Below are 109144 nucleotides of genomic sequence, written 5' to 3'. Positions count from 1 at the left end.
AGGTGGGGCGCCGGCCGCGCCAACCAAAAAATCGCGTCGTGCTAACAAGGCTGGCAACTATGGCCTATCAGGCCATGGCACGTTGCAACAAATGTGGGAGCGGGCTTGCCCGCGATGCGCCGCGCGGGCGGCGCTCGATCTCAAGGGCGCTGAAGATCCCAAGGCAAGCGCTTTGCGATGCGCCGCGCGGGCGGCGCTCGATCTCAAGGGCGCTGAAGATCCCAAGGCAAGCGCTTCGCGATGCGCCGCGCGGGCGGCGCTCGATCTCAAGGGCGCTGAAGATCCCAAGGCAAGCGCTTCGCGCGGGCGGCGCTCGATCTCAAGAACACCAACCCCCCCACGGCGAACACATCAAGGCATCACTCATTTCACCAACCGCCCGGCTTCCATCTGCGCAATCACCGCCCACAACCGCGGATCGTCGAAATCATCTACCACCAAACTCGCCCCCGCAGCCAGCAACCGCTCTGGCGTCTGGGTCGTGGCGATACCAACGGTGAAAATCCCGGCACCGCTGGCGGCCTTGACCCCCGGCAACGAATCCTCGAACGCCAGCGCCTGCCCTGCCTCCGCGCCCAGGCGCTCAAGGCCAGTCAAGTAAGGCAGCGGATCCGGCTTCGGCCGCGCCAGCTCCTCAGCCACCAGCACATGCTCGAAGCGCGCCTCCAGGCCCATCGCTGCCAGCATGTGCTCGGCATTGAGCCGAGGTGCATTGGTCACCACACACATGCCAATGCCGTTGGCCTGGGCATGCTCCAGCAGGCGCACCAAGCCCGGCATGGGTTCGAGCGCCGGGGCCAGCTCACGGAACAGCGCCTCCTTGCGATCGGCCAGTACAAGGCATTCAGCCGCGCTTGCCTGCGCAAACAGTTCGGCAAACAACGGCCCATTGGCGCGGCCACTGATCTGGGCATCGAACTGCGCCTGGGTCAGTTCACGGCCGTCATGCTCACGCAGCAACTGGCGGAAAGCCTGCAAGTGCAGGGTGTCGGTATCGGTCAGGGTTCCGTCGAGGTCGAACAGCAGGGCAGTCAGCATCAGGTATCCAGGCATTGAAAAAACATAAGCCTGGGGATGATAGCGAAACCTGACGACGAAGGGGGCTGTTCAGTGTGCTACGAAAAGAGTACAAATGTGCTCCATGGACAATCTAACCCCCAAACGTCGTGCCATTCTCGAATTCATCCGTGAGCGCATTGGCGATCACGGCCAGCCGCCGAGCCTTGCCGACATCGCCAGCCGCTTCGGCTTCGCTTCGCGCAGCGTCGCGCGCAAGCACATCACCGCCTTGTGCCAGGCCGGTTACATCGACGTCACGCCCAACCAGGCGCGGGGCATCCGCCTGGCCGAGCCGCTGCGCCGCCCGGAGATCCTCGAACTGCCCGTGCTGGGCCAGGTGGCGGCAGGTGCGCCCATCGGCCCCGACCTGGGTATTCACGAACAGTTGCTGCTCGACCCCAGCCTGTTCCGCCGTACCCCGGACTACCTGCTGAAGGTGCGCGGCGACTCGATGGTCGATGACGGCATTTTCGACGGTGACCTGGTGGGTATCCGCCAGCAAGGTGATGCCCGTGACGGCCAGATCGTAGTCGCTCGCCTGGACGGCGAGGTCACCATCAAACGCCTGCAACGCCAGCCCGGAGGCTACCGGCTGTTGCCGCGCAACCCGGCCTATGCGCCGATCGATGTCGGCCCCGAGCGCGAATTCTTCATCGAAGGCGTGTTCTGCGGCCTGCTGAGGCGCGACTGATGGGCGCGGTGGTCGATCTCGATCGGCTGCTGGACCAGCGCCAGGTCTGGCGGGGGCGTCAAGCCCAGGTGCGCCCGAGCGGGTTGCAGCCAACCGGCCATGCCCTGCTGGACCAGCGCCTGCCTGATGGCGGCTGGCCTGCGGCAGCGCTCAGCGAACTGTTGCTGGCCAGCCCTGGTTGTGGCGAGCTGCAACTGTTGTGGCCCTCGTTGGCGCGGCTGACGGCCGAAGGTGGGCGCGTGGTGCTGGTCGCCCCCCCTTTCATTCCTTACGCGCCTGCCTGGCAAGCGGCTGGCGTGGATCTACGCTGGCTGGTCCAGGTGGATGCCGAGCAGGCCGATGCGCTGTGGGCTGCCGAGCAGTGCCTGCGCTCTGGCAGCTGCGCCGCCGTGCTGTGCTGGCCGGAGCGCGCCGATGACCGTGCCCTGCGGCGGCTGCAGGTGGCGGCCGAAACCGGTCAGGCGCTGGCCTTTGCCTGCAGGCCGCAACAGGCCGCGCACAACCCTTCGCCGGCTGCGCTGCGCATCGCCATCGACACCCGGCCCGCGCAATGGCGCGTGCTCAAGTGCCGGGGCGGTATGCCGCCGGCTGCTGCCATCGCCTGCCCTGGGCGGGGCTGATGCAGCATGCTCTGGGCCTGCATTCTCCTGCCGCAACTGGCGCTGGACGCGATCCTGCGCGAGCGCGACGACGCCGATGCGCCACTGGTGCTGATCGGCGGGCCGGTGCAGCGTCGCGTGCTGCAGGCCGTCAACCCCTCAGCGACAGCACTCGGCTTGCGCGCCGGGCAAACGTTGACCGCCGCACGCGCGCTGGCCGATGGTTTCCACTGCGTCGAGGCCGATGACGCGCGCATGGACCAACTGCAGCAACTGCTCGCGGCCTGGGCCTACCGCTACAGTGCCCAGGTCAGCCTGCACTATCCGCGTGCCCTGTTGCTGGAAGTGGGCTCAAGCCTGCAGCTGTTTGGCCCTTGGCCGGTGTTCGAGGCCCGCCTGCGCGAGGAGCTGACAGCATTGGGGCTGCGCCAGCGCATTGTGCTGGCCACCAACCCGGTAGCAGCCCGCATGCTTGCCAACGGCCATGACGGCCTGGCACTGACCGACCCGCAAGACACACGAGCCGCGCTGGCACGCATGCCCACCGCGCGGATAGGGCTGCCCAAGGAAGCCGCAGAAGCCTTCGCCCGCATGGGCTTGCATCAACTTGGCCAGGTACTGGAACTGCCACGCGATGCCTTGGCCAGGCGTTTTTCCGCCCAGGTCCAGTTGCACCTGGACCAGGTGCTAGGCCTGCGCACGCTGGGGCTGGGTTTCTATCAACCGCCAGACCGTTTCGAAACGCGCTTGGAACTCAACTTCGACGTCGAGTCGCACCAGGCGCTGCTGTTCCCGTTGCGGCGCATGCTCAACGACCTTGCCGCCTTTCTTGCCGGGCGTGACTGCGGCGTTCAGCGCTTTTGCCTGTACCTGGAGCACGCCGAAGGGCCGGACACGCAATTGCAGGTTGGCCTGCTGGCCGCCGAGCGTGATGCGGCGATGCTGTTCGAGCTGGCACGTGGGCGCCTGGAGCCGCTGCGTATTCCGTCACCAGTGCGCAACGTGCGCTTGGTAGCCGATGACTTGCCTCCATTCGTGCCTCAGCACCAGGCCTTGTTCGATCCCCGTGCCCAGCAGGCCCAACCCTGGGAACAGTTGCGCGAACGCCTGCGTGCCCGCTTGGGGGACGAAGCGGTCAAGGGCCTGCGCGCTGAAGCCGACCACCGCCCCGAATGTGCCTGGCTGCCCGCCGAACAAGGCGCCCCTGGCAGCCTGCCAGCCATGCCCGGGAGCCGCCCCGGCTGGCTGTTGCCTCAGCCGCAAGTGCTGGAGGCCAGCGGGCACCGGTTGCTGGGGCAGGCCGAACGCATCGAGTCGGGCTGGTGGGACGGTGGCGATGTGCGCCGCGACTATTACCGCATCGAAACCCGTGAAGGGTTGCGTGGCTGGGCCTATCACGACCTGGCGCAACCCGGCCCGCTGTGGCTGCAGGGGTGGTTCGCATGAGCACCCCGGGCTACGCCGAACTGCATTGCCTGTCCAACTTCAGTTTCCAGCGCGGCGCCTCCAGCGCCGAGGAGCTGTTCCGTCGCGCCCGAGAGCAGGGCTACCAGGCCCTGGCAATCACTGACGAGTGCACCTTGGCAGGAATCGTGCGCGCCTGGCAGGCCGCCAAGGAGCAGCAGTTACGCTTGATCGTCGGCAGTGAAGTACAACTGCAGGACGGGCCGAAACTGGTGCTGCTGGTGCAAAACCTCAGCGGTTACCAAAACCTGTGTGCATTGATCACCCGCGCACGGCGGCGCGCAGAGAAGGGCGATTACCAGCTTTTCAGTGACGACCTGCGCCAGCATCATCAAGGTCTGCTGGCGTTATGGATTGCCGACGACCCCAGCGACCCCACACCTGGCCTGTGGCTGCAAGCCTTGTTCGGCGAACGGCTGTGGCTGGGCGTGCACCTGCATCGCGGCAGCGATGACCCACTTCGCCTGGCTCAACTTCGCGCTCTGGCGGCTCGTTTGAGTGTCCGAGCCGTAGCCTGTGGCGACGTGCACATGCACATTCGCGGTCGGCGCGCGCTGCAAGATTGCATGACCGCCATCCGCCAGCATTGCAGCGTCGCCGAGGCCGGGCGGTTCCTGTTCGCCAATGGTGAGCGCCACCTGCGCACCCGGAGTCAACTCGCCGAGCTGTACCCGGCCGACCTGCTGGCCGAAACCCTCAGCATTGCCGACCGTTGCCAGTTCGATTTGAGTGAACTCAAGTATCAATACCCACGTGAGCTGGTGCCCGAGGGGCAAACGCCTGCCAGCTGGCTTCGCCAACTGTGTGAGCGCGGCCTGCCGCTGCGCTGGCCCTCAGGGCCGAGCGACAAGGTCAGGGAAGTCCTGGAAAAAGAGCTCGCGCTGATCGAAGAGCTTGGCTACGAAAGCTACTTCCTGACCGTGCACGATATCGTCGCCTTTGCCCGCAGCCAGCACATCCTCTGCCAGGGCCGCGGCTCAGCGGCCAACTCGGTGGTGTGCTTCGTGCTCGGTATCACCGAACTGGACCCAATGGCCCATCGGCTGCTGTTCGAGCGTTTCCTGTCCCGCGAGCGCAACGAGCCTCCGGATATCGACGTGGACTTCGAACATGAGCGCCGCGAAGAAGTGATCCAGTACGTGTTCCGCCGCTACGGGCGGCATCGCGCTGCGCTCACCGCGGTGGTCAACACCTATCATGCTGCCGGGGCGGTACGCGATGTGGCTCGAGTGCTTGGCTTGCCTGCCGATCAGGTGGATGCCCTGGCAAAATGCTGTGGCCGCTGGAGCGATCGCATTCCCGACGAGCAGCGCCTGGCCGAGGCTGGTTTCGAGCCTGGCAGCCCTTCATTGCAGCGCATCCTGGTGCTGGCCGGCGCGCTGATCGGCTTTCCGCGTCATCTGTCACAGCACCCGGGTGGTTTCGTCATTTCCGAACAGCCGCTGGACCACCTGGTGCCGGTGGAAAACGCCGCCATGGCCGAACGCACGGTCATCCAGTGGGACAAGGACGACCTGGACATGGTCGGCCTGCTCAAGGTCGATGTGCTCGCCCTTGGCATGCTCAGCGCCTTGCGCCGTTGCTTTGACCTGTTGCAGCACCACCGTGGCCGGCACCTGACCCTGGCGACCATCCCCAGCGAAGACCCGGCCACGTACGCGATGATCAGCCGCGCCGAGACCATGGGTGTGTTCCAGATCGAATCTCGGGCGCAAATGGCCATGCTGCCCCGGCTCAAGCCGGTGACGTTCTACGACCTGGTGATCGAGGTGGCGATCGTGCGCCCGGGGCCTATCCAGGGTGACATGGTGCACCCCTACCTGCGCAGGCGGCTGAAGCAGGAGCCGGTCACCTACCCGTCGCCCAAGCTCAAGGAAGTGTTCGAACGTACGTTGGGCGTACCGTTGTTCCAGGAGCAGGTTATGGAACTGGCCATGGTCGCTGCCGACTACAGCCCAGGCGAGGCCGACCAGTTGCGCCGCAGCATGGCTGCATGGAAGCGCCACGGCGGCCTGGAGCCGCACCGTGAACGGCTGGTCCAGGGCATGTTGCGCAACGGTTACGATTTGGCCTTTGCCGAGCGCATCTTCGAGCAGATCAAGGGCTTTGGCAGCTACGGTTTCCCCGAGTCGCACGCGGCCAGTTTCGCGTTGCTGTGTTACGCCAGCAGCTGGCTCAAATGCCATGAGCCGGCGATATTCACCTGTGCCCTGGTCAACAGCTGGCCGATGGGTTTTTACAGCCCTGATCAGCTGCTGCAGGAGGCCCGACGCCAAGGGATAGAAGTGCGGCCGGTTGATGTATTCCATAGCCAATGGGATTGCACCCTGGAACCGGTTGCCGAGGAAGATTTGGCCATCCGCCTGGGGTTGCGCCAGATTCGCGGGTTCGCCGAAGCCGATGCCCGGCGGCTTGAAGAGGCGAGGGCGGCCAAGCCGTGGCGCGATGTTGAAGACCTGTGCTTGCGTGCAGCGCTCGACAGCAGGGCCCGTGCCCGGCTGGCCGATGCCGGGGCACTGCGCGCGTTGGCCAGCGACCGCCATCAGGCACGCTGGCAGGTGGCTGCGGTGCAGCCGCAGCTACCGTTGTTTGCAGACGTGGAACCAGCGGCTGAGGTTGCAGTGGCGCTGCCTGCGCCAACCGTCGGCGAGGACCTGGTCGCCGATTACGACACCCTGGGCACGACGCTCGGGCCCCATCCGCTAGCGTTGTTGCGCCCACGTTTGCGGGCGCTGGGCTGTCGCAGTTCACGCGAGCTGGCGGGTGTTGAGCATGGCGATGCGGTCGCCGTGGCCGGCCTGGTGGTGGGGCGGCAACGGCCACAGACTGCCAGCGGCGTGACCTTCGTCACCCTCGAAGATGAGTTCGGCATGGTCAATGTGGTGGTCTGGCGCGAACTGGCCGAGCGGCAGCGGCGGGCGTTGGTGGGGTCGCAACTGCTCAAGGTGAGCGGGCGGCTGGAGCAGGAAAACGGGGTGCGGCACCTGATTGCGCGGCGGCTGGAAGATGTCAGCCCGTTGTTGCAAGGGCTGGATGTGCGTAGCCGGGATTTCCACTGATCTCACGCGCCGCCTCGCGGGCAAGCCCGCTCCTGCAGGAGCGGGTTCACCCGCGAAGAGGTCTGCGGAATCTCTCAGACCATCGCCAGATGCTGCTTGCGCTTTGGCGCCGGAAACGCCCGATCGATCGCTCGCAGGTCCTCGCTGGTCAAGGTCAATGCCCCCGCCGCGGCATTCAACTGCACATGCTCAGGGGCCACGGCCTTGGGAATGGCGATCACCCCGTCATCGCGCGTGACCCAGGCCAGGCTCACCTGCGCCGGCGTTGCTCCATGCCGCTCGGCAATCTCGGCGATTACCGGGTGCTGCAACAGTTGCCCTGCCTGGGCCAACGGGCAGTAAGCCATGGTCGGCAAGCCGCGCTGCCGGCTCCACGGCAACAGGTCGAACTCGATCCCCCGTTGCGCCGGGTTGTACAGCACCTGGTTGGTGGCGCAATCCGGGTTGTGCAGTTCACGCAGGTCGTCGACATCGAAGTTGGAAACGCCCCAGCGGCGGATCTTGCCCTGCTCGCGCAAGCGCTCGAACGCTTCGACGGTTTCCTCCAGCGGGTACTGGCCACGCCAGTGCAGCAGGTACAGGTCGATGACGTCGGTGCCCAGGCGTTTCAGGCTGCGCTCACAGGCAGCCGGCACGCCGCGCTGGCTGGCGTTGTGCGGGTACACCTTGCTAACCAGAAATACCTGCTCGCGCCGCCCGGCGATGGCCTGGCCGACCACTGTTTCGGCGCCACCTTCGGCATACATCTCGGCGGTGTCGATCAAGCTCATGCCCAGGTCGATGCCCTGCTGCAGGGCGGCAACCTCGGCCGCCCTGCGGGCGGGGTCTTCGCCCATGTACCAGGTGCCCTGGCCAATGGCCGGTACCTCGTTACCTGCCAGTTTCACGTATCGCATGTCACCTCCGGAGTCTGAGTGGTGCAAAGCAGTACCTCAAGCAGCGCCTGGGCTGCCGTGGAGAGTTTATGGTCGCCCAGGGCGATCACGCCGATGCGCCGTTCGACCGCTGGCTCTACCAGCCTGAGGCAGCGCGCGCCAAGCTCTTGCATCTGGTTGATGCACAGCGCTGGCACCGCGCTGACCCCCAGGCCACTGGCGACCATGCGGCCGATGGTCGACAGCTGGTGGCTCTCGAACGCCACCGCCAGCTTGCCGTGCAGCGCCGCGACGTTCTGCTCCAGCAACAGGCGCACCGCCGAGGGGCGTTGCAGGGCGATGAAATCCTCGGCCAGCAATTGTGTCCAGCTGACTTCGGCCTGTAACGCGAGCGGCGAGTCGGCTGGCACCACGGCAACGAAGCGGTCCATGTACAGCGGGTGGAAGCGCAAACCGTCGGTGTTGTCCGGCTCGAAGCCAATGCCCAGTTCGACGCGGCGATGGCGCACCAGTTCCAGCACCTGTTCGTTGATCACGTCGTGCACCGTGACGTTGACCTTGGGGTAACGCTGGCGGAATACCTTGAGCGAATGGGGCAGCAGGTTGCCGGCAAAGGCCGGAATCGCCGCCACCGATACCCGCCCCAGTTGCAGGGTAAAGCGCTGGCGCAGCATTTCCTCGGTGTCATCCCAGTCGGCCAGCAGCCGCCGGGCCAGGGGCAGCAGCACTTCGCCCTCGGCCGTCAGGCTGACGCTGCGGGTGGTGCGGGTGAGCAGGGCGCCGCCCAGGTTGTCCTCCAGCGCCTTGATGGTCAGGCTCAGGGCCGGCTGGGACACATGCAGGTGTTCACCGGCCTGGGCAAAACTCTGGTACTTGGCCACGGCGACAAAGGCGCGCAGTTGCTTGACGTTCATGGCGGGCTCACGGTTGTTTTGAAAAAGTTATCAATCAATGATGAAAACAAAATTAACAAATCAGTCGCCAGCGGTGAAGATGGTTGCACACGCTCACCGACAGCCTCGTCGGTCAACAACTACAAAAGGCGGATCAGTATGGCCGGACTGGACAAGCGCGTAGCAACCTATGAACAGGCCCTCGAAGGCCTGACCGACAACATGACAGTACTGGCCGGCGGCTTTGGCCTGTGCGGCATTCCGGAAAACCTCATCGCCGAAATCAAGCGCCGCGGCGTCAAGGGCCTGACCGTTGTCTCCAACAACTGCGGCGTCGACGGCTTCGGCCTGGGCGTGCTGCTGGAAGACCGGCAGATCCGTAAGATGATTGCCTCCTACGTGGGCGAGAACGCCGAATTCGAACGCCAGCTGCTCAGCGGCGAACTCGACGTGGAACTGACCCCGCAGGGCACCCTCGCCGAAAAAATGCGCGCCGGCGGCGCCGGCATCCCGGCCTTCTATACCGCCACCGGCTACGGCACTCCGGTCGCAGAGGGCAAGGAAGTGCGCGAGTTCAAGGGCCGCAAGTACATCCTTGAAGAAGCCATCACCGGCGACTTCGCCATCGTCAAGGGCTGGAAGGCTGACCACTACGGCAACGTCGTGTACCGCAATACGGCGCAAAACTTCAACCCGCTGGCCGCCACCGCCGGCAAGATCACCGTGGTCGAAGTGGAAGAGATTGTCGAGCCTGGCGTGCTGCTGCCCAGCGAAATCCACACCCCGGGCATCTTCGTCGACCGAGTGATTGTCGGCACGTTCGAAAAGCGCATCGAAAAGCGCACCGTCAAGGCCTGAGCGCCGCCCTTCAGAACAACAAAGAGATCCTGACCATGGCATTGACCCGCGAACAGATGGCGCAACGCGTCGCCCGTGAACTGAAGGACGGCTTCTACGTCAACCTCGGCATTGGTATCCCGACCCTGGTGGCCAACTATGTACCGGCCGACATGGACGTCATGCTGCAGTCGGAAAACGGCCTGCTCGGCATGGGCGAGTTCCCCACCGAAAGCACCCTCGACCCCGACATGATCAACGCCGGCAAGCAGACCGTCACCGCCCGCCGCGGTGCTTCGATCTTCGATTCGGCCCAGTCTTTTGCCATGATCCGTGGCGGCCACGTCGACCTAACCGTGCTCGGTGCTTTCGAGGTGGACGTGGAGGGCAACATCGCCTCGTGGATGATCCCTGGCAAGCTGGTGAAGGGCATGGGCGGCGCCATGGACCTGGTGGCCGGTGCCGAGAACATCATCGTTACCATGACCCACGCCTCCAAGGACGGCGAGTCCAAGCTGCTGCCGCGTTGCAGCCTGCCGCTGACCGGCGCCGGGTGCATTCGCAAGGTGCTGACCGACCTGGCCTATCTGGAGATCGAAGACGGCGCCTTTATCCTGCGCGAAACCGCGCCGGGGGTGAGCATTGAAGAGATCATCGCGAAAACCGCCGGTAAGCTGATCGTGCCGGATGATGTGAAGGAAATGACCTTCTAGACCCTCACACCGTCCCCCCCTGCAAGGAGCGGCCCGGCAAGGCCGCGCCTTGCAGGGTTTTTGCGTTTTTGCAGATCAATCCGATAAAACCAATAAAAGGAAGTCACCGTGGCCGCTGATATCCAAGACAGCCGCTCCGCCCGTTTTGCCCTGCGCTGTTCCAACTGGGCCGAGCGCTGGTTCCCCGACTCCTGGGTGTTTGCCGCCCTGGCCGTCATGCTGGTCAGCCTCGGCGCCCTGGCCATGGGAGCCAAACCCACCGACACTGCCAAGGCTTTTGGCGATGGGTTCTGGAGCCTGATCCCGTTCACCATGCAAATGGCCTTCGTGGTCATCGGCGGCTATGTAGTGGCCAGCTCGCCACCTGCCGCCCGGCTGATCGACCGCCTGGCGCGGGTGCCGAAAAATGGCCGCTCAGCGGTGTGCTGGGTAGCGCTGATCTCGATGCTGGCATCGCTGCTCAACTGGGGCCTGTCGCTGGTTTTCGGTGGCTTGCTGGTGCGTGCGCTGGCGCGTCGCAGCGACCTCAAGATGGACTACCGCGCCGCCGGCGCTGCCGCCTACCTGGGCCTGGGCGCGGTGTGGGCGCTGGGGCTGTCGTCCTCGGCGGCGCAGTTGCAGGCCAACCCGGCCAGCCTGCCGCCGTCGATCCTGTCGATCACCGGGGTGATCCCGTTCACCGAAACCATCTTCCTCTGGCAGTCCGGGGTCCTGTTGGCGGCGCTGGTGATCGTTTCGCTGGTGATCGCCTACGCCACCGCACCCGGCCCCAACAGCGCGCGCAGCGCCGAAGACTGCGGCGTCGACCCCAGCTTCACTGCACCGCCGGCGCCCCAGCGCACGCGCCCGGGCGAATGGCTGGAATACAGCCCGATCCTGATCCTGCTGATGGTGGCCCTGGCCGGCGGCTGGCTGTACCAGGAGTTCGCCACCAAACCGGCCATTACCGCGATCTCCGGGCTGAACACCTACAACCTGCTGTTCATCATGCTCGGTGCCTTGCTGCACTGGCGCCCGCGCAGCTTCCTCGACGCCGTGGCGCGTGCGGTGCCGACCACCACCGGTGTGCTGATCCAGTTCCCGTTGTACGGCTCGATTGCCGCCATCCTCACCCAGGTCAAAGGTATCGACGAACAGACGCTGGCCCATCACATCTCGCTGTTCTTCACCCAGATCGCCACCCACGACACCTATGCGTTGTTGATGGGCGTGTACTCGGCAGTGTTGGGCTTCTTCATCCCCTCGGGCGGTGGCAAGTGGATCATCGAAGCACCGTACGTGATGCTGGTGGCCAACGACCTGCAATATCACCTGGGCTGGGCGGTGCAGATCTACAACGCCGCCGAAGCGTTGCCCAACCTGATCAACCCGTTCTACATGCTGCCGTTGCTCGGTGTGCTGGGGCTCAAGGCGCGGGACCTGATCGGCTTCTCGTTTGTCCAGCTGCTGGTGCATGTGCCACTGGTACTGGTGCTGTTGTGGGCGTTGGGCACGACATTGCAATACGTGCCGCCGGTGATGCCTTGAATTGACGGGTTGCTGCAGACAGAAGGGCGGCTGAACGCTGCCCCTCTCTACGTCTTGGTGTTGAACCGACGCGCTTCTCATACGAGATTCGTTGCCATGTGAATGCCGCTCATTGGCAGCCATGGATTTTCATCAAACGTACAAGGAGTAAGGCAGCGATGTTCGCGCCCATCAACCGTTCCACCATCCTGACCCTGAGCCTGTGTGCCAGCTTGTTCAGCTCGGTCGAAGCACATGCAGAAGAGGGGGTGCTCGAACTTGGCTCCACCGAAATCCTTGCCCAAGGCCTGGGCAGCACGACCGAAAACCCAGTGCCAAGGGGTTGCAACCGTTGTAGAACGGCACCTGGCCTTCGCCAAGCAGTTGCAGCTTGTGCATGCGCTGGATATCGCCAGTGCTCTCCTTGACCATGGTGACGTTGGCGCGCACACCGTATTGATGAACCTGGCGTCGTCCACACCTGCAATCCGATTGCTCCTACAGGTTTTGTAATAGTTATGCGCTATCAGAAAAATCTGCTGTTCTAGTAGGATCATTTTCCCAATTTTCTATCAAGGTCCCTATGAGCGCCTTCGCGGAGCCCCCCAGTTTCTGGCTTTCACGGCCATCCTCCCTGCGTCCTCGTGACGCCGTCCCCGAGAGTACCCGCTAATGGAATGGCTAGCTGACCCCACGGCCTGGCTAGGCCTGTTGACGCTTATCGTCCTCGAGCTGGTGCTGGGTATCGACAACCTGGTGTTCATCGCCATTCTGGCCGACAAGCTGCCGCCGCATCAGCGTGACCGCGCGCGGGTGATCGGCTTGAGCCTGGCACTGATCATGCGGTTGGGCCTGCTGGCCAGCATCTCGTGGATGGTCACCCTGACCGCGCCGCTGATCGATGTGTTTGGCAAGAGCTTCTCGGGCCGTGACCTGATCATGCTGTTCGGTGGTGTGTTCCTGCTGTTCAAGGCCACCATGGAGCTGCACGAACGTCTCGAAGGCCATGTCACGCAAGCCAGTGGTTCGCTGCGCCATGCCGCCTTCTGGCCGATCGTGGCGCAGATCGTCGTGCTTGACGCGGTGTTCTCGCTGGATGCGGTAATTACCGCCGTGGGCATGGTCGAAGAGTTGTCGATCATGATGATCGCGGTGGTCTTCTCGATCGGCATCATGATTGTCGCCAGCAAGCCGCTGACCCGCTTCGTCAACGCCCACCCGACGGTGATCATGCTGTGTCTGGGCTTCCTGATGATGATTGGTTTCAGCCTGACTGCCGAAGGCCTGGGCTTCCATATCCCGAAAGGTTACCTGTACGCAGCCATCGGCTTCTCGATCCTTATCGAGCTGTTCAACCAGCTGGCCCGTGCCCGCCGCAAGCGTAGCCTGCAGCAGCACCGGCCCTTGCGTGAGCGCACCGCGCATGCCGTGCTGCGCCTGTTGGGCGGGCGCAGGGTGGAGGCGGACGAAGTGGGTGAAGAGATCGCCGACCTGGTCGAGGGCGGTGAAGAGCACGTGCTGTTCGACCGCCGCGAGCGGGTGATGATCAGTGGTGTGCTCAACCTGGCCGAGCGGCCGATCCGCACGGTGATGACTGCCCGCGCCGAGGTTGATGTCCTCGACCTGGCGCAGCCTGCAGCTGCCATTACCGAGGCCTTGGCCCACTCGCCTTACTCGCGCCTGCCGCTGATTCGCGAGGGGCGTATCGATGAGCCGCTGGGCTTCGTGCACAAGAAGGAGCTGCTCAAGGAGTTTTTGTCAGGCAATCAGCCAGACCTTGAGCGCATGGCCCGGGCACCGTTGAACCTGCTGGAAAGCTTCAGCATCCTCAATGCATTGGAGCAGATGCGCAGCCAGTCGACGCACATCGCCTTCGTGGTCAACGAATTCGGTGACTTCACCGGCCTGCTGACCATGACCGACATCCTCGAATCGATCGCGGGTGAGCTGCCGGATGCCAGTGAGGTGGAAGGCCCCGGCATCGTCGAGGAGGCCGACGGCTTTGTCGTCAGCGGTGCATTGAACCTCAGCCAGGTGCAGGCGCGGACCGGTTTCAGCGCCCGCGCCACCGAGGATTACCAGACCCTCGCGGGCTTGGTAATGAGCCTGCTGGACCGCCTGCCGGTGGTCGGCGACCACCTGGCCTGGAACGGCTGGAGCATGACCGTGGTGGCGGTGGAGGAGCGGCGGGTGCGCCAGGTGCGCCTCAAACCGAACGCCGACGCTGGCGCATCAAATGCTTGAAGCCCTCTAGCACCAGCACCAGGACTGCGGCCCAGATCGGCAGGTAAGTCAGCCACTGATCCGGGCCGATGCTCTCGCCCAGCAGCAGCGCCACGCCCACCAGCAGCACCGGCTCGACGTAGCTGAGCAGGCCGAACAGGCTGAACGGCAACAGGCGGCTGGCCAGCACGTAGGCGATCAGGGCCGATGCACTGATCGCCCCTAGCAGCGGGATCAGGCCGTACAGGCCTGGGTGGCTCAGCAAGTCTGCTGTCGACAGCGGCCCCTGGATCACGAAGTACAACGCCCAGGGCAGCAACAGGCACATGTCGCACCACAGGCCACCCAGGTGGTCGGTGCGGCAGCGCCGACGCAGGACGAAGTAGATCGGGTAACCGATCATCACCAGCATGGTCTCCCAGGCAAAACTGCCGTTTTGGTACAGCTCGTGGCCAACCCCCAGCGCCGCGCAGCCCACCGCTACTTTTTGCAGGCGTGACAGGCGCTCGCCATAGACCAGCCGGCCGGTCAGTACCATCGCCAGCGGCAGCAGAAAGTAGCCCATCGACACCTCCAGGCTGCGCCCATGCAGTGGGGCCCAAAGAAATAGCCATAGCTGCACACCCATCAACCACGAGGTGCCGACCATGCCCAGCAACAATACGGGCGTCCGGCGCACGCGTGCGAGCAGGTCACCGACCCGCGTCCAGTCTTTGCTCACCAGCATGAACAGCGTCAGGCAAGGCAGGGTCAACAATGTGCGCCAGCCGAAGATTTCTTCGCCATCGAGCGGTGCGAGCAGGGAGGTATAGAAGTACATCACGGCGAACAGGCAGGATGCCGTGACCGAACAGAGAATGCCTTTTGACACGAATGCCTCGAATAGGGGGGTAAGCGGCTGGATCAGCCGCGCATGATCTCAGGGGGCGCGTCCTGCGGCAACCGCGCAACGCCTGGACGGGTGGCCAATGCCTGGAGAAACTCGGCCGCCGGCATCGGGCGGGCGAACAGATAACCTTGCTGGTAGTCCACATCGTGCCTGGCAAGGTAATCCCGCTGGGTTTCGGTTTCCACGCCTTCGGCAACGATGCCCAGGCCCAGCTTGCCGGACAGTTCGATGACGCTGTCGAGGATGTGTTGCGACAGCGCGTCACTGCCGATCATCGCTACGAAGCTCTGGTCGATCTTCAGGTAATCGACTTTGAACTGACGCAGGTAATTGAGGCTGGACTGGCCCGTGCCGAAGTCGTCCAGGGCAATCATCACGCCCATTTCATGCAGCTTCTCGAACAGCTCCAGGGTGGCGGGGGTCGCTTCGATCAGCTTGCGTTCGGTCAGCTCCAGGGTAAGTCGCACCCGGCCGGGCGGAAAGTGCTGAAGGAAGGTCTGGCAATCATTGATGAGCGCCAGGTCGCGGCAATGGTCGGCGGTGATGTTGACGCCGATATGGAAGCCGTCCTCCAGTAACGCCGCATAAGGCGCCAGGCTTTGTGCCGTATGCAACATCAGTGCGCGGGTCATCTCGACGATCTGCCCACTGTGCTCGGCGTAGGGGATGAACAGGTCGGGGCGTACCAGGCCCTCATGCGGGTGGTTCCAGCGCATCAGCACTTCGGCACCGGCCCAGCGGTAATCGCCCTTGCGCACCACGGGCTGGAAATAGGGCAGGAACTCGTCGGCCTCCAAGGCGCGGCGCAATTCGGCGCGCGGGGAGTTGGCGCGGCGGATTTGCCAGCGGCACACCACGCCGGCCACCACCCCGAGCAACAGCAGCAGGCTAAGCAGGGCCGGGTAGTGGCTGCGCAGCAGTTCGCCGGGCTTGGCAGCGGTAAAACCGCCGTGCACGCTGAACGGATAGCGGGTCGAACCCAGGGTAACGTCGGCGACAGGGTAAGCCGGTGGCTGGCCGTGATGTACAACCCCGTCACTGCCCATCCAGGCATTGCCAACGCGCAATTGCAGGTCTTCATCGGGGGCGATCAATCGAAGTGCGGTTACCAGGTGGTCGCCATCGGCGGTGCTGATGGCACCGCGGTCGCCACTGCTGGTACGGTAAACCAGCAGCGCGTGGCCAGGTGTGACCGAGTTGCCGTCCATCAGCCACAGCGTGCCATCGGTGTAGTCGCTGGCGTCAACCGGTTCATCGAAGTCACCGAACAATGAGGTGCAATACAGGGTGTCGTGCTGGAACAGGTTGGTCGAGCGCACGAATGCATTACGCGTGACCTCGCCACGCAAGGCCAGCTGGGCCTCCTCGCACGGCCTGCCGGCCAATGGCAGCAAGGCCTGGGCAGCTTGCGCGAGGTTGTCGAGGATGCGCTCCACCTGCTCCACCACCTGGCGTGTGGTGGCCTGGCTGCTGGCGCGCAGTTCGCGCTCGATTTGCCAGTTCATCACCACCAGGCCGAACACCAGCGGCACTACGCCAATGGCCCAGGGGAGGAGGGCGCGCCAACTCCAGAGGGCGGAACGTTTAACCGAGAGGGGCATGCTGGCCTGATCTCATGTAGGAGAATGTGCAGAGGATAGCCGCTTGTCGGAGCCCGTGGCCAAGTAATACGCGACAAAGGAATTTACGCACTGTAGAATTCGTTTACGAATACAACAATAAGTCCCTTCGTTGTCGGAGGGTCAACTCGACCGAGAATGGGTCCATATGACAGACGATGGGTTCAAGCTGATCATGGGTGGGTTCCTCGCCCGCAGTGTGCGTGGTATTCCGTGCGCCCCGCCTTTTGTGTTCAACATCCTGAGCATTCAATAATTTTCGCTGCAGATGAGGACACGAACATGGCTGATATCTTTGAAAACCCAATGGGCCTGATGGGCTTCGAATTCATCGAACTGGCTTCGCCGACGCCAGGCGTACTGGAGCCGGTCTTCCAGATTCTCGGTTTCACCAAGGTGGCCACCCACCGTTCCAAGGATGTGCACCTGTACCGACAAGGTGGCATCAACCTGATCCTCAACAACGAACCCAAAAGCATCGCTTCCTACTTCGCCGCCGAGCATGGCCCGTCGGTGTGTGGCATGGCGTTCCGCGTGCGCAATGCCCATGAAGCCTATGCCCGCGCCCTGGAACTGGGTGCCCAGCCGGTCGAAATCGAAACAGGCCCGATGGAACTGCGCCTGCCAGCGATCAAGGGTATCGGTGGTGCGCCGTTGTACCTGATCGACCGTTTCGAAGAAGGCAGCTCGATCTACGACATCGATTTCAATTTCATCGAGGGCGTCGATCGCAACCCGGTGGGCGCAGGCCTGAAGATCATCGACCACCTGACGCACAACGTTTATCGCGGGCGTATGGCCTATTGGGCCGGCTTCTACGAGAAGCTGTTCAACTTCCGCGAGATTCGCTACTTCGACATCAAGGGCGAGTACACCGGCCTGACCTCCAAGGCCATGACCGCACCGGACGGCATGATCCGCATTCCGCTCAACGAGGAGTCGTCCAAAGGGGCGGGGCAGATCGAAGAGTTCCTGATGCAGTTCAACGGCGAGGGCATTCAGCACGTAGCCTTCCTTACCGACGACCTGCTCAAGACCTGGGATGCGCTCAAAGGCTACGGCATGCGCTTCATGACCGCGCCGCCGCAAACCTATTACGAAATGCTCGAAGAGCGCCTGCCGGGCCATGGCGAGCCCGTGGACCAGCTCCAGGCGCGTGGCATTCTGCTCGACGGCGCTTCCGAGCAGGGCGACAAGCGTCTGCTGCTGCAGATCTTCTCGGAAACCCTGCTCGGGCCGGTGTTCTTCGAGTTCATCCAGCGCAAAGGTGACGACGGCTTTGGTGAAGGCAACTTCAAGGCCCTGTTCGAGTCAATCGAGCGCGACCAGGTACGCCGCGGTGTGCTTAACGCAGAATAAGTGAAGCGTACCGCCGTCACGCATTGTCGGCGGCGGTACGAACACGGCTTCTGCGCTGCCTGAATACACCCCAATAGAAGATCGAGCCGGTGATGATGCCGACCAGCGCAAGTGAAGGAAGCACCTGCGTAAACGCTTGGCGCCGCTCGTTGGCGGCATAGCCTTCGGGGTAGCCGACTTTCACGGTGTAGCCAAACTTCGTCGAATGCTCCGTAGTGAAGAACTCGGATTGAGAGGGGCGTACAGCGTCGCGGCTGTCACCATCCGCCCATATATACGTATCCCCGAATTCCAGCAGCAATACCACGCCCGTTTGAAATGCACGCAGTTCGTTACGTAGTTCTGTGCCATGGGTTGATGCGATCACGCTAAAATTACCTTCACGCAGTTGATACGCGACACGTACTGCGTTGGGTGAGGCGGATGAATCGATGATCAGTTTTACCGGTGATTTCTGGGCGGCATAAAGCAGATCGTTTTCGTGGGGCGGTACCAACGTGTCGCAATAGGTCCGGCCATCGACAACCAACGCCAACGCACGCAGATACTGAACGTCCTGTATCTGCTTGAGCAGGTACTCCTTCGCTGTCTCGCAAGGGCTGCCGGCATAAGGCATTGCGGCGGTCGCCGCTTCATGTAATCGGTTTATGGACAAGTCAACTGAGTAAATGGCTTCCTTGGCCGAGACACGCGCGGTTTCCCTGAGTTTGCTGTCCTGGTGGTAGTGCATCACCATCAGGCCTGAAGCGATGGGTATGGAACTGATCGCCAACGTCATCACCAGATCCATCATCCCGCGACCAATAACCTTGAATTTTGACATAGGCCTGCAGTCCTCCTGATTCAAGTTGCCCGAGCTGGACAGTTGAAACAGAGCCTATGGATTCAGGGATGCCCTTACTGTAAGCCGTAGCCGCGTTTGCCTGACGATTTACGCAGTCGGCGTGTCAGACCGATAACTGTTCAAGCGCCTCGACAACTTTTTCGGCCAGCAACGGCGTTGAGGCCGGGTTCTGTCCTGTCAGCACGCGGTCGTCGCACATGACGAAAGGTTTCCAAGGCTCATCATGCTTGCTGTAAATGCCACCTCGCGCACCCAGTTCGTTTTCAGTCAGGAATGGCACTGCACCTTCAAGCTCCGCAAGTTTCTCTTCAGTGTTCGAAAAACCTGTGACCTGGCGATCCTTGAGCAATAACCTGTTATCGCTGAGCTTGATGTTGAGCAGGCCGACCACCCCATGGCACACGGCAGCGACAACACCGTTTTGTTCGTAGATCTTGCGTGCCAACTCTTGCAGCGGCTGATTATCAGGGAAGTCCCACATGACCCCATGGCCACCCGTGTAATAAATGGCACAGTATTCGTCGGCCTTGACCTGGCCGGGGCTCAACGAAGTGCCCAGCCGGTTCATGAATGATTTGTCGTCGTAATAGTGCCAATCCAGTTCTGGCGCCATCTGCAGGCTATGCGGATCAATTGGCACGTAACCCCCACCTGGGCTGACATAGTCCACGGTATAGCCGGCTTTTTGTACGGTATCGACAAAATGCACCGCCTCGCCCAGCCATAGGCCCGTGGCTCGGTTCAGGCTCGGGTACTTGGCGGTATTGGTCAGCACAACCAGTATCTTCTTGCTCATCACTACACTCCTGTCTGTAGTCAAACGGGGAAGTCAGTCCATGGAGCAGGGAAACCTGAACAGCATAGCTGCCGCTCAGGGACATGCACTTAGCTGATGGCGCTGTGCTACCGTTGTTGGGCTGCCATCATCTACTGTCCTACAGCGTGCGGCTGCATTAGCGAAGGTGTCACACGGCCGCTATTGCGGCAGCGAACCCGGCAGCAGATGATGCAGCAACCCTTTTTCCCCTAGAGCACAGGCGGATCACTCCATTGATCGCTAACGGTCCTCCGCACAAACCTTCACCCCGTGGCGTGCAACTGTCCTCGGGCGCAAAGCCAGCCGCAGGCATGGGTGAGAGGATCGCGCATTTCGACTGGCGGCATACCGGGCTTGGCCCGTTGCAGCATTGGCAGGCGTCGTTGCGCATTGCTGTCGACATGATGCTGCTTTCGCCGTTTCCCAGTGCTGTTGTCTGGGGGCCGGACTTGATCGTCATCCACAATGACGCCTATGTGGCATTGCTGGAGGGTCTTGAGCATGGCTTGGGCACAAGTTTCGATACGTTGTGGCAGGCGGCCTGGAGTGATGTGGGCCCATGGGTATTCAAGGCGCTCGAGGGGCGCTCCAGCTTTGTGGAAGATCAACCGCTGTGGATCGAGTGCGCGAAGAGTGGTGTCAAGGCGTGGTATGCGTTCAGTTATACGCCCATTCGTGATGAGCAACACGAGGTGGTGGGGTTTCTGCATAAGGTGATCGAAACCACCGCCAGCGTGGATATGCATCATAAATGGCGCGAGCAGGCGCAGAGCTTCGAGCGCCAGATCAAGCGCTACATGGATGATCGCGAGTACATGTGGCAGCTGTCGCGCGACGCGATGATCATTGTCACCCGCGACCTCAAGCTGCAGTCTGCCAATCCGGCCTGGCACCGTATCCTGGGCTGGAGCGAGGAACAGGTGAAGGATTTGCCGATCCTGCAACTGATCCACCCGGCAGACCGGGCCGAATTGCAAGTGTCTGTGATCGATTTCGTCCGCCAGCGCGGCGCCGAACAGCTCGAAACGCGCATGCGCCATGCGGATGGCCACTACCGCTGGTTCCGTTGGAATGCCAGCTTTGATGGTCATCTGCTGACGGCCGTGGGGCGTGACATCAGCGAGGATCGCGAAGAGGCGATGCGTCAATCCAGAGCCTTGTTGCTAAACAGCCAGCGGTTGGAGGCTGTCGGCCATCTTGCCGGCGGCATGGCCCATGAGATGAACAACCTGCTGTCGGGGATTGGCGGTAGCCTTGAGTTGTTGCAGCGACGCCTGGGCCAAGGGCGCATGGAGCGCATCGACAGTTATGTGGACCTGGCCCGCGATTCGGTGCAGCGCGCCATGAGCCTGACGCATCGGCTGTTGGCGTTTTCCCGGCAACAGCCCCTGGCCCCCAAGCCGCTGAACATGAACCGCCAGCTTGCGGACATGGAGCCATTATTGCGCCAGGTGCTCGGTGCGGAAATCCGCTTGAACTGGGAAATGGATGTAGAGCCGTGGGCCGTCTTGCTGGATGTCGGCCAGCTGGAGAACAGCCTGGTCAATCTTTGCGCCAATGCGTACGAAGCCTGCCTGGGGCAGGGCAATGTGACGATACGCACGATCAACACACGCCTGGCCTCGGCGTTCCCTGATGAGCTCGGGTTGCCGCCGGGAGATTATGTTGCCCTGCAGGTCATGGACGATGGGCATGGCATGCCGGCCGATGACCTGGCCAAGGCCTTCGAGCCGTTCTTCACGACCAAGCCCACCGGGCGCGGCTCCGGGCTCGGCTTGCCCATGGTCCATGGGTTTGTCGGGCAATCCGGTGGTTACATCTGGCTGGAATCGGTGCCGGACCACGGGACCAAGGCCTGCATGCTGTTCCCTCGTTGCCATGAGGCGATAGTAGAGCCGCCCATGCCGCCTGTGCCGCAAGTTTCGCGGGCCAATGGGCAGCGCGTGCTGCTGGTCGATGACGAGCACAACCTGCGTTTGCTGATGCGGGAATACCTTCGCGAACGTGGTTTTGTGGTGTGTGACGTGACGGATGCCAATGCTGCGCTGGAGCGGTACAGGCACGATGGGCCTTTCGACCTGGTGATCACCGACATCGGCTTGCCGGGTGGATTCAGTGGGCGCCAGGTGGCCAGAGCGGTGCGCATGATCAACTCTGAACAGAAGATTCTTTTAATCACTGGCTACACCGATCACCCGCTGGAGCCGCAATTGCTGGAAGTCCCGGGTACAGCGTTGCTGCTCAAGCCGTTCGAACTGGCCACCCTGGGCAATCAGGCGCTGCTCATGCTGGCCGATTGACGGGGCTGGCCTCGCCAATCATCTGCGCCACCTGGGCCTGTAACTGCTTGAGCTCAAACGGTTTGCAGATCAATTGCATGCCTGGGCCAAGAAACCCCTCCCGCGCCATTGCCGTCTCGGCGTAACCGGTGATGAACAGCACCGGCAGTTGCGGGCGCAAGGTACGGGCAATTTCTGCCAGCTGGCGGCCGTTCATGCCGGGCAGCCCCACGTCGCTGATCAGCAGGTCGATCGACTGGGATGAGCGCAGCACCTGCAAAGCTTCGCTGGCATTGCAGGCACTGCGGCACGGATAACCGAGCTCCTGCAGCGCCTGGCACAACAATTGGCGAACATGCGGGTCGTCCTCAACCAGCAATACATCGCAGCCGTTACCCGTCGCGAGCGGCTTGGCAGGCTTGTGCGCCTGCGCCTGGTCGATGTGACGCGGCAGGTACAGGTCCACGCGGGTGCCCTGGCCTATCTGGCTGTGCAGCTCCACATGGCCTTGCGACTGTTTGCTGAAGCCGTACACCATCGACAGGCCCAGGCCGATACCCTGGCCGACCGGCTTGGTGCTGAAGAACGGCTCGAAGGCATGTTCCAGGGTACTTTGCGACATGCCCTGGCCTTCATCGATGATACTCAGGCACGCATAGTCACCGTTTGCCAGGCCGCCGTCGGCGAACTGCTTCGTCGCCACCTTGCAATTACTCGCCACGATGCGCAGCACCCCGCCACTGGGCATGGCTTCACGGGCATTGAGCAACAGGTTGTCGAGTGCTTCCTGCAATTGCCCATCGTCGGCTTGCACAGGCCAAAGGTCGGCAGGTAGGCGCACATCCAGTACAACGTTTTGCTCAAGCGGGGCTTCGAGCCGCTGCTGTTGCAACATGGCATGCAAATCGATGCGCTGGCTGTGCAGTGATTGCCTTGAAGAAAACGCGAGCAGGCGATGGGTCAGCCGCGCAGCGCGGGAAACGGCTTCCTGGCCCATGCGCAGGATACCCTCAACGCCCTTGCTACTCCCTTGTTTCAGGCGGCGGTCGATCAGTTCGAAGCTGCCACCGATACTCGTGAGCAGATTGTTGAAATCGTGAGCGACGCCGCCGGCGAGTTGGCCAATCGCCTCCATCTTGCGGGTCTGGTGCAGGGCCAGTTCGGCGCCCTGTTGCACCTGGCTGCGGGCATCCAGGCGCTGCTGCAGGTCGAGCAATTTGTCGCGTGCCTGATACTGGCGACGACGGTGGCGCAACGCGAGCTTGATCAGCGCCAGCAGCTGTTCTTCCTCGAAAGGAATGGTCAACAGCGTCAGGTTGCCCAGCGGATGGTCGTTAGGTGTCGTGGCAGGGGAGGCTTGAGCGCTATGGGTGAGCAGCACGATGGGCAAGTCCGACCACGGGGGCTGCTCATCGATAAAGCCCTGCAGTAAATCGCGCTGGCTGCCGTTGAGCGTATTCTCAGCAATGATCGCCAGCGCTGCACCTTCGCCAAGGCCGTCTCGCAAGCTGCCGATATCACGCGAGCACAGGCAATCGATCCCGGCGCTCGCCAAAAACGTCGAGGTGTCCATGGCGAGTTGCGTGGGTGCCAGGATAAGGGCACGTTCGTCCAGCGACAGCGAGCTGGCCAATGCGATTCTCCTTGAAGGCACTGCCATGCTTGGCCATGCCGTGGGTGGTCCGATACCCTCTGGACCACAACCCTTCATCCAGGGTTCAAAGCATCTACAACCCTTGCTGCAAGATGGGGTCGTCCGGGTTTTGCCGCTCGAGTTCGGCCAGCAATACCTGAACGTTCTGCAACTGCCCAGTTTCTTTCCAGTACTGGATCAGCAGCACCCGCGCCCGCCGGTTGGCCGGTTGCCGGCTGAGCAGGGTTTCGAGCTGCTTCTGTGCTGCATCGGACTGCTCCAGATCATGCAGGGTTACCGCCAGCGTGTAGCGATAATCGGCGTTGTCCGGTTCCAGTTCGACCGCGCGTGACAAGGCGAGCAGGGCGTACTCACGCTGGTCGTGACGGATCAACCAGAGCCCCAGCTCGTGCTGCAGGAAGGCCGAATCAGGCCGCAGCGCCAAAGCCTTGGCCAGCACCTGTCTGGACTGGTCATGATGGCCTTGGCGCTCCAGCAGGCGTACCTGGGTCGCCAGGGCATCGGGGCTTTCCGGGGCCAGGGCGAGGCTGCGCTGCAGGGCGGCTGCCGCCTGAGTGTATTCATTTTCGTGCAAGTACAGCCGCGCCAGGTGAACCTGGGCTTCGGCGTCCTCAGGCTTTTGCTCCAACGCCTGCTGATACTGCTCCAATGCAGCTTGCAGCGGGCCGAAATACAGGCCGATGGCGTCCGGGTCGAGGCCGAGCAAGGCATCGACAGCGGCAAACCGCACGCTTTGCTCGTCATCGTCCAGCAGTGGCCCCAGCACCAGGCTGCGCTGGGCAGCGGGTAGCAGCCGGCGGATGCTGGCGATCGCGGCGCGACGCACCAGTGGCTCATCGTTTTCCAGGTCTACCTGAGCCAGTTTCAGCGCTTGCGGCGATGGGTAGTTGGGCAGCTCTGCGTACAGGGCGGCGCGGCGGATCGGTGCCAGGTCGTCGCGTTGCAACTGCTGGTAGAGCACCCGCGCAGCACCCGGCTGGCCGTCGTGGGCCTGGCGCAGTGCCTTGACGTAGCTGTGCGGCGGCAGTGCCGCGGGCGCCGAGGGGGGCTCACGGCGCAGATACGCGATACCGACCGATACCAGAATCAGCAGCAACACAGCGATCAGGTAATGGTGACGTCTGGGCATCGGGCGGTCCAAAGCGGGGGAAGCAAGAGCTTGGGGCAGAATGCCTTGGGGTGCAAGCCGCATAAAAAAGCCCCGCGGGCCGAGGCCAGCGGGGCAAACGGTTGGGGGAGGAGCCAACCAAAGGAGTCGTTGAAACGGGACGAGTCAGCGCGCGCTGGCGACTGTCTCCGGCTGCCAGCCACCGCCAAGGGCTTTGTAGATCGAGACGATGCCGCGGTACAGGTCGACTTCGCCCTGCGCCTGCGCGTCCTCGGCACTCAGCCGTTCACGTTCGGCGTCCAGTAGCACCAGGTAGTCCACGGTACCTTCGCGATAGCGTACCGACGCCAGCTCTGCCGCCTTGCGGCTGGCATCGCTCTGGCGCATCAGCGACAACAGCCGCTGCTGGGTTTTGTCATAGTCGCTGAAGGCATTGGCCGATTCTTCCAGTGCCAGCAACACCTGCTGCTCATAATTGGCCAGGGCGCCTTCGGCGTCGGCTTTGGCGCCGCGCAGGCGGGCCCGCACGCTGCCCAGGTCGAACGCTGCCCAGGTAATGCTGGGGCCCAGCGCCCAGGCGTTAGCCGCCGAGGAGCCGATCTGCGAGCCGCGCGCGGCGGTGAAACCCAGGAAGCCGCTGAGGCTCACCCGCGGGAACAGGTCGGCTGTGGCCACGCCAACGTTGGCAGTGGCTGCGGCCAGCTGCCGTTCGGCACTGCGGATGTCCGGGCGGCGCCGTAACAGCTCACCCGGGTCGCCCACCGGCAGCGCCTTGGCGATGGCCGGCAAGGCCTTGGGCGAGAGGTCCACGGTCAGGGCGTCCGGGCGCTGGCCGAGCAGGGTGGCGATGCGATGCCGCGCCCGTGCCTGTACCGCCTGCAGCTGCGGCACGGTGGCTTCGACCCCGGCCAGCCGCGCATCGGCACGCACCACATCCAGCTCGTTGCCGACCCCGGCGTCGCGCAGGGTCACGGTGATGGTGCGTGACTCCTGCTGGGTCTTGAGGTTGGCCACGGCGATGTTCTCGCGCAATTGCGCGCCACGCAGTTGGCCGTAGGCATCGACCAGCTCAGCGATCAGGCTGACCTGCAGCTGTTGCAGGTCGGCCTGGGCGGCGTCGGCCTGGGCATCGCTGGCTTCGATCTGGCGCTGGATGCGGCCGAACAGGTCGAGTTCCCAGGCCATGTCCAGGCCCAGGTCGTAACGCTCGCTGTTGACCCGCTGCTCGGTCTCGCCGGGCACCTGGCCCTTGCCGACTTCACTGCTGGCGCGGCTGGTGACCACCGGCAACTGGTCGTTGGCGGCATCATCGCGGATCGCCCGTGCCGACTTGAGCCGGGCAAAGGCCACGCGCAGGTCACGGTTGCCGTCCAGCGATGCCTGCACCAGCTGGTTCAGTACCGGGTCGTCGAACTGCTTCCACCACACGCTCTCGAAGCGGCTACGGTCGAAGGCCTTGGCCTGCACGGTGCTGTTCAGATGTGCAGGTTCAGTGGCCGGCGCCTGGTAATCCGGGCCTACCGCACAGGCTGCCAGGGCCAATGCCAGCAAGCTCGGGGTCAGGGGTTTGAGCAGGTTCATGCGTGGCTCTCCAGCGATTGAACGCGTTCGGCCTTGCGGGCCTGGCGACGCTCGACGAAACGGCGGATCAGGAAGAAGAACACCGGGGTCAGGAACAGCCCGAACACGGTCACGCCGATCATCCCCGAGAACACCGCGACACCCATGGCATGGCGCATTTCCGAGCCGGCACCGGAGGAGAACACCAGCGGCACCACCCCCATGATGAAGGCGATCGAGGTCATCAGGATCGGCCGCAGACGCAGGCGGCAGGCTTCCAGGACCGCGGCCAGCGGGTCGAGGCCCTTGGCTTGCTCGTCCTTGGCGAACTCGACGATCAGGATCGCGTTCTTGCACGCCAGGCCCACCAGTACGATCAAACCGATCTGGGTAAAGATGTTGTTGTCGCCACCGGAGACGATCACCCCGGTAATCGCCGACAGCAGGGTCATCGGCACGATCAGGATCACCGCCAGCGGCAGGCTCCAGCTTTCGTACTGGGCCGCCAGCACCAGGAACGCCAGCAGTACGCACAGCGGGAACACCAGCAGCGCGGTATTGCCGGAGAGGATCTGCTGGTAGGTCAGGTCGGTCCACTCGAAGGTCATGCCGTTGGGCAGTTCCTCTTTCAGCAGCTTCTCGATGGCCGCTTCGGCCTGGCCGGAGCTGTAGCCTGGGGCTGCGGCACCGTTGATTTCCGCGGTGATGAACCCGTTGTAGTGCATCACGCGGTCAGGCCCGGAGGTGTCGCTGACCTTGAGGAAGGTCGCCAGCGGGATCATCTCGCCCAGGTTGTTGCGCACCTTCAACTGGCCGATCTGCTCGGCATCGAGGCGGAACTGCTGCTCGGCCTGGACGTTGACCTGGTAGGTGCGGCCAAAGCGGTTGAAGTCGTTGGTGTACAGCGAGCCCAGGTAAACCTGCAGGGTGTCGAAGATGTCGGTGATCGCCACGCCGTGGGTCTTGGCCTTTTCCCGGTCGATGGCAGCATCGACCTGCGGAACGTTGACCTGATAGCTGGTGAACAGGCCCGCCAGTTCCGGCACGTTGTGGCTCTTGGCGATGATGTTCTGGGTTTCCTTGTACAGCGCTTCGTAGCCCAGGTTGCCGCGGTCCTCGATCTGCAGGCGGAAGCCGCCAATGGTGCCCAGGCCCTGAACCGGCGGCGGGGGGAAGATCGCGATGTAGGCGTCCTGGATGTCGGCGAACTGGGCATTCAGCGCGGCGGCGATGGCCGCAGCCGACTGGCTGGGGTCCTTGCGCTCATCGAACGGCTTGAGCGGGGTGAACACGATGCCGCTGTTCGGGCTGTTGGTGAAGCCGTTGATCGACAGCCCCGGGAAGGCCACCGAGTCGGCAACGCCCGGTTGCTTCAGGGCAATTTCGCTCATGCGCTTGATCACCGCCTCGGTACGGTCGAGGCTGGCGGCGTCCGGCAGCTGGGCGAAGGCCACCAGGTACTGTTTGTCCTGGGCCGGCACAAAACCGGTCGGAGTGGACGAGAAGCCCAGGTAGGTCAGGCCCATCAGGCCGGCATAAACGAACAGGGCGATGCCGCTGGAACGGATGACCCGGCGCACGCCACCCACGTAACGGTGGCTCGCACGGTCGAAGAAGCGGTTGAACGGGGCGAACAGCCAGCTGCCCAGCAGTTTGTCGAGGAACCGCGAGAAACGGTCCTTGGGTGCGTGGTGGTCTTTGAGCAGCACCGCAGCCAAGGCCGGCGACAGCGTCAGCGAGTTGAATGCCGAAATCACGGTGGAGATGGCGATGGTCAGCGCGAACTGCTTGTAGAACTGCCCGGTCAAGCCGGAAATGAATGCGGCAGGTACGAACACGGCGCACAGCACCAGCGCCGTGGCGATGATCGGCCCGGTCACTTCGCTCATGGCCTTTTGCGTGGCTTCCAGGGGTTTCAGGCCCAGCCCGATGTTCCGCTCGACGTTCTCCACCACGACAATGGCGTCGTCCACCACGATGCCGATCGCCAGTACCAGCCCGAACAGTGACAGCGCGTTAAGTGAGAAGCCGAACAGGTGCATCACGGCAAAGGTACCGATCAGCGACACCGGCACAGCCAGCAGTGGGATGATCGAGGCGCGCCAGGTCTGCAGGAACAGGATTACCACCAGCACCACCAGTACCAGCGCTTCGAACAGCGTATGCACCACCGCTTCGATGGAACCGCGCACGAACACGGTCGGGTCATAGACGATGCTGTAGTCCATGCCTTCCGGGAAATCCTTCTTCAGCTCGGCCATTTTCGCCCGCACTTCGTCGGAGATGTCGATGGCGTTGGAGCCTGGGCGCTGGAAGATCGGGATGGCGACGGCCGGCTGGTTGTTCAGCAGCGAGCGCAGGGCATATTGGCTGGAGCCGAGCTCGACCCGGGCGATGTCCTTGAGGCGTGTGATTTCGCCATCGGCACCGGCACGGATGATGATGTTCTCGAATTCTTCCTCGTTGACCAGGCGGCCCTGGGTGTTGATCGACAGCTGGAAGCTGGTTGAGCCGGGGGCGGGCGGGGCACCCAACTGGCCGGCCGCTACCTGGCGGTTCTGCTCGCGGATGGCCGCGACCACGTCACTGGCGGTCAGGTTGCGCGAAGCGGTCTTGTTCGGGTCGAGCCACACGCGCAGCGAGTAGTCGCCCATGCCGAACAGCTGCACATCGCCCACGCCGCCCAATCGCGCCAGCTCATCCTTGATGTTGAGGATGGCGTAGTTGGACAGGTAGAGCATGTCGTAGCGTTGATCCGGCGAGGTCAGGTGCACGACCATGGTCAGGTCGGGCGAGGCCTTGTCGACGGTGATACCGATACGCGTCACTTCTTCCGGCAGCTTGGGTTGGGTGCGGGTGACGCGGTTCTGCACCTGTACCTGCGCGTTGTCCAGGTCGGTGCCCAGGGCGAAGGTGATGGTCAGGGTCAGCTTGCCATCGGCGGTGGACTGCGAGGACATGTACAGCATGTTCTCGACACCGGTGATCGCCTGCTCCAGGGGGGCGGCGACGGTTTCGCCGATCACCTTGGGGTTGGCGCCGGGGAAGTTGGCGCGCACCACCACGGTAGGCGGTACCACTTCCGGGTATTCGCTGATCGGCAACTGGAACAGCGAGATCGAACCTGCGATCAGCAGCACCAGCGATAGCACCGCGGCGAAGATCGGCCGGGTAATGAAGAATTTGGAAAAGTTCATCGGTGTGATCCCTTAACCGCGTGGCGCTTGGGCGCTGGCGACTTTCTCGGTGGAGCCCGCGACCTTCTGCGCCGTGTTGCTGGCCTCGAGCGCCTGGCGTTGCTGGGCGAGGGCGGCGAGGGTCTGTTCGCTGGCCATTGCTGTTTCTTCCGGGGTGACGGGCGAGCCCGGCCGTACCCGCTGCAGGCCCTTGACCACGATGCGGTCGTCCTTGGCCAGGCCGCTGCGCACGATGCGCAGGCCTTCAAGCTTCGGCCCCAGCTCGACGGCGCGGTAGGTGGCCTTGTTGTCCTTGTCCATGACCAGCACGAACTTCTTGCCAAGGTCGGTGCCCACGGCTTCGTCGTTGATCAACATGGCGTCGTACTGGGCGCTGCCGACCAGTTTCAGGCGCGCATACAGCCCGGGGGTGAACTGGCCATCGCGGTTGTCGAACACGGCGCGACCACGGATGGTGCCGGTGCGCGGGTTGACCTGGTTGTCGACAAAGTTCATCTGGCCAAGGTGCGGGTTGCCGGTTTCGTTGGTCAGGCCCAGGTACACCGGGGTGGTCTGGCCGCGCTGGCCTTCACGCGCCAGCTGGGTGTACTTGAGGTACACGCGCTCGTCGGCGTCGAAGTAGGCATATACCTTGTCGGTGGAGACCACGCTGGTCAGCGGCGTGACATCGGCGCTGACGATGTTGCCGGCGGTGTACTGGGCACGGCTGACACGGCCGCTGATAGGCGCCGTGACGCGGGTGAAGCTGAGGTTCAGGCGGGCCAGGTCGAGCTGGGCCTGGATCGCATCCACGCCGGCGCGGGCTTCGGCGGCGGCGCTGCTGCGCGATTCGGCCAGCTCGGCGGAGATGGCGTTGCTGTCACGCAGACGCTCACCGCGGCGGGCTTCGTTGGCGCTGCGGATGGCCGTGGCCTTGGCTTGTTGCAGCTGGGCTTCAAGGCGGCGCACTTCAGCCTGGAACGGGCGCGGATCGATCTGGAACAGCAAGTCGCCTTTCTTGACCTGGGCGCCTTCAGTGAAGCCGACAAGGTCGATCTGGCCGGAGACCCGTGGGCGTACTTCAACGGTTTCCGGCGCTTCGAGGCGGCCGGTGAATTCGTCCCATTCGTTGATCGGTTGTTCGATCACCTTGGCAACGGTGACTTTGGGCGCGGCGGGAGCCTGCACGGCGTCTGGGGTTCGACCGCAAGCGCTGAGCACCACCACTGCCAGGGCAGCGAGGGGAAAGCGCAAGGGTTTGAGTGAGTGGTCCATGGAGAACTCCGCCAATGTATTAGTAGTGGGCGGAGTGTGAGTGCCTTGCGCGTGACGCACGAATCGAATGCAGCGAAGGTTATTATCACGCGCAATGATATGTCGGGATATTTCATCGATGGCGGGCATGGTAGGGTGCCTGTGCCGGCCCTTTCGCGGGGCAAGCCCGCTCCCACAGGTACCGCGCAGCACTCGATGGCAATCGGGAACCTGTGGGAGCGGGCTTGCCCCGCGAAGAGGCCGGCCCTGACACCCCGCACATGACCTAAGGCCTTACCGTGACCAGTACCCCGCAATTCCCCAGGCCCTTTGGCATCGTCTGCCTGGGCATCCTGCAAATCCTGGTCTGGGGCGGTTCGTTCTTCCTCATGGCGGTAATGGCCGATCCGATCAGCCGCGACACCGGCTGGCCCAGCCAGTGGGTGTATGGCGCACTGTCGCTGAGCTTGATGGTATCTGCCCTGTTCGCCCCGCTGTCCAGCCGCCTGGTCGCCCGATATGGCGGCCGCCCGCAAATGGCGGCCAGCGGCGCGGTGGTAGCAGTGGGCCTGCTGATCATGGCTGCCAGCCAAAGCCTGGCGCTGTTTCTGCTGGCGTGGGCGGTGATCGGCGTGGGTATGGCCATGGGGCTGTACGAAGCCCTGTTCGCCACCCTTGGCGGGCTATATGGCGACGGCGCCGGCAAGGCCATTACCGGCATTACCTTGATCGCCGGCTTTGCCTCGACCCTGTCCTGGCCGACTGTGGCACTGGCCATCGAACACCTGGGCTGGCGCATGACCTGCGTGTGCTATGCAATCGTGCTGTTGTTAGTGGTAGCGCCGTTGTATTGGCGGGTGTTGCCGCCGGGAGGACGGGTCGAGGCGCGCAAGTCCCAGGAGAAAAACGCCGAAACCGGGGTGGATCGGCCGCTCTACCTGCTGTTGACCAGCATGTTCGCCATCGGCGCGATCATCATGACGGCGATTGCCGTGCAACTGGTGGCCGTGCTGCAGGGCCTTGGGCATTCGCTGCCGGTGGCGATCGGCCTGGCGGCGATGCTTGGCCCCAGCCAAGTGGCGTCGCGGGTGCTGCAGATTCTGGCGGGCAAGCGCCACCCGATCTGGACGGCGCTGGCGTGGGTGAGCCTGGTGCTGGTCGGCCTGCTGCTGGTGACGCTGGTGCCGGCGGCCACGGCGGTGGGGCTGCTGGTGTTCGGCTGCGGTAATGGCTTGCGGGCGATCGTGCGTGGGCTGTTGCCGTTGGCGATGATGCCGCCGGCGCAATATGTGCTGCTAATGGGGCGCATGTCGCGGCCTTCGCTGATCGGTCAGGCGTTGACGCCACTGGTGGGGGGCTACCTGTTCGAGCACTTTGGCTCGATGGGGGTGTTGCTGACGCTGTGCTCGCTGGCGTTGATCAATGTGGTGCTGGTGGGGGTGGTGATGCAGCGCGTGCGATCCAGTGCTTAGGATAGCGCTCACGTGGAGCTGCGAAAGCTTATGGCACGCACCCGGCAACTAACGCTGCCGCTCGGCCACCGCCCGCAAGGTCCTCAACGTCACCACCGGTGCATCCACCACAAACCGGTTGGCCAACCATCCCGGCACATCGCCGGCCGGGTCGGCCTGCAACTGGTAGGTCACCTCGGTCTCGCCCTCGCCCAACGGTTTCATGATCCACTCGCCACTCAGGCGCTGAACGCGGATCAGCCCTGGCTGCTCCGGCAAGCGTCCCGGCTCGGCGCTCAAGTGCCGTACCAGCGTGCCATCGTCCAGGCGCTCGCTGGTGACCTTGAGGATGATGTCCCGTGGCAGGGTCGGCCACGGCAGGTTGGTGGTCAGGTAGACCCACGTGCTGTCGCCGTCGACGTCCAGCAGGCGCATCTGCTCGCAGGCGTACAACCATTTGCAGGCCACGCGCAGGTTCTCCTGCAGGTCGGTGAGGGTGCGCACACTGGCTTTCATGGTGCTGACGCCCCGGAACTGCTGGTAGGGGGAGCCGCCAGCGGCGCGCAGGTATACGCGGATGCCTTCGCGGTCGTAGGCCAGGTTCCAGTCGTCGGCGGCCTGTGCGCAGGTGCAGAGCAGCAGGGCGGCAAGCAAAAGGCTGCGGTTCATGGTGAGCACCGCGCGGGGAGTAGGCCCTTGAGTATGTGCGGCAAACACAAAGCCCGCCAGGCGGCGGGCTGTGTTGAAGCGGTCAGGGCTTAACGCTGTGGGTTCAGCGTCAGGTGCACGTGACGGTTCACGTCTTTGTACAGCAGGTAGCTGAAGTTGCCTGGGCCGCCGGCATAGCAGGCTTGCGGGCAGAAGGCGCGCAGCCACATGAAGTCGCCAGCCTCGACTTCGACCCAGTCCTGGTTCAGGCGGTAGACCGCTTTGCCTTCCAGCACGTACAGGCCGTGTTCCATCACGTGGGTTTCGGCGAACGGGATCACGCCGCCCGGTTGGAAGGTGACGATGTTGACGTGCATGTCGTGGCGCATGTCGGCCATGTCGACGAAGCGGGTGGTTTTCCAGCGGCCTTCGGTGCCCGGCATTTCGATGACGGTGGCGTTGTCGCGGTGGGTGACGAACGACTCGGGAATGTCCAGGCCTTCAACCTTCTGGTAGTGCTTGCGCAGCCAGTGGAAGGTGACGTTGGACTTGCTGTTGTTGCGCAGGCTCCATTCGGCGCCTGGGGCCAGGAAGGCATAGCCGCCAGGTACCAGGGTGTGGTGCTTGCCTTCAACGGTGATGTCCAGCTCGCCTTCGACGATGAACACCACGGCTTCTGCGTTAGGGTCCAGCTCCGGGCGCTCGCTGCCGCCTTCCGGGGCCAGCTCGACAATGTACTGGGAGAAGGTTTCGGCAAAGCCGGTCAGCGGTCGGGCGATGACCCACATGCGCATCTTGTCCCAGAACGGCAGGTGGCTGGTGACGATGTCACGCATCACGCCTTTGGGGATGACGGCATAGGCTTCGGTGAACATGGCACGGTCAGTCAGCAGCTCGGTTTGAGCTGGGTGCCCACCGTGGGGGGCGAAGTAGGAGTGATTCGACATGAACGGTCTCGACTTGTTGTTCTCTCCCCGTGCCTTGGACCACACCGGCCGGTGCGTGCAGGGGATGCACGGACAGCATAGGGGCCAGCCCGTGTCATCCACAAATTAAATGTTGTAATACCCGGTATTTGCTTACTGAATGCGAACCTGCCGGCCTGCGTGGGCTTCAGGCAGGTGGTCGCCCCGGCCAAACAGTTTGTGGCGCAAGGTGCCGTCGGCATAGCCCAGCGGGTAGCGGCCGCGGCGCTGCAGCTCGGGCACCAGCAGCTCGACCACCTTGGCCAGGTCGTCTGGCTGCACGGCATACGTCAGGTTGAAACCGTCGATGCCGGTCTGGTCGAGCCAGGTTTCCAGCTGGTCGGCAATCTCGCTGGCGCTGCCTACCAGCACCGGGCCGCGGCCACCCAGGCCAATGAACTCGGCGGCTTCGCGCACGGTCCAGCGGCGGTTGGGGTCGGCGGCGGTGAAGGCAGCCAGGGCGGCGCGGCCGGCATCGTTCTCGACATACTCGATGTGGGTGTCCGGGTCGAGGCCGGCGAAGTCGATGCCAGTCCAGCCCGACAGCAGGGCCAACGCTGCGTCCAGGTCGACGTAGCGGCGGTATTCGGCAAAACGCGCCTGCGCTTGCTCGGTGGTCGGCGCGACGATCAGCAGTGCCTGGGCGTAAATCAGCACCTCGTCGCGGCCACGGCCGGCCACTTCGCTGGCCCGGCGAATGCCGTCGGCATAGCGGCGCAGCACGGTGGGCGTTGGCCCGCTGATGAATACGCATTCGGCATGCGTGGCGGCAAACTGCTGGCCGCGTGCCGAGGCGCCGGCCTGGAACAGCACCGGCGTGCGTTGCGGCGAGGGCTGGCACAGGTGCATGCCAGGCACCTGGAAGTGCTCGCCGGCATGGCCGATGGCGTGCACTTTCGACGGTTCGAGGTAGCGGCCAGTTTCCCGGTCCAGTACCACGGCGTCGTCGTCCCAGCTTTTTTCCCAGAGCTTGTACAGCACCTGCAGGTATTCCTCGGCCAGGTCGTAGCGCTGGTCGTGGCCAAGCTGGCGGGCCAGGCCCAGGTTGCGCGCGGCGCTGTCCAGGTAGCCGGTAACGATGTTCCAGCCGACGCGGCCATTGCTCAGGTGGTCGAGCGTGGACATGCGCCGGGCGAAGGGGTAGGGGTGTTCGTAGGTCAGCGAAAAGGTCACGCCAAAACCCAGGTGTTCGGTGACCCCGGCCATCGCCGGCACCAGCAGCAGCGGGTCGTTGACCGGCACCTGCACGCCGCCGCGCAGGGCGGCGTCGGGGCCGCCCTGGTACACGTCGTAGATGCCCAGTACATCGGCGATGAACAGCGCATCGAACAGCCCACGTTCCAGCAGGCGCGCCAGGTCGGTCCAGTAGCTGAGGCTATTGAAGGCCACGCTGGTATTGCGCGGGTGGCGCCATAACCCAGGCGACTGGTGGCTGGCGGCGTTCATGCTGAAAGCGTTGAAACGAATGTGACGGGGCATCGCTGACGTTCTCCGCTCAAGGCAGCACGGAAGCCGGGTAGACCGCATCGGCCACCTGCAGCTTGTGCGGGATCAGGCCCAGGCCCTGGAAGGTGTCGGCCAGCTTCTGCTGTTCGGCGACGATCTGTGGGGTGATGGCCACGGCGTTGTAGTTGCGTCGCTCGCTGGCGACTTCCAGCACGCTGGCGTTGATGCCCAGTTGCGGCGCCAGCAGCGCGGCGACTTCGGCGGGTTGGGCGTTGGCCCATTGGCTGACCTTGCCCAGCTCGGCGAAGAAGGTCTTGAGCAGCGCCCGGTGCTGGTCGGCGAAGGCGGCAGTGGACAGGTAGAAGGTGCGGTTGTTGGACAGGCCGCTGCCATCACGCAGGCTTTTCAGGCCAGGCTGGCTTTGCGCGGCAGCAAGGAACGGGTCCCACAGGGTGGCGGCCTGGACGCTGCCCGACTGCAAGGCGGCCACCGCGTCGGCGGCGTTGTTGACGTAGGCCGGGGTGATGTCCTTGTAGCTCAGGCCGGCCTGTTCCAGCGCCACCGCCAACAGGTACTGGGCGTTCCAGCCGCGGCCGGTGGCCACGCGCTTGCCTTTGAGGTCCTGCACGCCGCCGAGGTGGTCCTGTTCCCGTACCACCAGGCCGATGCCGCGTGGGTAGGGTTGTTCGGCGGCGAGGTAGACCACCGGCTTGCCAGCAGCCTGGGCGAACACCGAGGGCGCGTCGGCGGCGTGGCCAAGGTCAATGGCGCCGGTGCTCAAGGCTTCGAGCAGCTGCGGGCCGGCGGCGAACTCGTGCCAGCTGACTTTTACACCCTGCGGGGCAAGGGCTTTTTCGAGGGCGCCGCTGCCTTTGAGGATGTTGATGCTGTTGAATTTCTGATAGCCGATGCGCAGGGTCTTGCCGTCATCGGCGGCGGCATTCGACCAGGGCAGCAGGGCGCTGGCGACGGTCGCCAGCAGGCCGCCGACGAGCAGGCGGCGCAGGGGTGAGAAGGCACGGGCGGGCATGGGAGCGATCCTTGGGCAGGGTGGGAAACGGTGTACTCAGCCTAAGGAGGTGGCGTTTGGCTTTCAATTTTTTAATTCCATTTAGTTAGAATGTTTTGTTCTTTTTATATCCTTTTATTTTTGCAGCACGTATGAAGCTGGGTTTTCGCGATTGACAATTTTTTCACATCCTCTTGCTAGGATCCTGCGCGAACCTTTGGAGCCCCCTTTCATGCCCATCCTGCGCCAGCGCGGCCCGCGCATTGCCCTTGCAGCCACCGCCGCACTGCTTACCGCCACCCTGGGCTTTTTTGCCTGGCAAAGCTTTTACCCGGTCCAGGCCAGCAATGGCTGGAGCGTTGAGGTATTGCACACTGACGTCGCCAAGGCCGCATCGCTGCTGCCCCAAGCCGATGGCAGCCTGCTGGTCAGCCGCGAGCTGGATGATGGGCATGGCAGCATCCTCAAGATCACCGCCCAGGGCGAGCGCGTGGTGCTGATCGACAACCTGTCCAAACCCGACGGCATGGTGGCGGCGCAAGGCGGTTGGGTGTTCAGCCAGGAAGGCGGCCAGGCCCCGGTCAGCCTGTCCCGCGATGGCCAGGTGACCCACCTGTTCGAAGGGGACAGCGTGCAGGGGCTGTGGAACGACGGTGATTACCTGTATGCCATCGAGGACCGCAGGGGCAATGGCCGGCTGATGCGTTACCAGTGGGCGAGCGGCCAGCTGGACGTACTTCGTTCGGGGCTGACCGAAACCGAAGGCCTGGCCCGTTGCGCCGATGGCCGTCTGCTGTACACCGAAAAAGGCACCGGCAAGGTGCGTGCGCTGTCTGACGATGGCCAGGACCCGGTGGTGGTCGAAGGCTTGCGCCACCCCACCTTCCTGATGTGCGATCAGCGCGGCCTGTGGATCAGCGAAGACAATACGCACCGCGCCCGCCTGCTGCGCGTTGATGCCGATGGCACACAGCACACGGTGCTGACGTTCCTCAAGGCGCCACAGTCGATCGTGGCGGATGGCAAGGGCGGCTACCTGCTGGCCGAAGGCGGCCGCAACCGCGTGCTGCAACTGACACCACCGGCCGAGCACAGCACCGCGCAGCGTTAGCGACGGGTCTGTACGGCAGGTATCTGTGGGAGATTCCCCAGCCCTTCGGGCAGCGCTGTCGCGCAGAGAACAAAGCCCGCGAGCGCGCCGCATACCCTGTGGGAGCGGCTTCAGCCGCGAAGCAGGCGCCGCGGTGGATGGCACCGGCTTCGCCGGTGTTCGCGGCTGAAGCCGCTCCTACAGGATCCCCGCCATATCAGTAAGTTAGCGTTTGTTTTGTGGGAGCGGGCTTGCCCCGCGAATGGGCGGCGCAGCAAAGCACCTATTCAGCGACCAACAATAAAGATTGCGGCACAGCACTTTGAGGATGCTGCGGCTCCTGCAAGTTCACCAAGCGCAACCCCGCCATATCCAGCGCATTCAACCAGCTGGCCAAGGTGCGGAAATACCACGGCATCGGCTGCCACTGGCCGGCAAACCCGGCAAACGATTCTTCGCGCCAACCATCCTGGTAATCCCCGTTCGCCATGCTCCAAGGGTGCAGGGTCTGGATCACCATCGTGCCGCTTGGGGCCAATAGCGCTCTCATCGCCGCCAGCAGGGGGATGATGTCCTGGTGCAGCAAGGCGAAGTTGGCGCAGATCAGGTCGTAGTCGCCGCCAATGTCCACTTCTTCAGCGGCCAGTTGTTCATAGCTGGCTTTATGAACCGCTGACGAACCGGCTGCGCGCGCCGCTTCGACCAGCACAGCATCACCGTCCACTCCGACAGCATCGATGCCCCGGTCAGCCAAGGCGCGAAGCAACCAGCCTTCGCCGCAACCAAGATCGAGGACGCGTTCAGGCTGGCGGCCGAGAATCGCCAGCAGAATGGCCTGGTCGGTGACCTGCCGGCGGCTTTCGATGGCGCCGCCGCGAACGGCGTCGATCCAGGCTTTGGCATTGAGCTGCCAGCTAAGCTGCAAGTCGGCTTCAATGGACGGCATGGCGGTATCCTGGCGTGACGTTCACCAAGCATAAATGCCCCGGAGTGGCTCCCGCTACCCCCGCCAGCCACCGCCACGCGGGGTTCACATATTCGCCAGCTCCAGGCTGCTCAGCCCCTGCTGCGGCTTGACGGCGCGTCGCTCCGGATGGGCGCTCGGTGTGATCGAAGCACCTAATTGGTGCGCAGCACATGTGCGTTGCGTAGCCCAAACGTCGAAATCGTTAGCATGCATACGAGTTGGCGCACTCCTTGCTGTCACTTTGCCATTTTCATGTCGCATGTGGTGAAGATAATGTCGCTTTCAAGTAGTTCCATGCCGTTGTCATCAAGCGAAAAGCGTTGGCTCCCCTGGTTGGGGAAAACAGGCAAACTCAGCATGGGCTGGGCCTGCTGGCTCAACCGGGCCAGCTACCCCGTGATCGAGCAAACGTTTGAAGCCATCGCCCAGACCCGCATGCGGTTGCTGCACAGTTGGGCCCGTGAACAGTGGGAGCACTTGAGCGAACTGGCCGATCACCTGACGCCGGGGTTCGCCAATCTCGACAGTAAGGCACTGCACAGCAAGCTTGCGCAGGCTGAAGACTTCTCGGAACTGTTCGTCATCGACTGCATCGGCACGGTCATCGCCTCGACCTGGCCGCAACGCGAAAAGCAGCGGGTCGAGCAAACCGCAGCCGTGGCCGAAGGGCTCAAGGCAGCGTTCCTGCACGGCCCCTACAGGGACCCGCTGACCCTGCAGATTGGCCCTTCGTCGTCGCGCTTTCACGATGAAGTCACCTTGATGTTCTATCAGCCGCTCAAGGCCAACGGCAAGGTGGTCGGCTGCCTCTGTGGCCGGGTGCCCAACGATGTGTTGGGGGACCTTATCCAGCGTGAGGCCGGGCACATCTTCGCCGAGTCGGGCGACAACTACCTGTTCATGGCGCACTCGCGCTTCGACCCTGCAGTCCAGCCGGGCACCGCGTTGTCACGCTCGCGTTTCGAAGACGCTACGTTCACCCAGGGCGAAAACCTCAAGAGCGGGGTGCATACGCGCTGGGCCACCGTGCAGGTTCAACGCCATACGGAGCTTGAGCTGCGCTTCACCGACCCGGCCACGCAGCAGCTTCACCCCGGCGTGCGGGAAACCATCCGCCACGGCGCCAACCTGTTCGTCACCTACCCCGGTTATTCCGACTACCGCCATGTACCGGTAGTGGGCAAAGGCGTCACGTTCCAGCTGCCCGGTTCACCGGACCGTTGGGGGATGATGTGTGAAGCCGACCTGGAAGAAGTCTACCGTCGGCGCTCGCTCAGCTACGGGCTGATGAAACCGTACATTGCGATCATGGCCGGGCTGTTCGGTTGCAACTTCCTGGTGCAACACTACGCCGGCCTGGCCCAAGGGCTGAACGATGCATTGGCAGCCTTGAGCATGCTGGGGGCCACGCTGTTGTTCAGCGTGGTCGGGCCCCGAAGGCTGGCGGCCAGGCTCAATGACATGAGCGGGGTGCTGCGGACCATCGCCGAGGGTGAAGGCAACCTGCGCCAACGCCTGGACACCACGGCCATGGCCAATGACGAGACCGGCGACATGGCGCGCTGGATCAACAGCTTCATCGACCGCCTCGATTCAGTGGTGGGGCAAGTGGTCAAGGCCAGCCGCACGGTGGGCGCCACCAACCAGATGATGCTGGGGCGCAGCCAGGAGGCGAGCGTCAGCTCTGCCGAGGTAGCCGATGCAGTGCACCAGATGATGATCATCATGGAGGATCAACTGGGCGAACTGCAGCAAGCTTCGGTCAGCGCCGAGCAGATGAAACAGGCCATGGATGAGGTGGTCAGCCGTGCCCGTGAGCAATACCTGGCGGTGCAGGAGGGCACCCAGTCGATTCGTGATGTGGTGGCGCGCTCAGCCTCCAGCGTGCAGTCGCTCGACAGCAGGATGACGCAGATCGGCAACATCACCGGGCTGATCAGCGACATCACCAACCAGACCAACCTGCTGGCCCTCAATGCCGCCATCGAGGCCGCGCGGGCGGGTGAACATGGCCGCGGCTTCGCAGTGGTGGCCGATGAGGTACGCAGCCTGGCCCTGCGCACTGCGCGCGCCGCCGATGAAATCCGGGAAAAAGTCGAAGGCCTGCAGAACGAAACCCAACAAGCAGTGAGCTTCATGGAGGAGGGCGTGCAGAACGTCGATGACAGCCTGCGCCTGGCTGAAGGTGCGTCGTCGGAAAACGTACAGTTGCATCAAGCGGTGGAAGGCATGTTCGCGATCATTCAGCAGCTTCACAGGCGCAGCCTCGTATATGGCAAGACCATCGAGCAGGTCAACCAGTCTTCCAGCGAAATGCGCCAGACGGCGGTGGTTTTGCAGAACAGTGCAGAGACGGTGAAGGTCAATGCCAACAAACTGCAAAAGCTGGTAGGGCAGTTCGAGGTCAGCAGCGATATCGAACGGGTGGCTGCGGCGTGAACTGCAGTGTGGCTCCATGACTTGGGCGCGGGTTTATGGGCGGCGGTCTATTTGCGATTCACCCAACGCTGCTGCCTTGCGTTACCATCCGCACCCCGCAAACGGAGCCGCCCATGGCCAAGGACATCGACAACCCCTGCGTCTCGCTCTGCCAGCTCAACAGCGAGCTGTGCGTGAGCTGTGGCCGAACGCGGGATGAGATACGCAAGTGGCGCGGCATGAAGCGCCCCGAGAAAATGGCCACGGTGCAGCGGGCCGCCACGCGAATGAAGGCCATCGTCAAGAAAAGCGCCAAGCGCAAGGGCAGCGACTGATTCATTACTCGTCACCGCCTGTAAAGCTGCGCCTGGATCTCAGGTAAGATGCACGCTCCGTATTCAACGAGCCATGCAACATGGACCCGCACTCGCTTCTCGCCTTCACCCTGGTTGCCGCGATCGCCATCGCCAGCCCGGGTCCCGCCACCCTGATGGCCATCAACAACAGCCTGGCCCACGGGCAGCGCAGCGCGGTGTGGTCGTCGCTGGGCAATGGCAGTGGCCTGTTCTGCCTGTCGGCGGCGGCCATGCTGGGCCTGGGGGCGCTGCTTGCCAGCTCCGAAATGCTGTTCAACGCAGTCAAGGTCATCGGCGCAGGCTACCTGTTCTACCTCGGCGCCCGGCAACTGCTGAAAAAAACCTCGACCCCGGTTGGCACTGCAGAGGCCAGTGCCAGCAAGCCCACCCCGTTCAAACTGTACAAGTCGGCATTCCTGACCGCCGTGACCAACCCCAAGGCGACGATGTTCTTCACCGCCCTGTTCCCGCAGTTCATCGACCAGAGCGCCGCGCTGCTGCCGCAGTTTCTGGCCCTGACCGGCATCTTCGTGGCCTTGTCGCTGGCGTCTCTGAGCCTCTATGCCGCGCTGGCCGCGCGGGCTAAAGGGGTATTGACCCGGCCTGAGTCGTCGCGCTGGGTCAACCGCGTGGTCGGTACCACCTTCATCGGTTTCGGTGCCGCGATTCTGGCCATGCGCCGCCAGGCCAGCTGAGCGCAGGAGCGAGGTTCAGCCGCGCTACGGCCAGGGTTTCAGATGGAACGTTGATTGACCCGCGCCGACAGCTGCTCGGCGCTTTCCTTGCGCTCGGAATAGCGGTCCACCAGCGCGTCCTTGCGATCGCGCAGCAGCAGGGTGAACTTCAGCAGTTCCTCCATCACATCGACAACCCGGTCATAGTAGGCCGAGGGTTTCATTCGCCCCGCCTCGTCGAACTCCAGATACGCCTTGGGCACCGAAGACTGGTTAGGGATGGTGAACATGCGCATCCAGCGGCCCAGCACCCGCAGCTGGTTGACCACGTTGAACGATTGCGAACCGCCGCAAACCTGCATCACCGCCAACGTCTTGCCCTGGGTGGGGCGAACGGCACCGAGCGCCAGTGGCACCCAGTCGATCTGCGCCTTGAACACGGCAGACATCGTCCCGTGACGCTCTGGTGAGCACCACACCTGGCCCTCCGACCACTGCATGAGGTCGCGCAACTCTTGCACTTTGCAATGCTCGACTGGCGCATCGTCGGGTAGCGGCAATCCCGATGGATCGAAGATGCGGGTCTGCGCACCGAAGTGCTCCAGCAGGCGGGCGGCTTCCTCTACCAGAAGGCGGCTGAACGAACGCTCTCGCGTGGAGCCGTACAGCAGCAAGATGCGCGGCTTGTGGTTGCTGGCGCGGGTTTCGGGTGGGGCATCGCCGAACAGGGAAAGGTCGAGGTTGGGCAATTCATTGTGCATGCAGTTGTACCTGTTCATAGCGAGCCGATGCGGTCCAGCTCGTGCTTGAGTTGTTGAGGGCCGAGCTGGTCGAAGGCGAGCGCGAAGAAGGCGCTGCAGCGCACTTCGATGCGCAGCAGCGTGGCTACAAAAGCGGCGTTGATCTGTGCATCGTCCCCTGCCACGTCGGACGGGTCTTCAAGCCCCCAGTGCGCCTTCAGGGCAGCGCCGAAGTACGCCGGGCAAGCCTCGCCGGCTGCCTTGTCGCAGACTGTGATGACCAGGTCTGGCGGGTTGCCTTCGAAGGCATCGTTCCCTTTGCTGCCAAGGCCTTCGATCGAAATACCCGCCTGCTGCAGCGTGGTGAGGCTGCGCGGCAATACCTGGCCTTTGGGAAAACTGCCGGAACTGACAGCTTCAAAGCCTGCCGGCGCCAGGTGATTGAACAGCGCTTCGGACAGGATGCTGCGGCAACTGTTGGCCGTGCACATGAACAACACTCGCATCGATAACTCCTGCCGCTGTGTGGCGGCGTCAAGGGCTCAGCAGCAGGTGGCTTCACGGACGGGACGCCCGTCCATGGTTTTCAAGCGTGCGCAGTCGTGCGCCAGCCAATCGGCATTGGCCTGCAGCGTGACGTGCAACATCTCGCCCACCCAAGCCGGCAGGGCAGGGTTGAGGCGGTAATAGACCCATTGGCCTTGACGACGGTCCAGCAACAGGCCGCTGTTGCGCAGTTGCGCCAAGTGCCGGCTGATTTTCGGCTGACTGTCATCCAGCGCGCACATCAGTTCGCAGACGCACAACTCGCCCTGGCTGGCGATCAGCAGCGTTGCGCGGGCACGGGTTTCGTCCGCCAGGCTCTTGAAGACTTCAGGAGGGGTGATCATGGGGCATCCATATATGTGAATATGCGCATATACGCATATTCGGATTTCTATCGCAAGCCCTCATCCGCAATGTGATGTTGGTTACGCGCACGCGTATGATGCCAATTGATCAAACCTGTAAACCGAGTGTCACCATGAACCGTCGCAAAAAAATCAACCAGCTACTGAAAGCCCACCAGAAAAAAGCCGCGGCGAAGCTGGCGCCCAAGAGCAAGCCCAAGTACATCTGCAAGGCCGACCGATTGAAGATGGAGGCGCAGGCTGCAGCCGAGCAGAGCACCGTTTCCGAGGGCTGAGGCCGCCTGACTGGCGGCCGCTACCCCAGGCGTCTCACCCCATCAACGCAGCCGCGAAGGCTTCGGCTGTTGGCGTTTCCTGCCACTGGGCAACGCCGTCCGGCAGGGTTACCCACTGCTGTTTGCGTCGGGTCCAGATGTGCGCGACAGGGGTGAGGTGCGCTGCGCCCTCCAGCACGCCGGCGCGCACCACCCGCATACCGGGCGCGGCTGTCGTCTCGTTGAACATACGGGTATGGCAAACGCCACAGGCATATTGCGTCGACGTCTGCCCCTCATGTTCATGGGTGTAGGTGCTGGGTTCCCCCGTTACCTGCACCGCTGACGCCACGCACAGCATGTGCAGGCCGAACGCGCTGCCGCTCCAGCGCTGACAATTGAGGCAGTGGCAGGCATACAGGGGAGGGCGCGCAGCGGCTTCGATTTCGAGCGCGAGTTGCCCGCAGCGGCAATGACCGGTGAATCGCATGGTGTTAGTCCTTACAATGGCGTCCGAGATGAATCAGGGGCGCATCATCCTCGTTGGCCGCCCCCGGTAGAAGAGCGAAAAGGGAGCAGCCGTTGGTCAAGAATGTATGAGCGGGCTTGAATGGGAAAGCCAGCGGGTGTTTCTGGCGGTGCTGCGTTCCGGCAGCCTGAGCGGCGCGGCGAAGCTGCTGGGGATTGCCCAGGCCACGGCACGGCGCCGGCTCGACCACCTGGAACGCTCGCTGGACCTGAGCCTGTTCACCCGCACGCCTGCGGGCCTCACGCCGACCACCGCGGCGCGCGGGCTGATCGAGCATGTCGAGCGTATGGACCATGCTGCGCAGGCGTTCAGCCGCATGGCCAGCGCCGAAACGGCCACCGACAGCGGCACGGTGCGGGTAACTTGTGGCAACTTGCTGGGCGTCGAGGTGCTGCCTGGGTTATTGCGCGACTTTCATCATCGCCACACCGGCGTGAAGCTGGAGTTGAGCATCGGCGACGCGCTTGAAGACATCGCCAGGCTGCAGTCGGACATTGCCGTGCGCCTGCTGCGCCCGGTTGAAGCCGACATCACCGTCAGGCGCGTCGGCAGCTTGCGCATCGGCGTGCATGCCAGCGCCGAGTGCCTGCAGCGCTACGGTAAACCTGAAAACCTCGATGCGTTGCGCCGCGGCCCGCTGATCGGCCCTGACCGGCGCTCGGCCGATGTGCGCCGGTGGGTTGAAACAGGGATATGTGAACCGGACCAGTATTTCGCCGTAGCATCCGACAATCATCTGGCCCAGCTCGCTGCGCTGAAGGCTGGGCTGGGTTTCGGCCTGTGCCCGACCTGCATCGGCAAACAGCAGGGGCTCACCCACGTGCTACCCGACAGCTTTGGGTTTGAGGTCGATGTGTGGATCGCGATGCACAGCGACCTGCGCCGGATCAAGCGTATCGCTCAGGTGTTCGAGGTGTTGGGCGAGGCGTTGCATGACCACCTGAACGCGTGAGCGTCAAAGGGCATACTGGGCGATGCCGTTGCCAAACGACCAGTTCTCTTTGCGTACTTCGACCAGGTTGATGAACACATCCTCCATACGCACCCCGGCTTCGCGGTTGAGCCCTTCGGCGATGGCCAGGTACAGCGCCTTTTTCTGTTCGACCGTACGCCCCTCGCTGAGCGTGATCTGGATGAACACCTGGCCATCGGTGCGCTGGATGCCCAGGTACTGAGGGTCATACACCAGGCGGTCGCCATCGTGCTCGGTCAGCACCTGGAAGTTGTCGTGATCGGGGACATTGATCGTTTGCTTGAGGGCGGCGTAAACGACGCCACCCAGCTTTTGCAGGTGGGTGGGGTCGGGGTGTCTTCTGATGTCGATGCGTACCAGAGGCATGGGCGGCTCCTAGGCTGTAGAGCTTGGCGGGTCGGCTCACCTGCGAGCTTAGCCAACGCAAGCCACCGCCGCTGGCCGATCATCATCGATGGCGACCTTGCTTGAACGCTGCCACTGCGGCGCTCGCGGGCTTTGTGGGAGCGGCCTTGCCGCGGCTACAAAACAGCCAAGACTGGCCAGGCCAGATGTCAGAAGATATCGATCGGATAACTGATGATCACCCTGTTCTCATCGTAGTCGCTGGCGTTGAAGCCACGGCGAACACTCGCGTTGCGCCAGCGGACTGATGCATTTCGCAGCGCCCCGCTCTGGATCACGTACCCGATCTCCGTCTCCCTGACCCATTCCTTGCCATTGTCCACGGCCGATGTCTTCACGTTGCGGCCCTGCACGTAGCGCGTCATGAATGTCAGGCCCGGGATGCCATAACCCACGAAGTTGAGGTCATAGCGAACCTGCCAGGATTTTTCCCTGGCGTTATCGAACGCATGGTTGAACGTGTTGTTGGCCAGGTAACTGCCACCGGTGCCGGTGATTCTCATCCATCCGCTATCACCGCTGACATCCTGCAGGCCGATGCTCACGGTGTGTTGCCGCACAGTGAGGCCGATCAGTGCGGACGCCGTCTTGTTGTGCAGGCGCCCTGCCTTTGCGCGCCCATCGTCGCTGCCCTGGAAATAGGCAAGGTTTGCGTTCAGTGCTATCCCGGGCGCGAGCTGCCAACCTTGCATCAGGCCCACATAGTGCTGCTCGTAGATATCCTTCAGCTGCCCTGACGCCAGGCGCAACTGGGTCTTTTGCGTGGGTAGCCGATAGTCAGCGCCCACGAATCGGAAGGCATCCGAGCGGGCATTTGCGAACGCCAGGTCTTCCATCGAAGAGTCGTTGCGCAAGCTGGTGCTTGTGAACTGGCCAGCGTACAGGCTCCAGTCCTTGAGCGCTTCAGAGGCAAGCTGTGCGCCCCTGAACGTTTGCGGCAGCGCGCGGAAGTCATCTGCTGTAACAAGAGGAAGATTGGGCATCCATTCACCCGCTTTCAGTTCAGTGGCTGAAAACTTCGCTTTGAAGGCGATGCCCAGTCGGCCAAAGTTGCGTGCGGGGCGTCCGTCATCATCTTTGGGCAGCAACAGCGCGCCGTAATGCCCCGCGCCGCCGTCGAGCTTGATGGCATATTTGCCAAGCACATCGATGCCCACGCCTGAACGCCCTGAGGTGAAGCCGGATTTCAGGTCGAAGATGAAACCTTGTGTCCACTCGCGTGCGTAGTGTTGAGGGGTGTTCGGTGACGTGAAGTTTCTATCGAACAAGAAGTTTCTGGTCGTTAGCGTCGCTTTCGTGTTGTCGATGAAGTCATTGCCATAAGCCTGCGCAGCGCCCATGGCGAAGGGAATCACTAATACCGTGATGCGCGAACCCGCGTGTATTTTCAACATGCCAACCCTTGTTATTTTTATTGATGGGTTCAGGAGGTGACAAGGCCCTGTCAACACAGGGCCTTGTTTGTCTCAGTGGTTGAGTGCGGCGCCTGGGCCAGGCGCCAAGGGTTCGTTCAGATCAAGGCAGCCGAACGCAGTGCGTCGGCGATTTCACGATCTGCGCCTTCGGCAAGTGGCAGCAGCGGCGAGCGTACCGTGGCATGGTCCAGGATGCCGCGGGCAACCAGGCCGTGCTTCAGGGCCACGGTGCCTTCCATGTGGGAGCCACGGTGGTAGACGTTGCGGGTCACCGGCAGCAGCTTGTCGTGAATCGCGCGGGCAGCCGGGTAGTCGCGGCGCTTGCCGGCAGCGATCAAGTCGATCAGAGGCTCTGGGGTCAGGCCGCCGTAACCCACCAGCGCGCCATCGACGTCGAACATGGTGTGCAACAGGTATTCGTCGTGGCAGGTGAGGATCTGCAGTTCAGGCACTTCTTTGCGGATCACCGGGATTTCGGTGTCCCAGCGGCGCATGTTGCGTACGCCGTTTTTCATGGCGAAGACGCCGGGTTGTTTGGCGATTTCCAACTGTGTTTCAAGGTCGTAGGTGGCTTTGGTGGCATCCGGGTATTGGAACAGGATCAACGGCAGGCCGCTGTTTTCATAGATTGCCTTGTAACGGTCTTGTGCTGCGCCTTTCTGGTAGCCGAAGCGCAGCCAGCCGTGGGAGGGGTAGACCAGCCCGGCGCTGGCACCATTATCTACCGCACGCTTCGCTTCTTCGGCAGCCACTTGCGTGCCTTCACCGGTAATACCGGCGATGATCGGCAGGCGGCCGCCGCAGGATTCTTTGAACGCTTGAATGACGCGCCCTTGTTCAGCCTGGGTCAGGAAGGTGCCTTCACCGGCGTGGCCCAGCACCACCAAGCCTTTGACGCCGTCGAAACTGGCCAGCCAGGCCCCCAGCTTGTGAATGGCGTCGTAGTCCACCTGGCCCTCACGGGTGAATGGGGTAACCGGCGCAGGAACCAGGCCTTTGAGATCCAGGGTGTTTTTAGTGCTCATGATGTTTCCTCTTGGTTATGAAATGCCGCCACTGACGCGTGCGGGGGCGCAAAAAATACAGGTCTGTACTTTCTGGTAAGTTGGGATCTGAACTTCGGTGTTGCAGGTAATTACGGTTTTATAAACATTGAGTGTTTAGTTTCAGGGTGAGAGTTCTTCCAGAATGCGGCCCTTGGTTTCAATGGCAAACAGCGATGTCATCAAGCCTGTGATAAGCAGAACCAATGCGAATGCGCCGAACACGTAGTGGACACCGCCACCGCCTACTGCCAGGCCTACGATCAATGGGCCTGTGGCGGAACCCAACCTGAGCCACGCACTGCCAACACCGGTGCCCAGTGCGCGAAGGCGAGTGGGGTATAACTCTGCCGAGTACAGGTACAGTGAGAACGTCACGGTTTGTACCAAGGCATATGCCAGGCCCGCCAGGGCAAGGATCTGCAGGGGGGCCGTTGCCCCTGTGAAGGTGAGCAGGGCCAATGGCACTGAACCGAGGAACAATGCCCCGATGTACCAGCGGCGGCGCCCTACCTTGTCGATGAGCAGGGCGCATATCACCGCTGCCACCACACCGGCTGCCGAAGTAATGAAGCCATACGCCAGGCTGGTTTCCAGCGGCAGGTTGAAGTGCTGTCGGTACAAGGTGGGCAGCCAGGTAATCAGGCCATTGGCGACCATGTAAGAGCCGAACCACATCGCCCAGATCACCAGCGAGCGCTTGAGGTACATGCCCCGGAACAGTTCCTTCCAGCCCTGGGCATCCGGGGTGCGCTGAATCTGTGGCACTTCAACGGGCGGCTGCAGCACCTTGCCAGCTTTGATGGCGCTGTCCTCCAGCCGATTGACGATCTGGTCCGCTTCCTCAAGCCGCCCTTTGGAAGCCAGCCAGCGCGGCGACTCGAAGAGGAAGAACCGTAACGGGATCAGCAGTGCGGCCGGTACCAGGCCCACCGCGAACATGGCTTTCCAGCCGTACACGGGGACGAGCAGGTAGCCGATGATGCCTGCACCCACCAGGCCCAGGAGGAACATCACCTCGTACAGCAAAAAGAACTTGCCGCGTTTTTTCGACCCGATCAGCTCGTTGATATAGGCACTGGCCACCGGCACCTCGCCACCCGTGCCGATGCCCTGGATAAACCTGAAGGCGATCATCATCGCGGCGCTGGAGGCAAACAGGCATGCAACGTCCATGGCCACGAACAACAGGATGGTGAAGGTGAGCACCTTCATGCGCCCGATGCGCTCGGCAAGCCAACCGAAAATCAACGCGCCGAACAGCTGGCCCAGGTAGCCGGCTGAGAGAATCATGCCGATCTGTGCGCCGGACAACCCCCACTCTTTGGCCAATACCGGCATGGCATAGGCAATTGCGATGATGGTATAGCCGTCGAAGAACGTGGCGGCGCCAATGATGTTGCGTGCCCAGAACACCTGACGGGTGATTGGAAGCCGTTCAAGCCGTGCGCTGATGTTCGCCTGGCTTTTGACCTTGTCGGGCAATGTTTCAACTTCCTGCTGCATCAACATAGCGTGTCCTTTATTGTTTTTAGCTTTATCAGGGACGAGCAGAGCCCGCTGTCTATTGTTCAGCAATCGGGTTTACCGCTGCAGTTTCAGCACTGTTTCGATACAGGCGCGCCGGTGGCTTAGCCGACACTTCCATTGGCTTGCAGTGCTTTGCCAATGGCATCGGCGGCCGCCAACGTTGTTTCCAACGCCCGAACTTTCAGTTCTTCGGCGGTACAACGGACCGCCGGCGCGGCAATACTGATAGCACCCACCGGGTAACCATCGATATCCAACACCGGCACTGCGAGTATTCTCAAGCCTTCGGTAAACAGGGAGTCTGTCAGCACGTAGCCGTTTTCACGAATGTGTTCCAGGGTGTCCGAAAGTCGTTGTTCATCCGCTTGCGGTTTCATGATGAAAGGCATCAAAGGCTGCAATTGGGCGATGCGTTCCACCTCAGCCTTTGGCAGGAAGGCCAGGATCGCACGGCCAACAGCGGTTTGCGCTGCGGGGACCGTGGTGCCGACTCGGATATCGACACCGAGGCGGGTGATGCCTGCGCGCACTCGCTCCAGGTAAAGCACGTCGGCCCCCTGCAGCACGGCGAAACTTGCAGCCTCATGGGTTTCGCTGACCAGCCCCCGCAGAATGGGGCGCACGATACTGCGCAGGTCTGTTCTGGCAATGGCGTGGAAGCCAAGGTCGAGCACTTTCAGCGTCAAGGCAAAACGGCGGCTCTCTGGCAGCCTGGAGACATAGCCCAGGTCCACCAGGGTATTGAGCATCCTGAACGTGGTGCCGGGGTCTAGCTCAGCGGCTGCCGCGATTTGGCTCAGCGTGAGCTCTTCATTGTCGGCAGTGAACGACTCCAGTACCCGGAAACCTTTTGCCAGCGATTGCACAGTACTGCGTGCTTTCTTGTCATCCATTTCCTTCATGGCGGTAGTGCCGGGAGCAACTTGTTTAACGACTTTATCCATGGCTTCGCACCTTTTTTGTTTTTTCGGATTGCGAAATATTTTTCTTTCATTTAGATTATCACTTAGTCTGCTAACGATCTATTCGATTTTTAATCGCTTGAACTCTTTTCTATTCTGATAGTGAATAAGCAGCGCACTAGGCTATGCGTCGCCTGGGCTAAACCCTGTACCGTGGGGCGGTATTAATGCTTTTATTTTCATTAGTTTAACCAGCGTGCCATTGGCGTCGTCGACGGCTTCTGCGCGGATCGCCCACGCGCTTCCTCCCACTAAAAATCGCGTCATGTCACCCCAGTTCAATTAGCATGGGGCGCCCAACGCCGCCTGCCTGGCACATCAGGCTCCCTTCTCTGCGAACTGACATAGCTCCCGATGACCGTCTTTTATCTCAAGTTCCTCATCACCCCCACACTCATGCTGGCCATCTCGCTGGCGGCCAGGCGCTGGGGTACGCAAATTGGCGGGCTGCTCTCCGGGCTGCCCGTGACGTCCGCGCTGGTCATGCTGTTTCTGAGCCTTGAACAAGGGCCGGGCTTTGCGTTGCAGGCGGTGCCTGGGGCATTGGCGGGGTTGGCTGCGGTGCAGGCGACTTACTTGTTCTACTTCCTGGTGACGCGCCGCGTGGGTGCGCTTACTGGCTGCATCGCGGCGCTGGCGGTCTACGCTGCGAGCGCCTTTGTAATGAGCCGGATAGGGGAGGTGGCGCTGTCGGTCGGCGTGACGGTGCTGCTGCTGACGCTGATCATTGTCGTCACTTCGACGACGGCACAGGCCCACGCCGCAAACGTCGTGCCGTTGCCACGCTGGGTGATCCCGATGCGCATGCTCACGGCAACGCTGCTGCTGGCGGCGATCACCGCCAGTGCCCAATGGCTCGGGCCGGTCGCCAGCGGCCTGTTGGCGCCGATCCCGATCATTGCCTGGCCGCTCGCGGTGTTCGCCCACGTTCAGGGCGGGCACCACGAGTTGGGGGCCATTGTGCGTGGCAACGCCATTGGCGCGGTGGGGGTGCTGGGCTTCTACCTGGCTGTGAAAAGCACCATCGTAGCGCTGGGGACTGTGCCGTCGATCTCGGCCGCAGTGGTGCTTGCGGTGGTGGCGACCTTCGTGTTGGCGAAGGTGCTGGACAGGCGTTGAGCCGCCCTCAGAAGTCGTAGCGGGCCGTGACCCCCAGCGTGCGCGGCGTGCCCAGCACGCCGGTGTAGGCGCCGTTGGGCGAATTCCACAAGGTGGTGTAGTAGGTCTTGTCGAAGGCGTTTTTCAGCCACAGCGAGACGTCCCACTGGCCATCCCCAAGGTCGCCGCGCAGCCCTGCCGATACATTCACCAGCGCATAGCTCGGCAATTGTGCGTAGCGCGAGTCGTCGACCGTGCCCACGGCATGGGAGCGGAACGCGTAACTGGCATTCACGTAGGGCCGCAGCGCTTGCAGTTGCCATTCGTAGGTGCCGTTGCCATTGAAGGTCCACTTCGAGGCGCCGACCACAGCGTGCCCGCCCAGGTCGCAGGACGCCGGCGCGCCCGGCTGCAGTGCCACCTCGGCGGGGCAGGGTGCGTCGGGGTAGGAGAGGTAGCGCACGTCGTTGAAGGCGCCGTTGAAGTTTAGCGTCAGCCCTCTTGCGGGCAGAATGGTGGCCTCGAACTCGGCGCCACGGCTGCGCACCGAACCCGCATTGGTCAGGTAGCTGGTCAGGTTGACGTCGTCGTAGGCGTTGGTCTGGTAACCGTGCACCAGCGTCCAGAACAGGTTGGCGTTGAGTTGCAGGCGTTGGTCGAACAGCGAACTCTTGATCCCCAGCTCGGCATCATTGGCGCGCTCGCTGCCGATCAGCAGCGAATCGGCGCCGGCCACCGGGGCGCTGGCCACTGACAGGTTGACGCCGCCGGACTTCTCGCCGTGGGACAGCGAAACGTAGCCCATCACCTGTTCATCGAAGCGATAACTCAGGCTCAGCAGCGCCGAGGGGCTGAAACTGTACAGGTTGAGGTCGCCCGAGTCGTAGGCGCCGAGCCTTACGTTGCGCACGTTGGCAGCGCGACCGTCGACGGCCACACCGCCAACCGGCGCATCGCGGGTAACGCGTGCCTGCTTGGCCTCGTAGGTGCCGCGTACGCCGGCAGTGAATTCCAGGCGCGGTGAAAGGTGCCAGGTGCCTTGGGCGAACAGCGCGAAGCTGTCGGTATCGACATGCCCGTGGCCGATACTGGTGACGTTGTTCAGCGCCCCCTGGGGCGTGCCGTTCCAGGTGTCGGCGAGTGGCCCGTAGGTGGTGAACACCTTGTTGCGCATGGCCTGATGGAAGTAGAACGCCCCCAGTACATAGTCGAATGTGCCACCCGACGGCGACGCCAGGCGCAGCTCCTGGGTGTATTGCTCGTCGCGCGCTGACTGGCCGACGTTGTACATCACCGGCACGTTCAGTTCGTCATCGTTGCGTGGGGTGAAATCCCACCAGCGGTAGGCACTGACCGATGTCAGGGTGTAGTCGCCGGGGGTGGTCCAGTTGGCTTCCAGGCTGGTACCCCCCTGGAACACCGTTACGCGTTGGTCTGCGTCCAGGTTGACGTGGCGGCCGTGCGCCAGTGTCGCGCCGACCGCGTCAGCGCGTTGCTGGTAAAGGTTGACGCCGTTGATGGTCGGCCCGGTGCTGAACAGCGAGCGGGTTCCGGCACTGGACGCTTCTTCGTTGTAATCGGCGATCCAGCGTGCGTTGAACGCTTCGTTGGGCTCGAACAGCAATTGGCCGCGTACGCCCTGGCGGGTGCCGCCGCCCAGGGTATGCCCGTCGAAATCGTTTTTCACGTAGCCGTTCTCGCGGGTGCGGTACGCCGAGACGCGCCCGGCCACTGTCGTGCTCAACGGGCCGGAGACACTTGCCTGGTTCTGCACGTAGCCATCTTCGCCCAACGAGCTGGACACGCGCCCCTCCGGGGTGAAGGTCGGCTTGCGGGTACTGATGTTCAGCACCCCGGCAGTGGTGTTCTTGCCGAACAGCGTGCCTTGCGGCCCGCGCAGCAGCTCCAGCTGGTCGATGTCCAGCAGGTCGAACACGGCCATGCCCGGGCGGCCCAGGTAGACGTTGTCCAGGTAGATCCCGGCACTGCCTTCAAGGCCGTCGCTGGCCGGGTTGTTGCCCAGCCCGCGAATCGACAGGCTCGACTGGCGGGCGTGCATGAACGCGACGTTGACGCTGGGCAGCGCCTGCTGAAGGTCTTGCAGGCGATACAGGCGCTGGTCATCGAGGGTTTGCGCCGAGAGCACGGTCATGGCGGCAGGCACCGACTGCGCATCTTCGCTGCGTCGGCGGCTGGTGACAGTGACCGTGCGCAGGGTGGTGTCATTGGCCGCGGCGCCGGTGTTTACGGCTGTGCTGTCAGCGGGGGCGGCCCATACCGGCGGCGCGCAGGCCAGGGCAAGCAGGGAAGGGGCCAGCATGCGCAAGGCGCACGCGCAGGCGAGGTGTGGAACGGGCGTGGTCATCATGAACTCCAGGCATGAATGGACCTCGCTGCGCGTGGTGTGCGTAAGCGTGATCAACGGTTGGGGGTGGGGTAGGGGTCAGTCGCGCAGCCAGGGGATGTCCTGCCGCTGGTAACGGTGTGCGCGGAAGATGGCGTTGTTTTCACCGGGCAGGTAGGCCCGCGAGGCGGCGTCCGGGTAGGCGGCAAAATGCGGGTTGATGTACTCCCACACCACGTCACCTGTGCGGGTCACTTCGAACAGGCGGCCAAAGTTGGCTTCGGTGACCAGCACGTTGCCGTTGTGCAGCGCCTGGGCACCGCCCATGAACGGGCTGAAGAACGCGTAACCGGGGGCATCGGCATACTGCCAGACGATGCGCTGCTCGACCGGGTCGACCTCGATCACGCGCGAATGCGGCATCGACACATGCGGCCGCGAAATGCCGTTGTCGAACACCAGCACGTTGCCGTTTTCCAGCTCGCTGGGGCAATGCTGCTGCGCCACCAGGTCATGGCCCAGGCGCCACAGTACACGGCCGCTGCCGCGCTGCACGCAGATCACCGAAGACACGCTGCGCAGGCTGAGCAGCACCTTGCCATCGCTGGCTGGGGTCACGGCATTGGTCATCGGCCAGTGGTAGCGTTCGAAACAGTCGTGCAGGGGGTAGTCTTCCGGGGCCAGGTGCTCCCAGCTGCGCCACTCCCACAGCAGGTTGCCGGCGCGGTCGACTTCTTTCACCACATCGCCGTAGATCACGCCGCCGGGGGCTTCACTGCCCGGGATGCCGCCCAGCACCCGCTGTGCAATGTGCACTGGCAGCGGTTCGGCGGTGGTGTACAACAGGTTGCCGTTGGCCAGCCATTGGGCATCGTGGTGGTGCGCAAGGTCGGTGTGCTGCCAGACGATCTCGCCCTCCGGGGTCACCTCGCTGAACTGGCCGCCATGCCACACCGACCAGCCCGGGAAGCGATCTGCCGAGTCCGGGTGGTTGCCGTTGTAGCCCAGGTTGCCGTTGGCCAGCAGCACCGCATCGCGGCCAGGGCGCTGGGGCAGCGCCCAGCGATGCACTTCGCGGCCTTGCAGGTCGATCAAAAAGACCTTGCCGCCTGCCGTTTGCGGGGCGAACAGGGTGTAGCCGCCAGCAGAGCGTTGTTCGTCCACGGCGATCAGGCCGGTGGCGTGGCGCCGCAGGGTGGTGGTATCGAGTCGTGACATTGGTTTCTCCAGGGTGAGCGCCGCCGTACCGCGTGGGGCGGCAGGCGGGCGAAACGGGTTCAGTGGGCGCTGGGCAGCAGGGCGTTGTAACGCGGGTCGAAGAAGTCGCTGACCTGCACCGGCCGGGGGATCAGGCGGGCCTGGGCGAAGGCATCGGCCAGGCGCTGTTGCAGTGCGCTGACCCGGTCATCCAGCGGTACGAAGCGCAGCTGCTGATGGTCGAGCATCTCATGCACCAACGCCAGTGGCAGCCGCGTGGCCTGCGCCAGCTGCTCGGCCCAGGGCCCGGGGTTGGCGCTGGCCCAGGCCTGTGCCCTGGCCAGGCGCTGGATAAAGTCACCGACCAGTGCGCGCTGCAGCGGGTCGCCCAGCGAACGCTCGCTGGCCAGGGTGAAGTTCAGGCCGGTCTCCGGCCACGGGCTGCCGTCCAGCAAGGGCCGTGCGCCTTGTGCGATGGCCTGGCCAACGAAGGGGTACCACACCGCCCAGGCGTCCAGCTGGCCACCGGCAAAGGCGTTCTGCGCGTCCACAGGGCTTGCATACACCACCTCTACATCGCGGCTGCCCAGCCCCGCCTGGGCAAGGGCGGCGAGCAGCAGGTAGTGCCCGCTGGTGCCCTTGGCCACGGCGATGCGCTTGCCCTTGAGGTCGGCTACCCGCTGAACGGTCGAGTCGCCGGGGATCAGCAGGGCATTGTTGTTCTGCGCGCCTTCGGCTGCTGCGACGATACGCACCTGAGCGTGGCCGGCCTGGGCGAAGACGGGTGGGGCGTTGCCCACCACGCCTACGTCGATGGCCCCGGCGTTCAGCGCCTCGAGCAGCGGCGGGCCAGCGACGAAGGGGCGCCAGGCCAACTGATACGGCAGCGCGCGGTCTTCCCCAGCGGCGCTTAGCAGCGCGCGCGTCAGGCCGCTCTGGTCGCCGACCTTCAGCTGCGCCTCGGCCAGCGTTGCCGGGCTTTGGCCTGCCAGCGCCGAGGGTTCGGCCTGCACCTGGCCTGCGAGCAGCAGGTGGCTGGCCAGGGCACTGAAGAGCAGGGTGTGCAGGCGCTTGGTCAGGCTCGGCTTTGTGTGCATCATTGCGGCTCTCGAATCATCGGACGGCTTGAGTATGTCGAGGCAACCGCTGCGCCACTATGCCAAACACCCCTCCTTTTCTGCCATGGGCTGCCCGCGTACCGTGCTGGTGCTGGCGTTTCCAGGGGCATTGCTGCTCAACGCGGCCGGGCCGCTGGAGGTGTTTGCGGCCGCTGCGCGCGTGCTGGGCGACGCGTTCGCCAGGCAGCCGCCTTACCGGGTAGTGCTGGCGTCGCCGGCAGGCGGGCCGATCGAAAGCATCTCTGGCATCGTCGTGCAAACCCGAGCCCTTGCCGATATCGGTGGCGACGAGGCGGTGGACACACTGATCGTGATCGGCGGCCCTGGCGTTACTGTGGTTGAACAGAACAGCGGTGTGATCGACTGGCTGCGTGCCCGTGTTCCGGCGCTGAGGCGGGTCTGTTCGGTGGGCACGGGGGCCTTCGCCCTGGCCGCGGCAGGGCTGCTGGAGGGGCGGCGGGTGGTCACCCACTGGAAGTTCGCCGATGACCTGCAGCGCAATTACCCCAGCCTGGACGTGGAGCGCAGCGCGCTGTTCCTGCGCGATGAGGGGTTGTGGACCTGCGGCGGCGCCGCGGCTGGCATCGACCTGGGCCTGGCCCTGCTGGAGGAAGACCTAGGCCCCCATGCCGCGCTGGCCCTTGCCCGCTACTTCACCGTGTTCCTGCGCCGCTCTGCAGAACAGTCGCAACTGAGCGCCACCCTCAAGGCCCAGAGCGACGCCCTGCGCACCGACCGGGATCAGCGCCTGGTGCGCCTGCACGCGTGGATGGCAGAGAACCTGGGCGGCGACCTGCGCGTCGAGCGGCTGGCCGAACGCTTCGGCATGAGCCCCCGGCATTTTGCCCGCGCTTATGTTGCAGCCACCGGCGGCACACCGGCCCAGACCGTCGAAACGCTACGCCTGGAAGCGGCCTGCCGGCTGCTGGAGACCAGCGCCGAGCCCGTCAAGCGCATTGCGGTGTCCACCGGTTTTGGCAACGAAGAGCGCATGCGCCGCAGCTTCCAGCGCCAGCTTGGCATCAGCCCGTTGGGTTATCGCTCGCGGGCGCGCACCCGGCAACTGGAAGGGCAGGCGCCAATGCAGGGCCAGACTGGCTACCGTCACGATGAAGCGGTGCTGGTCGGGCTGTCGCGCATTGCCAACTGATCACGGCTGATTCGCGCGACAGGCCACGCGGCCGGTGAACTTGGCCTAAAGTTAGCGGCACGCTAGATGGCGCAATGAAATTATCGAACCAGACCACAACTATTTTCATCGCCGGCTGTCACTTCTCGAAGCCGCCATGATCATCGGTCAGTCGGCATGTCATTTTCAGGAGCGAACCGCACATGGCAGCACTGCAGAACAGCACGTTGGAAGCGATTGTCAGCAATCAGGCGCAACTGCTAGGGGAATGGCTGGCCGCACTCGAAGCCAACGGCGCCACGCGTAATATCCGTGAGCAGGACCTGCGCCAGGAAACCCGGGATTTTCTTCAGCTGGTGATCGACGGCCTGCGCAGCGAGTGTGGTACCGAGATTAGTGTCGCGGGCTGGGAGGAAGCCCGACGTTTTCTGGAGAAGCTATCTGCCAGCCGTGCGCAGGTCGGCCAAGAATCCCACCAGACTGCCTACTTCATCTTTGCCCTCAAAGGCCCGCTGTTCACGCTGCTGCAGGCGCATTACCGCGAGCAACCGGCGTTGCTCGCCGAGCAGCTCTGGGAAGTTTCGCAGCTGCTCGATGCATTAGGCCTGCACAGCATCCGCACCTACCAGAAAAACCGTGAGGCGGTGATCAAGCGCCAGCAGGAAGAGCTGCTGGAGCTGTCTACCCCGGTCGTCAAACTGTGGGAGGGCGTATTGGCCCTGCCGCTGATCGGCACGCTCGACTCGCAGCGCAGCCAGACCGTGATGGAATCTTTGCTGCAGCGCATCGTCGACACCGGCTCGGAAATCGCTATCATCGACATCACCGGTGTGCCCACCGTGGATACACTGGTGGCCCAGCACCTGCTCAAGACCGTGACGGCCATCCGCCTGATGGGCGCCGATTGCATCATCAGCGGCGTGCGCCCGCAGATCGCCCAGACTATCGTGCACCTGGGCCTGGACCTGGGCACGCTGACCACCAAGTCCAACCTGGCCGATGCCCTGAAACTGGCGCTGTCGCGCCTGGGTACCAGCACTGGCGAGCGGGTGTGAGCCGATGGAGCGTATTCCCATTCTGCAAATGGGCGAATTCCTGCTGGTGACCATTCAGGTCGACATGCATGACCAGCTGGCGCTGCGCCTGCAGGACGATCTCACCGACCGGATCGACCAGACCTCGGCCCGTGGCGTGTTGATCGATATCTCCGCCCTGGACATGGTCGATTCGTTCATCGGCCGGATGATCGCCAGCATCTCCGGCCTGTCGCGCATCATGGATGCCGAGACCGTGCTGGTGGGCATGCAGCCGGCTGTGGCGATCACCCTGGTGGAACTCGGCCTGACCCTGCCCGGGGTCAGCACAGCCCTGAATGTCGACCGTGGCATGAACCTGCTGCGCCAGCGGGTAGGCCGCCCATGACCATTCGCCAAAGCGGCAGCCAACCGGTGCGTATCGAACAGGATGTGGTATTGGCCCGCCAACTCACGCGCAAGGTTGCCAGCGAGTGCGGCATGCGCCTGGTCGACCTGACCAAGCTGGTCACGGCCGTCAGTGAACTGGCCCGCAACACCGTGGTGTACGGTGGCGGCGGCGACATGGACTGGGCGGTGATCGAGGACGCCGGCCGGGTTGGCCTGCGCCTGGTGTTCCGCGACGAAGGGCCGGGTATCGCTGACGTCAAGCTGGCGCTCACCGATGGCTGGACTTCAGGCGGTGGCCTGGGCCTGGGCTTGACCGGCGCCAGGCGCCTGGTCGATGAATTCGAACTGGACACCACGCCCGGGCAAGGTACCCGGGTAACGATCACCCGATGGGCCTGAACCTGGCGGCAAGCCTTACCCAAGTCCTGCGGCTCGACGATGTCAGCCAGGTTGGCCACGCCCGCCGTGTCGTGCAGAAGCTCGCCGAGCAGCAGGGGTTTGCTACGGCCGATGCCGGCCGGGCGGCCCTCGTCGCAACCGAGCTTGCCAGCAATGTGCTCAAGCACGCCCAGCGCGGTGAACTGCACCTGCGGGTGCTGGCGCATGGCAGCCAGCCTGGGATCGAACTGATCGCGGTGGACCGCGCCCACGGTTTCGACCTGCCCAGTTGCCTGGTCGATGGTTATTCCACCGGGGGCACCCAGGGCATTGGGCTAGGGGCGGTCAGCCGCCTGGCTCAGGTGTTCGATGTGCATGCGGACGCCCAGGGCGCCGTGGTGCTGGCACGTCTTTACCGGCAAGACGACAAGGGCAAGGATGTACGCGTGGGCGTGAGCCACCATTCACTGCATGACGACCCGGCTTGCGGTGACAGCTGGCACGTGACGCTGGACGGTCAGCGCGTGAGCGCCTTGGTGGTCGACGGCCTCGGCCACGGCGAGGAAGCCGAGCGCGCGGCCAGGGCCGGCGTGGATGCGTTCGTGCAGGCGCCTTTCACCCCCCCTCAGCAACTGCTCGGCGAGTTGCACCATGCCATGGGTGGTACCCGCGGCGGGGCTGTGGCGATCGCCCAGTACGACGGGGAACGCGACAGCCTGGCATTCATCGGCATCGGCAATATCGGCGCCACCCTGGTGGGCGGCGACCGCCCGCGGGGCCTGGCCTCGCACCCGGGCATCGTCGGCGGGCAATACCGCAAGGGCCAGGTGTTCGACTACGCTCACTTGAAGGGGCATCTGTTGGTCATGTTCAGTGACGGCCTGCAAACGCGCTGGAACCTGCAAACCTACCCCGGCCTCGCTCACCGTCACCCGGCGGTGATCGCCGCCGTGCTGCACCGCGACTTCTGCCGTGGGCGGGACGATGTGACGGTGCTGGTCATCGATCTGGAGGCCGTGCATGGCTGAGCCAACCCCCGACAGCAGCAGCGCGCAGGCCGACGTAGCGCGCCTGCACGCCGAAAACCAGGCCCTGCGCGCCGAACTCGAGGATACCAACCAGGGTGTGCTGGCGCTGTATGCCGAGCTGGATATCCAGGCCGAGCAATTGCGCCAGGCGTCAGACCTGAAAAGCCGCTTCCTGTCGTACATGAGCCACGAGTTCCGCACGCCGCTGGGGTCGATCCTGAGCATCACCAGCCTGCTCGCCGACGAGGTGGACGGGCCGTTGAGCAAGGAGCAGCAATTGCAGGTGGCGTTTATCAGCACCGCGACGCGCGAACTCAGCGACATGGTCGACGACCTGCTCGATCTGGCCAAGATCGAGGCGGGGCGGCTTACCATTTCACCGGCCTGGTTCGACATGCTCGACCTGTTTGCCGCCTTGCGCGGGATGTTCCGCCCGATCGTCGACGCCGGCACGGTCGATCTCATCTTCGAAGAGCCGCAAGGTTTGCCGCAGATGTATACCGATGACAAGAAGCTGGCGCAGATCCTGCGCAACTTCATTTCCAATGCACTGAAGTTCACCACCCGTGGTGAAGTGCGGGTGTCGGCGCAGTTGCATGGCAGCAACCAGGTCCGTTTTGCGGTGAGCGACACCGGCATCGGCATTGCGCCCGAACTGCTTGGCGGGCTGTTCGAAGACTTCGCCCAGCTCGACTCGCCCCTGCAGAAACGCCTGCGCGGCACCGGCCTGGGGCTTTCGCTGTGCAAGCGCTTCGCCGCGCTGTTGGGTGGCGAAGTGGGCGTGGAGAGCGCGCCCGGCGTTGGCTCGTCATTCTTCGTCACTCTCCCGCTGGCCCTGGCCCCCGAGGCGCGCACTGATGAACCCTGACATCCGCCTGCTGATCGTCGACGACAACGCCGCCACGCGCTATGCGCTGCGCCGGCGCCTGGCGCTGCATGACTATCAGGTACTGGAGGCTGGAACCGGCGGTGATGGCCTGGCCTTGATCCGCAGCGAAGCGATCGATGCGCTCATCCTCGACGTCAATTTGCCCGACATGAGCGGCTTCGACATCGTCAGGTTGCTGCGGGCAGACCCGGCGACCGCCTTGCTGCCGGTGATTCACGTATCGGCGGCGTCGATCCAGAGCGGCGATATCATTACTGGCCTGGATGCCGGGGCCGACGCGTATCTGGTGCACCCGGTGGATGCCGACGTGCTGGTGGCGACCCTGCGTACCCTGTTGCGGGTGCGCGATACCGAGCGGGCGCTGCGCGACAGCGAGGCCCGGTTTCGCGAGATCTTCAGCAATGTCTCTGCGCCCATCGCCGTGCTCGATGCCGGGCTCAAGGTGCATGAGTGCAACCAGGCGTTCGCCCAGCTGATCCAGGACAACCGCAACCCCGAAGCGCTGCAGGAATGCTTCGGCGACGACCAGCAGGCCGCCATCGCCGCCTTGCGCCGCCATGTGGCCGATGGTCAGCGCTGGCGCGGCAACCTGGGCATGACCGTGAGCGGCCAGCCACGGGACACCGAATGGCAGCTTTCGCCTTACCGCGCGCCAGGGCTGTGCCTGGTGTTCGTCGAGGATGTCACCGAACACCGCCACCGCGAGCGCTCGCACCTGGCGCGCCTGGACGATGCCAATACCCAGCTGGCCCGCGAAGTGGCGCAGCGTGCGCGGACCGAGGCGCAACTGTTGCAACTGCAGAAGATGGACGCCCTGGGCAGCCTCACCGGAGGCATCGCCCACGACTTCAACAACCTGCTCACCGGCATCATCACCAGCCTTGAACTGATTCGCAAACGCGTGGCGCAGAACCGCGTGGAGAAAGTCCCAAGCTACGCCGACGCGGCCCTCAGCTCGGCCATGAGCGCCGCGTCGCTGACCCATCGGATGCTCGCCTTCGCCCGCCAGCAGCCGTTGGACACCCGCCCGGTGGACATCAACGAGCGGGTACGGTCGCTGGAAGAACTGCTCACCCGTACCATAGGCGAGCGCATCGTGCTGGCCCTGACGCTTTCCAGCGAGCCGACCATTGCCCTGGTCGACCCGATCCAGCTGGAGAGCGCAGTGCTCAACCTGGTGATCAACGCGCGCGATGCCTTGGCCAAGGGCGGGCGTATCTGGGTGACCACCGCCGCTACCTGGTCACACGGTGACCCCAACCTGCAGGACGGCCCGTATGTTGCGGTTACGGTGCGCGATGACGGCTGTGGCATCGAGCCTGAGCTGCTGGAAAAAGTGTTCGACCCGTTCTTTACCACCAAGCCGGTGGGGCAGGGCACGGGGCTGGGGTTGTCGACCATCTACGGCTTCGCTCGCCAGTCCGGCGGCCATGTGGCATTGCGCAGCGTAGTCGGGCAGGGCACCGAAGTGACCTTGCTGCTGCCGGCCAGCAACCAGCAGGAGGCCCGTGAGGAGCGCGGGCCACAGCTCGACCAGCAGGGTGGCGGCGAACATGTGCTGGTGGTCGAGGACATGGCCTCGGTGCGGCTGTCGGTGGCCGAGGTGCTGGCCGATGCCGGTTATCGATGCACCCTGGCCGACACCATCGAGCGGGCCCTCGACCACCTGCGCGAAGACCCAAGCATCGAGCTGCTGCTGACCGATGTCGGCCTGCCGGGCATCAGTGGCCGAGAGTTGGCCGACATGGCGCGAACCTACCGGCCGGGGCTTCCGGTGCTGTTCATGACCGGTTACGCCGAGACGGCGCTGGATCGCCAGGCCTTCCTCGACACGGGCATGGACCTGTTGATCAAGCCGTTCCAGACCAGCGAACTGCTCGCCAAAGTGGGGCGCACGCTGGGCCTGGTGAGTTGACCCGATGGAACTGCCGCAGCCTTGGATGAGTCGCAGTCTTGAACCCGACAAAAAAGGATGTTGGCAATGAAAGCGATGACTCGACTGTTTACCGGCCTGGCTCTGGTCGGTGCACTGGGCGCTTCCGCTGCCTGGGCGGACCAGCCCGGCGCTGATTGGAAGGTCACCAAGGACAAGGCCGAAGCCACATTGAAGGGCGCCGGCTACACCCAGATCACCAAGATCGAAGCCGATGACGGGCACTGGGAAGGCGAGGGCCTGAAGGCTGATGGCAAGCAATATGAGTTTCAGGTAGACCCGCACAACGGCACCATCATCAAAGACGAGCTGGATCGCTGATGCGGTAAACGTGCTGTGCTGTTACTGGGGCCGCAAAGCGGCCCCAGCCTTTTTGTTGCCGGTCGCGCACCAGTAACCCCCACGCAAGCTCTTGGTGCGACAGCTACTGGTCGCCGATCACTCTCAATGAACTCCACGCCCATGCGCCACGTCACCCGTGTGAGAGGCACACATTCCGGCAGCCGCCGGATGACCACTTGCGAGGGACATGACCATGGAACGCGAGCAAAACTCAGCATCGCCCCCCAGCGATACCCAGGAGCACCTGCACGCCATCACCGACGAAGCGGGCGCGCTGCTGAACGAGGCGAAGGCGCAAGGCACCGAGCAGTTCGAACACTACCGTGACACCGCCGCCGAGCAGCTGGACTCATTGAAGCAGGGCGCGCAGTCAGCAGCCTCTGCACTGGAAGGCAACGACGCGTTGGGGCTTTCCCAATACCTGGGCCAGGCCGCTGAATACATCGGCAGCTTTGCCGAGCAGATCCGCCACGAGAGTGCTGAGGACCTGCTGCACAGAGGTTCGCGCCTGGCGCGGGACAACCCTGCGCTGTTCCTGGCCGGCAGCGTGGCCGTCGGTTTCGCCTTGTCGCGGTTCCTGCGTGCCAGCGCCAGCCATGCACCGGCCGCTGCCTCCCCAGCCCCGGCCTATGGTGCCAGCGAGCCCTACCACAGCACGGCGCCCCAGCCGGACCGCGCCAGCGACGTGGCCACCCACAAACCCTATACCCCGGTCGACCCGGTTGGCATGGGCGCCGGAACCTTGGTAAGCGGCGGGCCCCTGGACCGCGATCCGCTCAAAGGAGGTGAATGATGAACAAGGACCCGCTACAAGCCACCCCCCCGCTGCACACCCCCATCGAAGACGCCGTGGGTGTCGGTAGCCTGCTGCGTCAACTGATGCGTGAAGTACCCGAGCTGTTCACCAAGGAGCTGGCACTGGCCAAGGCAGAGCTGCAGCACAACCTCAATACCCTGAAAGCGGGCACCGCTGCCGTGGCGGCAGGCGCGATCGTGCTGCTGGCGGGCTTCATCATCGTGCTGCTGGCTGCGGTGTATGCCTTGGCCATGGTCGTCGCGCCCTGGCTGGCCGCGTTGATCGTGGGTGCCATTACCATGATCGTCGGCTTTGTCATGCTGCAGTCGGGCAAGAAACAGTTCGAACCCGGCCAACTGGCCCCGGACCGCACGCTGCATGCCATGCAGCAGGACAAGGACGCGCTGAAGAGGAAACTGCCATGAATACCTCCTTCGAACATGACACGCACAAGGACCCGGACTTGCTCGAGCAGGAAATCAACGCCAAGCGTGAGCACATCAGTGACCTGGTCGATGCCCTGGAGCAACGCCTGAGCCCGGGCCAGTTGATGGACCAGATGCTCGCTTACACCAAGGGTAATGGCGGCGAATTCTTCCATAACCTGGGCACGACGCTGAAGAACAACCCGGTGCCGACCACCCTGACGGTACTGGGCCTGGCCTGGTTGGGCCTCAACCAGAACCGCCCGTTCAACCCCGGCCCTGCGCATACCGGGCCGGGTATGGGTGAAAAGCTGGGTGAGGCGGTCGACGCGGTAAAAGGCGCCTTTGCCCATGCGGGTGAAGCGCTGCACGATGCCGGGCGCAGCGTGAGCGGCAAAGCCCATGACCTGCGGGACCGGGCGGGTGACATCGGCCGAGGTGCTCGGGATTCGGTCGAGGGCTCGGCTGACAGCCTGCGCGGTGCAGCCGATCAGGTCAGTGCACAAGCCACGGCACTGAAAGACCAGTTCGATCATCTGCTCAAAGAGCAACCGTTGGTGCTGGCCGCCCTGGGCATTGCCTTGGGTGCAGCGCTGGGGGCGGCGCTGCCTGGCACCCGCAAGGAAGACGAACTGATGGGCGCCAGCAGTGACCGGTTGACCGACACCTTGAAAGCCAAGGGCGAGCAAGCCAAGCAGGCGGTCAAGGAAACGGTGAAGGAAGCGACGGCCAAAGAAGCCCCCAGCGGGACCCACAGGGCAGGCGATTCAGACCTGTCTGCGGGCCTGGGCTTCCCTTCCTGAAGTGCCAGGCTGTGCTCGCCTCGGTGGCATCAGCGACCGGGGCGAGCACCCCGCTGTTGATACCGTGCCAGAATGGGCTGCACGCTGAGCCCGTGCACGGCTATGCTCAGCGCCACCACCGAAAGTGTGAGGTTGGTGCTGGACGCCGCGACGTCCGGCGGCAGTTGGTGGTTGAGCGCGTAAAACAGGTAATACAGGCTGCCGATCCCGCGTATCCCAAACCACCCCAGCATGCCGCGCTGACGCACGTCCAGCAGCCCGCCGAAAGGCAGTAGCAGGGTGCTGAGTGGCCGGATCAGCACGAACAGCGCCCCAGCGACCCACAACGCCCGCCAGTCCCAGTGCTCAAGCAATACCACACCGAGCAAGGTCACCAGAAACACCTCCATCGCACGCTCCACCAGGCCGCCAAACGAAAGCATGTCGCCGAGCATGATGCCCGCCGCCACTTGCGTGTCTTCCAGGTCGGCAACATCGCCTTTTACCGCATGCTCGGGGGCCACGTGCTGATGGCCAACCACCGGCTGCACCAGGTGCTCGGCGGGCTCGTGCGGCTCGGGGGTGGAGTGGACTTCGGCTTGTCGCAGGCCCAGGCCTGCGGCGAACACGGCGAGAAAACCGTAGCCATGGATCAGGTCGGCGAACACATAGGCCATCGCAATCAAGGCCAGCGCCAGGTAATCGTTGGGCGAAACGGTGCTGTCGTCGTGCCGGGTGCGCAGGTACAGGGCGAAATACCCAAGCCCGCGCCCCATCCAGTAGCCACACAGCAGCCCGGCGGGCACGGCCCACAACAGGTCCTGGACAAGCCAGTCCATGAGCCATTGTTCGCCTTGGGTGTTCTGCAGCAGCAACAGGCCCAGGATCACGAACGGGAAGGCCACGCCATCGTTGAGGCCCGCTTCGCCAGACAAACTGAAGCGCACGCGGTCATAGTCTTGCGCATCGTTGACCTGCACCAGCGTCGCCAGCACCGGGTCGGTGGGGGCGAGAATCGCGCCAATCAACAGCGACAACCCCCAGCTCAAGTGCAACCCGTAATGCAGCAGCAGGCTGACCCCACCGATGCACATCAGCATCAGCGGCCCGGCCAGCATCGACGCAATTCGCCAGTTGCGGCTACGTAACGGCAGCCGCAGCTTCAGGCCGCTGACAAACAGGGAAAACAGCACGGCGACTTCGGTGAGGTGCTCGATCCAGCCGCTGGCCTTGGCCAGGTCCAGTTGCAGCAGGCCCAACCCGCTCGGGCCCAAGGCGATGCCCAGCGCCAGGCACACCACCGAGGTGGTGACCGGCACCCAGCGCAGGTAAGAGGCGGTCAGCGCCAGCAGCAACAGCACTGCGCCGAGCATGGCGACCCAGACAATAAAGCTCATGTGTGCAGTTGCCTCCGCGCAATCGGGCGCCGGGCCTGTAGTTCAGACGCCACCCGGCCAGTAGCCGTTCCGCTGGCCGGGCCACCACTGGTCAGCCGCCCTATAGCACCTTGTCGAGGGTGACCGGGAACTCCCTCACGCGTTTGCCGGTGGCATGGTAGATGGCATTGGCAACTGCGGCGGCGACGCCGACGATGCCGATTTCGCCTACCCCTTTGGAACCCAGTTCGTTGACGATGTCATCGTTTTCTTCAACGAATATCACCTCGATGTCCGCGATATCGGCATGCACCGGCACGTGGTATTCGGCCAGGTTGTGGTTGAGGAATCGACCTAGCGGGTGGTCGGTTTGGGTTTCTTCCTGCAGCGCCATGCCCAAGCCCCACACCACACCGCCGAGGATCTGGCTGCGGGCGGTCTTCGGGTTGACCACGCGGCCTGCTGCCACCGCGCTGACCACCTTGGTCACTTTGATGGTGCCAAGGTCCTCATCCACCTGGACCTCGACGAACACCGCCGAATGGGTGGCCGTGGCGTATGGCTCACGCTTGGCGCTGGGCTCGGCGGTAACCTGTACTTCAAGGGCTCCGTCTGCAGACCCGGCGACGACATCGGCGATGGCGATACGGTGTTGGCCAGCCTGCAGGTACCCGTCGCCGAAGGTTATTGCCTGCGCCGGCGTTGCAGCGATTGCGGGGAAGGCCTGGCGTGCCAGCGCCAGCACCTGGCTGCGCAGGGCCAGGCAGGCCTGGCGCACGGCGCAGCCCACCGAAGACACGGTGAATGACCCACCTTGCAAAGGCGCTGTCGGCAGTGAAGAGTCGCCCAGGACGAAGGTCACGTCCTGCAGCATGACGCCAGCAGCATCCGCCGCGATCTGGGTCATCACGGTATAGGTGCCGGTGCCGATGTCGGTAGTGGCGCTGCTGACGGTCAGTTTGCCCTGGCGGTCGATGCGGGCCTTGGCGCTGGCCTTCATCTGCATCGCTTCCCAGACACCGCCAGCCATCCCCCAGCCAATCAGCTGGTTACCCGTGCGCATGCTGCGCGGCTGCGGTGTACGTGCGCCCCAGCCGAACCGTGCGGCGCCCTGGTCGTAACAGGCCAGCAGTTCCTTGCTGGAATACGGTTTACCTTCATTGCCATTGCTGGCGGCAAAATTGGCCCGACGCAGTTCGATTGGGTCGAGGTTCGCGGCACACGCCAGCTCATCCATGGCGCACTCGAGGGCGATCACGCCGCTCGCGGCGCCCGGGGCACGCATGTCCAGCGGCGTGTACACGTCCAGCGGGGCCAGGCGATAGCTCAGCGCAACGTTGTCGCACTGGTAAAGCATGCCGCTCCACTCCACCAGGTGCTCGGTGAAGTCTTCGAAGCGCGAGGTCTGGCCGATGGCATCGTGGGCGATCGCCAGCAGCTTGCCCTGCGTGGTTGCGCCCAGCCGGACCCGTTGCCGGGTGCGTGGGCGGTAGCCGAAGGTGAACATCTGCTGGCGGGTCAGGGTCACGCGTACCGAGCGTTTCAGGTGCAGGGCTGCCATCACGGCCAAGGGCAGCTGGTACTGCGGGCGCAGCCCCGAGCCGAAGGCACCGCCGACGAACGCGGCGAGGATTCTGAGCTTGTCTTTGGGCAGGCCGAACACCTTGTGCAGGTAGTCCTGGCAATTTTGCGTGCCTTGGGTCTTGTCATGGATCTCAAGCGCGCCGTCGGCTTTGTAGAATACCGTGGAGGCATGGGGCTCCATGGGGTTGTGGTGCTCGTTGGGCGTGTCGTAGGTTGCGTCGAGCTGTACGGCCGCCTGCGCATACTGCCCGGCAAAATCGCCACGGGGCTTGGGGGTTTCAGCAGGGGCGGGGTGGGCTTGGTCGAGCACCGCATGCAAGTCAGTCTGGTGGCCTGCCTGGTCATAGTCGATGCGGATCAACGAGCCGGCATGCCGCGCCAGTTCGAGGCTCTCGGCGACCACCAGCGCCAGCGGTTGGCCGCTGTAGAGGACGTGGTCGTTGTACAGTGGACGCAATGGCGCACCTTCGGCCGCGTCGGCATCGCTGTAATCGTCGTCATAGCTGGAAATCCGTGGCCGATTGGCGTGGTGCAGCACCGCGATCACGCCCGGCACGTTCAACGCCTGCGCGCTGTCGATGCTGCGTACTCGGCCGCAGGCGATGGTGCTCGAAACCACACTGCCGTACAGCAGCCCAGGCTCGGGATACTCACCGGCGTAGCGCGCCTTGCCCGTCACTTTGGCCACGCCATCCACACGGTCGAGGGGCGCGCCCACTACAGTTTTCATTCGGTTCATGGGGCTGTCCTGCAGGTGCTGGCGCCGGCCGCGGCTTCTGTGAGCGCACGGACGATCGCACGTTTGCCGAGGGCTACCTTGAAAGCGTTGTGCTTGAGCGGCGTTGCCTGTTGCAGCAATGCGTCGGCCGCACGTGCAAACAGTGCGGGCGACACCGCCTGGCCTTTCAAGGTTGCCTCGACGGCCTGGTTTCGCCAGGGTTTGTGCGCGACACCCCCTAGCGCTACACGAGCGTCCTGGATGACGTCGCCGTCGAGTTTGAGCGCGGCAGCCACCGACACCAGTGCGAAGGCGTAGGAGGCGCGGTCACGAATCTTCAGGTAACGGTAATGCGCTTCGAACGCTGGGGGCGGCAGCTCGATAGCGGTAATCAGTTCATCAGCGCTCAACTGGTTGTCGCGCTCCGGCGTATCACCCGGCAACCGGTGAAACTCGGCGAAGGGGATGCGCCGCTGCCCAGCCCGGCCCTCCACGTGGACCACGGCATCCAGCGCGGCCAAGGCAACACACATGTCCGAGGGGTGCGTGGCCACGCAGCTGTCGCTGGCGCCCAGAATGGCATGTATCCGGTTGAGGCCTGTGCGTGCAGGGCAGCCGCTGCCCGGCTCACGTTTGTTGCAGGGCGTACCGGTGTCGTAGAAGTAGTAGCAGCGGGTACGTTGCAGCAGGTTGCCGCCGGTGCTGGCCATGTTGCGCAACTGCGGCGAGGCGCCCGCAAGAATGGCCTGCGACAGCAGCGGGTAGCGCTGCTCGATCAAGGGGTGCCAGGCCAGGTCAGCGTTGCTGACCAGTGCGCCGATCATTACGCCGCCGCTTGAAGTCTGCTCGATGCCGTTCAACGCCAGGGCGGTGATGTCGATCAGGCGGGTGGGGCTCACCACGTTTTCCTTCATCAGGTCGACGAGGTTGGTACCCCCGGCAATGAAGCGCGAGGCGTGGTCCGCCAGATTGACCGCTTCGCTGACAGAGGACGGCTTGTGGTAGCTGAAGGGGGTCATGGCTGCGACCCTCCTTCAGGCTCGCGCTCATCGCGCATCAGCGGCAGGGCCTCTTCCACGGCGGCAACGATGTTGCTGTAGGCGCCGCAGCGGCACAGGTTGCCGCTCATCAGCTCGCGAATGGCTTCACGCGTGTCGGCCCGGCCTTCGCGGGCAAGGCCGATGGCCGAGCAGATCTGCCCTGGGGTGCAGTACCCGCACTGGAAGGCGTCGTGGGTAATGAAGGCCTGTTGCATCGGATGAAGTTGCTCACCCTCGGCCAACCCCTCTATGGTGACCAGCTCGGCGCCGTCGCACATCACGGCGAGGGTCAGGCAGGCATTGATACGCTTGCCGTCGCGCAGCACAGTACAGGCACCGCATTGCCCATGGTCGCAGCCCTTTTTGCTGCCGATCAGGTCCAGCTGCTCGCGCAGCAGGTCGAGCAACGTCGTCCACGGCTGGACCTGAAGCGACCGGGGGACGCCGTTGAGTGTCAGGCTGATGGCATGCCCATCGACGCCCGCTTGGGAGTTCGCGCTCATGGAAAACCTCACGGTCAGGAATGCATCGCGCAGTCGGCTGCGTCTATTTGCTGCGACCGGAGGTGTTTGGCAAACGTTCAGGTTTTATCGGCGAGCGACCAGACCTGTTGCGCAATGCAAACGTACCCGTCGAACAGCAGACGCGCCGTGCGCACCAGGCCGCAACGGCCGATCGCGCCGTTCTGCAGGCTGATCTGCACGGTAAATTCGCCGCTGGGATGCTCGACCGAGAGCCGTTGCGTGCTACCTGGAGTAATGCGCGCAAGCCCCTGCACCACCGAACCTTCGATCAGGCAGGCGCTGGCGACGCTCACCGCGCCGAACACGCCAATCGAGGCGTGACAGCGGTGGGGGATGAATGAGCGTGTATTGATTGCCCCGCCCTGGTGCGGCGCTGACACCAGGCACATCTTTGGCACGTTGCGCTGGCTGACGTCACCCAGCTGCATGCGCGGGCCGGCCTGCAGGCGGATCGACTCCAGGCGTGCTTTCAGGGCGGCATTGCCGTCCAGCTGTTCCCGGCTTTCATGGCCGGTAATGCCGAAGTCCTCGGCACGCAGCACCACCACTGGCATGCCATTGTCGATGCACGTCACGGGCACTGCGTCGATCAGGTCATGGCTGTTGCCGGTGGGCAGCAGGGCGCCGCAGCTGGAGCCGGCAACGTCTGCAAAGCTCACCAGCACCGGCGCCGCCAGCCCAGGCACACCGTCGATACGTGTGTCCCCGGCATACTGCACCTGGCCGTGGGCGGTGGGCACCTGGGCGACGGCAAGCTGCCCGGTGTTCTCCATGAAGATGCGCACAGGGGTCGACGCACCGGTGGCCGTCACCAGCCCACGCTCGATGGCGAATGGGCCCACGCCGGCCAAAATGTTGCCGCAGTTCTGGCCGTAGTCCACCCGCGCTTCGTCCACCACCACCTGGGCGAACAGGTAATCGACGTCGGCATCTTCGCGGCGCGAGCGGCGAATGATCGCTACCTTGCTCGTCAGCGGGTCGGCGCCGCCGATGCCATCGATCTGACGCGGGTCTGGCGAGCCCATCACGGCAAGCAATACACGGTCGCGCAACGCGCCCTCGGCGGGTAGGTCGTCTGCCAGAAAGTACGCCCCTTTGGAGGTGCCGCCACGCATGAGCAGGCACGGGATGCGGGTCTGGGCCATGTTCAGCCTTCCAGGTCGGCGAGCTGGTCGACGTAGCGCAGGCCCTTGTCGGCCAGGCGTTGGCGCATGTCATAGATGTCCAGGCCAAGCTCACCGGCGGCCAGGCGCTGGCGCTTGCGCTCTTCCAGGGTGGCGCGCTGGCTGGCGGCGTCCAGCACGGCGCCGGCTTGTTCATGGCGGACCACGACCACCCCATCGTCGTCGGCGACGATGATATCGCCGGCATTGACCAGCTGCCCGGCGCAGAGCACGGGCAGGTTCACCGACCCGAGGACTTCTTTCACCGTGCCTTGCGCGCTGATGGCGTTGGACCAGACGGCAAAGCCCATCTCGCGAAGGGTCTGGCTGTCACGCACGCCGGCGTCGATAACCAGGCCGCGCACGCCCCGGGCCTTGAGCGAGGTTGCCAGCAGGTCGCCGAAGTAACCGTCGCTGCACGGCGAGCTCGGCGCCACCACCAGCACGTCACCGGGCCGGCACTGCTCGACGGCAACGTGGAACATCCAGTTGTCGCCCGGTGCGACCAGCACCGTTACTGCGCTACCCGCCACCGCGACACCCTGCTGGATGGGGCGCAGCCCCGCGTTGAACAGGCCTTTGCGGCCCTGGGCCTCATGCACGGTGGCAACACCCAGGCTGCCCAGCGTGTCGATCAGGCCCGTGGGGGCGCGGTTGATATTACGTACCACGATGCCGGTCTTGCCGATCAGCCCGCTCATGCCAGTTGCTCCGCTACCCGCGGGAAGACGCTCTGGAAGCCTTCGGCGTAGACGATGTTGCGCGCACTGGTGATGCCGACATTACGTTTGGCCTGCACACCGCGTTGCAGGGCGACGCGGGTGTAGTACTCCCACAGGTGCTCCTGGCCGGCCATGCACTGGATGGCGGCGTACTTCTTGCCCCACACCGGGGTGATATCGAGGAAGGTATCGGGGCGCCATTCGCACTGCTCCGGCTGGTGCGGCTCGAAGGCGTAGACCGGTGGCGCGCCGACAATGCTTTCGCCAGGCTTGTAGCCCTCTGCCTGGGCGATGATGCGCGCTTCCTGGGCCAGGTTCATGGCCAGCGGATGGTCGTAATTGTAGGGGTCTTTAAGCGAATGGCTGAGGACGAAGGCCGGTTGAACCTTGCGGAACACATCGGCCAGGCGGAACAAGGTGTCGCTGTCGGCGCGCATCGGGTAATCGCCGATGTCGAAAAACTCCACGCTGGCGCCGAGGATTTCAGCGGCGGCCAGTGCCTCATCGCGGCGTGCGGCCTTGACCTTGTGCTCGGTCATCTCGCCTTTGCGCCACAGCTTGGCCGACTCACCACGCTCACCGAAGGACAGGCAGACCACGTGCACGTGATGGCCTTGCTCGGCATGCAGGGCGATGGCGCCGCCGGCCCGCCAGACGAAATCGGCGGAATGAGCACTGACCACGAGGGCGGTTTTGGGTGATGCATTCATTAGAGTTGGCTCCTGCAAAGGGTGTACGCAGGATGGCATCGGCGCTGGGCCTGGACTAATGCGTTCCAGTAGTCGGGGTATGCTTTTTGTTTATTGTTGTGATCAAGCGGTGCATAGTCGCAGCTGTTACCAAGGCCTGGCAGAAGACACGATGATCGACACCGACCTACCTAACCTCATGCAGGTGCGCGCATTCGTTCGCGTGGCGGATGTGGGCAGCGTGTCCAAGGCGTCCGAGTTGCTGTTTCGTGCGCAGTCAGTAGTCACCCGCGCCATCGCCGAATTGGAAAAGCGCCTGCAATCGCCCCTGTTCGAGCGCCATGCCAATGGCATGCGCCTGTCCGAATTTGGCGCTTGTGTGTTGCCACGCGCCCGCCGTGTGCTGGCCGAACTGGATGCGGTACCGCGCCTGCTCGGTGCGGACACTGCCCTGGAGCCGCTGTACCTGTTCCAGGCGCGGCGCCTGGAAGTGTTCGTGAAGCTTTGCCAGGCGCGGCACATGCAGACAGTGGCCAGCCACTTCGGGCTCAGCCAGCCGGCCGTGAGTTCGGCGCTGAAGGTGTTGGAAGGCGGGTGCGGCAAGCCGCTGTTCGAGCGCACCCCGCGTGGGTTGCAGCCCACGCGGGTCAGCCAGGACATCCTGGTGCCGATCCGCCGCGCGCTGAACGAGCTGCGCCATATCGACAGCGACCTGAGCGCCATGCGTGGCACCGTGCAAGGCGTCGTGCACGTGGGCGCGCTACCGCTGGGTCGCTCGCGCATTCTGCCTGAGGCGATTATCCGTTTGATCGATGCCCACCCGCAGGTGCGGGTGATCACCAACGAAAGCCCGTTCGACTTGCTTGCTACCGAGCTGCGGGCGGGGGATGTCGACTTCGTGCTAGGGGCGCTGCGCGCGCACGGTTACGCCAGCGACCTGGCCGGTGAGCGGTTGATCACCGAGGAACTGGTCGTGCTGGCCCGGCGAGAACACCCGCTGTTCAGGGCGCCGGTTACGCTGGCCGATGTGCGCCAGGCGCGCTGGGTGTTGCCGCGGGCTGGGTCGCCTGCGCGGCATCTGCTGGACGCCTGCTTTGCCACCGAACAACTGCCCGCGCCGCGCCCGGTGGTGGAGAGCGCAGACCTTGCGATCATCAGGGGGCTGCTGTTGCACTCGGACATGCTGGCAGCGGTATCCGCGCACCAGCTGGCGCATGAGATTGCCAGCGACGAGCTGCGGCGCCTGCCATTGCCGCTGCCCGGCACCACCCGGGACATCGGCCTGACCTACCGCAACGGCTGCCTGCACTCGCCGGCAGCGGCAGCCCTGATGGCCTGCATTCGCGAGGTTATCGGGCAGGCTTGCCCGCTACCGAATACCGCACCTGTTGATTGCGGGTCTTCATGAAGTCCTCGGTACTCTGGCCACGCATGGCCGCGTAGATGTCCAGGTTGGACACGCCCAGCACCGCGCCGAGTTTTTCCAGCACGAAGAAAATCACGCCGTAGTGGATCAGCCCACGCCAGTCGCGGCGGCGCAGCAGGTCGCGTTCTTCTTCGGTCAGCCCGGACTCTTCATAAAGCGCCTCGGGCTCGGCGAGAAAGCGCTGGCGCCACTGTGGCTCGATCAGGCGGTGCAGGCATTTGTTCAGTGCGTAACCTTTGGCGCTGCGCTCCAGGGTGTAAGGGTAGGTGCCCTCGAGTTTCTCCGCGCCTGCCAATTGATGACGCATGTGCTGGCGGTGGCGTTCATTGACTGGCGCAGGCAGGCCCTGGTCGCGGTTTTCCAGCAGCAGGGTGGCGATGCCGGTCATCGACGGCAGGTAGTAGCCCTGGTGCAGGCGGTTGACCGAAGACGACAGCGCCCCGCGCATGATCAGCCAGGTGATGACCTCGGCGCCTTCCATGCCGCCGAGGGTGGCGTATTCGGCCAGGGTCATTTCGGTCAGGCGCTGGGGGTCATCGACCAGCAAGTCGATGAACTGGGCGTCCCATTGCGGGTTGTTGAAGCCGCAGCGTTCCCCGTGCACCTGGTGCGAAACGCCGCCGGTGGCGACGATCGCGACCTTGAGGTCGTCGGGGTAGCTTTCGATGGCCCGGCGCAAGGCCTGGCCAAGCTTGTAGCAACGCCGCGCACTGGGGATCGGCAGTTGCAGCACGCCCACTTGCAGCGGCACGATCTGCACCGGCCAGCCTTCGTCGCAGGGCAGCAATGCCGACATCGGCGAGAAAAAGCCATGGTCCAGCGGCTTGTCGCGGAAGAAACTCATGTCGAATTCGTCGGCCATCAGGCTCTCGCCGATGTGCCGGGACAGCGCCGCATGCCCACCCACGGCGGGCAGGTCGCGGGGGTTGCCGCCTTCGTCGGCCACTGCATACTGGCTGTCGACGCCCAGGGTGAAGGCGCTGTAGTGGTCGAAGAAGAACGAGGTGACGTGGTCGTTGAAGATATAGAACAGCACGTCGGGCTGCTGCGCCTGCAACCAGCCACGGATCGGTTCGAAGCTCTCGAAGATCGGCGCCCAGGCGGCTTCCTGCTGTTTGTCATGGTCGACCGCGAAGCCGATGGTGGGGGTATGGGAGACGGCAAGGCCACCGATGATACGCGCCATTGAAAAGTCCTCTGTTTCAGGTTTACCGCACGGCCGTGACCGGCAGCACACGTTGCCGGGCATAACCGTTGGCCAGGATTGCCAAGGCTGCGACGAACGCCGGCAGGCCAAGGGCGATGAATAACAATGGCAAGCCCAGGCCCAGACTGAGCACGGCGCCGCCGATAAGTGAACCGAAGATGGCGCCGAAGCGGCCGATGCCGAGCATCCAGCTTACACCTGTGGCGCGACACGCCGTGGGGTAGTAACCCGGCGCGAAGGCGTTCAGGCCGGTTTGCGCGCCGCTCATGCAAAAGCCCGCAGCGGCGACGCCAACGGCCAGCAGGCTCGACTCCAGGCCGTACGCACCGAGCGAAACGATGCACAGCCCGCCGAGTGCGTAGGCGGTGGCGATCACCCGGTTAGGGTTGCGCCGGTCCATGGCCCAGCCGACCACCAATGCGCCCGCGGTGCCCGCCAGTTGGAACAGGCCGGTGATGGTCGCGGCGCGTTCAATGCTCTGGCCGCCATCACGCAGCAGGGTCGGCAACCAGCCCATGGTCAGGTAGATCACCAGCAAGCCCATGAAGTAGGTCGCCCACAGGGTCAGGGTGCCGAGGCGATAATGCCCGCTGAACAGCTGGCGCACAGGCGCTTTGGCTTGGGTGGCGGCTTCGCTGACGATAAAGCGAGTGGTCGCGGTGAACTGGCCGCCGAGGCGGTTGAGAATGGCTGCGACCTGTTTGGCCGGTGCAGCCTGCGCCGCCAGATAGCGGGGTGACTCAGGCAGCAGCCAGCACAGCAATGGCAGCAGCGCCATTGGCAGCAGGCCGCCCACCAGCAGCACCGAATGCCAGCCTTGATGCGGGATCAACCAGGCGGCCAGAAAGCCCCCCAGGCCCGACCCCATGTTGAAGCCGGTGAACATCAGGGTGATCAGCAGCGCGCGGCTGCGCTCAGGCAGAAACTCTGAAAGCAACGTCGTGCAGTTGGGCATTGCCGCACCTAGCGCTACGCCGGAGAGCAAGCGCAGCGCTGCCAGTTCATAGGGGTTGCGGGCAAACGCGCAGGCCAGGCTGAGCACGCTGAAACCGCTTACCGCCAGCAGCAGGATGTTCTTGCGGCCCAGGCGGTCAGCGTACGGGCCGGCGGTGATGGCGCCGATGGCAAGGCCGACCATGCCAGCGCTCATCACCGGGCCGAAGGCTGCACGTGACAAGCCCCAGTCCTGCATCAATGAAGGCGCGATGAAGCCCATGACGGCGACATCGAAGCCGTCGAACAGCACGATCAAGAAACAAAGAATCAGTATCAACCGTTGGTAGTGAGTGATGGGACGGCTATCGATCCACTCTTTTACATCGACGCTGGGCGTGTGCATGCGCGTTCACCGATTATTGTTGTAGTGGTGACGATTTCTGTGGACAAAGCGCAGGGCAGGTCGCCAGAAATCACCCGCCGGGTTACGACGTGGGCAGACTCTAATCGCTGGAGGGGCAGCAGCGCCGCTGGGAAATCCTTAATAAGGGATCGAATTTGGTTATGAGGTCGGCAGGAAGCATGTATCACTGTGTATCAAGGCGCGTACTTCGACCACTCGCTTACAAATCCCTGCCGCTGTGGATACGCCACGGATACATGCCGACGGCTAAATGGCCCAACCCGAACGAACAGCCCGAACCGCTGCTTGTTCTGGCTCTTGCGCCCTTGTGGCATCACCTGATGGAGAAACCCCATGACCCGTATCCAGCGCCCCAACAAGACCCGCCTTGGCCTGCTGAGCATTGCCCTGGTCGGCGGTATGAACCTGGCCGCATCGGCCTTTGCTGTCGAAGCGTTGCCCCAGGGCTACCAGCTCGCCGCCGCTGAAAAGGCCGGCGAGGGCAAGTGTGGCGAGGGCAAGTGCGGCGCCAGCGGCGCCAAGGGCAAAGCCACCCAGGCCGAGGGTAAATGCGGCGAAGGCAAGTGCGGTGATGCCTCGTTCGCCCGCACCGATGCCGACCACGACGGCCTGGTATCGCGCGCCGAGCTGCTGGCGGTGGCGCCGGGGGCCAACGCGGAGTTCGACGCGATCGATGCCAACCACGACGGCTACCTGTCCGAGGCTGAGGTCTATCAGTTCCGCAAGCACCAGTTCGACGCAACCGGCAAGCCGTTCCCTTCCGATCTGTACAGCAAGTTGAGCCAGGCCAGGAACTGACCGTCACCGGCACCCTCCCAGCGGGGAGGGTGCTTTGCCTCCAGGAGTACGCCATGAGTCGTTCCCTTTCCCTGCAAGGTGCCGGCCTTGGCCTGCGTCGTGCGCTGTTGCCTGAATTGCTGACCATGAGCACGGGTGCCGTGGACTTCCTCGAATGTGCCCCCGATAACTGGATCGGCGTTGGCGGCACCTATGGCGAGGGCTTGGCACGCCTGGCCGAGCGCTATCCGCTGGCCTGCCACGGCCTTTCGCTGTCACTCGGCGGCCCCGCGCCGCTGGACCATGCCTTTGTGCGGCAGATTCGCGTTTTTCTTGACCGGTACAACGTGCCGCTGTTCAGCGAACACCTGAGCTATTGCGCCGATGACGGTCACCTCTACGACCTGATCCCCATGCCCTTCACCGACGAAGCGGTGCGCCACACGGTCGCGCGCATTCGTGAGGTGCAGGATGCCCTTGGCCGGCGCATCGCAGTGGAGAACATCTCCTACTACGCAACGCCCTACCAGGCAATGAGCGAAATCGACTTCCTCCGCGCGGTCCTCGACGAGGCCGACTGCGAACTGCTGCTGGACATCAACAATGTGATCGTCAATGCCTGCAACCACCGTTATGACGCTGCCGACTTCCTCGCCGCGGTGCCGGCCGAGCGGGTGGTTTGCCTGCACGTGGCCGGGCATTACGACGAAGCGCCGGACCTGAAGATCGATACCCACGGCGCAAGCGTGAAGGCTGATGTCTGGCGCCTGCTGGCCGGCGCCTACCAGCATTTGGGGAGCGTACCGACCCTGCTGGAGCGTGACTTCAACCTGCCACCGCTGCCTGAGTTGCTCGTTGAGGTGGATTACATCCGCGACCTGCAAACTGCCGCGCAAACGCCAGAGGTGCGCCATGGCTGAGACATTGCGCGAGCAGCAGCTGCGCATGGCCCGCTTCATCCGCGACCCGCAGGCCAACGCGCCGCCGCCAGGCATTGAGGAACGGCGCCTGGCGGTTTATCGGCAGCTGTTCTTTGGCAACATGAAGTCGTTGCTGGCAGGCAGCTTTCCGGTGCTGCATGCGACCCTCGCCGCCGAGCAATGGCAAGCGCTAACCGAAGATTTCTACGCCAGCCACCGCTGCCAGACACCGTTGTTCACCGAGGTGGCTGGCGAGCTGGTCGACTACCTGCAAACCAGGGAGGATCTGCCGGGCTGGGTGGCTGAACTGGCCCATTACGAGTGGGTCGAGACGGTGTTGTTGCTCGGCGAGAATACCGAACCTGCGCATGACCCCGTTGGTGACCTGCTCGAGGGGGTACCGTTGCTGTCCAGCCTGGCGCTGCCGCTGGCCTACGTTTGGCCGGTCAGCCAAATTGGGCCGGGCTCCATTCCTCTACAGGCACCCATCGAACCCACACGGTTGCTGGCCCGTCGAGGCGCCGACCACAAGATGCACTTCTCCCGCTTGGCGCCGCTGGCCCACGCGTTACTGGTGTCGTTGCAACAGCAGCCGCTCAGTGGCCGCGAGCACTTTGCAGCATTGGCAGAACACAGTGGCGTAGCGCCGGACTTCATCCAAGCTCACGGCCTGGCGCTGTTGGTCGGCCTCAAATCTGAAGGCGTGGTGCTGGGCACAGCGTTGTAGGCGCGGGCTTGCCCGCGAAGCAGTCACCGCGGTGGTTGGCCAGGGCTTTGCCCTGGATCGCGGGCAAGCCCGCTCCTACAAGAATTTGTGCTGCCCGCAGGCGGCCAATGGGCTCGAGTGCGGGGCGCTACAGTCGCAGGCCTGGATTGATTGAGGCCGTATGCTCGGTCAGGGAGTGGCGGGCGCCAGGCCATTGAGCAGCAAGCGCACGGAGGAAGCGGTGGCGGCGTGGTAATCGATGCCCGGCCTGGGGCCACCGGCGGCATGCCAGCCCATGTTGACGCATGACTGCGCCATGGCCCACACCGATGGCAGCACATGCTCCGGGTTCACCGGCGCCAATTGCCCGCTGCCGATCCACTGGCGTATATGCGCGGTGTTTTCCCGCGCCTGGCTGGCCCAGCGTTCGAGGAAATCACCGGGAATACGCCGGCCGCCTTCCTTGAGTTCCTGCAGCAGCACCTTCGAGGCGAATGGCCGCCCTTCGAACAGGTGAATCATCGAGGTGACCGTGCGGCTAAGCGCCTGCAGCGGCTCGTCGTCGTGCTGAAAGGGCGCGCAGGCTTGCAGGTAGCCGGGTGCGATGTCTTCCAGCACCCCGTGATAGAGGTTGGCCTTGGACTTGAAGTAGTACAGCACGTTGGACCTGGGCAAGCTGGCCAGGGCAGCGATGACCGACAGCTTGGTCGCGGCATAGCCCTGTTGGGCGAACGCCTCGCTGGCAGCGTTCAGGATCACCCTGCGTACCGGGTCGGCTTGGGGCGCCTCGGGTGCGTTGGGCGTTTTACGTGGCAGATCGAACGGCATGATGTACACGGCACTGCCCCTGAGATGAATAGCGAAATATACAAAACTATACAGCGGTAGTCTGCACAAGGGGTACACAAGCCGGCGGCTGGCCACGGTGGACTGGGCCAGCGCCGTGGTGATCGCGGGTAAACCCGCTCTTGCACGGATTGCGCATGCAGGCTGTTTGCGCCTGTATTGCGCCACGCTGGCTGGGTTATCCTGCGGGCCTTCTGTCGTTGCCGAGATCGCCATGTCGTCAGCTGCCGTGCAGGCCCCACTGAAACTCGCCGATCGCGATTCGCGCCATTCTGCCCAGGTGCTCGGCCTGTGTTTGCCCAGCGATGTGGTGCTGTACCTGCTGCTGCCCATGTACGCAGGCAATTTCGGCGTCACCCTGGTAGAGGCGGGCATTTTGCTGGCCGCCAACCGCCTGGTGCGCATCATCGGCTATGGCTGGGTGCTGCGCTTCTATGCCCGCCAGGGTGATCGCGCCGCCTGCATGGTCGCGGCAGTGGCGGCGGCAACCTGCGCACTGGGTTACGCTACTGTGTCGGGTTTTGCCGCGCTGCTGGTGCTGCGCCTGACCTGGGGCCTGTGTTTCGCCACCTTCAACCTCAGCACGCAAACCCTGGCCACCGCGCAGGCCGAAGGTGCCGCGCGGCGCGCCGGGCGCTCGCGGGCAATCATCTCCATCGGGCCGATGCTGGCCTTGCCGCTGGCGGCGCTGATGGCCCAGGCCTGGGGGCCGCGCAGCGTATTCCTGGTGTTGTGCGGCAGTTGCTTGTGCAGCCTGTGGGCCGCCCGCACCTTGCCCGCCAAGCCTCACGAAATCCTGCCCAACCGTGGCCGACGGCTGCGCCTGCCTGACAGCATCGCCACCTGGTCGTTCGTCGAAGGTGTGGCGCTTGACGGGTTGTTCATCTTTGGCTTGTCGCTGTATGCGCAGACCCACCTGGGGAGTAATGGCGTGTTGGCGGCGGGTGTGCTGATGGCGGTGCGTTACCTGAGCGAGATGCTCTTCAGCCCCCTGGGTGGTCGCTTGGCCGACCGCTTCGGCGCATTGCGCATGCTGGTGGTGCTGTCGCTGGCGACCGCCGTGGCGCTGCTGCTGTTTGGCAGCCACTGGCTGTTTGTCGGAGCATTCTTCGTGCTGGTGCTGCGCGCCTTGCAGCTGCCGTTGGTAGTCACGCTGGTGGCCGGCCGCTACCCCGAGGGGCGTATCCAGGCCCTGGCGGGCAATGCAGTGTGGCGCGATATCGGTGCCGGGCTGGGCCCGATCCTGGCCGGGCTGTTGCTACCGAATTTCGCGCCACTGTGGGTGTATGCCGTTGCTGCGCTGATGCTCAGCATGACGGCACTGGGTTGTGGTTGGGCAGGGCGTAGCTTCGCTCAGCGGCGGTAGTAGTGGTGGTCGGCCTCGTAGCGGTGGTGCGCGGCCCGGTCATGGTGGCGCTGCCATTCGCGGCGGCGTTCGGCTTCGCGCCGCGCCTGCTCGCGGCGCCATTGCTCACGGCGCCAGTTTTCGCGGCGCCAGTCGTCGCGACGGTCATGCCGGTAGCCGTCGTGGCGATAACGGTCATCATGCGCCAATAGCGTGGCGGGCTGCTGTGCAGCCACGCTCGCCAGGCTCGGCCAGGGGTTGTCGGCACCCTCGGCATGGGCTTGCACAGGCATGGCGTCGAAGGTATGAACAGGCGTTGGCGCCTTCATCGGTGTAGCGGATGCCGAGCCCATTGCCGCGAACGCGAACAGGCCGAGGAGCACTATCCGGGGGACATGGATTTTCATGAGCGAAGACAACCTCTGCTGGATATCGGGGCGTTGGGCCATGCGTTCGCGGGCCAGCCTGAAGGCTGCCTGGCGCACTGCATGTGCCTGATCACATAGACCAGCAAAGCGGAAAAAGTTCGGGAAAACCGTTACTTAAATGGCAAGGCTGGCATGGCGGCGGCTGGCGCAATGCCCTCAATGCACGCCGGGAACGGTATACTTGGCGCCTTTGCCAGCGCCCGGGAGAAGTTCATGCGGCAGGTCTTGTTAATCGTCGATGTCCAGTCCACCTTCAGCCCGCCGGAGTGGCTGATCGATGGCGTGCGTGCGTTGTCCGCGACGATCCCGACCATCGCCTCGGTCGAATTGCATGACGAGCAGGTGACGCCTTTCGAGCGGCAGCTGGGCTGGCACCCAGCCGCTGAGGATGAGAGCCTGGTCGAAGCCGACAAGGTGTTCATCAAACACGGTTATGGGCAGACTGCCGAGACCCTTGAGTACATCCGCCAGCTGGGCGTCGAGCGCGTGCTGGTCTGCGGGCTGCAGACCGAAACCTGCGTGCTGGCCGCAGGCTTCGCGCTGTTCGATGCGGGGCTGACGCCCACGTTGATCACCGACCTGACGGTGGGCTCTTCCCTCGATCGCTCAGGCAGAATGGGCATCGAGTTGTGGAAACACCACTTCGGCAATGTCACTACCCGCGCCGAGGTGCTGGCCGAACTCGCCAGCTGACTGCTGCTGCGCGCCGGTCACTGACTCAGTGACCGGCAGGGGCAGATTGCCTTGCCCGGTTTTCAGCGGCCAAGCATCACGGTTTTCAGCTGTGTTTGTGCCTGTTGCACTGTTTTGGCCTGGGTGTTCAGGTCCGCCAGCATGGCATTCAGCTCGGCTTGAACTTTCGGGTCTGAAACCTTCACGATCGCGCCGTTGATTTCGATCTTTGCCTTGTTCGCGTCCACGTAGTCGGCGATTTTCAGGCTGCTGTCGAGGGTGCCGCTGATCTGCGGCAGCACGGCCAGGAAGGTATCGGCCGGAACGCTGACGGTACGCTCGAAGGCTTTGTCGTACACCACCTTGAGGTCTTCTGGCTGCTTGAGCTGGGCGTGGGCGCTGTCTGCCTTGGCTTTTTGCGCCTGCAGTTGGGTACCCATGTCATTGAGGCCGGTCTGCACCGCCTTGATGTCGTCACGGCGCGCGGTGACATCATTCAACGAGCGCACTGCGCCTTTTTGCAACAGGTTGCCCAGCGGTTTGACGGCGGCATCCATGGCGCCGTTGAAGTCGGTGATGACCGCGTAGTGCTCGGTGTAGGGGCCAAACGCCTGGGTTTCGTCCGGGGTCAGCTTGGGCACGTGAACGCCTGGCTTATCGACGATACGGGTTTGCAGGAACTCGCTGAACGCAGTGCGTTGTTTGGGTTCGTTGTCACCGCAGGCGGCGAGGGCGAGGGGCAGGGCGAGGGCAAGCAGCCAGCGGGGGCGGAACGTGACATTCATGTCGGTGAATCTCCTGAAGGATAAGGTACGCGCCACCCGGGTATCGCGCACGGCGTGGCGGGAGAAGAATAGTGGTTTCTGCGTTGGGATCCAACACTAGGCCATAGGCAGCTCGAAACCCGCGATGCCGCGCCCAAGCTTCTGGGCTTGTGCGTACAGCACCCGCATCAGGTGCAGCGCCGCCTGCGACGGTGGCTCGAAGCGCGAGTAGACGAAGCTGATATCGAAATGAATCTCCTCGGCCAGCGGCACCACGGCGAGGCCGCTGTCCTGTGCGACGAACTCGTCGATCAGGGTAATGCCCATGCCTTGCTTGACCAGCGCCACGGCTTCGTTGGCATTGGTAAACGACAGCAACGAATCCAGTTGCAACCCGCGCTGGGCAATTTCATCCGCCAGCAGCTTGCCGAACGGCATGTCCGGGCGGAACAGCAACAGCGCCTGGCCCTCCAGCTGTTGCAAGGCCAGTGAAGGTTGCTGGGCCAGCTCATGGGAGGCGGGCATCACCGCCACCATGCGCCCCCGCATGAAGGCCTGCGAGTGCAGGTGATCGTGGACCACCGGCAGGGCGGCGATCGACAGGTCGACTTTTTTTGACAGGATCTGGTTGGGCATCTCGCCCATCAATGAGGTCTGCCATTCGATGTGCAGCGCTGGCGCCTCACGCTTGAGCTGCGCCAGGGCAATCGGGATGACCACCGTCGACAACGACGCGCTGCAGGAAATGCGCAGCTTGCGGTGGGTACCGGAGGCCAGCGACAGCGCGGTCTCATTGACCTGCAGAGCCGCCTGGTACACCCGCTCGACCTCACGGAACAGGATCTGCGCCTCGGCGGTGGGCACCAGGCGGTTGTTGATGCGCTCGAACAGGCGGTAAGCCAGGCGCCCCTCGATGTAGCCAATCAACTTGCTCACCGCCGGTTGCGAGACATACAGCATTTTTGCCGCGGCACTGATCGAGCCGGTCAGCATGACGGCACGGAACACTTCCATATGGCGCAATTTGAACACCATGTTGCTGGCGTCGGCGCCTGCTTGGCCGGGGAGCATGAGTATTACCTTCGGTTATGGTCTTGGCCATCTGTGTATGAGCGCCGTGGCGGCGCCCGCAGTATCTTGAGCCTAGGTAAATCGCCCTGGTGGCGAACAATAACAAGATCTGCAGGCAAGCGCAGTGGCGCTTGAAGGAGCCGCCTTTGAACATCTTTGACGAACCGAAGATCGATTGCCATAACCATTTGTTTGACCCTGCACGCTTTGCATATCACCCCGATGCCCCCTATGCCCCCTCGGGGCAGGAGGTTGCGCCGCTGGAGCAGTTCAACCAGGTGATGGACGCCTATGGCGTGCGCCATGCCTTGCTGGTGGGCCCCAACAGCGGCTACCACACCGACAACCGTTGCCTGTTGCACGCCCTGGCCAGCGGCCAGGGGCGCTTCCGGGGCGTGGCGGTGGTCGACCGCCAGATCAGCCTTGAACAACTGGCCGCGCTGCGTGAGCAGGGCGTGGTCGGCGTGGCATTCAACCCAGCGTTGTATGGCGTGGCCAGCCTGCGAGACGTCGAGCCGCTGTTCGGCAAGCTGGCCGAGCTTGGCCTGTTTGCCCAGGTGCAGGTCTGCGAAGACCAGTTGCTCGAACTGCTCGGCCTGATCGAGCGCAGCGCGGTGCGGGTACTAATCGACCACTGCGGGCGCCCGGACGCGGCCGCCGGTATTCATCAGGCCGGTTTCCAGGCCTTGCTCAGGCTGGCCCGGCATGGGCGGGTCTGCGTGAAGCTCTCAGGCATGCAGAAGTTCGCCGCTGCCGATGCCTTGCACGAGCAGAGCCGCGCCTACGTGCATGAACTGATCAACGCCTTCGGCCCGCAGGCCTGCGTGTGGGGCTCCGACTGGCCGTTCATTCGCCAGCGCACGCGGGTGGATTACGGCCCCTTGCTGAAGCTGGCCGAACGTTTGATGCCGGACCCGCACCTGCGCCGCACCATCATGTGGGACACCCCCAGGCGCCTGTTCGGCTTCGCCTGACGCCTGCGCATTTGCCATTCCAATAACAAGAGAGCAACCGTCATGAACGCTGATCAGCCTATCGGCGCCGGGGTGTTCGACACGCCCGCCCGCCTGCAACAACGCACCCGCACCCGCTTCATGATCCTGGCGCTGATTTCTGGCGGCACCATGATCAACTACCTTGACCGCAGCGTGATGGGCATTGCTGCCCCGAGCATCAGCGCCGACCTGGGCCTGAACGCGGCGATGATGGGCCTGATTTTTTCGGCGTTTTCGTGGACGTATGCGGCTGCGCAAATTCCCGGCGGCATCCTGATCGACAGGCTCGGCACCAAACTGACCTACTGGCTGGCCCTGACCCTGTGGTCGCTGTTCACCGGCCTGCAGGGTTTGGCCCAGGGTTTTTTGTCCTTGCTGGGCATGCGTTTTCTGGTGGGTGTGACCGAAGCGCCGTGCTTCCCCACCAACAGCCGCGTGGTGGCGACCTGGTTCCCGCAAAGCGAGCGCGCCAGGGCGACCGGCATTTACACCTTTGCCGAGTACACGGGCCTGGCGTTCCTCACGCCGCTGCTGTTCTGGGTGCTGCACGCCTATGGCTGGCGTTTTCTGTTGATGGCGGTCGGCGTGATGGGTGTGCTGTACGGCCTGGTGTGGTGGCGCAAGTACCACGAGCCGCACCAGTCCAAGACAGCCAACCAGGCCGAACTGGACTATATCGCCGCCGGCGGTGGCGTGGTCGATGGCGGGCAGAAGGCCACGGTGTTCCGCTGGTCGCAGATCCCGGCGCTGCTCAAGCACCGCAACATGCTCGGCATTTGCCTGGGGCAGTTCGCCTGCAACTCGACCAACGTGTTTTTCCTCACCTGGTTCCCGACTTACCTGGTGACCGAGCGGCACATGCCATGGCTGAAGGTCGGTTGGGTTGCCGTACTGCCCTTTATTGCCGCCTCGCTGGGTACGCTGGTGGGCGGCTGGCTGTCCGATGCGCTGTTGCGCCGCGGCTACTCGCTGAACGTGGCGCGCAAGCTACCGGTGATTGCCGGCCTGCTGACCGCTTCGGTGATCGTCCTTGCCAACTATGTCGAGTCCGACGTGCTGGTGATCGCCATCCTCTGCGTGGCGTATTTCGCCCAGGGCATGTCGGCGCTGGCCTGGATGATCGTGTCCGACATCGCGCCCAAGGGCCTGCTGGGCTTGAGTGGCGGCTTGTTCAACCTGTTCGCCAACGCCGCTGGCATCGTCACCCCGCTGACCATCGGCCTGATCGTCAGCGCCACTGGCTCGTTTGTCTGGGCGCTGGTCTTCGTGTCTTCGATCACGGCGCTCGGTGCGCTGTGCTACCTGTTCATGGTGCGCGACCTGCGTCGCCTGCCGGATATTCCCTGTGTCGAAAAAGGAGCTGAACAATGAGCCAATCCCTGCAAGGGCAAACTGCAATCGTCACCGGCGGCATGCGCGGCATCGGCCTGGCCATCGCCCAACGCTTGCATGCCGCAGGCGCCCAGGTGGTGATCTGGGACCTTGCGGTCGACGGTTGGGACAGCGCAGGGAGTGGCTTCGAGCCGGTGCTGCGCCAGGCTGTGGATGTCGCCTCGCTGGCCTCGGTCGAGGCAGCGTTCGCTGACGTGCTGGAGCGTGTGGGGCCGGTTGAGATCCTGGTCAACAATGCCGGCATCAATGGCCCGGTAGTGCCGTCCTGGGAGTACCCGCCAGAAGCCTGGGACAAGGTCATGGCCATCGACCTGAATGGCGTCTTCTACTGCTGCCGCACCGCCATCCCGCACATGCGCGAGCGTGGCTATGGGCGTATCGTCAATATCGCTTCGATGGCAGGCAAGGACGGTGTGCAGTTCATCTCGGGGTACTCCGCTGCCAAGGCGGGTGTGATTGCCTTCACCAAGGCCGCAGCCAAAGAGCTGGCGCAGGATGGCGTGCTGCTCAACTGCATCGCGCCAGCCATGGTCGAAACACCACTGATGGCCGAAATGACCGCCGAGCACATTGCCGCGAGCAAGGCCAAGATCCCCATGGGGCGCTTCCTCAAGGCGCAAGAGATCGCCAACATGGTGGCCTGGATCGCCGGGCCGGAATGCAGCTTCACCACGGGCTTTGTGTTCGACCTCAGTGGCGGGAGGGCGACCTATTGAGGCCGCTGGGGGTTGCCCACCTGACAGCGCTGGACCTTGCCCCGCAGGCCCTGGTGCGTGAGGCCGGCCGCGCCGGCTTCAGCTCGGTGGGCCTGCGCCTGCACCCGGTGATGCCGGGGGCGCAGGCATACCCGCTGGCCGTGGGCAGCGAAGCGCTCCGTGAGCTGAAGGCGGTGATGGCGGGTGAGGGCGTCAGCGTTGCCGACATCGAGTTCGTCTCGCTGACGCCGCAGGTGCGCATTGCCGAATGCGAAGCGTTGCTGGCGGCCGGTGCCGAGCTGGGAGCGGTGAGCCTCACCGTTTCCGGCGATGACCACGACAACGTGCGGCTTGCGCACAACTTCGCGGCGCTGTGTGAACGGGCCAAGGTGCATGGCCTGCGCGTGGACCTCGAGTTCATGCGCTGGCGGCCGGTGGCGACGTTGCAGCAAGCGCTGGCCGTGTTGACGGCCGCCGGGCAGGGCAACAGCGCGGTGCTGGTGGATGCGCTGCACCTGTTCCGATCGGGTGGGGACGTGGCAGCGATTGCCCAGGTGGACCCGCATTACCTGCGGGCCGTTCAACTGTGCGATGCACCGCTGCAGGCACCGGTTGAAGCACTGATCATCCAGGAGGCCCGTGAAGGGCGGCTGTTGCCGGGGCAAGGGCAACTGCCGTTGCTGGCGTTGCTGGAGGCGTTGCCGGTGGATGTGGCGGTGAGTGTGGAGACGCCTTCGTCAGGGCTTCAACGTGAACACCGTCTTCAGCAGGCGTATGGCGCCACACGCAGTTGCCTGGAGGGTAGCCGCCTGCACTGACGTCTGCGGCAGATCAGATCACCCGAGCACGGTGCAACGCCTCCAATGCCTCGTTGCGCAACCGCGCCAGCCGATCATCGCGACGCTCGCGCGGATACCCCAGGCCAACCTGCAACTCCCGGCACACTGTGCCTGGGCGGTTGCTGATGACCAGCACCCGGTCGCTCAGGTACAGCGCCTCATCCACATCATGGGTCACCACCAGCAAGGCAATCCCGTGCCGTCGGGCTAGTTCCAGCAACAAGTCCTGAAGCTTGAAGCGGGTAAACGCATCTACCGCGCTGAACGGCTCATCCAGCAACAACAGCTGCGGCTGGCCATACAGGCCGCGCGCGATGGCAACGCGCTGGGCCATGCCGCCCGACAAGGCCTTGGGCAGCGCATCGGCAAAACCGGCAAGGCCCACTTCTTCGATCAGCGCGGCCACGCGGGTGCGGTCGTAGCCTTTGTCTTCGCTGAAGCCAATGTTGTCGGCCACATTCAGCCACGGCATCAGCCTGGGCTCCTGGAACACGAAACCGACTTGCTCAGGGCGCCGCTGCAAATGGCCGACGAAGCGCTGGTCCAGCTGCGCCACCAACCGCAACAGGGTGCTTTTGCCGCAGCCACTGGGGCCCAGCAGGCTGACGATTTCGCCCGGGTGCAGTTGCAGGTCGATCTTGCCGAGCACGGGCGTGTCGCCGAATGCTTTGTGTTCAACCTGCAGGTCGAGCAACGGCGCTTTGCCCGGAGCGGTTTGATGAATGCGCAAGGGTTGATTCATGGTTCAAGCCTTTGTGTCGGTGCCATCGAAAGTATCGCGCCAGGCCAGCCAGCGTTTCTCCAGCCCGGCCAGCAGCCCGTCGCTGAGCTTGCCAAGTAGCGCCAGGACAATGATCGCGGCCAGCACCAGATCGGGCCGAGAGGTTTCCCGTCCATCACTGAGCAGGTACCCCAGCCCGCGGGTGGCAGCGATCAGTTCAGCCGCTACCAGGAACATCCAGCTCAGGCTCAGCGCGCTGCGCAGCCCGGTGAATACCCCGGGGATGGCGGCTGGGAGCAGCACCCGCCGGGCCAGGCGCAGCGGGCTGAAGCCATACATGCGCGCCACCTCCACCAACTTGCGGTCAATGTTACGGATCGCCGCCACGCCATTGAGGTAGACCGGGAAGAACGCGCCGATGGCGATCAGGGTGATCTTGGAGGTTTCACCAATGCCCAGCCACAGTAGCAACAGCGGCACCCAAGCCAGGCTGGGGATAGCCCGCAGGCTGGCGAAGGTCGGCTCCAGCCACGCTTCGGCCTCGCGGCTCAGGCCCACCCAGGCGGCGAACAGCAAGCCGAGCAGGGCGCCGATGGCGAAACCTGCCAGTACCCGCGAGAGGCTGGCACCGATGTGTTTCCATAGCGCACCGTCGGCGAGCTGCAACAGGGTTTGCGCGACCTCGCTGGGCGCAGGCATCTGGTAGGCGGCGATCCAGCCCAGGCGCACCACGGCTTCCAGCAGCAGAATGATCGCCACCGGCAGCGCCAGGCCTTTGAGGCGGCGCGGCCATTGCCGTGGCTGAGCGGTGCCTGCGGCGAGCAGGTTGCTGTGGCTACTCATCACTCGATACTGGCTTTGCCGAAGGAAGGGTCGATCAGCTGATCGATGACGTCATTGACGTCCACGCCACGCTTGACCAGTTCTTCTGAAACCAGAATCGGCGCGGCAGCCTTGGACGCGGCGACATCCTGGGCGCTCAGTTGCGGGGTGGAAAGGTCGGTGCGCGACAGCTGCAGCTTGGCCACATCCAGCGGTAGCTTGGACTCTTCAGCCAGCAACTTGGCGAACTCGTCCGGATGCGCGACCGCCCAGTGGCGGGCTTGTTCGTACGCCTTTATCACTTTGGCTATGGTCTGTGGATGCTGTTTGGCAAACGTCTCGGTCACGCTGACCACGCCATAACTGTTGAAGTCCTTGTTGCGGTACAGCAGACGTGAACCGGCCTGCAGTTCGCTGGCAGCCATGTGCGGGTCGAGGCCGGCCCAGGCGTCGACGTCGCCTTTCTCCAGCGCGGTGCGGCCGTCCGGGTGCTGCAGGTGCAGCAATTCGACGTCGTCTTTTTTCAGGCCGGCTTTTTCCAGGGCGCGCAGGGTGAACAGGTACGGGTCGGTGCCTTTGGTGGCGGCGATCTTCTTGCCTTTGAGCTCTTCGATGCCTTGGAGGGGTGAGTCCTTGGCGACCACCAGGGCGGTCCATTCGGCGCGGCTGTAGACGTACACCGACTTGATCGGGCTGCCGTTGGCGCGGGCCAGCACGGCCGAGAGGCTCGCGGATGAGCCAAAGTCGGCGCCGCCGCTGTTGAGGTATTCCAGCGAGCGGTTGCTGCCCTGGCTGAACACCCAGCTGACCTTGGCTTCGGGCAGGGCTTTTTCCACCCAGCCGAAATGCTTCAGCACCAGGCTCACGGGGGAGTAATAGGCGTAGTCCAGGCGCACTTCCTTGGGCGCAGTTTCGGCGTAGGCGGCCGGGTTGCAGATGAGTGCTAGCAAGCCTGCGCTAGTCAACGTCTTGAGGCTGCGGGGGAGGGCGAGGGCCAGGTGGGTCAGGCGCATTGCAGGGTCCAGTCGAATGAAGGTGTGACCATTCGATTGCAGGGTGCATGCCATATGGCCATTGAGGCGCTCGCCAACCTGTATCAATGGTTTTGCCGGGCGGCCGCGGGCGCGGATTGAGCCGCGAACATGGGTGCAGGCAGTGCCTTAGGGCCCCATGGGTCCATGCCTGTAAAACGCTCACACAAGAGCGCAGGCGGCCGGCAGCCTGTGCGGTGCGGGGCATTCTGCTGATCTGCTGTTGCCTGGCAGACAGTGCCTGCCCTCAAGGCTCGGTCGACTGTTAACCTCAGGTAACTAATAAGGTGAATCCAACTGTATTACCGTACTGCAAAAAACCCCTTACCGTTAGCCCACGTGACAACCACACGTTACCTGGGCTAACGCGCGTCCTGCCTGCACGCAGCCGTTGGCCCAGCCGCCACATTCATCCGACCACAACAATAATTCGGAGACGGCAATGGCCAAGCGATTGATAGGCAAACTGTACGTACAAGTGCTGATAGGCGTGACGCTGGGCATCCTGGTCGGCGTGTTCTGGCCGCAGGTCGGTGCCGACATGAAACCGCTGGGTGATGCGTTCATCAAGCTGATCAAGATGGTCTTCGCGCCGATCATCTTCGCCACGGTGGTGTTGGGCATCGCCAAGATGGAGAACATGAAGGAACTCGGCCGCGTCGGTGTGCGGGCGTTGATCTACTTCGAAGTGCTGTCGACCTTCGCCCTGGTGCTGGGTCTGGTGGTGGTCAACCTGGTGCAGCCAGGGCAGGGCATGAACGTCGACCCTGCCACCCTCGACGCCCAGGCCATCTCCAGCTACACGGCCGCCGCAGCCAATGGTTCGGGCGGGTTCACCGATTTTCTTCTGCATGTGATCCCCGGCAGCGTGGTCGACGCGTTCGCCAAGAATGAAATCTTGCAGATCCTGCTGTTCTCGACCCTGCTGGGCATCGCGCTGGCCAACCTGGGCGAGCGCGGCAAGCCGGTGGTCGATGTGCTCGAGTCGTTTTCCCACGGCATGTTCTACATCGTCGGCCTGGTCATGCGCGTCGCGCCATTGGCGGCCTGTGGCGCCATGGCCTTCACCGTGGGCAAGTATGGCCTGGGGTCGATCGTGTCGCTGGGCAAGCTGATGGCGACCATGTACCTGACGTGCTTCCTGTTCGTGGTGATCATCCTGGGCACCATCGCGCGCCTGTCGGGCTTCAGCCTGTGGAAATTCCTCAAGTACCTGCGTGAAGAGCTGTTCACCGTGCTGGGCACCAGTTCGTCCGAGTCGGTGGTGCCACAGTTGATGAACAAGCTGGAGAAGGTGGGTGTATCCAAGCCCGTGGTGGGCCTGGTGATCCCGTCTGGCCTGACCTTCAACCCCGACGGCCAGTGCATCTACTACACCATGGCGGCCATTTTCATCGCCCAGGCTACCAACACGCCGCTGACCTTGATGGACCAACTGATCGTACTGGGCGTGCTGCTGCTCACCTCCAAGGGCTCGGCGGGCGTCACCGGCTCGGGGTTCATTACCTTGGCCGCCACCCTGGCGACCATGGACAACATTCCCGTGGCCGGCATGGTCCTGCTGCTGGGCGTCGACCGCTTCATGTCCGAAGCCCGCGCCATCACCAACACCATCGGTAACGCGGTCGGCACCATGGCCATCGCCAAGTGGGTCGGCGCCCTGGACAGCACCCGCATGGCGCAGGTGCTGGATGGCCAGGCCGAGCCGGAGGCCGACACAAGCACGTTGCCCACCCCCGTAGTACAGGCTGCGACGACCCCCACCCGCGCCTGAGCCCAACAACTGGAACGACCCGCCTTGCAATGCCCTGAGGAGATAACCCGTGGATAAAGAAACAGCCGTGTCATCGCTGACCGACGTGATGGCCAAGTTCACCGCCTACATCGGCAAGCGCCTGCCCAAGGACGTCAAGGAAAAGACCGCCAAGCTGCGCGCCGCCGAAACCAACCCGCTGGCCATCGCGGTGTACGACTCGATGGCCGACAACCAGGAATACGCAGACAAACTGGACCGTCCCAGTTGCCAGGACACCGGTGTGATCCAGTACTTCATCTCGGCCGGCGCGCGGTTCCCGTTGCTGGGCGAGCTTGAAGGCATTCTGGAAAACGCCACGCGCGAGGCGACCATCAAGGGCCCCCTGCGCCACAACGCGGTAGAGACCTTCATCGAGAAGAACACCGGTACCAACACCGGCTCGAAGATCCCGTGGCTGGACTGGGAAATCATCCCCGACGCCGACCATGCCATCGTCGACGTCTACATGGCCGGTGGCGGCTGCACCTTGCCAGGGTCGGCCAAGGTACTGATGCCGGGCCAGGGCTACGAAGGCGTGACCGAGTTCGTGTTCGACGTGATCACCTCGCGCGGCGTCAACGCCTGCCCGCCGCTGCTGGTCGGTGTCGGGGTGTCGACCTCGGTGGAAACCGCTGCACGCCTGTCCAAGCGGGCCATCCTGCGCCCGGTCGACTCCAGCCACCCCAACGAGAGCGCGGCGATGATGGAAAAGCTGCTGGAAGACGGCCTCAACGAAATCGGCATCGGCCCGCAGGGGCTGACCGGCAACAGCAGCGTCATGGGCGTGAACATCGAGTCCTCGGCGCGCCACCCTTCGACCATCGGCGTGGCTGTTTCCACCGGTTGCTGGGCGCACCGCCGCGGCAAGATCCGCATCAACGCCGACCTCTCCTATGACATCCTCTCGCACGAAGGTGTAGTCCTGTGAACCCGACCACTGTGAACAAAGGCGCTGTGAAAAAGATCCTCAGCACGCCGATCAAAGACGAAGACCTGGCCGACCTCAACGTTGGCGATGTGGTCTACCTGACCGGCCAGCTGGTCACCTGCCGCGACGTGGCCCATCGCCGCCTGATCGAGCTCAAGCGCGAGCTGCCGGTAGACCTGCGCGGCGGGGCGATCTTCCACGCCGGGCCGATCGTGCGCAAGAAGGACGATGGCAGCTTCGAGATGGTGTCCATCGGGCCGACCACCAGCATGCGCATGGAAAAGTTCGAGAAGCAGTTCATCGAAGAAACCGGCGTGAAACTGATCGTCGGCAAAGGCGGCATGGGCCCGGAAACCACCACCGGCTGCCTGGAGAACAAGGCCGTGCATGCGGTGTTCCCGGGCGGTTGTGCGGTGCTTGCGGCCACCCAGGTGGAGGAGATCGAACGGGCGGAATGGCAGGACCTGGGTATGCCGGAAACCTTGTGGGTCAACCGGGTGCGTGAGTTCGGGCCGTTGATCATCTCCATCGATACCAAGGGCAATAACCTGTTCGAGCAGAACAAGGCGCGCTTCAATGAACGCAAGGGGGCGGTGATCGAGAAGATCAACAGCCAGGTGCGGTTCATCAAGTGACTGTGGTGGCCCCATCGCCGGCTTGCCGGCGATGGGCCGTCAACGATGACCTCACCCCTGAGCCGTACGCAACGGCACCTCGCGCAGCAACCACGACAACCCGAACGCCACACAGGTCACCACCGCTGCCACCAGAAACACCCCATGCATGGCCCCGGAAAACGCCTGCAGGTACGCCTGCTGCAGGGGCGCCGCCAGGGCGTGCACCGCCGTTGGCGACAGGCTGGCGGCCCCACCGGCATTGGCGGCGAAGTCGCCGGGCAGCCCATCCAGCAAGGCACGCGAGAACAACGCGCCGAACACCGATACGCCAACCGAGCCGCCAATGGAGCGGAACAGCGTGGCGCCTGATGTCGCCACGCCCATGTGGCGCCGTTCGACGCTGTTTTGCACAGCCAGGATCAACACTTGCATCACCATGCCCAGCCCTGCGCCCAGTAAGCCCATGTACAGGTTCATCTGCCACATCGGCGTATCCAGCTCCAGCCGGCTCAACAGGCCGAGGGCGATCACCTGCAGCAGGGTGCCGACGATCGGGAAGAGGCGGTAGCGCCCCCAACGGCTGATCAGCCGCCCGGTAATGGCCGACACCACCAGCAAACCGCCCATCAGCGGCAGCATCTGCAGGCCGGCGCTGGTCGGTGAAGCCTCCTTGACTACCTGCATGTACAGCGGCAGGAAGGTCACCGAACCGAACAGCGACACGCCGACGATCAAGCCGATCAGCCCGGCGAGCACGAAGGTGCGGTGGCGGAACAGGTGCAGCGGCATGATCGGCTCGGCGGCCCGTCGCTGTTCGAAGACGAAGCCAACCAGGCCGATCACGGCGAACAACGCCAGGCACAGCACATCGAGCGAGGCCCATGGCAGCAGGCTGCCACCCACGCTGGTGATCAGCACCAGTGCGCCCAGCAGCACGGTCAGAAAGAACGCGCCGATGTAGTCGACCACGTGCTTGACCGGTGCGACATGCGGGCGGAACACACTGCCGATGACCACCACCGCCAGCAGCCCCAGCGGCAGGTTGATGAAGAAGATCCAGTGCCAGGACAGGTGCTCGACCAGAAAACCGCCAATCAGCGGCCCGACGACGGTCGCCAGGCCGAACACGCCGCCGAACAGGCCTTGGTAGCGCCCACGCTCGGCCGGTGGAATGACGTCGCCGATGGCGGCCATGGCGACCACCATCAGCCCGCCACCGCCCAGGCCTTGCAAGGCACGGAACAGGATCAACTGGCTCATGTTCTGCGCCAGCCCGCACAGTGCCGAGCCCAGCAGGAAGAGGGCGATTGCGATCTGCAACACCCGCTTGCGGCCATACAGGTCACCAAACTTGCCATACAGCGGCACCACCACGGTGGAGGCCAGCAAGTATGCCGTGACCACCCACGACAGCCAGCGTAGCCCACCGAGGTCACTGACGATGGTGGGCAGCGCCGTGGACACGATGGTCTGGTCAAGCGCGGCGAGGAACATCACCAGCATCAGCGCGCCGAGCAGCAAAGGGATGGAGGCCTGCACTTGCGGTTCGGCCAGTGCGGGGGCGTTGCCTGCGGTCGGTTGCATGGGGCCGCCTTGCACCTGAGGGTGCGCTTGAGGGTTGCGGTTAGCCACGGTCAGTGGCCTTTGCCTTGGGCATACAGGCGGCTGGTTTCCTGCAGGCCTGCCAGGGCGAAGCTGTACAAATGGGCAGCGACCTCGTCGGCGGGCATGCCAAGAATCTCGTGAAGCGCACCGGAGGCGCCGCGGGGGCCGATCAGCAGCATGGCCCAGGGTGCTGTGACGCACAGGATGCAGCGGGTAAGGGCTGGCTGCTCCGGGGCAATGCCGGTGATTTCGCTGAACAGCCCTTTGAGCAGTGCCAGCTTCATCGGTGCACCGGCCTGCAGATGGGCCTGGCCATGGGGGCTGGGGGCGAGGATCTCGGCAGCTAGCACGCGCAGGTGCCAGTTGTTGCGCCCTTGCGTGGCCTTGCGCACCACCAGCTCGACCAGGGCACGCAGCTTGTCGGTTGCCGGCTGCTCGGCGAGGGTAATGCGCTGCAGATCGGAAATATCCAGAAAGCGTCGCCGGGCTTCGTCCAGCACCGCCAGATACAGGCCGTTGCGGCTGCCGAAGTGGTAGTTGATCGAGGCCAGGTCGACCTCAGCCTTGGCCGCGACCGCCTTGTTGCTGGCTTCGGCATAACCCACGGCAGCAAACAGCTCGCCGGCGGCCTGAAGAATCCGGGTGCGGGTGGCTTCGCCATCCTTGCGGGGTTCGCGCGGGGTTGTCGCCATGGCTTCGATTCCTGGGGCTATCAATTACGCCAAGAGTGGTTCAGTTTTAAGTTAAATTCAATTTAAATTTAGTGTTTGTGACCCGAGGTGCACCGGTAATCGGCAGCGCACGCGCACAGGCAACCGGACAGCGCACACCGCTAGGGCGAGAGGCCCCACCTATGGTATACAGGCCTGATAACGACACCACTATCGCCTGGCACCCGGATGCGTTCAGGCATGGCTGGTAATTTCATGTAATTGCTCCATTTATTGAGAAACGGAGATTCGAAGATGACCGCCACCGACCGTCTGAGCCTGCTTCAGTATGAGCACCTGGGCCTGGACGATGTTGCCGCCGCTGAATTCAAGGTGGCACTGGGTGAACTGCGCAAGTTGGCGCTGGGTGACCGTTATGAGCACCATGCCGCGCTGCACCTGGGTGATATCGCTGAAGCCGAAAACCGTCAGCAACTGGATCAGACCAAGAACTGGGGCATCGGCTTCCTGCAGGGCCTGACCTGCGCCCATACCCTGTCGGAAGAGCAGGTCAAGGCACTGCGCGGTGTGTTCCAGGCAGCAGCCAAGCGTTCGCTGGCGCGTATGCCCGCGTGAACCGACCCGGTTGAAAGCCCTGGCGGCTGGCTGAATCTGGTCCAGACTGTGTAAGGCATGCGCCCAGCAGTACAGCAGGCGCCTACAGGATGTGGCAGCCTTTTGCGACCACGCCAGGCCGCCGAAGGCCGCATGCACCGAGGGTGGAGATGATCGAGTGCGGGTCTGGCCGGTCCTGGTTGCTTTCACTTTGCCTGCTTCTGCTGCCGCAGTTATCGGTGGCGGAGGCGGGTTGTCGGCAATTGACGGCGACCGGCAATCCGGAATATCCCCCCTACCTGTGGCGCGACCCGCACAACCCCCAGGTGCTGATCGGCGCCAATGCCGACTTGCTCAAGCACCTGGGTGAATCGCTGGGGCTCAAGGTAGACGTGCGTTATGGCGGGCCGTGGTCGCGCGCGCAGGAAGAAGTGCGCACCGGCCGCATCGACCTGTTGGCCGGCTACTTCCTGACCCAGGCGCGCCTGCAGGAGATGGACTTCATCAGCCCACCGTTTCTGCATACCCCAAGCGTTGTCTGGGTGCGTCAGGATGCAACTTTTGTCTATCGCGGCTGGGCGGACCTCAAGGGGCTGACGGGCGGCACCCTGGTCAGCAACAGCCACGGCCAGAAATTCGACGATTACGCCAACGCCAACCTCACGCTCGAAGCGGTGCCCAGCGCCAGGCAGGCGTTCGAGAAGCTGCTGCACAAGCGCAACGACTACGTGATCTACGAGCAGTACCCCGGTATGGCGCTGGCACGCACGCTAGGCATGGACAAGCAGTTGAAGGTGCTGGAGCCGCCGGTGTCCAGCGAAGGGTTGTACCTGGCGCTGTCCCATGACTCACCCTGCAACCAGCCCGCGCTGCGTGAACAGTTGGCGCAAAAAATGAAAGAAATCGCCTCCGGCCCGTTGCCCGGCCAGTTGCTGGAAAAAAACCTTGAGCGCTGGCAGCAGGAGCAGGCGGGCGTGCCGCACTGACGCTACAGTGGCGGTGCCAGCGCGCCCAGTGCTTGCTTGGCCTTGCTTACATTGACTGCACTGGGCAAGGCAACGCCGTTCTTCACCGCCAGAATCTCGGCCATGACGCTGACCGCGATCTCCGCCGGTGTCTTGCTGCCGATATAGATGCCGATCGGGCCATGCAGGCGTGCCAGCGACGCTTCGCTTTCGCCGAAATGTTCGATCAACCGTTCGCGGCGCAGTTGGTTGTTGCGCCGTGAGCCGATCACACCGATGTAGAACGCCGGGCTGTGCAACGCTTCCAGTAGCGCCAGGTCATCCAGTTTGGGGTCGTGACTGAGGCCGACGATGCAACTGCGCAGGTCTGGGGCGAAGGCCCGGACCACGTCGTCCGGCATGCCAACGATCTTTTCCACGCCCGCGACATTCCAGCCGCCCATGTATTCGGGGCGGGGGTCGCAGACGGCCACCTTGAAGCCGTTGAACAGGGCCATCGTTGCCAGGTACTCGGCCAGTACCCCGGCACCGATCAGCAGCATGCGGTAGCCGGGGCCCAAGGTATTGACCATGCGCTGGCCATCGAAGCTGAATTGCTCGGGCGTGGCGGTGATGCTCAAGTGAACGTGACCGCTGCCCAGGTGCAGTTCGCGACGTACCAGGTGGCCCGCGTCCAGCTGGGCCAGCAACTGCTCCAGGCTCGGCAACGCAGGGGAGAATTCGAGGATCAGCTCAAGGGTGCCGCCGCAGGGCAGGCCAAAGCGGTGCGCCTCGTCGGCGCTGACGCCGTACTGCACCACTTGCGGCGGCCCTTCGGGCATGCCATCGCCGCTGTAGGCGGTGGTGTAGCGGTGCACCAGGTCATCCTCGATGCAGCCGCCCGACACACTGCCGATCACCCGGCCATCGCCGCGCAGGGCCATCATCGAGCCCACCGGCCTGGGCGATGAACCCCAGGTGCGCGCCACGGTGGCCAGCATTGCTCGATCGCCAGCCTGCAGCCAGTCGCGGGCGGTGCGCAGCACCAGCAGGTCGATGCTTTCCATTGGCAGCTCTCCTCAGCGCATGTGCAAGATGATCGGGCTGCTGCTGGCCGGGTCGGTGTGCCCACGCAGTTTGCCGACCGCCTGTGCATCCACCGCGCCGCCGTGGTTGCCCCAGGTGCTGCGAACGAAACTCAGCACATCGGCGACTTCCTGGTCCGACAGCTGTTCGCGGAAGGCCGGCATGCGGTAGGCATCGGGCAGCCCTGCGGTGACGACGCGTTGCGAGCCATTGAGGGTGATGTTGATCGCTGAGGCGTCCTCCTTGGCCAGCGCCGATGTCGCGCCCGCCAGTGGCGGCATCCATTCGGCCTGCCCCTTGCCGTCCAGGCCGTGGCACGTGGCGCAGCGGGTCACGTAGGTGTGGGCGCCGGGGCTGTTCAGCCGTTCGCCAGCAGCAACGGCCTGGTACTGCCAGGGGGTGCCGTCGCGCTGAGGGTCGCCGGGCAACGACTTGAGGTAGCGGGCAATCGCCGCCAGGTCGTCATCGCTCATGAACTGGGTGGAGTTGTTGAACGCTTCGGTCATCGAACCGTACACCACCGCGTGCTTGTTGCGCCCGGTCTTGAGGAACTGCACGATCTCGGCCTCGCTCCAGCGGCCCAGGCCGGTGTTGGGGTCGTCGCGCAGGCTGGGCGCGTACCAACCATCCAGCAAGGCACCCGCCAGGTAGGGTTTACCGGCTTCATCCAGGGCCTTTTCGTTGAACGCCAACCCGCGCGGGGTATGGCAACTGCCGCAGTGGCCGGGGCCTTGGACGATGTAGGCGCCGCGGTTCCACAGCGCGTCCTGCCCGTCCTTGGCCGCATAGGGTGTGGTGGCGGCGAACACGCCGTTCCACAAGGCAATCGGCCAGCGCATGTTCAACGGCCAGGGAATGTCGCTGGGGAGGTTCGCCTGTTGCGCAGGCTGCACACCCTTCATGAAGAAGGCATACAAGGCCCGCACATCGTCGTCGCTGAGCTTGGCGTAGGACGGGTAGGGCATGGCCGGGTACAGCCGCCGACCACCCGGCGCCACGCCCTGGCGCACCGCACGGTCAAAGTCGGCGAGGCTGTAATTGCCGATGCCGGTCGCAGGGTCGGGGGTCACGTTGGTGGCATGGATCGCGCCCAGCGGCGTGGCCATTTCCAGGCCGCCGGCGAAGGGCTTGCCTTCGGGCAGGCTGTGGCAGGCGACGCAGTCGCTGAGCCTGGCCACGTATTCACCGCGGCTGACCAACGCCGGGTCGAAGCTGACGTTCTGTTCACTGGCGAAGGGCGAAGCGGGCTCGCGGGTGACGTACCAGGCCAGCAGGCCTGCCGCGATCAGGCACGGCAGCGCCAGCCAGCCTGCGGTTCTTGCGAATCGACTCTGGGTCATGGGGCAGTCCTTGTCCGGTCAGCTGAAGGTATGGCGGCTTAACGGCAGGCTGCGCACGCGCTGGCCTGTCAGCTGCGCCACCGCGTTGGCCACGGCGGGGGCCACGGCGGGCAGCGGCGGCTCGCCGATCCCCCCCATCTTCGCGCCGCTTTCAACGATGCGCACATGCACCCGGGCCATGCGCGAAGCCGGCAGGATCGGGTACAGGTCGTAGTTGCGCGCCCGCGGCTTGCCATCGATGAACACCGCTTCTTCGACCAGCGTCTGCGACAGGCCGAGCGCCACGGCGCCATTGACCTGGGCTTCGATGATCGCCGGGTTGACGATGCTGCCGGGGTCGATGGCCTGCCAGATGTCGTGCACCTTGACCTGGCCACCTTCAAGCGACACTTCGGCAATCACGGCCGCTTCCGAGCCGAACGGCGAGGCCATGGCCACACCGCGGGCACGCTTGCTGCCATCTTCGGCCGTGAACGGCCCGCGCTTCCAGCCGCCGGACAACTCGCCGACCGCTTGCAGCAGGGTGGTCAGGCGCGGGTTGTCGCGCAGCAGGTGCAGGCGCAGCTCGAACGGGTCCTTGCCGCCTTTGTCGGCCAGCTCGTCGAGGAACGACTCATAGAAAAAATCATTCAGCGAGTTGCCCACCGAGCGCCAGTAGCCCAGCATGGCCGGGCCTTTGACGTAGATCTGGGCGATGCGCTTGTTGGCGATGGCATAAGCCTTGCCCGACAGGCCCTCGAGCGCTGTCGGGTCGATCTTCTCGCCTTGCTTGCCCGCCAGAGCTTCGGTCGGGCCCTCGGTGGCGCTGACCGCTTCGATGGCCACCGGCAGGCCATCGGCATCGAGCCCGGCGCGGAACTTGACCACGGCAACGGGCCGCAGCACATCGCGCAGAAACTCCTCCTCGCGGCTCCAGATCAGCTTTACCGGCTGGCCTACCGCCTTGGCCAGCAGGATGGCCTGCGGGTAAGGGTTGGCCGAGTCATACAGGAAGTGGCGGCCGAAGAAGCCGCCCAGCAGCGGCGAATGCAGGGTGATCTGCTCAGGGGGCAGGCCGGTGCGCTTGGCGATGTCGTCGCGGAACATGTCCGGCGCCTGGTTGGGCAGCCACACTTCGAGCGAACCGTCCGGGTTGAACCGCGCGATGGCGGATGGCGGTTCCAGTTGAGCGTGGTTGAGGTACTGGTTGTGGTAAGTGGCCTCGACCTTGGTCTTGGCATTGGCCAGGGCACCGGCGATATCGCCGTCGTTCTCCTCGTCACGGGCTGGGCCCTGCTGGGCGGCCAGGTGGTCGCGCCAGGCGTCACTGGAGAAGTCGGCCGGCATCGGCCGCACCTTGCTGTCGGCCCCCGGTTCCTGCCAGTCCACCTGAATGGCTTCGACCGCGCGCTTGGCGTGCCACCAGCGTTCGGCGACCACGGCCACGGCGCCGGGCAGTTGATGCACCGAGTGCACACCTTTCATGGCCTTGACCTGCGCTTCGTTGCGCAGGCCGCCCACCGTCATGCCCAGGCGCGGGGCGTGCTGCACGGCGGCATGGAGCATGCCGTCGAGCTTGATGTCGATGGTGTACAGGGCTTTGCCGGTGGACTTGTCGTAGGCATCGACGCGGCGTACCGGCTTGCCGATCCAGCGGAACTGGCTGGGGTCGCGCAGCTTGACGCTGGCAGGGTCGGGCACGGGCAGGTCCATGGCGCGTTCGGCCAGTTCGCCGTAGGCCAGCGAACGGCCGGAGGCGGCGTGCAGCACCTTGCCTGGTTCGGTGGACAGTTCGCTGACCGGCACGCCCCACTGGTCGGCCGCGGCCTGCATCAACATCGCCCGGGCCAGGGCGCCAAGGCGACGCATGGTCGGGTAGCTCATGCGCACCGACATGCTGCCACCGGTGATGCGCATGCCGTTTTCCATCACCACATAGGCTTCGCCGGGCGGCGCGCTGTCGACCAGGAAAGTGGCTGGGTCGGCATCCAGTTCTTCACCGACGATCTGCGCCATGGCGGTGTAGGTACCTTGCCCACCCTCCATGAATGGGCACAGCAGGCGCACCGTGCTGTCCGGGCGGATCTCAAGGAATGCCGGCACCTGGGTGCCACGTTCGGCAGTGGCCGCAGTGGCGGCCTGAACCCGGCTTGAGCCCAACGGCAGGCCGAAGCCCAGTACCAGAGCGCCGATTGCGCTACCGGCCAGAAAGCGCCGACGCGACAGGTTGACCGGTTCGCCCAGGGGCAGGTCGAGCAGGGCCGCAGAGGTATCGACAGGCGTGTTCATCAGGCCTTCTCCCCTTGGGCAAGCTCATGCACGGCAGCATGGATGGCGTTGTAGGTGCCGCAGCGGCACAGGTTGACCATCGCCGCGTCGATCTGCGCATCGCTGGGTTGTGGGGTGTGCTTGAGCAGCGCGGTGGCCGCCATCACCTGGCCAGACTGGCAGTAGCCGCACTGGGCCACCTGGTGTTCGACCCAGGCCGCCACCACGCGCTTGCCCACCTCATCGGCCTCGATGGCTTCGATGGTGGTCACTTCACGCCCGACCACCCCGGCCACCGGCGTGACGCAGGCACGCACCACATTGCCGTCCACCAGTACCGAGCACGCGCCGCACTGGGCCAGGCCGCAGCCATATTTGGTGCCGGTCAGGCCCAGGTCGTCGCGGATCACCCACAGCAGGGGCGTGTCGGCGTCGGCCTCGACCTGGTAGGTCTTCTGATTGATTCGAAGTTCCATGGCTCACCTGCTGATCATCGGTTGTTATCGTTGCTATCAGGTGGGGAATGCATCGTTCCCCAATCCGCAAACGCTAGCACAGCGCAGTGACCGCCTGTCTGGCAGACGCTGCAGGTTCAGAGGATCAGGCAAGTAATCCGGTGAAATGCGCAATTGCGCAGGGGCAGGGCGGTGCCCCAAGACTTCCCGGTAAAAAAACCGGATAATGCCCGCCATTCGTTCCGCACGCTTTCTGGTACCCCCGCATGGAAATCAAGGTCAACTTTCTGGACAACCTCCGTCTGGAAGCCAAATTCGACGACTTCACGGTAATCGCCGACCAGCCGATCCGCTACAAGGGCGACGGCTCGGCCCCGGGGCCGTTCGATTATTTCCTTGCCTCGTCGGCCCTGTGCGCCGCCTATTTCGTCAAGCTGTACTGCCAGACCCGGGATATCCCCACCGAGAATATCCGCCTGTCGCAGAACAACATCGTCGACCCCGAAAACCGCTACAACCAGATCTTCAAGATCCAGGTCGAGCTGCCCGAAGATATCTCGGAAAAAGACCGCCAGGGCATCCTGCGTTCCATCGACCGTTGCACGGTCAAGAAGGTGGTGCAGACCGGCCCTGAGTTCATCATCGAAGAGGTGGACAACCTCGACGCCGATGCCCAGGGCCTGCTGATGCCCGTGGCCGACACCACCACCTACATCGCTGGCAAGGACCTGCCGCTGGAGCAGACCATCGCCAACATGTCCGGCCTGCTGGCCGGGTTGGGCATGAAGATCGAGATCGCCTCGTGGCGCAACATCGTGCCGAACGTGTGGTCGCTGCACGTGCGCGATGCGCAGTCGCCGATGTGCTTCACCAACGGTAAAGGCTCGACCAAGGAGGCCGCGCTGGCCTCGGCGCTGGGTGAGTTCATCGAGCGGCTGAACTGCAACTTCTTCTACAACGACCAGTTCTGGGGCGAGGAAATCGCCAACGCAGCGTTCGTGCATTACCCGAACGAGCAGTGGTTCAAGCCGGGGCCTAAGGATGAATTGCCCGCCGAGATCCTCGACGAGCACTGCCTGGAGATCTACAACCCGGATGGCGAGCTGCGCGGCTCGCACCTGTATGACACCAACTCGGGCAATACCGAGCGCGGTATCTGCTCGCTGCCGTTCGTGCGCCAGTCGGACGAGCAGGTGGTGTACTTCCCGTCCAACCTGATCGAAAACCTGTTCCTCAGCAACGGCATGAGCGCCGGCAACACCCTGGCCGAAGCGCAGGTGCAGTGCCTGTCGGAGATTTTCGAACGGGCGGTGAAGCGTGAAATTCTCGAAGGCGAACTGTGCCTGCCCGACGTGCCGCAAGAGGTGCTGGCCAAGTACCCGGGCATCGTCGCCGGCATTCAGGGGCTGGAAGAGCAGGGCTTCCCGGTGCTGGTCAAGGATGCGTCGCTGGGCGGTGAGTTCCCGGTGATGTGCGTCACCTTGATGAACCCGCGCACGGGCGGTGTGTTCGCCTCGTTCGGCGCGCACCCAAGCTTTGAAGTGGCGTTGGAGCGCAGCCTGACCGAACTGCTGCAAGGCCGCAGCTTCGAGGGCCTCAACGACCTGCCGCAGCCGACCTTCGAAAGCCATGCGCTGACCGAGCCGAACAACTTCGTCGAGCACTTCATCGACTCCAGCGGCGTGGTGTCGTGGCGTTTCTTCGGCGCCAAGGCCGACTTCGAGTTCGTCGAGTGGGACTTCAGCGGCCACGGCGAAGACTCCAACGTTCAGGAAGCTGCCACCCTGTTCGGCATCCTCGAAGCATTGGGCAAAGAGGCGTACATGGCCGTGTACGACAACCTCGGCGCCAATGCCTGCCGCATTCTGGTGCCCGGCTATTCCGAGATCTACCCGGTCGAAGACCTGATCTGGGACAACACCAATCGCGCCCTGGATTTCCGCGCAGACATCCTCAACCTGCACAGCCTCGACAACCGCGCCCTGCGCGCATTGCGCAAGCGCCTGGACAACTGCGAGGTGGATGACTACACCACCATCACCACGCTGATCGGTGTCGAGTTCGACGACAACACGGTGTGGGGCCAGTTGACCATCCTTGAGCTGAAGCTGCTGATCTGCCTGGCGCTGAAGCGGTTCGAGAACGCCAAGGAGCTGGTCGAGGCGTTCCTGCAGTTCAACGACAACACGGTCGAGCGTGGTTTGTTCTACCAGGCGCTGAACGTGGTGCTGGAAGTGATGCTGGACGACGATCTGCAGATGGAAGACTACGAGGCCAACTTCCGCCGCATGTTCGGCAACCCGCGCATGGATGCGGTGCTGGGGTCGGTCGATGGTAGCGTGCGCTTCCATGGGCTGACACCGACCAGCATGAAGCTGGAAGGGCTGGACCGTCACCTGCGCCTGATCGAGAGCTACAAGAAGCTGCATGCCGCACGGGCCAAGGCGGTGTGAATGACCGCGGGGCGCTTTGCGCCCCATTGGCGGGCAAGCTCGCTCGCAAAGAATCGCCTAAATAGCTCAATGGCATACGGGCTATTGCCAATCCGTATTGCCCATCGGGCATTACCGCTTGCCGCGTCCCGCCAGCAGCGCTTAGCTATTGACCGGCCTCGACTGGCCACCTCATTCCATGGCGCGTAGACCGCCAGACGGACCTCGGCCGCGCACCCCACAAAAAGGGCGCAGACCATGAGCACTCCTTTGGATACCAATGCACTGAAGGCCCGCCAGCAGGCGGCATGGGCCAGTGGTGACTACGCGGTGATCGGTACCACCTTGCAGCTGGTAGGTGAACGGCTTGCCGAAGCCTGCGACCTGCGCTGGGACGAGCAGGTGCTGGACGTCGCCGCCGGCAATGGCAACGCCACCCTGGCCGCTGCCCGGCGAGGCTGCCGGGTCACTTCCACCGACTACGTGCCCGAACTGCTCAAACGCGGGGAAGAGCGCGCCCGCGCCGAACACCTCCACGTAGACTTTCAGGTGGCCGATGCCGAGGATTTGCCGTTCCGGGACGGCAGTTTCGACGCCGTTGTTTCGACCTTCGGCGTGATGTTCGCCCCCGACCAGGCGCAAGCCGCCCGTGAGCTGGCGCGCGTCTGCCGGCCCGGTGGCCGGGTCGGCCTGGCCAACTGGACCCCGCAGGGTTTTGTCGGGCAGATGTTCAAAACCCTGGGTCGGCATGTGCCACCGCCTGCCGGGGCGCTGCCACCCTCGCGCTGGGGCGATGAAGAGCAACTGCGGGCGATGTTCGAGGGCGCTATCGGCGCCATGGACGTTACCCGCCAGCAGTTCAATTTCCGCTACCGCTCGGCGGCACATTTCATCGAGGTGTTCCGTACCTGGTATGGGCCAGTGCACAAGGCGTTTGCGGCGTTGCCGGCCGATGCGGCGGCGACGTTGGACAGTGAGCTGAGGGCATTGCTGGATGAGCACAACGTGGGCGGGGCGGCGTCGCTGGTGGTGCCCAGTGAATACCTGGAAGTGGTGATCGTGAAGCGTTGAATCGGGTGGAGTTGTGTTGCGCCGCCAACTAGTTCTTGCACTTGGCCATGACCACCTGGCACGTATTGGGTGTACCGCCGGACCGGCCTGCATAACGGATGCAGTTGTTCATCGACTTCTGCCGGGCAATGCTCAGGGTATTACCCCAGGCCAGGCCGCCTTCGCCCAGGCTGGGCACGGCTTTGGCGAAGCAGTTCGAACCCGGCGCCGCAGCGATGTAACGTGCCTGCTTGGGCTTGCTCGAACAGCCAGCAGTCAGCGCCAGGCTGAGGGCAAGCAGCGCATGCACGGCCCAGAGCGCGAACCGTTGTGGGGTGTGAGCATTCATGCCATTGCCTCAGCTGAGCCCGTGAAGCATTTCACGGGTTAATGCTTTCAGGATATGTCAAACAAGCCAAACGGTGAACTTATCGGACGACAGAGCGATCCTTTGCAGTGCGCACCCCGCGCACGCCTGATGGACCGGGCATTGCCCCAGGTCATCAGTTTCGGGTCACTGACTGATAAGGAGGCGCCGTGACCGTTACCGAGCAAACCCTCTACCGATGCACGCCCAGCCCGTTGCATGCAATCCTGCTGGCCGGCACGGTGCCGCTGTTCCTCGGCGCGTTGCTGAGCGACATCGCCTACTTCAAGAGCTACCAGATCCAGTGGAGCAACTTCGCCGCCTGGCTGATCGCGGGCGGGCTGCTGTTCTGCGGGCTGGCACTGTTGTTCGCACTGGTCAACCTGGTCCGTGCCGAGCGCAAGGGCGGCCGGCCGACGGTGTACTTCCTGTTGCTGCTGGTGACCTGGGTGCTGGGCCTGGTGAATGCGTTCGAGCACGCCAAGGACGCCTGGGCCGTGATGCCGGCAGGCCTGGTGCTGTCGCTGGTGGTGACGGTGCTGGCTTGTGTGGCGGCATGGCTGGGCATGAGCAACTTGCGTTCGGGAGGTGTGGAATGAAGCCATTGCATGCATTGCCGGTATTGAGCGTGGCGCTGCTGCTGAGCGCCTGCGGCGGTGAAGGCGAAGCCACTCAGGCACTGGGCCCCGACCCGAAACTGCCGGCCCCCGAGCGTGGCCTGCTGCCGAGCATGAAGATCGCGCAACCCGCCCAGTGGGGCGAGCAGAAACCGACGGTGCCCGAGGGCTACAGCATCACCGCCATTGCCACCGACCTGAAGATCCCACGCCAGAGCCTGGTATTGCCCAACGGGGACATCCTGGTGGCCGAAGGCCGAGGTGGCAATGCGGCCAAGCTCAAGCCCAAGGACGTCATCGCCAGCCAGATCAAGGCCAAGGGCAATACTCAGGTCAAGGGCGGCAACCGCCTGACCTTGCTGCGCGACGCCGACGGCGACGGCACCTACGAGGTGCAGACGGTGTTCGCCGAAAACCTCAACGCGCCATATGGCCTGGCCTTTGCCGATGGCAAGTTGTACGTGGCCAACCAGGACGCGCTGGTGCGTTTCGATTACCAGGACGGCCAGACCCAGGCGTCCGGCGCGCCCACCAAGCTCACCGACCTGCCGGGCGAGATCAACCACCATTGGACCAAGGCCCTGACCATCAGCCCCGATGGCCGCTACCTGTACGTGGGCATCGGCTCGAACAGCAACATCACCGAGCGTGGCATGGAGGCGGAAGTGGACCGCGCCATGGTCTGGCAGATCGACGCCGCTACCGGCGCGCACAAGCCTTATGCCACCGGCCTGCGCAACCCCACGGCGCTGGCCATCCAGCCCGACAGCGGGCAGCTGTGGACCGTGGTCAACGAACGCGATGAACTGGGCCCGGACCTGGTGCCCGACTACCTCACTTCGGTGCGTGAAGGGGGCTTCTACGGCTGGCCCTACAGCTACTGGGGGCAGAATGTCGATGAGCGGGTGAAGCCACAGAACCCGGACAAGGTGGCCGCCGCGATCAAGCCCGATTACAGCCTGGGTTCGCACGTCGCCGCGCTGGGCGTGGACTTCTCCCTCCCGGCCATGGGCGAGCGGTTTGCCAATGGTGTATTCGTGGGCGAGCACGGTAGCTGGAACCGGCCTAACCCGGTGGGCTACAAGGTGATCTTCGTGCCGTTCAGCAACGGCAAGCCTGCTGGCGAACCGGTGGACTTCGCCACGGGCTTCCGCGGTGAGGATGGCAAGACGCGTGGGCGGCCGGTCGGGGTGACGGTCGATCCGAAGGGCGCGCTGATCATTGCCGACGACTTGGCCAACACCGTGTGGCGGGTGACCCGCAATCAGTAACTCCAGCTATGGTGTAGGAGCGGCGCGTGAACCGTTCACGCGCCATTGCGGTCTTGAACACAGGGATGCAGGCCTATGAATGCTATTTGTACACTCGCTCGCGCTGTTGCTCTTGCCTCGTTGCTAGGCACTGCCAGTTTCACAG

Annotated in this window: 101 protein-coding genes and 1 pseudogene (1 of these 102 cut by a window edge); 49 read left to right on the top strand and 53 right to left on the bottom strand. The window is 63.8% G+C overall.

Features of this window, described 5'->3' with window-relative positions:
* Positions 1 to 363: 363 nt before the first annotated feature.
* Positions 364 to 1038, bottom strand: a complete 675-nt coding sequence (locus ACNQPL_RS10645; protein WP_416466658.1) for an HAD family hydrolase — start codon at positions 1036 to 1038, stop codon at positions 364 to 366.
* Between the two features lie 94 nt (positions 1039 to 1132).
* Between ACNQPL_RS10645 and lexA the strand changes: the two genes are divergently transcribed.
* The 4 genes from lexA to ACNQPL_RS10625 are packed head-to-tail and all read left to right on the top strand — an operon-like array spanning position 1133 to position 6872.
* Positions 1133 to 1750 carry a transcriptional repressor LexA gene (gene lexA / locus ACNQPL_RS10640; RefSeq protein WP_346613169.1) on the top strand — a complete coding sequence of 206 codons (618 nt, stop codon included), beginning with the start codon at positions 1133 to 1135 and terminating at the stop codon, positions 1748 to 1750.
* Positions 1750 to 2370 (top strand): translesion DNA synthesis-associated protein ImuA, encoded by a 621-nt coding sequence (gene imuA / locus ACNQPL_RS10635; protein WP_416466657.1) that lies wholly within the window; start codon positions 1750 to 1752, stop codon positions 2368 to 2370. Before lexA ends, imuA begins: the two co-directional genes overlap by 1 nt.
* Positions 2371 to 2376: 6 nt before the next feature.
* A complete protein-coding gene (locus tag ACNQPL_RS10630) occupies positions 2377 to 3795 on the top strand; it encodes a Y-family DNA polymerase (protein ID WP_416466656.1) in 1419 nt (472 codons plus the stop codon).
* Entirely contained in the window at positions 3792 to 6872 is a 3081-nt protein-coding gene (locus ACNQPL_RS10625) for an error-prone DNA polymerase (protein ID WP_416466655.1), read from the top strand. The genes ACNQPL_RS10630 and ACNQPL_RS10625 overlap by 4 nt, the downstream gene beginning before the upstream one ends.
* 74 nt (positions 6873 to 6946) lie before the next feature.
* Here ACNQPL_RS10625 and ACNQPL_RS10620 read toward each other — a convergent pair whose 3' ends face one another.
* Positions 6947 to 7768 carry an aldo/keto reductase gene (locus ACNQPL_RS10620; RefSeq protein ID WP_346613173.1) on the bottom strand — a complete coding sequence of 274 codons (822 nt, stop codon included), beginning with the start codon at positions 7766 to 7768 and terminating at the stop codon, positions 6947 to 6949.
* A complete protein-coding gene (locus ACNQPL_RS10615) occupies positions 7756 to 8661 on the bottom strand; it encodes a LysR family transcriptional regulator (protein ID WP_346613174.1) in 906 nt (301 codons plus the stop codon). The genes ACNQPL_RS10620 and ACNQPL_RS10615 overlap by 13 nt, the downstream gene beginning before the upstream one ends.
* Before the next feature lie 138 nt (positions 8662 to 8799).
* Between ACNQPL_RS10615 and ACNQPL_RS10610 the strand changes: the two genes are divergently transcribed.
* From ACNQPL_RS10610 to ACNQPL_RS10600, 3 genes are all read left to right on the top strand, one after another.
* Entirely contained in the window at positions 8800 to 9498 is a 699-nt protein-coding gene (locus ACNQPL_RS10610) for a CoA transferase subunit A (protein WP_346613175.1), read from the top strand.
* A 35-nt stretch (positions 9499 to 9533) separates the two neighbouring features.
* The gene (locus ACNQPL_RS10605; protein WP_346613176.1) at positions 9534 to 10190 is read left to right on the top strand and encodes a CoA transferase subunit B; all 657 of its coding nucleotides are present in this window, start codon (positions 9534 to 9536) and stop codon (positions 10188 to 10190) included.
* 108 nt (positions 10191 to 10298) lie between these two features.
* Positions 10299 to 11717 (top strand): short-chain fatty acid transporter, encoded by a 1419-nt coding sequence (locus tag ACNQPL_RS10600; RefSeq protein WP_416466654.1) that lies wholly within the window; start codon positions 10299 to 10301, stop codon positions 11715 to 11717.
* A 309-nt stretch (positions 11718 to 12026) separates the two neighbouring features.
* Here ACNQPL_RS10600 and ACNQPL_RS10595 read toward each other — a convergent pair.
* Positions 12027 to 12137: pseudogene (locus tag ACNQPL_RS10595) on the bottom strand (dihydrodipicolinate synthase family protein); the annotation flags it as partial.
* A gap of 231 nt (positions 12138 to 12368) precedes the next feature.
* Between ACNQPL_RS10595 and ACNQPL_RS10590 the strand changes: the two are divergent.
* Positions 12369 to 13940, top strand: coding sequence for a TerC family protein (locus ACNQPL_RS10590; RefSeq protein WP_416466652.1), 1572 nt, complete (start codon positions 12369 to 12371; stop codon positions 13938 to 13940).
* Here ACNQPL_RS10590 and rarD read toward each other — a convergent pair.
* Positions 13903 to 14790, bottom strand: a complete 888-nt coding sequence (gene rarD / locus ACNQPL_RS10585) for an EamA family transporter RarD (RefSeq protein ID WP_416466651.1) — start codon at positions 14788 to 14790, stop codon at positions 13903 to 13905. The two genes, ACNQPL_RS10590 and rarD, sit on opposite strands and share 38 nt — an antisense overlap.
* Positions 14791 to 14822: 32 nt before the next feature.
* Positions 14823 to 16409: an EAL domain-containing protein gene (locus tag ACNQPL_RS10580; protein ID WP_416466649.1), complete on the bottom strand. Its 1587-nt coding sequence runs from the start codon at positions 16407 to 16409 to the stop codon at positions 14823 to 14825.
* 300 nt (positions 16410 to 16709) lie between these two features.
* Between ACNQPL_RS10580 and hppD the strand changes: the two genes are divergently transcribed.
* A complete protein-coding gene (gene hppD, locus ACNQPL_RS10575; RefSeq protein WP_387529348.1) occupies positions 16710 to 17786 on the top strand; it encodes a 4-hydroxyphenylpyruvate dioxygenase in 1077 nt (358 codons plus the stop codon).
* Between the two features lie 16 nt (positions 17787 to 17802).
* Here the strand turns inward: hppD and ACNQPL_RS10570 are convergent, their stop codons facing one another.
* Together ACNQPL_RS10570 and ACNQPL_RS10565 are read right to left on the bottom strand one after the other, a co-directional pair.
* The gene (locus ACNQPL_RS10570) at positions 17803 to 18609 is read right to left on the bottom strand and encodes a CSS-motif domain-containing protein (RefSeq protein WP_416466648.1); all 807 of its coding nucleotides are present in this window, start codon (positions 18607 to 18609) and stop codon (positions 17803 to 17805) included.
* A gap of 124 nt (positions 18610 to 18733) precedes the next feature.
* The gene (locus ACNQPL_RS10565) at positions 18734 to 19426 is read right to left on the bottom strand and encodes a type 1 glutamine amidotransferase domain-containing protein (RefSeq protein ID WP_416466647.1); all 693 of its coding nucleotides are present in this window, start codon (positions 19424 to 19426) and stop codon (positions 18734 to 18736) included.
* A 254-nt stretch (positions 19427 to 19680) separates the two neighbouring features.
* Between ACNQPL_RS10565 and ACNQPL_RS10560 the strand changes: the two genes are divergently transcribed.
* Positions 19681 to 21747 (top strand): ATP-binding protein, encoded by a 2067-nt coding sequence (locus tag ACNQPL_RS10560; protein WP_416466646.1) that lies wholly within the window; start codon positions 19681 to 19683, stop codon positions 21745 to 21747.
* Here the strand turns inward: ACNQPL_RS10560 and ACNQPL_RS10555 are convergent.
* From ACNQPL_RS10555 to mexE, 5 genes are all read right to left on the bottom strand, one after another.
* On the bottom strand, positions 21731 to 23359 hold the full coding sequence (locus ACNQPL_RS10555; protein WP_346613184.1) for a response regulator: 1629 nt from the start codon (positions 23357 to 23359) through the stop codon (positions 21731 to 21733). The two genes, ACNQPL_RS10560 and ACNQPL_RS10555, sit on opposite strands and share 17 nt — an antisense overlap.
* 94 nt (positions 23360 to 23453) lie before the next feature.
* Entirely contained in the window at positions 23454 to 24509 is a 1056-nt protein-coding gene (locus tag ACNQPL_RS10550; RefSeq protein WP_416466645.1) for a tetratricopeptide repeat protein, read from the bottom strand.
* A 144-nt stretch (positions 24510 to 24653) separates the two neighbouring features.
* Positions 24654 to 26069 (bottom strand): TolC family protein, encoded by a 1416-nt coding sequence (locus tag ACNQPL_RS10545; RefSeq protein ID WP_346613186.1) that lies wholly within the window; start codon positions 26067 to 26069, stop codon positions 24654 to 24656.
* Entirely contained in the window at positions 26066 to 29245 is a 3180-nt protein-coding gene (locus tag ACNQPL_RS10540) for an efflux RND transporter permease subunit (RefSeq protein ID WP_346613187.1), read from the bottom strand. The genes ACNQPL_RS10545 and ACNQPL_RS10540 overlap by 4 nt, the downstream gene beginning before the upstream one ends.
* Before the next feature lie 12 nt (positions 29246 to 29257).
* Entirely contained in the window at positions 29258 to 30499 is a 1242-nt protein-coding gene (mexE, locus tag ACNQPL_RS10535; protein WP_346613188.1) for a multidrug efflux RND transporter periplasmic adaptor subunit MexE, read from the bottom strand.
* Positions 30500 to 30828: 329 nt separating this feature from the next.
* On the opposite strand from mexE, the gene ACNQPL_RS10530 reads away from it, so the two are divergent.
* A complete protein-coding gene (locus tag ACNQPL_RS10530; protein ID WP_416466664.1) occupies positions 30829 to 31950 on the top strand; it encodes an MFS transporter in 1122 nt (373 codons plus the stop codon).
* Positions 31951 to 31998: 48 nt separating this feature from the next.
* On the opposite strand, the gene ACNQPL_RS10525 is transcribed toward ACNQPL_RS10530, so the two are convergent.
* From ACNQPL_RS10525 to ACNQPL_RS10510, 4 genes are all read right to left on the bottom strand, one after another.
* Positions 31999 to 32598, bottom strand: coding sequence for an START domain-containing protein (locus ACNQPL_RS10525; protein ID WP_346613189.1), 600 nt, complete (start codon positions 32596 to 32598; stop codon positions 31999 to 32001).
* Positions 32599 to 32687: 89 nt separating this feature from the next.
* Entirely contained in the window at positions 32688 to 33524 is an 837-nt protein-coding gene (locus tag ACNQPL_RS10520; protein ID WP_008093910.1) for a bifunctional allantoicase/(S)-ureidoglycine aminohydrolase, read from the bottom strand.
* Between the two features lie 132 nt (positions 33525 to 33656).
* Positions 33657 to 35021 (bottom strand): LLM class flavin-dependent oxidoreductase, encoded by a 1365-nt coding sequence (locus ACNQPL_RS10515; RefSeq protein ID WP_416466643.1) that lies wholly within the window; start codon positions 35019 to 35021, stop codon positions 33657 to 33659.
* A 16-nt stretch (positions 35022 to 35037) separates the two neighbouring features.
* Complete coding sequence (locus ACNQPL_RS10510) at positions 35038 to 36018, bottom strand: aliphatic sulfonate ABC transporter substrate-binding protein (RefSeq protein ID WP_346613191.1); 981 nt, start codon at positions 36016 to 36018, stop codon at positions 35038 to 35040.
* Positions 36019 to 36229: 211 nt separating this feature from the next.
* On the opposite strand from ACNQPL_RS10510, the gene ACNQPL_RS10505 reads away from it, so the two are divergent.
* A complete protein-coding gene (locus tag ACNQPL_RS10505; protein ID WP_346613192.1) occupies positions 36230 to 37108 on the top strand; it encodes a hypothetical protein in 879 nt (292 codons plus the stop codon).
* 262 nt (positions 37109 to 37370) lie between these two features.
* On the opposite strand, the gene ACNQPL_RS10500 is transcribed toward ACNQPL_RS10505, so the two are convergent.
* Positions 37371 to 38033, bottom strand: a complete 663-nt coding sequence (locus ACNQPL_RS10500; protein ID WP_416466641.1) for a class I SAM-dependent methyltransferase — start codon at positions 38031 to 38033, stop codon at positions 37371 to 37373.
* A gap of 228 nt (positions 38034 to 38261) precedes the next feature.
* Between ACNQPL_RS10500 and ACNQPL_RS10495 the strand changes: the two genes are divergently transcribed.
* The 3 genes from ACNQPL_RS10495 to ACNQPL_RS10485 all read left to right on the top strand — a co-directional run bounded on the left by ACNQPL_RS10495 (position 38262) and on the right by ACNQPL_RS10485 (position 41523).
* Positions 38262 to 40493, top strand: a complete 2232-nt coding sequence (locus tag ACNQPL_RS10495; protein ID WP_416466640.1) for a methyl-accepting chemotaxis protein — start codon at positions 38262 to 38264, stop codon at positions 40491 to 40493.
* A gap of 113 nt (positions 40494 to 40606) precedes the next feature.
* On the top strand, positions 40607 to 40807 hold the full coding sequence (locus ACNQPL_RS10490; protein WP_346614407.1) for a DUF1289 domain-containing protein: 201 nt from the start codon (positions 40607 to 40609) through the stop codon (positions 40805 to 40807).
* Between the two features lie 80 nt (positions 40808 to 40887).
* Positions 40888 to 41523, top strand: a complete 636-nt coding sequence (locus ACNQPL_RS10485; protein ID WP_346614406.1) for a LysE family translocator — start codon at positions 40888 to 40890, stop codon at positions 41521 to 41523.
* 38 nt (positions 41524 to 41561) lie between these two features.
* On the opposite strand, the gene arsH is transcribed toward ACNQPL_RS10485, so the two are convergent.
* The 3 genes from arsH to ACNQPL_RS10470 are packed head-to-tail and all read right to left on the bottom strand — an operon-like array spanning position 41562 to position 43132.
* Positions 41562 to 42263: an arsenical resistance protein ArsH gene (gene arsH / locus ACNQPL_RS10480; protein ID WP_416466638.1), complete on the bottom strand. Its 702-nt coding sequence runs from the start codon at positions 42261 to 42263 to the stop codon at positions 41562 to 41564.
* Between the two features lie 14 nt (positions 42264 to 42277).
* The gene (locus ACNQPL_RS10475) at positions 42278 to 42748 is read right to left on the bottom strand and encodes an arsenate reductase ArsC (protein ID WP_416466637.1); all 471 of its coding nucleotides are present in this window, start codon (positions 42746 to 42748) and stop codon (positions 42278 to 42280) included.
* A 36-nt stretch (positions 42749 to 42784) separates the two neighbouring features.
* A complete protein-coding gene (locus ACNQPL_RS10470) occupies positions 42785 to 43132 on the bottom strand; it encodes a metalloregulator ArsR/SmtB family transcription factor (RefSeq protein ID WP_346614403.1) in 348 nt (115 codons plus the stop codon).
* A 134-nt stretch (positions 43133 to 43266) separates the two neighbouring features.
* Between ACNQPL_RS10470 and ACNQPL_RS10465 the strand changes: the two genes are divergently transcribed.
* Positions 43267 to 43428: a DUF2986 domain-containing protein gene (locus tag ACNQPL_RS10465; protein ID WP_416466636.1), complete on the top strand. Its 162-nt coding sequence runs from the start codon at positions 43267 to 43269 to the stop codon at positions 43426 to 43428.
* Positions 43429 to 43462: 34 nt separating this feature from the next.
* On the opposite strand, the gene ACNQPL_RS10460 is transcribed toward ACNQPL_RS10465, so the two are convergent.
* Complete coding sequence (locus ACNQPL_RS10460) at positions 43463 to 43897, bottom strand: GFA family protein (RefSeq protein ID WP_416466635.1); 435 nt, start codon at positions 43895 to 43897, stop codon at positions 43463 to 43465.
* A 106-nt stretch (positions 43898 to 44003) separates the two neighbouring features.
* Between ACNQPL_RS10460 and ACNQPL_RS10455 the strand changes: the two genes are divergently transcribed.
* The gene (locus ACNQPL_RS10455) at positions 44004 to 44888 is read left to right on the top strand and encodes a LysR family transcriptional regulator (protein WP_416466634.1); all 885 of its coding nucleotides are present in this window, start codon (positions 44004 to 44006) and stop codon (positions 44886 to 44888) included.
* A 3-nt stretch (positions 44889 to 44891) separates the two neighbouring features.
* Here ACNQPL_RS10455 and ACNQPL_RS10450 read toward each other — a convergent pair whose 3' ends face one another.
* The 5 genes from ACNQPL_RS10450 to ACNQPL_RS10430 all read right to left on the bottom strand — a co-directional run bounded on the left by ACNQPL_RS10450 (position 44892) and on the right by ACNQPL_RS10430 (position 50246).
* Positions 44892 to 45275, bottom strand: coding sequence for a tautomerase family protein (locus ACNQPL_RS10450; protein WP_346614399.1), 384 nt, complete (start codon positions 45273 to 45275; stop codon positions 44892 to 44894).
* Positions 45276 to 45463: 188 nt separating this feature from the next.
* The gene (locus tag ACNQPL_RS10445) at positions 45464 to 46708 is read right to left on the bottom strand and encodes an OprD family porin (RefSeq protein ID WP_416466633.1); all 1245 of its coding nucleotides are present in this window, start codon (positions 46706 to 46708) and stop codon (positions 45464 to 45466) included.
* Between the two features lie 116 nt (positions 46709 to 46824).
* Entirely contained in the window at positions 46825 to 47754 is a 930-nt protein-coding gene (locus ACNQPL_RS10440; RefSeq protein ID WP_416466632.1) for a dihydrodipicolinate synthase family protein, read from the bottom strand.
* A gap of 141 nt (positions 47755 to 47895) precedes the next feature.
* Positions 47896 to 49278, bottom strand: coding sequence for an MFS transporter (locus ACNQPL_RS10435; RefSeq protein ID WP_416466631.1), 1383 nt, complete (start codon positions 49276 to 49278; stop codon positions 47896 to 47898).
* A gap of 125 nt (positions 49279 to 49403) precedes the next feature.
* The gene (locus ACNQPL_RS10430) at positions 49404 to 50246 is read right to left on the bottom strand and encodes an IclR family transcriptional regulator (RefSeq protein ID WP_416466630.1); all 843 of its coding nucleotides are present in this window, start codon (positions 50244 to 50246) and stop codon (positions 49404 to 49406) included.
* A 372-nt stretch (positions 50247 to 50618) separates the two neighbouring features.
* On the opposite strand from ACNQPL_RS10430, the gene ACNQPL_RS10425 reads away from it, so the two are divergent.
* A complete protein-coding gene (locus ACNQPL_RS10425; protein WP_416466629.1) occupies positions 50619 to 51383 on the top strand; it encodes a hypothetical protein in 765 nt (254 codons plus the stop codon).
* 7 nt (positions 51384 to 51390) lie between these two features.
* Here ACNQPL_RS10425 and ACNQPL_RS10420 read toward each other — a convergent pair whose 3' ends face one another.
* The 3 genes from ACNQPL_RS10420 to ACNQPL_RS10410 all read right to left on the bottom strand — a co-directional run bounded on the left by ACNQPL_RS10420 (position 51391) and on the right by ACNQPL_RS10410 (position 56003).
* Positions 51391 to 53682 carry a TonB-dependent receptor gene (locus ACNQPL_RS10420; protein WP_416466662.1) on the bottom strand — a complete coding sequence of 764 codons (2292 nt, stop codon included), beginning with the start codon at positions 53680 to 53682 and terminating at the stop codon, positions 51391 to 51393.
* 123 nt (positions 53683 to 53805) lie between these two features.
* On the bottom strand, positions 53806 to 54924 hold the full coding sequence (locus tag ACNQPL_RS10415) for an aryl-sulfate sulfotransferase (protein ID WP_346614392.1): 1119 nt from the start codon (positions 54922 to 54924) through the stop codon (positions 53806 to 53808).
* A 59-nt stretch (positions 54925 to 54983) separates the two neighbouring features.
* A complete protein-coding gene (locus ACNQPL_RS10410) occupies positions 54984 to 56003 on the bottom strand; it encodes an ABC transporter substrate-binding protein (protein WP_416466628.1) in 1020 nt (339 codons plus the stop codon).
* Positions 56004 to 56034: 31 nt separating this feature from the next.
* Here ACNQPL_RS10410 and ACNQPL_RS10405 point away from each other — a divergent pair, with 31 nt between their 5' ends.
* From ACNQPL_RS10405 to ACNQPL_RS10355, 11 genes are all read left to right on the top strand, one after another.
* Positions 56035 to 57171, top strand: a complete 1137-nt coding sequence (locus ACNQPL_RS10405; RefSeq protein ID WP_416466627.1) for a GlxA family transcriptional regulator — start codon at positions 56035 to 56037, stop codon at positions 57169 to 57171.
* 182 nt (positions 57172 to 57353) lie between these two features.
* A complete protein-coding gene (locus ACNQPL_RS10400; RefSeq protein ID WP_346614389.1) occupies positions 57354 to 58205 on the top strand; it encodes an STAS domain-containing protein in 852 nt (283 codons plus the stop codon).
* A 4-nt stretch (positions 58206 to 58209) separates the two neighbouring features.
* Positions 58210 to 58572, top strand: coding sequence for an STAS domain-containing protein (locus ACNQPL_RS10395; protein ID WP_346614388.1), 363 nt, complete (start codon positions 58210 to 58212; stop codon positions 58570 to 58572).
* Entirely contained in the window at positions 58569 to 58973 is a 405-nt protein-coding gene (locus tag ACNQPL_RS10390) for an ATP-binding protein (RefSeq protein WP_346614387.1), read from the top strand. Before ACNQPL_RS10395 ends, ACNQPL_RS10390 begins: the two co-directional genes overlap by 4 nt.
* Positions 58964 to 59980, top strand: coding sequence for an ATP-binding protein (locus tag ACNQPL_RS10385; RefSeq protein ID WP_416466626.1), 1017 nt, complete (start codon positions 58964 to 58966; stop codon positions 59978 to 59980). Before ACNQPL_RS10390 ends, ACNQPL_RS10385 begins: the two co-directional genes overlap by 10 nt.
* Positions 59973 to 60848, top strand: a complete 876-nt coding sequence (locus ACNQPL_RS10380) for a sensor histidine kinase (RefSeq protein WP_416466625.1) — start codon at positions 59973 to 59975, stop codon at positions 60846 to 60848. The genes ACNQPL_RS10385 and ACNQPL_RS10380 overlap by 8 nt, the downstream gene beginning before the upstream one ends.
* The gene (locus ACNQPL_RS10375) at positions 60838 to 62784 is read left to right on the top strand and encodes a response regulator (protein WP_416466624.1); all 1947 of its coding nucleotides are present in this window, start codon (positions 60838 to 60840) and stop codon (positions 62782 to 62784) included. Before ACNQPL_RS10380 ends, ACNQPL_RS10375 begins: the two co-directional genes overlap by 11 nt.
* Positions 62785 to 62850: 66 nt before the next feature.
* The gene (locus ACNQPL_RS10370; RefSeq protein ID WP_416466622.1) at positions 62851 to 63123 is read left to right on the top strand and encodes a PepSY domain-containing protein; all 273 of its coding nucleotides are present in this window, start codon (positions 62851 to 62853) and stop codon (positions 63121 to 63123) included.
* A gap of 214 nt (positions 63124 to 63337) precedes the next feature.
* Positions 63338 to 63937 carry a hypothetical protein gene (locus ACNQPL_RS10365; RefSeq protein WP_416466621.1) on the top strand — a complete coding sequence of 200 codons (600 nt, stop codon included), beginning with the start codon at positions 63338 to 63340 and terminating at the stop codon, positions 63935 to 63937.
* The gene (locus ACNQPL_RS10360) at positions 63937 to 64365 is read left to right on the top strand and encodes a phage holin family protein (protein WP_387529249.1); all 429 of its coding nucleotides are present in this window, start codon (positions 63937 to 63939) and stop codon (positions 64363 to 64365) included. The genes ACNQPL_RS10365 and ACNQPL_RS10360 overlap by 1 nt, the downstream gene beginning before the upstream one ends.
* Positions 64362 to 65168 carry a DUF3618 domain-containing protein gene (locus ACNQPL_RS10355; protein ID WP_416466620.1) on the top strand — a complete coding sequence of 269 codons (807 nt, stop codon included), beginning with the start codon at positions 64362 to 64364 and terminating at the stop codon, positions 65166 to 65168. The genes ACNQPL_RS10360 and ACNQPL_RS10355 overlap by 4 nt, the downstream gene beginning before the upstream one ends.
* A gap of 29 nt (positions 65169 to 65197) precedes the next feature.
* Here ACNQPL_RS10355 and ACNQPL_RS10350 read toward each other — a convergent pair whose 3' ends face one another.
* The 7 genes from ACNQPL_RS10350 to galB all read right to left on the bottom strand — a co-directional run bounded on the left by ACNQPL_RS10350 (position 65198) and on the right by galB (position 73023).
* Positions 65198 to 66544 (bottom strand): cation:proton antiporter, encoded by a 1347-nt coding sequence (locus ACNQPL_RS10350; protein ID WP_346614379.1) that lies wholly within the window; start codon positions 66542 to 66544, stop codon positions 65198 to 65200.
* 100 nt (positions 66545 to 66644) lie between these two features.
* On the bottom strand, positions 66645 to 68846 hold the full coding sequence (locus tag ACNQPL_RS10345) for a xanthine dehydrogenase family protein molybdopterin-binding subunit (protein WP_416466619.1): 2202 nt from the start codon (positions 68844 to 68846) through the stop codon (positions 66645 to 66647).
* Positions 68843 to 69844 carry a xanthine dehydrogenase family protein subunit M gene (locus tag ACNQPL_RS10340; RefSeq protein ID WP_346614377.1) on the bottom strand — a complete coding sequence of 334 codons (1002 nt, stop codon included), beginning with the start codon at positions 69842 to 69844 and terminating at the stop codon, positions 68843 to 68845. Before ACNQPL_RS10340 ends, ACNQPL_RS10345 begins: the two co-directional genes overlap by 4 nt.
* A complete protein-coding gene (locus tag ACNQPL_RS10335) occupies positions 69841 to 70368 on the bottom strand; it encodes a (2Fe-2S)-binding protein (RefSeq protein WP_416466618.1) in 528 nt (175 codons plus the stop codon). Before ACNQPL_RS10335 ends, ACNQPL_RS10340 begins: the two co-directional genes overlap by 4 nt.
* Positions 70369 to 70445: 77 nt before the next feature.
* Positions 70446 to 71534 (bottom strand): 4-oxalomesaconate tautomerase, encoded by a 1089-nt coding sequence (locus ACNQPL_RS10330; RefSeq protein WP_416466617.1) that lies wholly within the window; start codon positions 71532 to 71534, stop codon positions 70446 to 70448.
* Positions 71535 to 71536: 2 nt separating this feature from the next.
* Complete coding sequence (locus tag ACNQPL_RS10325; RefSeq protein WP_416466615.1) at positions 71537 to 72253, bottom strand: 4-carboxy-4-hydroxy-2-oxoadipate aldolase/oxaloacetate decarboxylase; 717 nt, start codon at positions 72251 to 72253, stop codon at positions 71537 to 71539.
* The gene (gene galB, locus ACNQPL_RS10320; protein WP_416466614.1) at positions 72250 to 73023 is read right to left on the bottom strand and encodes a 4-oxalmesaconate hydratase; all 774 of its coding nucleotides are present in this window, start codon (positions 73021 to 73023) and stop codon (positions 72250 to 72252) included. The genes ACNQPL_RS10325 and galB overlap by 4 nt, the downstream gene beginning before the upstream one ends.
* A 112-nt stretch (positions 73024 to 73135) precedes the next feature.
* Here galB and ACNQPL_RS10315 point away from each other — a divergent pair, with 112 nt between their 5' ends.
* Positions 73136 to 74371 (top strand): LysR family transcriptional regulator, encoded by a 1236-nt coding sequence (locus ACNQPL_RS10315; protein WP_416466612.1) that lies wholly within the window; start codon positions 73136 to 73138, stop codon positions 74369 to 74371.
* Here ACNQPL_RS10315 and ACNQPL_RS10310 read toward each other — a convergent pair.
* Both ACNQPL_RS10310 and ACNQPL_RS10305 read right to left on the bottom strand, forming a co-directional pair.
* Positions 74313 to 75575, bottom strand: coding sequence for a gallate dioxygenase (locus ACNQPL_RS10310; protein WP_416466611.1), 1263 nt, complete (start codon positions 75573 to 75575; stop codon positions 74313 to 74315). The genes ACNQPL_RS10315 and ACNQPL_RS10310 overlap by 59 nt on opposite strands.
* A 22-nt stretch (positions 75576 to 75597) precedes the next feature.
* A complete protein-coding gene (locus ACNQPL_RS10305) occupies positions 75598 to 76935 on the bottom strand; it encodes an MFS transporter (protein WP_416466610.1) in 1338 nt (445 codons plus the stop codon).
* Positions 76936 to 77289: 354 nt separating this feature from the next.
* Here ACNQPL_RS10305 and ACNQPL_RS10300 point away from each other — a divergent pair, with 354 nt between their 5' ends.
* Genes ACNQPL_RS10300 through ACNQPL_RS10290 form a run of 3 tightly spaced genes read left to right on the top strand, consistent with a single transcriptional unit; the run spans position 77290 to position 79380 of the window.
* Positions 77290 to 77754, top strand: coding sequence for a hypothetical protein (locus ACNQPL_RS10300; protein WP_416466609.1), 465 nt, complete (start codon positions 77290 to 77292; stop codon positions 77752 to 77754).
* Between the two features lie 53 nt (positions 77755 to 77807).
* Complete coding sequence (locus ACNQPL_RS10295; RefSeq protein WP_416466608.1) at positions 77808 to 78653, top strand: DUF692 domain-containing protein; 846 nt, start codon at positions 77808 to 77810, stop codon at positions 78651 to 78653.
* Positions 78646 to 79380 carry a DNA-binding domain-containing protein gene (locus ACNQPL_RS10290; protein WP_416466607.1) on the top strand — a complete coding sequence of 245 codons (735 nt, stop codon included), beginning with the start codon at positions 78646 to 78648 and terminating at the stop codon, positions 79378 to 79380. Before ACNQPL_RS10295 ends, ACNQPL_RS10290 begins: the two co-directional genes overlap by 8 nt.
* Before the next feature lie 168 nt (positions 79381 to 79548).
* On the opposite strand, the gene ACNQPL_RS10285 is transcribed toward ACNQPL_RS10290, so the two are convergent.
* Positions 79549 to 80187: a TetR family transcriptional regulator C-terminal domain-containing protein gene (locus ACNQPL_RS10285; protein WP_346614366.1), complete on the bottom strand. Its 639-nt coding sequence runs from the start codon at positions 80185 to 80187 to the stop codon at positions 79549 to 79551.
* Positions 80188 to 80419: 232 nt separating this feature from the next.
* Here ACNQPL_RS10285 and ACNQPL_RS10280 point away from each other — a divergent pair, with 232 nt between their 5' ends.
* On the top strand, positions 80420 to 81571 hold the full coding sequence (locus tag ACNQPL_RS10280) for an MFS transporter (protein WP_416466606.1): 1152 nt from the start codon (positions 80420 to 80422) through the stop codon (positions 81569 to 81571).
* Here ACNQPL_RS10280 and ACNQPL_RS10275 read toward each other — a convergent pair.
* A complete protein-coding gene (locus ACNQPL_RS10275; protein WP_346614364.1) occupies positions 81559 to 81957 on the bottom strand; it encodes a hypothetical protein in 399 nt (132 codons plus the stop codon). The genes ACNQPL_RS10280 and ACNQPL_RS10275 overlap by 13 nt on opposite strands.
* A gap of 234 nt (positions 81958 to 82191) precedes the next feature.
* On the opposite strand from ACNQPL_RS10275, the gene ACNQPL_RS10270 reads away from it, so the two are divergent.
* Complete coding sequence (locus ACNQPL_RS10270; protein WP_416466604.1) at positions 82192 to 82671, top strand: isochorismatase family protein; 480 nt, start codon at positions 82192 to 82194, stop codon at positions 82669 to 82671.
* A gap of 62 nt (positions 82672 to 82733) precedes the next feature.
* Here the strand turns inward: ACNQPL_RS10270 and ACNQPL_RS10265 are convergent, their stop codons facing one another.
* The gene (locus ACNQPL_RS10265; RefSeq protein ID WP_387533134.1) at positions 82734 to 83435 is read right to left on the bottom strand and encodes a DUF3053 domain-containing protein; all 702 of its coding nucleotides are present in this window, start codon (positions 83433 to 83435) and stop codon (positions 82734 to 82736) included.
* Positions 83436 to 83531: 96 nt separating this feature from the next.
* Entirely contained in the window at positions 83532 to 84485 is a 954-nt protein-coding gene (locus ACNQPL_RS10260) for a LysR family transcriptional regulator (protein WP_416466603.1), read from the bottom strand.
* 146 nt (positions 84486 to 84631) lie between these two features.
* On the opposite strand from ACNQPL_RS10260, the gene ACNQPL_RS10255 reads away from it, so the two are divergent.
* From ACNQPL_RS10255 to ACNQPL_RS10240, 4 genes are read left to right on the top strand one after another with little or no spacing between them, the layout of a single operon-like run.
* Positions 84632 to 85459 (top strand): amidohydrolase family protein, encoded by an 828-nt coding sequence (locus tag ACNQPL_RS10255; protein ID WP_346614360.1) that lies wholly within the window; start codon positions 84632 to 84634, stop codon positions 85457 to 85459.
* A gap of 42 nt (positions 85460 to 85501) precedes the next feature.
* The gene (locus ACNQPL_RS10250; RefSeq protein WP_387533143.1) at positions 85502 to 86851 is read left to right on the top strand and encodes an MFS transporter; all 1350 of its coding nucleotides are present in this window, start codon (positions 85502 to 85504) and stop codon (positions 86849 to 86851) included.
* Positions 86848 to 87588 carry an SDR family NAD(P)-dependent oxidoreductase gene (locus ACNQPL_RS10245; protein ID WP_387533146.1) on the top strand — a complete coding sequence of 247 codons (741 nt, stop codon included), beginning with the start codon at positions 86848 to 86850 and terminating at the stop codon, positions 87586 to 87588. Before ACNQPL_RS10250 ends, ACNQPL_RS10245 begins: the two co-directional genes overlap by 4 nt.
* A complete protein-coding gene (locus ACNQPL_RS10240; RefSeq protein WP_346614357.1) occupies positions 87585 to 88385 on the top strand; it encodes a sugar phosphate isomerase/epimerase family protein in 801 nt (266 codons plus the stop codon). Before ACNQPL_RS10245 ends, ACNQPL_RS10240 begins: the two co-directional genes overlap by 4 nt.
* Before the next feature lie 13 nt (positions 88386 to 88398).
* Here the strand turns inward: ACNQPL_RS10240 and ACNQPL_RS10235 are convergent, their stop codons facing one another.
* From ACNQPL_RS10235 to ACNQPL_RS10225, 3 genes are read right to left on the bottom strand one after another with little or no spacing between them, the layout of a single operon-like run.
* Positions 88399 to 89148, bottom strand: coding sequence for an ABC transporter ATP-binding protein (locus ACNQPL_RS10235; RefSeq protein WP_346614356.1), 750 nt, complete (start codon positions 89146 to 89148; stop codon positions 88399 to 88401).
* 3 nt (positions 89149 to 89151) lie between these two features.
* The gene (locus ACNQPL_RS10230) at positions 89152 to 89970 is read right to left on the bottom strand and encodes an ABC transporter permease (protein WP_346614355.1); all 819 of its coding nucleotides are present in this window, start codon (positions 89968 to 89970) and stop codon (positions 89152 to 89154) included.
* Positions 89970 to 90962, bottom strand: coding sequence for an aliphatic sulfonate ABC transporter substrate-binding protein (locus ACNQPL_RS10225; RefSeq protein ID WP_416466602.1), 993 nt, complete (start codon positions 90960 to 90962; stop codon positions 89970 to 89972). Before ACNQPL_RS10225 ends, ACNQPL_RS10230 begins: the two co-directional genes overlap by 1 nt.
* 460 nt (positions 90963 to 91422) lie before the next feature.
* Here ACNQPL_RS10225 and ACNQPL_RS10220 point away from each other — a divergent pair, with 460 nt between their 5' ends.
* The 3 genes from ACNQPL_RS10220 to ttdB are packed head-to-tail and all read left to right on the top strand — an operon-like array spanning position 91423 to position 94338.
* A complete protein-coding gene (locus ACNQPL_RS10220) occupies positions 91423 to 92754 on the top strand; it encodes a dicarboxylate/amino acid:cation symporter (protein WP_416466600.1) in 1332 nt (443 codons plus the stop codon).
* A 49-nt stretch (positions 92755 to 92803) separates the two neighbouring features.
* On the top strand, positions 92804 to 93703 hold the full coding sequence (ttdA, locus tag ACNQPL_RS10215; RefSeq protein ID WP_346614352.1) for a L(+)-tartrate dehydratase subunit alpha: 900 nt from the start codon (positions 92804 to 92806) through the stop codon (positions 93701 to 93703).
* A gap of 26 nt (positions 93704 to 93729) precedes the next feature.
* Entirely contained in the window at positions 93730 to 94338 is a 609-nt protein-coding gene (gene ttdB / locus ACNQPL_RS10210) for a L(+)-tartrate dehydratase subunit beta (RefSeq protein WP_346614413.1), read from the top strand.
* A gap of 51 nt (positions 94339 to 94389) precedes the next feature.
* Here ttdB and ACNQPL_RS10205 read toward each other — a convergent pair whose 3' ends face one another.
* Together ACNQPL_RS10205 and ACNQPL_RS10200 are read right to left on the bottom strand one after the other, a co-directional pair.
* Complete coding sequence (locus ACNQPL_RS10205) at positions 94390 to 95904, bottom strand: MDR family MFS transporter (RefSeq protein WP_416466599.1); 1515 nt, start codon at positions 95902 to 95904, stop codon at positions 94390 to 94392.
* Positions 95905 to 95954: 50 nt separating this feature from the next.
* On the bottom strand, positions 95955 to 96617 hold the full coding sequence (locus tag ACNQPL_RS10200; RefSeq protein ID WP_346614350.1) for a TetR/AcrR family transcriptional regulator: 663 nt from the start codon (positions 96615 to 96617) through the stop codon (positions 95955 to 95957).
* Between the two features lie 273 nt (positions 96618 to 96890).
* Between ACNQPL_RS10200 and ACNQPL_RS10195 the strand changes: the two genes are divergently transcribed.
* Together ACNQPL_RS10195 and ACNQPL_RS10190 are read left to right on the top strand one after the other, a co-directional pair.
* On the top strand, positions 96891 to 97211 hold the full coding sequence (locus ACNQPL_RS10195) for a hypothetical protein (RefSeq protein ID WP_346614349.1): 321 nt from the start codon (positions 96891 to 96893) through the stop codon (positions 97209 to 97211).
* A 149-nt stretch (positions 97212 to 97360) separates the two neighbouring features.
* Positions 97361 to 98176 carry a substrate-binding periplasmic protein gene (locus ACNQPL_RS10190; RefSeq protein WP_416466598.1) on the top strand — a complete coding sequence of 272 codons (816 nt, stop codon included), beginning with the start codon at positions 97361 to 97363 and terminating at the stop codon, positions 98174 to 98176.
* 2 nt (positions 98177 to 98178) lie between these two features.
* On the opposite strand, the gene ACNQPL_RS10185 is transcribed toward ACNQPL_RS10190, so the two are convergent.
* From ACNQPL_RS10185 to ACNQPL_RS10170, 4 genes are read right to left on the bottom strand one after another with little or no spacing between them, the layout of a single operon-like run.
* Positions 98179 to 99201, bottom strand: a complete 1023-nt coding sequence (locus ACNQPL_RS10185) for an XdhC family protein (RefSeq protein ID WP_416466597.1) — start codon at positions 99199 to 99201, stop codon at positions 98179 to 98181.
* Between the two features lie 12 nt (positions 99202 to 99213).
* On the bottom strand, positions 99214 to 100560 hold the full coding sequence (locus ACNQPL_RS10180) for a c-type cytochrome (protein ID WP_416466596.1): 1347 nt from the start codon (positions 100558 to 100560) through the stop codon (positions 99214 to 99216).
* A gap of 18 nt (positions 100561 to 100578) precedes the next feature.
* Complete coding sequence (locus ACNQPL_RS10175) at positions 100579 to 102828, bottom strand: molybdopterin cofactor-binding domain-containing protein (RefSeq protein ID WP_416466595.1); 2250 nt, start codon at positions 102826 to 102828, stop codon at positions 100579 to 100581.
* Positions 102828 to 103283, bottom strand: coding sequence for a (2Fe-2S)-binding protein (locus ACNQPL_RS10170; RefSeq protein ID WP_416466594.1), 456 nt, complete (start codon positions 103281 to 103283; stop codon positions 102828 to 102830). Before ACNQPL_RS10170 ends, ACNQPL_RS10175 begins: the two co-directional genes overlap by 1 nt.
* Before the next feature lie 245 nt (positions 103284 to 103528).
* Between ACNQPL_RS10170 and ACNQPL_RS10165 the strand changes: the two genes are divergently transcribed.
* Both ACNQPL_RS10165 and ACNQPL_RS10160 read left to right on the top strand, forming a co-directional pair.
* Positions 103529 to 105715 (top strand): OsmC domain/YcaO domain-containing protein, encoded by a 2187-nt coding sequence (locus ACNQPL_RS10165; RefSeq protein WP_416466593.1) that lies wholly within the window; start codon positions 103529 to 103531, stop codon positions 105713 to 105715.
* Between the two features lie 237 nt (positions 105716 to 105952).
* Positions 105953 to 106765, top strand: a complete 813-nt coding sequence (locus ACNQPL_RS10160; protein WP_416466592.1) for a class I SAM-dependent methyltransferase — start codon at positions 105953 to 105955, stop codon at positions 106763 to 106765.
* A 28-nt stretch (positions 106766 to 106793) separates the two neighbouring features.
* Here ACNQPL_RS10160 and ACNQPL_RS10155 read toward each other — a convergent pair whose 3' ends face one another.
* Positions 106794 to 107093 carry a hypothetical protein gene (locus tag ACNQPL_RS10155; RefSeq protein ID WP_346614341.1) on the bottom strand — a complete coding sequence of 100 codons (300 nt, stop codon included), beginning with the start codon at positions 107091 to 107093 and terminating at the stop codon, positions 106794 to 106796.
* A gap of 188 nt (positions 107094 to 107281) precedes the next feature.
* On the opposite strand from ACNQPL_RS10155, the gene ACNQPL_RS10150 reads away from it, so the two are divergent.
* The 3 genes from ACNQPL_RS10150 to ACNQPL_RS10140 form a co-directional block, all read left to right on the top strand.
* Entirely contained in the window at positions 107282 to 107710 is a 429-nt protein-coding gene (locus tag ACNQPL_RS10150; protein ID WP_346614340.1) for a DUF2231 domain-containing protein, read from the top strand.
* On the top strand, positions 107707 to 108999 hold the full coding sequence (locus ACNQPL_RS10145; RefSeq protein ID WP_387533201.1) for a PQQ-dependent sugar dehydrogenase: 1293 nt from the start codon (positions 107707 to 107709) through the stop codon (positions 108997 to 108999). The genes ACNQPL_RS10150 and ACNQPL_RS10145 overlap by 4 nt, the downstream gene beginning before the upstream one ends.
* A 75-nt stretch (positions 109000 to 109074) precedes the next feature.
* Positions 109075 to 109144, top strand: partial view of a hypothetical protein gene (locus ACNQPL_RS10140; RefSeq protein ID WP_387533204.1) — the beginning only. It continues 509 nt past the right edge of the window; 70 of the gene's 579 nt are visible here — the first part of the coding sequence; its start codon is at positions 109075 to 109077; its stop codon lies off the right edge, out of view.

The organism is Pseudomonas sp. LFS044, assembly GCF_047978245.1.
Taxonomy (GTDB): Bacteria; Pseudomonadota; Gammaproteobacteria; order Pseudomonadales; family Pseudomonadaceae; genus Aquipseudomonas.
The sequence above is the reverse complement of the archived record's forward strand: the minus strand, read 5'-3'. Positions and strand labels throughout refer to the sequence as shown.

Bases quoted from the DNA above. Each gene is read 5' to 3' on its own strand.
- ACNQPL_RS10315 (WP_416466612.1), top strand. From the start codon at position 73,136: ATGATCGACACCGACCTACCTAACCTCATGCAGGTGCGCGCATTCGTT.
- ACNQPL_RS10515 (WP_416466643.1), bottom strand. From the start codon at position 35,021: ATGCCCCGTCACATTCGTTTCAACGCTTTCAGCATGAACGCCGCCAGC.
- ACNQPL_RS10180 (WP_416466596.1), bottom strand. From the start codon at position 100,560: ATGACCCAGAGTCGATTCGCAAGAACCGCAGGCTGGCTGGCGCTGCCG.
- ACNQPL_RS10310 (WP_416466611.1), bottom strand. From the start codon at position 75,575: ATGGCGCGTATCATCGGTGGCCTTGCCGTCTCCCATACCCCCACCATC.
- ACNQPL_RS10270 (WP_416466604.1), top strand. From the start codon at position 82,192: ATGCGGCAGGTCTTGTTAATCGTCGATGTCCAGTCCACCTTCAGCCCG.
- ACNQPL_RS10455 (WP_416466634.1), top strand. From the start codon at position 44,004: ATGAGCGGGCTTGAATGGGAAAGCCAGCGGGTGTTTCTGGCGGTGCTG.
- ACNQPL_RS10495 (WP_416466640.1), top strand. From the start codon at position 38,262: ATGCATACGAGTTGGCGCACTCCTTGCTGTCACTTTGCCATTTTCATG.
- ACNQPL_RS10260 (WP_416466603.1), bottom strand. From the start codon at position 84,485: ATGCTCCCCGGCCAAGCAGGCGCCGACGCCAGCAACATGGTGTTCAAA.
- ACNQPL_RS10285 (WP_346614366.1), bottom strand. From the start codon at position 80,187: ATGCCGTTCGATCTGCCACGTAAAACGCCCAACGCACCCGAGGCGCCC.
- ACNQPL_RS10220 (WP_416466600.1), top strand. From the start codon at position 91,423: ATGGCCAAGCGATTGATAGGCAAACTGTACGTACAAGTGCTGATAGGC.
- ACNQPL_RS10390 (WP_346614387.1), top strand. From the start codon at position 58,569: ATGACCATTCGCCAAAGCGGCAGCCAACCGGTGCGTATCGAACAGGAT.
- ACNQPL_RS10165 (WP_416466593.1), top strand. From the start codon at position 103,529: ATGGAAATCAAGGTCAACTTTCTGGACAACCTCCGTCTGGAAGCCAAA.
- hppD (WP_387529348.1), top strand. From the start codon at position 16,710: ATGGCTGATATCTTTGAAAACCCAATGGGCCTGATGGGCTTCGAATTC.
- ACNQPL_RS10500 (WP_416466641.1), bottom strand. From the start codon at position 38,033: ATGCCGTCCATTGAAGCCGACTTGCAGCTTAGCTGGCAGCTCAATGCC.
- ACNQPL_RS10275 (WP_346614364.1), bottom strand. From the start codon at position 81,957: ATGAAAATCCATGTCCCCCGGATAGTGCTCCTCGGCCTGTTCGCGTTC.
- ACNQPL_RS10170 (WP_416466594.1), bottom strand. From the start codon at position 103,283: ATGGAACTTCGAATCAATCAGAAGACCTACCAGGTCGAGGCCGACGCC.
- ACNQPL_RS10205 (WP_416466599.1), bottom strand. From the start codon at position 95,904: ATGCAACCGACCGCAGGCAACGCCCCCGCACTGGCCGAACCGCAAGTG.
- ACNQPL_RS10570 (WP_416466648.1), bottom strand. From the start codon at position 18,609: ATGTCAAAATTCAAGGTTATTGGTCGCGGGATGATGGATCTGGTGATG.
- ACNQPL_RS10415 (WP_346614392.1), bottom strand. From the start codon at position 54,924: ATGTCACGACTCGATACCACCACCCTGCGGCGCCACGCCACCGGCCTG.
- ACNQPL_RS10360 (WP_387529249.1), top strand. From the start codon at position 63,937: ATGAACAAGGACCCGCTACAAGCCACCCCCCCGCTGCACACCCCCATC.
- ACNQPL_RS10645 (WP_416466658.1), bottom strand. From the start codon at position 1,038: ATGCTGACTGCCCTGCTGTTCGACCTCGACGGAACCCTGACCGATACC.
- ACNQPL_RS10375 (WP_416466624.1), top strand. From the start codon at position 60,838: ATGAACCCTGACATCCGCCTGCTGATCGTCGACGACAACGCCGCCACG.
- ACNQPL_RS10630 (WP_416466656.1), top strand. From the start codon at position 2,377: ATGCTCTGGGCCTGCATTCTCCTGCCGCAACTGGCGCTGGACGCGATC.
- ACNQPL_RS10250 (WP_387533143.1), top strand. From the start codon at position 85,502: ATGAACGCTGATCAGCCTATCGGCGCCGGGGTGTTCGACACGCCCGCC.
- ACNQPL_RS10475 (WP_416466637.1), bottom strand. From the start codon at position 42,748: ATGCGAGTGTTGTTCATGTGCACGGCCAACAGTTGCCGCAGCATCCTG.
- ACNQPL_RS10580 (WP_416466649.1), bottom strand. From the start codon at position 16,409: ATGCCCCTCTCGGTTAAACGTTCCGCCCTCTGGAGTTGGCGCGCCCTC.
- ACNQPL_RS10195 (WP_346614349.1), top strand. From the start codon at position 96,891: ATGACCGCCACCGACCGTCTGAGCCTGCTTCAGTATGAGCACCTGGGC.
- ACNQPL_RS10405 (WP_416466627.1), top strand. From the start codon at position 56,035: ATGTCGAGGCAACCGCTGCGCCACTATGCCAAACACCCCTCCTTTTCT.
- ACNQPL_RS10345 (WP_416466619.1), bottom strand. From the start codon at position 68,846: ATGAACCGAATGAAAACTGTAGTGGGCGCGCCCCTCGACCGTGTGGAT.
- ACNQPL_RS10445 (WP_416466633.1), bottom strand. From the start codon at position 46,708: ATGTTGAAAATACACGCGGGTTCGCGCATCACGGTATTAGTGATTCCC.
- ACNQPL_RS10175 (WP_416466595.1), bottom strand. From the start codon at position 102,828: ATGAACACGCCTGTCGATACCTCTGCGGCCCTGCTCGACCTGCCCCTG.
- galB (WP_416466614.1), bottom strand. From the start codon at position 73,023: ATGCCATCCTGCGTACACCCTTTGCAGGAGCCAACTCTAATGAATGCA.
- ACNQPL_RS10505 (WP_346613192.1), top strand. From the start codon at position 36,230: ATGCCCATCCTGCGCCAGCGCGGCCCGCGCATTGCCCTTGCAGCCACC.
- ACNQPL_RS10355 (WP_416466620.1), top strand. From the start codon at position 64,362: ATGAATACCTCCTTCGAACATGACACGCACAAGGACCCGGACTTGCTC.
- ACNQPL_RS10430 (WP_416466630.1), bottom strand. From the start codon at position 50,246: ATGGATAAAGTCGTTAAACAAGTTGCTCCCGGCACTACCGCCATGAAG.
- ACNQPL_RS10185 (WP_416466597.1), bottom strand. From the start codon at position 99,201: ATGGAAAGCATCGACCTGCTGGTGCTGCGCACCGCCCGCGACTGGCTG.
- ACNQPL_RS10525 (WP_346613189.1), bottom strand. From the start codon at position 32,598: ATGAACCGCAGCCTTTTGCTTGCCGCCCTGCTGCTCTGCACCTGCGCA.
- ACNQPL_RS10520 (WP_008093910.1), bottom strand. From the start codon at position 33,524: ATGTCGAATCACTCCTACTTCGCCCCCCACGGTGGGCACCCAGCTCAA.
- ACNQPL_RS10200 (WP_346614350.1), bottom strand. From the start codon at position 96,617: ATGGCGACAACCCCGCGCGAACCCCGCAAGGATGGCGAAGCCACCCGC.
- ACNQPL_RS10235 (WP_346614356.1), bottom strand. From the start codon at position 89,148: ATGAATCAACCCTTGCGCATTCATCAAACCGCTCCGGGCAAAGCGCCG.
- ACNQPL_RS10565 (WP_416466647.1), bottom strand. From the start codon at position 19,426: ATGAGCAAGAAGATACTGGTTGTGCTGACCAATACCGCCAAGTACCCG.
- ACNQPL_RS10615 (WP_346613174.1), bottom strand. From the start codon at position 8,661: ATGAACGTCAAGCAACTGCGCGCCTTTGTCGCCGTGGCCAAGTACCAG.
- ACNQPL_RS10160 (WP_416466592.1), top strand. From the start codon at position 105,953: ATGAGCACTCCTTTGGATACCAATGCACTGAAGGCCCGCCAGCAGGCG.
- lexA (WP_346613169.1), top strand. From the start codon at position 1,133: ATGTGCTCCATGGACAATCTAACCCCCAAACGTCGTGCCATTCTCGAA.
- ACNQPL_RS10450 (WP_346614399.1), bottom strand. From the start codon at position 45,275: ATGCCTCTGGTACGCATCGACATCAGAAGACACCCCGACCCCACCCAC.
- ACNQPL_RS10230 (WP_346614355.1), bottom strand. From the start codon at position 89,970: ATGAGTAGCCACAGCAACCTGCTCGCCGCAGGCACCGCTCAGCCACGG.
- ACNQPL_RS10340 (WP_346614377.1), bottom strand. From the start codon at position 69,844: ATGACCCCCTTCAGCTACCACAAGCCGTCCTCTGTCAGCGAAGCGGTC.
- ACNQPL_RS10490 (WP_346614407.1), top strand. From the start codon at position 40,607: ATGGCCAAGGACATCGACAACCCCTGCGTCTCGCTCTGCCAGCTCAAC.
- ACNQPL_RS10410 (WP_416466628.1), bottom strand. From the start codon at position 56,003: ATGATGCACACAAAGCCGAGCCTGACCAAGCGCCTGCACACCCTGCTC.
- ACNQPL_RS10620 (WP_346613173.1), bottom strand. From the start codon at position 7,768: ATGCGATACGTGAAACTGGCAGGTAACGAGGTACCGGCCATTGGCCAG.
- ACNQPL_RS10190 (WP_416466598.1), top strand. From the start codon at position 97,361: ATGATCGAGTGCGGGTCTGGCCGGTCCTGGTTGCTTTCACTTTGCCTG.
- mexE (WP_346613188.1), bottom strand. From the start codon at position 30,499: ATGGACCACTCACTCAAACCCTTGCGCTTTCCCCTCGCTGCCCTGGCA.
- ACNQPL_RS10420 (WP_416466662.1), bottom strand. From the start codon at position 53,682: ATGCTGGCCCCTTCCCTGCTTGCCCTGGCCTGCGCGCCGCCGGTATGG.
- ACNQPL_RS10335 (WP_416466618.1), bottom strand. From the start codon at position 70,368: ATGAGCGCGAACTCCCAAGCGGGCGTCGATGGGCATGCCATCAGCCTG.
- ACNQPL_RS10425 (WP_416466629.1), top strand. From the start codon at position 50,619: ATGACCGTCTTTTATCTCAAGTTCCTCATCACCCCCACACTCATGCTG.
- ACNQPL_RS10305 (WP_416466610.1), bottom strand. From the start codon at position 76,935: ATGCACACGCCCAGCGTCGATGTAAAAGAGTGGATCGATAGCCGTCCC.
- ACNQPL_RS10290 (WP_416466607.1), top strand. From the start codon at position 78,646: ATGGCTGAGACATTGCGCGAGCAGCAGCTGCGCATGGCCCGCTTCATC.
- ACNQPL_RS10395 (WP_346614388.1), top strand. From the start codon at position 58,210: ATGGAGCGTATTCCCATTCTGCAAATGGGCGAATTCCTGCTGGTGACC.
- ACNQPL_RS10330 (WP_416466617.1), bottom strand. From the start codon at position 71,534: ATGGCCCAGACCCGCATCCCGTGCCTGCTCATGCGTGGCGGCACCTCC.
- ACNQPL_RS10470 (WP_346614403.1), bottom strand. From the start codon at position 43,132: ATGATCACCCCTCCTGAAGTCTTCAAGAGCCTGGCGGACGAAACCCGT.
- ACNQPL_RS10610 (WP_346613175.1), top strand. From the start codon at position 8,800: ATGGCCGGACTGGACAAGCGCGTAGCAACCTATGAACAGGCCCTCGAA.
- ACNQPL_RS10545 (WP_346613186.1), bottom strand. From the start codon at position 26,069: ATGAACCTGCTCAAACCCCTGACCCCGAGCTTGCTGGCATTGGCCCTG.
- ACNQPL_RS10465 (WP_416466636.1), top strand. From the start codon at position 43,267: ATGAACCGTCGCAAAAAAATCAACCAGCTACTGAAAGCCCACCAGAAA.
- ACNQPL_RS10280 (WP_416466606.1), top strand. From the start codon at position 80,420: ATGTCGTCAGCTGCCGTGCAGGCCCCACTGAAACTCGCCGATCGCGAT.
- ACNQPL_RS10485 (WP_346614406.1), top strand. From the start codon at position 40,888: ATGGACCCGCACTCGCTTCTCGCCTTCACCCTGGTTGCCGCGATCGCC.
- ACNQPL_RS10605 (WP_346613176.1), top strand. From the start codon at position 9,534: ATGGCATTGACCCGCGAACAGATGGCGCAACGCGTCGCCCGTGAACTG.
- ACNQPL_RS10440 (WP_416466632.1), bottom strand. From the start codon at position 47,754: ATGAGCACTAAAAACACCCTGGATCTCAAAGGCCTGGTTCCTGCGCCG.
- ACNQPL_RS10385 (WP_416466626.1), top strand. From the start codon at position 58,964: ATGGGCCTGAACCTGGCGGCAAGCCTTACCCAAGTCCTGCGGCTCGAC.
- ACNQPL_RS10510 (WP_346613191.1), bottom strand. From the start codon at position 36,018: ATGCCCGCCCGTGCCTTCTCACCCCTGCGCCGCCTGCTCGTCGGCGGC.
- ACNQPL_RS10265 (WP_387533134.1), bottom strand. From the start codon at position 83,435: ATGAATGTCACGTTCCGCCCCCGCTGGCTGCTTGCCCTCGCCCTGCCC.
- ACNQPL_RS10460 (WP_416466635.1), bottom strand. From the start codon at position 43,897: ATGCGATTCACCGGTCATTGCCGCTGCGGGCAACTCGCGCTCGAAATC.
- ACNQPL_RS10370 (WP_416466622.1), top strand. From the start codon at position 62,851: ATGAAAGCGATGACTCGACTGTTTACCGGCCTGGCTCTGGTCGGTGCA.
- arsH (WP_416466638.1), bottom strand. From the start codon at position 42,263: ATGCACAATGAATTGCCCAACCTCGACCTTTCCCTGTTCGGCGATGCC.
- ACNQPL_RS10325 (WP_416466615.1), bottom strand. From the start codon at position 72,253: ATGAGCGGGCTGATCGGCAAGACCGGCATCGTGGTACGTAATATCAAC.
- ACNQPL_RS10540 (WP_346613187.1), bottom strand. From the start codon at position 29,245: ATGAACTTTTCCAAATTCTTCATTACCCGGCCGATCTTCGCCGCGGTG.
- ACNQPL_RS10225 (WP_416466602.1), bottom strand. From the start codon at position 90,962: ATGCGCCTGACCCACCTGGCCCTCGCCCTCCCCCGCAGCCTCAAGACG.
- ACNQPL_RS10435 (WP_416466631.1), bottom strand. From the start codon at position 49,278: ATGCAGCAGGAAGTTGAAACATTGCCCGACAAGGTCAAAAGCCAGGCG.
- ACNQPL_RS10550 (WP_416466645.1), bottom strand. From the start codon at position 24,509: ATGCCCAGACGTCACCATTACCTGATCGCTGTGTTGCTGCTGATTCTG.
- ACNQPL_RS10245 (WP_387533146.1), top strand. From the start codon at position 86,848: ATGAGCCAATCCCTGCAAGGGCAAACTGCAATCGTCACCGGCGGCATG.
- ACNQPL_RS10365 (WP_416466621.1), top strand. From the start codon at position 63,338: ATGGAACGCGAGCAAAACTCAGCATCGCCCCCCAGCGATACCCAGGAG.
- ACNQPL_RS10145 (WP_387533201.1), top strand. From the start codon at position 107,707: ATGAAGCCATTGCATGCATTGCCGGTATTGAGCGTGGCGCTGCTGCTG.
- ACNQPL_RS10625 (WP_416466655.1), top strand. From the start codon at position 3,792: ATGAGCACCCCGGGCTACGCCGAACTGCATTGCCTGTCCAACTTCAGT.
- ACNQPL_RS10300 (WP_416466609.1), top strand. From the start codon at position 77,290: ATGACCCGTATCCAGCGCCCCAACAAGACCCGCCTTGGCCTGCTGAGC.
- ACNQPL_RS10400 (WP_346614389.1), top strand. From the start codon at position 57,354: ATGGCAGCACTGCAGAACAGCACGTTGGAAGCGATTGTCAGCAATCAG.
- ACNQPL_RS10295 (WP_416466608.1), top strand. From the start codon at position 77,808: ATGAGTCGTTCCCTTTCCCTGCAAGGTGCCGGCCTTGGCCTGCGTCGT.
- ACNQPL_RS10380 (WP_416466625.1), top strand. From the start codon at position 59,973: ATGGCTGAGCCAACCCCCGACAGCAGCAGCGCGCAGGCCGACGTAGCG.
- ACNQPL_RS10350 (WP_346614379.1), bottom strand. From the start codon at position 66,544: ATGAGCTTTATTGTCTGGGTCGCCATGCTCGGCGCAGTGCTGTTGCTG.
- ACNQPL_RS10155 (WP_346614341.1), bottom strand. From the start codon at position 107,093: ATGAATGCTCACACCCCACAACGGTTCGCGCTCTGGGCCGTGCATGCG.
- imuA (WP_416466657.1), top strand. From the start codon at position 1,750: ATGGGCGCGGTGGTCGATCTCGATCGGCTGCTGGACCAGCGCCAGGTC.
- ACNQPL_RS10590 (WP_416466652.1), top strand. From the start codon at position 12,369: ATGGAATGGCTAGCTGACCCCACGGCCTGGCTAGGCCTGTTGACGCTT.